We start from the raw sequence: 115343 nt of genomic DNA on the forward strand, positions 1-115343 counted from the left end.
GTGTCACTTTCGCTTTGGCAGCAGTGTCTTGCCCGATTGCAGGATGAGTTACCAGCCACAGAATTCAGTATGTGGATACGCCCGTTGCAGGCGGAACTGAGCGATAACACGCTGGCTTTGTATGCGCCAAACCGTTTTGTGCTCGATTGGGTAAGAGATAAGTACCTCAACAATATCAATGGATTACTCAACACATTCTGCGGCGCGGATGCCCCACAACTGCGTTTTGAAGTGGGAACAAAGCCCGTTACGCAAACGCTAAAAACGCCTGTGCATAACGTTGTCGCGCCTGCGCAGACAACGACGGCGCAGCCGCAGCGCGTAGCGCCTGCGGCCCGTTCGGGCTGGGATAACGTACCAGCGCCGGCGGAGCCGACCTACCGCTCCAACGTCAATGTTAAACATACATTTGATAACTTCGTCGAAGGTAAATCCAACCAACTGGCGCGCGCGGCGGCACGTCAGGTGGCGGATAATCCTGGCGGCGCTTATAACCCGTTATTCCTCTATGGCGGCACCGGTCTGGGTAAAACTCACCTGCTGCACGCGGTGGGTAACGGCATTATGGCGCGCAAACCCAACGCGAAAGTCGTGTATATGCACTCCGAGCGCTTTGTGCAGGACATGGTAAAAGCCCTGCAAAATAACGCCATCGAAGAGTTTAAACGCTACTACCGCTCCGTTGACGCATTGCTGATCGACGATATTCAATTCTTCGCCAATAAAGAACGATCCCAGGAAGAGTTTTTCCATACCTTTAACGCTCTGCTGGAAGGCAATCAGCAGATCATTTTGACGTCGGATCGCTATCCGAAAGAGATCAACGGCGTTGAGGATCGTCTCAAGTCCCGCTTTGGTTGGGGGCTGACAGTGGCGATCGAACCGCCAGAGCTGGAAACCCGCGTGGCGATCCTGATGAAAAAAGCGGACGAAAATGATATTCGTCTGCCAGGCGAAGTAGCGTTCTTTATCGCCAAGCGTCTACGCTCTAACGTACGTGAACTGGAAGGCGCGCTGAACCGGGTGATCGCCAATGCCAACTTTACCGGCCGGGCGATTACTATCGACTTTGTGCGCGAAGCGCTGCGCGATTTACTGGCGTTGCAGGAAAAACTGGTCACCATCGACAATATTCAGAAGACGGTGGCCGAGTATTACAAAATCAAAATTGCGGATCTGCTTTCTAAGCGTCGATCTCGCTCGGTAGCACGTCCGCGCCAGATGGCTATGGCGCTGGCAAAAGAGCTCACCAACCACAGTCTGCCGGAAATCGGCGATGCGTTTGGCGGGCGCGACCACACTACCGTACTTCATGCCTGTCGTAAAATTGAGCAACTGCGTGAAGAAAGCCACGATATCAAAGAAGATTTTTCGAATTTAATCAGAACATTGTCGTCGTGATCCTATGAAATTTACCGTTGAACGTGAACATTTATTAAAACCGCTTCAGCAGGTCAGCGGCCCGCTGGGCGGTCGTCCTACGCTGCCGATTCTCGGTAACCTGCTCCTCCAGGTAGCGGACGGTACGCTTTCTCTGACCGGCACCGATCTTGAAATGGAGATGGTCGCGCGCGTTACGCTTTCTCAGCCGCATGAGCCGGGCGCCACTACCGTGCCGGCGCGGAAATTCTTTGATATCTGCCGCGGCCTGCCGGAGGGCGCGGAGATTGCCGTTCAGTTGGAAGGCGATCGGATGCTGGTGCGTTCTGGCCGTAGCCGCTTCTCGCTGTCTACGCTGCCTGCCGCCGATTTCCCGAATCTTGACGACTGGCAAAGCGAAGTTGAATTTACGCTGCCGCAGGCCACGATGAAGCGCCTGATTGAAGCGACCCAGTTTTCGATGGCTCATCAGGATGTGCGCTACTACTTAAACGGTATGCTGTTTGAAACGGAAGGTAGCGAACTGCGCACTGTCGCGACCGACGGCCACCGCCTGGCGGTGTGCTCAATGCCGCTGGAAGCGTCTTTACCCAGCCACTCGGTGATTGTGCCGCGTAAAGGCGTGATTGAACTGATGCGTATGCTCGACGGCGGCGAAAACCCGCTGCGCGTGCAGATCGGCAGTAATAATATCCGCGCGCACGTCGGCGACTTTATCTTTACCTCGAAGCTGGTGGATGGTCGCTTCCCGGATTACCGTCGCGTTCTGCCGAAGAATCCGGATAAACATCTGGAAGCGGGCTGCGATATCCTCAAGCAGGCGTTTGCCCGCGCGGCAATCCTCTCGAATGAGAAATTCCGCGGCGTGCGTCTGTACGTCAGTGAGAATCAGCTCAAAATCACCGCCAATAACCCGGAGCAGGAAGAAGCGGAAGAGATTCTGGACGTGAGCTACGGCGGGACGGAGATGGAAATCGGCTTTAACGTCAGTTACGTGCTGGACGTGCTCAATGCGCTGAAGTGCGAAACCGTGCGCATTATGCTGACGGATTCCGTATCCAGCGTACAGATTGAGGATGCGGCGTCACAGAGTGCTGCCTACGTTGTTATGCCAATGAGGCTGTAGAATCTGAAAAGGGGCTGGTTTACTTGCCATTTCGCCTCCCGGCAGTGCTCGAAATGCTCACGTACTTCGTGTACGCTCCGCTTTCTGCGCGCTGGCGGTAGACGAACTGGCTGCGACACACACGCCCCTGGACGAATGTACTAATATATGTCACTGACGCGCCTTTTAATCAAAGACTTCCGCAACATAGAAAATGCGGATCTCGCTTTATCCCCCGGCTTTAATTTCCTGGTTGGCGCCAACGGTAGCGGCAAAACCAGCGTGCTGGAAGCTATTTATACGCTTGGCCACGGTCGGGCGTTTCGCAGTTTGCAGCCTGGCCGCGTGATTCGTCATGAGCAGGAAGCGTTTGTTCTTCACGGGCGCCTGCAGGGCGAAGAGCGTGAGACGTCGATTGGCTTAACCAAAGATAAGCAGGGCGACAGCAAAGTCCGTATCGACGGTACCGACGGTCACAAGATCGCGGAGCTGGCGCATTTAATGCCGATGCAGTTGATTACGCCGGAGGGGTTTACTTTACTCAACGGCGGCCCCAAATACAGAAGAGCGTTCCTTGACTGGGGATGCTTTCACAACGAAGCCGGATTCTTCACCGCCTGGAGCAACCTGAAACGATTGCTGAAACAGCGTAATGCCGCGCTGCGCCAGGTGAGTCGTTATGAGCAATTGCGCCCGTGGGATAAAGAGCTGATTCCGCTGGCGGAACAAATTAGTACCTGGCGGGCGGAGTACAGTAGCGCTATCGCACAGGACATGGCGGATACCTGTCAGCAGTTTTTACCTGAATTTTCCCTGACGTTCTCTTTCCAGCGCGGCTGGGAGAAAGAGACAGACTATGCGGACGTGCTGGAGCGAAGCTTTGAGCGTGACCGTATGTTGACCTACACCGCGCACGGGCCGCATAAAGCGGACTTTCGCATTCGCGCCGACGGCGCGCCGGTGGAAGATACCCTGTCGCGCGGGCAGCTAAAGTTATTGATGTGCGCCTTACGTCTGGCGCAGGGCGAGTTCCTCACCCGCGAAAGCGGGCGGCGCTGCCTGTACCTGATAGATGATTTTGCCTCTGAACTTGACGATGCGCGTCGCGGACTGCTGGCCAGCCGCTTAAAAGCCACGCAATCGCAGGTCTTTGTCAGCGCAATTAGCGCTGAACACGTTATAGACATGTCGGATGAAAATTCGAAGATGTTTACCGTGGAAAAGGGTAAAATAACGGATTAACCCAAGATTAAATGAGCGAGAAACGTTGATGTCGAATTCTTATGACTCCTCCAGTATCAAAGTCCTGAAAGGGCTGGATGCGGTGCGTAAGCGCCCGGGTATGTATATCGGCGACACGGATGACGGCACCGGTCTGCACCACATGGTATTCGAGGTGGTAGATAACGCTATCGACGAAGCGCTCGCAGGTCACTGTAAAGATATCGTCGTGACTATTCACGCCGATAACTCCGTGTCCGTAACGGATGATGGCCGTGGCATTCCTACCGGGATTCACCCGGAAGAAGGCGTCTCGGCGGCGGAAGTGATCATGACCGTTCTGCACGCGGGCGGTAAATTTGACGATAACTCCTATAAAGTCTCCGGCGGTCTGCACGGCGTGGGCGTCTCGGTAGTCAACGCTCTGTCGCAAAAACTGGAACTGGTTATCCAGCGAGATGGCAAAATTCACCGTCAGATCTACGAGCACGGCGTGCCGCAGGCACCCCTGGCCGTCACTGGCGATACCGATAAAACCGGCACGATGGTACGTTTCTGGCCGAGCCACGAAACCTTCACCAACGTCACTGAATTTGAATATGAGATCCTGGCGAAACGCCTGCGTGAACTGTCATTCCTGAACTCAGGCGTCTCCATCCGCCTGCGCGACAAGCGCGATGGCAAAGAAGATCATTTCCACTACGAAGGCGGCATCAAGGCGTTTGTTGAATATCTGAACAAGAATAAAACGCCGATCCACCCGAATATCTTCTACTTCTCCACCGAAAAAGACGGTATCGGCGTGGAAGTAGCGCTGCAGTGGAACGACGGTTTCCAGGAAAACATCTACTGCTTTACCAACAACATTCCGCAGCGCGACGGCGGTACCCACCTGGCAGGCTTCCGTGCGGCGATGACCCGTACGCTGAACGCCTATATGGACAAAGAAGGTTACAGCAAAAAAGCTAAAGTCAGCGCTACCGGCGATGATGCCCGTGAAGGTCTGATTGCGGTGGTTTCCGTAAAAGTACCGGACCCGAAATTCTCCTCACAGACCAAAGATAAGCTGGTCTCTTCCGAGGTGAAATCGGCGGTAGAACAGCAGATGAACGAACTGCTGAGCGAATACCTGCTGGAAAACCCATCTGACGCGAAAATCGTCGTCGGCAAAATTATCGACGCCGCGCGTGCGCGTGAAGCGGCGCGTCGCGCCCGTGAAATGACCCGTCGTAAAGGCGCGCTCGATTTAGCCGGTCTGCCGGGCAAACTGGCGGATTGTCAGGAACGCGACCCGGCGCTGTCCGAACTGTACCTGGTGGAAGGGGACTCCGCGGGCGGCTCTGCGAAGCAGGGGCGTAACCGCAAGAACCAGGCGATTCTGCCGCTGAAGGGTAAAATCCTCAACGTCGAGAAAGCGCGCTTCGACAAGATGCTCTCCTCTCAGGAAGTGGCGACGCTGATTACCGCGCTGGGCTGCGGTATCGGTCGCGACGAGTACAACCCGGACAAGCTGCGCTATCACAGCATCATCATCATGACCGATGCGGACGTCGACGGCTCGCACATCCGTACGCTGCTGTTGACCTTCTTCTATCGTCAGATGCCGGAAATCGTTGAACGCGGCCACGTCTACATTGCCCAGCCGCCGCTGTACAAAGTCAAGAAAGGCAAGCAGGAACAGTACATTAAAGACGACGAAGCGATGGATCAGTACCAGATTTCCATCGCGCTTGATGGTGCGACTCTGCACGCGAACGCTCATGCGCCGGCGCTATCCGGCGAAGCGTTAGAAAAACTGGTCTCTGAATATAACGCCACGCAGAAAATGATTGGTCGTATGGAGCGTCGCTTCCCGAAAGCGCTGCTCAAAGAGCTGGTGTATCAGCCAACTCTGACCGAAGCCGATCTTTCTGATGAGCAGACTGTAACGCGCTGGGTGAATGCGCTGATTACCGAGCTGAACGAGAAAGAGCAGCACGGCAGTCAGTGGAAGTTCGATGTTCATACTAATACGGAACAGAATCTGTTCGAGCCGATCGTTCGCGTGCGTACGCATGGCGTGGATACCGATTATCCGTTGGATCACGAGTTTGTGACCGGCGCGGAATATCGTCGTATCTGCACGCTGGGCGAGAAGCTGCGCGGTCTGATTGAAGAGGACGCGTTTATCGAACGCGGCGAGCGTCGCCAGCCGGTAACCAGCTTCGAGCAGGCGCTGGAGTGGCTGGTGAAAGAATCACGTCGCGGTCTGGCTATCCAGCGTTATAAAGGTCTGGGTGAAATGAACCCGGATCAGCTGTGGGAAACCACCATGGACCCGGAAAGCCGCCGTATGCTGCGCGTGACCGTCAAAGATGCGATTGCTGCCGACCAGCTGTTCACTACGCTGATGGGTGATGCCGTTGAGCCGCGTCGTGCCTTTATCGAAGAGAACGCCCTGAAAGCGGCGAATATCGATATTTAATATTCCCGCGTAACCTCTCCCTTATATAAGGGGGAGGTTTAGTCTGTAGGTTAGGGGGAGCGAAACCCAACATTTAACAGCGCCTGGGAGGTTTGTCAGCAGTCTGAGGTTTAGTAACGCATCGGGGGTAGTGAGTGCAATATAATGACGTATCCAATACCAAGAATTATAGCCACTACAAGTATCGTTAAAATTAATATTTCTAATAATTTGTTCATAATATATCCTTGATGTATTTTCCATTGTTTAGCATTAAAGATACTTTGTTGGTTGGATAGAGTATTTACTCCGCCATCCGACAAGGTAAGGCTGACATAGAATGCCTGAATACATTCAGGCATTCTTTATTATTAGTAGCGCATCGCCGGTAAAGAATTCATGATAATAATATAGCCAATTGCCTGGAAGGGCGCAGTGACAACATCGCCAATAATAGAGAATGGCATTAATAAAACCTTAGCCGAGAAATGCTTCTTATCACGTGTGAAATTTATTTTATGGGAAGATTTTAGTAATATTTCATTTTCATTATCGGCATCTTTGGGTTGGATTTTTCCTGCTAACGTAAAATAAAAAGGACTGCCAGGATCGTTTTCATGTACATAAAATGCCTCTCTGACTTTTGATTTTTCTTCTTCCGTCAAAGACTTATAGCTGTAGCTGATATCTGAAGGGCGGACGCAATGAAACTCATTTTGTTTGTTCCCTTTTTTACTATCGGTAGAACAGTAAAGCTGTTTGGAAAATTCGATAATTCTTTTATCGATATGAGGATTATTCAGTAAAGTGACGAAATTTCTGGTTGTTGTGTTGATATTATCATCTTTTATATCAAGTTGATAATTATTGTCTTCACCAACAAATGTCCACGTTTCCTCTCCGTTTGTGGTCGTTGATGGTTTGATACTTTTTATTTCATCTGTTTTCCAGACTTCTGTCGTGGGTGCGCTTTCCGTTTTTATAGTATCGAGTAAAGATGACGTCATACAGCCGCTTAAAAAATAACTCATGGCAATGGCTGATATTATTTTAATTATTTTCATGAATGTATTCCTTACATGTCATATTCGTTATTATTACCACGCCGCTAATTTTATTGCTATTTTTTCTATCTGCGCTTTCTTACCGGTGTGCCGTTTAATCGAAAGCTGTGTTATTTTTATTTTTTTCAGAGAGTACTAACGGTAATTGTCATCAAATTATTCATTCCTCAAATGGTTTAACGGGACACTCAGTCTCTTTTTCTTCTATAGACGGTGAGTTTCCCAATAACCTCCTTTATTTTTCTGTATGTTATTGCCTGATAAATCGGTCAATGCACAATAGAAGCAACCATTGTAAAGACCGTTAAACTCTTCATCATGTCGGACAAAAGAGGAATCCTTTTTCCAGAGTTTATCCCCCTTTATCCCTGACTCTTTTGCTGTTTTTTGAGCGGAATCGCGTTAGCATGAGTCAGGACTCATTTAATGCGGGGATTTCATGGCTATTAAACTTATTGCTATCGACATGGATGGCACCCTTCTGCTGCCCGATCACACCATTTCTCCGGCGGTTAAAAACGCGATTGCCGCTGCGCGTGAAAAAGGGGTAAACGTGGTGCTGACCACAGGCCGTCCGTATGCGGGTGTGCACAGTTACCTGAAAGAACTTCACATGGAACAGCCCGGCGATTATTGCATCACCTATAACGGGGCGCTGGTGCAGAAAGCAGGGGACGGCAGTACGGTTGCGCAAACGGCGCTCAGCTATGATGACTACCGTTACCTGGAAAAACTGTCCCGTGAGGTGGGTTCTCACTTCCACGCATTAGACCGAAATACGCTTTATACCGCTAACCGCGATATCAGCTACTACACGGTGCATGAGTCGTATGTGGCGACCATTCCGCTGGTATTTTGTGAAGCGGAGAAGATGGACCCGAACACTCAGTTCCTGAAAGTTATGATGATCGATGAGCCTGCCGTTCTCGACCGGGCGATTGCGCGTATACCGGCAGAGGTGAAGGAAAAGTACACCGTGCTGAAAAGCGCGCCGTACTTCCTTGAAATCCTCGATAAACGGGTTAATAAAGGCACCGGCGTAAAATCACTGGCCGAGGCGCTGGGTATTAAGCCAGAGGAGGTGATGGCGATTGGCGATCAGGAAAACGACATTGCGATGATCGAATACGCCGGTATGGGCGTGGCAATGGACAACGCCATTCCGTCGGTCAAAGAGGTGGCTAACTTTGTGACTAAATCGAACCTTGAAGATGGTGTTGCCTGGGCGATTGAAAAATTTGTGCTGAACCCCGATCACTCATCCGGCCATTTCCCCGCCCGATAAGGCATAGTCGCCATCGGGCAAATACGCGCTTAACGACCCGCACTTGCTGCGGTTTTTTTATATCTTTCGTTTACGTCTTATAACGTCCCCATAACCAATTGTCGTTTTTGTGATCTAAATTGTAGTACAACATAATTGTGTTGTACTACATTGATGGCATGGTAACGACGGTTGATATCACGCTAGTACTACAAAATTGCGGCGTAATTCAGCTATCGCGGTAAAGTAAGAGAGTTCACATCGAGCACAAGGACTCTCTATGACTCTCAATAAAACCGATCGCATCGTTATCACGCTGGGCAAACAGATTGTCAGCGGTAAATACGTACCCGGTTCGGCGCTGCCAGCGGAAGCGGATCTGTGCGAGGAGTTTGAAACGTCTCGCAACATCATTCGCGAAGTGTTTCGTTCGCTTATGGCGAAGCGGCTAATTGAAATGAAGCGCTATCGCGGCGCGTTTATCGCACCGCGTAACCAGTGGAATTATCTCGATACCGACGTGCTGCAATGGGTGCTGGAAAACGACTACGACCCGAGGCTTATCAGCGCGATGAGCGAAATACGAAACCTGGTGGAGCCAGCAATAGCACGCTGGGCGGCGGAACGGGCAACATCAAGCGATCTGGCTGAAATTGAGTCGGCGCTAAACGACATGATTGCCAACAACCAGGACCGGGAAGCGTTTAACGAGGCGGATATTCGCTATCACGAAGCAGTGTTGCAGTCGGTGCATAACCCGGTACTGCAACAGTTAAATGTAGCGATCAGCTCGCTACAGCGAGCGGTATTTGAACGGACCTGGATGGGCGATGCGGCCAATATGCCGAAAACGCTCCAGGAACATAAGGCGCTATTCGATGCGATACGGCATCAGGATGGCGATGCGGCAGAGCAGGCGGCATTAACCATGATCGCCAGCTCGACACGAAGGTTAAAGGAAATCACATGACAGCTCGCTACATCGCAATTGACTGGGGATCGACCAATCTGCGCGCCTGGCTTTACCAGGGCGACAAATGCCTGGAGAGCAGGCAATCAGAAGCAGGCGTTACACGCCTGAACGGTAAATCTCCTGACGCGGTGTTAGCAGAAGTCACAACACACTGGCGCGACAGCGCCACCCCCGTGGTAATGGCGGGCATGATCGGCAGTAACGTAGGCTGGCAAAATGCGCCTTATCTGCCGGTTCCCGCCCTGTTCTCCGCTATTGGCGAACAGTTAACCGCCGTTGGCGACAACATCTGGATCATCCCCGGATTGTGTGTCTCACGCGAGGATAACCACAACGTGATGCGCGGCGAAGAGACGCAACTGCTTGGCGCCCGCGAACTTTCTCCTTCTTCTGTCTATGTCATGCCCGGCACGCATTGCAAATGGGTATAGACTGATACGCAACAAATTCATGATTTTCGTACTGTGATGACAGGCGAACTCCATCACTTGTTGCTGCGTCACTCGCTGGTCGGGGCTGGTTTGCCGGAACAGGAAGCTTCTGGCGACGCCTATGCCGCGGGGCTGGAGCGCGGTCTTAATTCTCCTGCCGTCCTGCCTTCTCTTTTTGAGGTTCGCGCCTCGCACGTGTTGGGGCATCTTGCGCGTGAGCAGGTCAGCGACTTCCTCTCCGGCCTGTTGATTGGCGCGGAAGTCGCCAGCATGAGCGAATCCTTCGCGGCGCAACAGGCTATCACTCTCGTCGCTGGACCCGCGCTGATCTCACGTTACCAACAGGCGTTTAGTGCTATTGGGCGTGATGTTTCAACCGTGGATGGCGATATGGCATTTCAGGCTGGAATAAGGAGCATCGCTCATGCAGTGGCAAACTAATCTCCCTCTCATCGCTATCTTACGCGGTATTACGCCCGATGATGCCCTGGCGCACGTTGGCGCGGTGGTGGATGCGGGATTTGACGCTATAGAAATTCCGCTTAACTCCCCACAGTGGGAAAAAAGCATTTCTTCCGTGGTGAAGGCGTATGGCGGCAGGGCGCTTATTGGCGCTGGTACCGTACTGAAACCGGAACAGGTAGACCAGCTTGCCGGGATGGGCTGCAAGCTGATCGTCACGCCGAATATCCAACCGGAGGTGATCCGCCGGGCGGTGAGCTATGGCATGACCGTGTGTCCGGGCTGCGCCACGGCAACGGAAGCCTTTTCTGCGCTGGATGCAGGCGCACAGGCGTTAAAAATTTTCCCGTCGTCGGCGTTTGGTCCGGGCTACATCAGCGCGCTGAAAGCGGTACTTCCGCCGGATGTTCCGCTATTTGCCGTCGGCGGCGTGACGCCGGAAAACCTGGCGCAATGGATTAAAGCAGGCTGTGTGGGCGCGGGACTGGGTAGCGATCTCTATCGCGCCGGGCAATCCGTTGAACGCACCGCGCAGCAGGCTGCGGCATTTGTTAATGCGTATCGAGAGGCAGTGAAATGAAAATAACTCACATCACCACGTACCGTTTACCTCCACGTTGGATGTTCCTGAAAATCGAAACGGATGAAGGCGTGGTTGGCTGGGGAGAGCCGGTCATTGAAGGTCGGGCACGTACTGTTGAGGCGGCAGTACATGAGTTTGCCGACTACCTGATAGGGAAAGATCCGGCGCGTATCAACGACCTGTGGCAGGTAATGTACCGGGCCGGTTTTTATCGCGGCGGCCCGATTATGATGAGCGCCATCGCCGGTATTGACCAGGCATTGTGGGATATCAAAGGCAAGGTGTTGAATGCGCCGGTCTGGCAGCTCATGGGCGGCCTGGTGCGCGACAAAATCAAGGCCTATAGCTGGGTGGGCGGCGATCGTCCGGCAGACGTCATTGACGGTATTGAAAAATTGCGCGGTATTGGTTTTGACACCTTCAAGCTGAACGGCTGTGAAGAGATGGGCGTGATTGATAACTCCCGTGCGGTGGATGCGGCGGTCAATACCGTGGCGCAAATCCGCGAAGCTTTCGGCAGTGAAATTGAGTTTGGGCTCGATTTCCACGGTCGCGTTAGCGCGCCGATGGCGAAGGTGCTGATTAAAGAACTGGAACCCTATCGTCCGCTGTTTATTGAAGAGCCGGTGCTGGCGGAACAGGCGGAATATTATCCGCGCCTGGCAGCGCAAACGCATATTCCGATTGCCGCAGGCGAACGTATGTTCTCGCGTTTTGAATTTAAACGCGTGCTGGACGCGGGCGGGTTGGCGATTCTACAGCCGGATTTATCCCACGCGGGCGGCATTACCGAATGCTATAAAATCGCCGGAATGGCGGAAGCATATGATGTGGCGCTGGCGCCGCATTGCCCGCTGGGTCCAATTGCCCTGGCTGCCTGCCTGCATATCGATTTTGTTTCGCGCAACGCGGTATTCCAGGAGCAGAGCATGGGCATTCACTATAACAAGGGCGCGGAGCTGCTCGACTTTGTGAAAAACAAAGAAGACTTCAGCATGGACGGCGGCTTCTTTAAACCCTTAACCAAACCGGGTCTTGGCGTAGACATTGACGAGGCCAGGGTGATTGAACTTAGCAAAAGCGCGCCGGATTGGCGTAATCCGTTGTGGCGGCACGCTGACGGATCGGTAGCCGAGTGGTGATCGCCACGCTGTAGGCTCAACAAACGTCGCCCTCCGGGCAACCCAATTTAAATATAAAAACACACCCTCTGTAATTTACAGGGCATGGTGAGCGGCCTCGCTATGCCCAGAATCTGGAGACAGATGACGATGGATATTTCAGTTACAGCAGCACAGCCGGGGCGTCGCCGCTATCTGACGCTGGTGATGATCTTTATTACCGTGGTGATTTGCTACGTCGATCGCGCCAACCTTGCCGTGGCTTCCATGCATATTCAAAAAGAATTCGGCATTACCAAAGCGGAAATGGGCTATGTCTTCTCCGCTTTTGCCTGGCTCTATACGTTATGCCAGATCCCTGGCGGCTGGTTTCTCGACCGTATTGGGTCCCGGCTGACCTATTTTATCGCTATCTTCGGCTGGTCAGTCGCGACGCTATTGCAGGGGTTTGCGACGGGACTATTGTCGCTTATCGGCCTGCGCGCTATTACCGGGATTTTCGAGGCACCAGCCTTTCCGGCAAATAACCGGATGGTCACTAGCTGGTTTCCGGAGCATGAGCGCGCATCCGCAGTCGGGTTCTACACCTCCGGACAGTTCGTCGGACTGGCATTCCTTACGCCGCTGCTGATCTGGATTCAGGAAATGCTGAGCTGGCACTGGGTCTTTATCGTCACCGGCGGTATCGGGATTATCTGGTCATTGGTCTGGTTTAAGGTTTATCAACCGCCGCGTTTGACGAAAAGCCTTAGCCAGGCGGAGCTGGAGTATATTCGCGATGGCGGCGGTCTGGTGGATGGCGATGCGCCAGCGAAAAAAGAGGCCCGCCAGCCGTTGACGAAAGCCGACTGGAAACTGGTGTTCCATCGTAAGCTGGTGGGCGTCTACCTCGGTCAGTTCGCCGTAAACTCTACGCTATGGTTCTTTCTGACCTGGTTCCCTAATTATCTGACCCAGGAAAAAGGCATTACCGCGCTAAAAGCGGGCTTTATGACGACCGTACCGTTCCTGGCTGCCTTTTTTGGCGTACTGCTCTCCGGCTGGCTGGCGGATAAACTGGTGAAAAAAGGCTTCTCGCTGGGCGTGGCGCGCAAAACGCCGATTATTTGCGGTTTGCTCATCTCCACATGCATTATGGGCGCTAACTACACTAACGATCCGTTGTGGATTATGGCATTGATGGCGATAGCTTTCTTCGGCAACGGATTTGCGTCCATTACCTGGTCGTTAATCTCTTCGCTTGCGCCGATGCGGTTGATTGGCCTTACCGGCGGTATGTTTAACTTTATCGGCGGGTTGGGCGGGATTAGCGTACCGTTAGTGATTGGTTATCTGGCGCAAAGCTACGGTTTTGCTCCGGCGCTGGTCTATATCTCCGTTGTGGCCCTGCTGGGCGCGCTGTCTTACATCCTGTTAGTGGGCGATGTGAAACGCGTCGGATAAGTTGGCCGTGGCGGGCCGGAAATCATCATGGCGAAGGATGATCGGCTATCCATGCGTCGAGCGCCGTCACTCCCTGCGTCACGATAGTTTTAATATCTATATCGCTAAGCGGTTGCAATTCCAGCTCCCGACAGGCTTCGGTTGCCTGCGTCATCCCCAGGCTGGCGCAGCCGCTTTTTAATTTATGCGCCAGCCGCTTAATGTTAACGTCGTCATTCATGGCGCGCGCCGCCTCGATCTCCTCGACTAAAGGCAGCGCGCTGTCTTTGAATAAGGCGACCCATTGCCGGAGTTTTTCCGGGCCGACAGACGCCATATCGCCGGCAAGCTGATGTTCATTCAACATCGCCCGCGCGTTGTGAGATTTGCCCTGTAAATAGTGCGCTATCATGCGGTAAAGCTCTTCGCGGGGAACGGGCTTTTGAATAATCCCGCAGAAAAGACCGGCGGTACGCTGACGAAGATTATCGTCTATCACATGTGCGCTAAAACCAATGCGTTTCATGGCGGGATACAGGCTCATCAACTGCTGCGCCAGGGTTAAGCCGTCATAATCCGGCAAATCAAAATCCACCAGCGCCACATCAAAGGACTCGCCTTCGGCTAAACAGCGTAGCGCGTCATTCGCGCTTTCAGCTACTGAGACCTTCACCCCTTTGCCCGTGAGCATTTCAGCGGTAATACGCTGCGTCAGCATATTATCTTCAATCAGCAACAGGCGTAATCCGTTAAGATTTATTGGTTTCCTGAACGCACTTTTGCTTGCGGGTTTGGGGTGGCGAACCGGCAGTTGTAAACGAAAACAACTGCCAACATGAAGCGTACTGGTGACGGTTAGCGTCCCGCCCATCGCCTCTGCCAGGCTGGCGCTGATAGCCAGCCCCAGGCCCGTCCCGCCCCGGCGTCCTGTCGCCTGCACAAACGGTTTGAAAATAGCCGTCAGCTTCGCTTCAGGGATACCGCATCCGGTATCTTCAACCTCAATAAACCAGCTCTGATCGTCGCAAAACGTGCGCAGCACTATGCTGCCGCGATCGGTAAATTTCGCCGCATTACTTAAAAGATTAATCACAATTTGACGTATCCGGCGCGGATCGCCTTGTAGCGTGGAGGGGAGTTGCTCGCTAAAGTCGGCGATGAGCGCCACCTGCACGCGGCTGTGCATTAAATGCAGCGCGCTATTCAACAATTGTCGCGGTTCAAACGGTTCCTCGCTAATGGAAACGTTGGTGCCGCCTACTTCAATCGCCGAGTAATCAAGAATATCGTTAAGAATCGCCAGTAGCGATTCGCCTGAATCATTAATGGCCTGTAAGTCGTCGCGGTAGTTTGCCATGAGCGGTTTATCGGCCAGCAATTGTACCGTACCGAGAATGCCGTAAAGCGGCGTGCGAATTTCATGGCTCATGGCGGCAAGGAACGTCGATTTCGCCTCGTTGGCCTTTTCCGCTTCGGCGCGCGCCTGCCGGTGTTCCAGCACCAGCGCATGAAGCTCCGCCGTTTGCGAACGCACCTGTTCCGCCAAATCCTCACGATGGCGGTTTAATTTGCGCACGTTGGCGCGAAACGCTTCCATCAGACGGCTGATGGTATCCAGTTCGCTGACGCCAGCCGCCTCCGGAAACGGTGAGTCAATATCGCCCTCCAGTAACCGCTGTAAGGCCTGCGTTTGTTGCGCCAGCGGGCGGGATACGGAACGGTAAACCACTCGCCAAAGAATAAAACTTAATGAGCACAGCGCCAGGATACCTAAGATCACTAACCCTATTTGCCCACGCTGACTGGCGTGTGTAAGACGCGCTAACCCAGCCTCGTTTCGTTTTTCGATGGCGTTCACCAACTGCGACACTTCCGTACTGAAGCGGGTAAACTGGAAGAGGTTATTGGCCATGAGCGTTTGAAGCTGGTCGCGGATGGCGTTTTCCTTACGAAACAGGGTAACCAGCGTGGTGTACTGGTTTATTTTCTCCAGCGCGTCGGCGATTTGGGCGCGAACGGTAGGATCTTCTATACGCTGCTGGCGGCGGGATAAAATTTTAACCAACTGATTAAGTTTTTCATCGGTTTCCTCGGCATCGCTCAGCCCTTGCGCGTCTTTTAAGGTCACAATGAGCTGCTTAAACCGTAGGGCATTGACCCGCAACTCATTCATCTGATTCACATACTCAAGGTCGATATCAATCAATCGGTCAAGCGCGCGTTCAGCCTGATCCCCTTTACCGCTTTCGATAAGATCGTAAATACCGGCCTGGGTGGCGCCCGCAGATGTCGCTGCATTATTGGCCTGACCGTGAGCCTGGGCGGCAATGCTTTCCGCCGCCTCCGCAATCTGGCGGCTTAACTGCTGTTGCTGTGCGCGCAGCGTGAGAATTTCACCGACCAGCGTTCCCTGTTGCCCAAGCGTTTGCGCAATCTCTTTTTCTTGCCGGGCGATGGCCGAGGTATTAAACCCCTGCTCGCTTAATGCCTGCAAAAGATGGTTAATTTTAAGGCTTTGCGCTTTCAGCATCTTCCCCTGCGCCAGCCAAACGCCCTCACTGTCGGCATTGGTCAGATTTTGCGCGGAGAAGAGCTCGTAAGCGCTGGCTTCGCTTAACTGCCTGGCCATATTCATCGTGGGGAGCAGCGCTTGCGTATTGGTTTGCTCCACCTGACTAATGACGCGCAGGCTTATCCAGCCGATCACGGTGCTGAGCAGGGTGAGTGCCGCCATCAGGGCGAAGGCCAGCCATAATCTGCGGGTCAGTGAAGGCGTTGACATTTATGCGCCGCGGGTGAAATGGGTTGAGTTGCCGCCGGAAAAACCATTAGGATAAAACCTTATTGCTGGTGGGGCTATCATGCGCGCGCTTATTTCGTTCTTTTTTTTGATAATCATCGTCTCGAATGTAGAAACGGCGTCAGCCGAAACCGGACTGCTACACTGGACGCGCGCCGATCGGGCGATTCCCTGGCGGCAAACGTCAGTCAATGCGAGTAAACCCTGGAAACTGTGCGCATTATACCCCAGCCTGAAAGATTCTTACTGGTTGTCCGTCAACTACGGGATGCAAAAAGCGGCCAAATTGTATGGCGTTGATTTAAAAGTGCTGGAAGCGAATGGCTATCGGCAACTGGCGACGCAACAACAGCAAATGACGCAGTGCCGGGAGTGGGGCGCCGACGCTATTCTGCTTGGCAGCAGTACCATTCGTTTCCCGGAACTGGAACGGTATGCCGGTAATGTGCCGGTTATTGAAGTGGCGAACGTGATACGCGACGCCAGCGTGGCAACTCACGTCGGTCTGCCGTGGTTTCAGATGGGTTATCTGCCGGGACGTTTCCTGGTGCAGTGGAGCAAAGGAAAAACGCTTAACGTTTTACTCTTCCCGGGGCCGGAGGAAGCTGGCGGCAGTCAGGAGATGGTGGCGGGTTTTCGTCAGGCAATTAAAGGCAGCGCCATCAACATTGTGGATATCGCCTGGGGCGATAACGACATTGAAGTGCAGCGAAACTTACTCCAGGAAATGCTGGAGCGTCATCCGGACGCCAATGTGGTCGCCGGGTCGGCGATAGCGGCGGAGGCGGCGATGGGCGAAGGGCGAAATTTGACGACTCCGCTCACGATCGTCTCATTTTATCTGACGCATCAGGTTTATCGCGGTTTAAAACGCGGCCATATCCTGATGGCGCTCAGCGATCAGATGGCCTGGCAGGGAGAATTAGCGATAACGCAGTCGATTAAGGTCTTACAGGGGCAACCGGTGCCTGAAAATATCAGCCCGCCGGTGCTTATTTTGACGCATAACAACGCCGACAGCGCGCGCGTTCGTCGTTCGCTATCGCCTCCGGGATTTCGGCCCGTCTATTTGTATCAATACACCTCCGAGGCTAAAAAGTAGCCTTCGCCATGCTGTGTGACCAGCAGCTCCGGCGTAATTTTATGGCGTAAGCGGCGAACCAGGACATCAATCGTGCGGAGATCCGGAGTCTCTACGCGGCGGGCGGAAAGCATTCGCAGCAGACGTTCGCGATGCAGCACTTTGCCTGGGTTGGTCACAAAGGCCAGCAGCAGCTCGTACTCCGCGCGCGTAAGCTTAATGGCTTCACCGTTGTGCTCCAGCGTGTGATTCATCACGTTCAGGCAGTAGCCGGAAAACATATAGCAGTTTTCACTGGCATTTTGCGGCGTGGGGCGGGCCAGATCGATACGCCACAAAAGATTTTTTACCCGCACTACCAGCTCGCGCAGTTCCAGCGGCTTGGTGACGTAGTCGTCCGCGCCCATCTCCAGCCCGACGATGCGGTCGATTTGGTCGCAACGCCCCGTCACCAGAATAATGCCCACCGTGGAACGTTCGCGTAGCGCCCTGGTCAGCATCAACCCGTTTTCATCGGGGAGGTTGATATCCAGCAGGATCAGCGAAACGTGCTCATGCTCCATGATGTCACGCAGGCCCGCGCCGCTGTCGGTCACCGAAACGCGATACCCCTCCTGCTCAAAATAGGCCTGTAATCTGGCCTGAGTAACAGGTTCATCCTCAACAATAACAATGTGATGTGACATCCTGCGCGCGGTCTCTTTCTGTTCATATCTGTTCATATATTGCCGTATCCCGTTCATCCTGACCAGTGACGCTGTTCATATTTGCGGAATAAGATCTGCGCATTAAACCATATAATTACAGGGGCTATTATGCGAAAACTCTGGAGAGCGCTACTCAGGCCAAGCGCCCGTTGGTCGATACTGGCGCTGGTCATTGTCGGGATTGTGATCGGCGTTGCGCTGATCGTGTTACCTCACGTCGGTATCAAACTGACCAGTACGACAGAGTTTTGCGTCAGCTGCCATAGTATGCAGCCGGTGTATCAGGAATATAAACAGTCCGTACATTTCCAGAACGCTTCCGGCGTACGCGCGGAATGCCACGATTGCCATATCCCCCCTGATATTCCAGGCATGGTGAAACGTAAGCTGGAAGCCAGCAACGATCTTTACCAGACATTTATCGCCCACTCGATTGATACCCCGGAAAAATTTGAAGCCAAACGCGCCGAGCTTGCCGAGCGTGAATGGGCGCGCATGAAAGAGAATAACTCCGCGACCTGTCGTTCCTGCCATAACTACGATGCGATGGATCACGCGAAACAGAACCCGGAAGCGGCGCGGCAAATGAAAATCGCCGCGAAAGAAAATCAGTCCTGCATCGACTGCCATAAAGGGATTGCCCACCAGCTACCGGATATGAGCAGCGGTTTCCGCAAACAGTTTGATGAACTGCGCGCTAGCGCCAGTACGCATAATGACGGCGATACGCTCTATTCGCTGGATATCAAGCCGATTTACGCCGCTAAAGGCGATAAAGAACCGGCAGGTTCGCTGTTACCTGCTTCTGAAGTGAAAGTCCTTAAACGGGACGGTGACTGGCTGCAAGTGCAAATCGAAGGCTGGACGGAGACGGACGGTCGCCAGCGCGTGCTGACGCAGCTGCCCGGTAAACGTATTTTTGTCGCCTCGATTCGCGGCGATGTGCAACAGCATGTGAAAACGCTGGAAGAGACCACTGTCGCGGCGACTAATACTCAGTGGAGCAAATTACAGGCAACCGCGTGGATGCAAAAAGGCGACATGGTAAATGACATTAAACCGATTTGGGCCTATGCCGACTCCCTCTATAACGGCACCTGTAATCAGTGTCACGGCGCGCCGGACAAAGCGCACTTTGACGCTAACGGCTGGATCGGCACGCTCAACGGCATGATCGGTTTCACCAGTCTGGATAAGCGTGAAGAACGTACCTTGTTGAAATATCTCCAGATGAATGCGTCTGATACCACCAACACGCCGCACAGCGATAAGGGAGAAAACAATGAAAAATAAGGACACGCTACACGTCTCTCGTCGACGTTTTCTGGCGCAGCTTGGCGGTTTGACGGTGGCAGGAATGCTGGGGCCGTCACTGCTGACGCCCCGTAGCGCCCGCGCAGCGGATGCCGTTGCGCCAGGCGCCGCGACGAAAGAGGGTATCCTTACCGGCTCTCACTGGGGGGCGATTCGCGCCACGGTGGTTGACGGTCGATTTGTGGCGGCAAAACCGTTTGAACAGGATAAATACCCGTCCAAAATGATCGCCGGCCTGCCCGATCACGTCCACAACGCGGCGCGTATTCGCTATCCGATGGTGCGCGTCGACTGGATGCGCAAAGGTCATCAAAGCGACACCTCGCAGCGCGGCGATAATCGTTTTGTGCGCGTCTCCTGGGATGAAGCGCTGGATCTGTTCTATCAGGAACTGGAGCGGGTGCAAAAAACCTACGGGCCGAGCGCGTTACTGACGGCGAGCGGCTGGCAATCTACCGGCATGTTCCATAACGCCTCCGGGATGCTGGCGCGCGCGATTGCGCTACATGGCAATAGCGTCAGCACGGGAGGGGACTATTCGACCGGCGCGGCGCAGGTGATTCTGCCTCGCGTGGTGGGTTCAATGGAAGTGTACGAGCAGCAAACGTCATGGCCTCTGGTTTTACAGAACAGTAAAACGATTGTGCTATGGGGTTCTGATATGGTGAAAAACCAGCAGGCAAACTGGTGGTGCCCGGATCACGATGTCTATCAGTACTATGAACAATTAAAAGAGAAGGTTGCCAGCGGCGCTATCTCGGTCATCAGCATCGACCCGGTCGTCACCTCCACGCACGATTATCTGGGGCGCGATAAGGTCAAACATATCGCCATTAACCCGCAGACGGATGTCCCGTTACAACTGGCGCTGGCGCATACCCTGTACAGCGAGAAACTGTACGATAAAAATTTCCTCGATAACTACTGCGTCGGTTTTGACCAGTTCCTCCCCTATTTGCTGGGCGAGAAAGATGGACAGCCCAAAGATGCCGCCTGGGCGGAAAAACTGTGCGGTATTGACGCCGACACCATCCGCGCGTTGGCGCGGCAGATGGCGGGCGACAGAACGCAAATCATCGCTGGCTGGTGCGTACAACGTATGCAGCATGGCGAACAGTGGTCATGGATGGTCGTCGTGCTGGCGGCAATGCTGGGACAGATTGGTTTACCGGGCGGCGGCTTTGGTTTTGGCTGGCACTATAACGGCGCCGGGACGCCTGGTCGTAAAGGGATCATTTTAAGCGGCTTTTCCGGTTCGACGACCGTTCCGCCAGTGCACGACAGCACGGATTACAAAGGCTACAGCAGCACCATTCCTATTGCGCGTTTTATGGATGCCATTCTTGAACCGGGCAAGATCATTAACTGGAACGGGAAATCGGTTAAATTACCGCCGCTGAAGATGTGCGTGTTCGCCGGGACCAACCCGTTCCACCGACACCAACAAATTAACCGCATAATTGAAGGCTGGCGCAAGCTGGAAACGGTCATCGCTATTGATAACCAGTGGACGTCGACCTGCCGCTTTGCGGATATCGTTTTGCCGGCTACCACCCAATTTGAGCGTAACGACCTCGATCAGTTCGGCAACCACTCTAACCGCGGCATTATCGCCATGAAACAGGTGGTGTCGCCGCAGTTTGAAGCGCGTAACGACTTTGATATTTTCCGCGATCTCTGCCGACGCTTTAACCGTGAAGCGGCATTCACGGAAGGTCTTGATGAAATGGGCTGGCTGAAACGCATCTGGCAGGAAGGGAGCCAGCAGGGAAAAGGTCGCGGTATCCACTTACCGACTTTCGAGGTGTTCTGGAATCAACAGGAGTACATCGAGTTTGATCATCCGCAGATGTTTGTGCGCCATCAGGCTTTCCGTGAAGATCCGGACCTGGAGCCGTTGGGCACGCCAAGCGGTTTGATCGAGATTTACTCCAAAACGATCGCCGACATGCAATACGACGATTGTCAGGGCCATCCCATGTGGTTCGAAAAAATCGAACGCTCGCATGGCGGGCCGGGATCGCAGCGCTGGCCGCTGCACTTACAGTCCGTCCACCCTGATTTCCGTCTGCATTCCCAACTGTGCGAGTCGGAAACGCTGCGTCAGCAATATGCCGTTGGCGGCAAGGAGCCGGTCTTTATTAACCCACAGGATGCCAGCGCGCGCGGGATCCGCAACGGTGACATCGTGCGGGTATTCAATGCACGCGGGCAGGTACTGGCGGGAGCGGTAGTTTCCGATCGCTATGCGCCGGGCGTGGCGCGAATTCATGAAGGCGCCTGGTACGATCCTGATAAAGGCGGCGATCTCAACGCGTTATGTAAGTACGGCAACCCTAACGTATTAACGCTGGATATCGGTACATCACAGCTCGCGCAGGCGACCAGCGCGCATACGACGCTGGTGGAAATTGAAAAATATACCGGCCCTATGGATAACGTCACGGCGTTTAACGGTCCGGTCGAGATGGTCGCGCAGTGTGAATATGTACCCGCATCGCAGGGGAATCCGCATGATTAAGCAGCCAGCGCTTGCTCAGGAACAGTACGCCTGCGTATATGCATGGCTGGCGTTACTCTTTTTCCGGGAAGTGGATGATGAAGGGTTAATACAATTACAGTCCGCGGAGATCGCGGACTGGCTGGCGCTGTTAAAGCGTCAGCCTGCGCTGGCGGCGTCGGTGGCGTTACTCGAACAAAAAATTGCCGCGCTTAGCCTGCGCCAGGATGCGCAGCTGGAGCTGGCCGCAGATTTTTGCGGATTGTTCCTGATGACGGATAAAAAATCGGCCTTGCCCTACGCCTCGCAATACCCACAGCAGGAACCCGGCATGATTAAACATTTATTGCTTGAAGCCGGGATGGAGGTCAACGACGATTTTAAAGAGCCGACCGACCACCTGGCGATTTATCTGGAATTACTCAGCCATTTACATTTTTCATTGGGTGAATCGTTCCAACAACGGAGAATGAATAAATTACGCCAGAAAACATTGTCGTCATTACTGGAATGGCTTCCGGAATTTACAAATAATTGCCTTAAGCATGATCCCTATGGTTTTTATGCTGCGTTAAGTCAATTATTGTTGGCTATCGTTCGTTTTGATGACGGAAAATAGGATTTATCCATTGTTGCGGCTGAATAAACCCTGTGACGGGCATCGCAAAATAAATCTTACGATAGTCGGGGGTTATCATATCTATAGGTTTAGCCAATTGTAATTATTGATACCAATCAATATCCATGATGGGTTTGTATTTAGTATTGACGGGCCTCATGAGTAAAAAAATAAAATTTAATTAATCATGCCGCAATACCCCATAAGGATAGTGATATGAAAAAAATTACCCTCTATGCGACAACGGTTATCACCGTTGGGCTGTTATGTTATTTAGGTTTGTCCGGGTATGTATGGTATTACGACAAACAGCGCAGTAAAAAAAGCGATGTGCAGGCCTCGGTTGTGGGTGAAAATAATAAAATACTGGGTTATTTCAGGGAGAAAGGATGTGATTATTGTCATACGCCTTCCGCTGAATTACCTTTTTATTCCTCTTTTCCGGTGGCAAAGCAGCTAATGGATTACGATATCCAGCTTGGCTACAAATCGTTTAACCTGGAGGCGGTACGGGCCGCCCTGATTGCGGATACGCCGGTGCCGCAAAGCGAACTGAATAAAATTGAATGGGTTATGCAACATCAGACTATGCCGCCAACCCGCTATGTCGCGCTGCACTGGGCGGGGGGCGTCAGCGATAAAGAGCGTACTGACATCCTGAACTGGATAGCCGATCAGCGTGAGCGCAACTATGCCAGCGCCGATACCGACCCGGCGCACCGGAATGAACCCGTTCAGCCTATTCCGCGCAATATTCCCGTCGATGCGAAAAAAGTCGACTTAGGTTTCCGTCTTTATCATGATGAACGTTTATCCGGCGATAGCACAATATCCTGTGCGCATTGTCACGCGTTAAATGCGGGCGGTGTCGATGGCAGAAAAACCTCAATTGGCGTTGGCGGTGCGGTAGGACCAATAAATGCGCCGACGGTATTCAACTCCGTATTTAATATCGAACAATTTTGGGATGGTCGTGCTGCAACCCTGCAGGAGCAAGCAGGCGGACCACCGTTAAATCCTATTGAAATGGCTTCTAAATCCTGGGATGAAATTATTAGCAAGCTTGATAAAGATCCTGTCCTGAAAAAAGATTTCCAGGCGGTTTATCCGCAAGGATTTACCGGGGAAAATATTACTGATGCGATCGCCGAATTCGAAAAAACGTTGATAACGCCGGATTCCGCCTTTGATAAATGGCTACGTGGAGATGAAAATGCGCTGACCGCGCAACAGAAACACGGTTATCAATTATTTAAAGAGAATAAATGTGCAACCTGTCACGGCGGTATCATTTTAGGCGGACGCTCTTTTGAACCATTGGGATTAAAGCGAGACTTTAATTTTGGCGAAATTACCGCAGCGGATATTGGTCGTATGAACGTCACCAAAGAGGTTCGCGATAAATTACGGCAAAAAGTCCCAGGCTTACGCAACGTCGCGTTAACAGCGCCTTATTTCCATCGGGGCGACGTACCGACGCTGGATGGCGCGGTAAAACTGATGCTGCGTTACCAGGTTGGCACCGATCTGCCGCAAAACGATATTGACGATATCGTCGCCTTCCTGGAAAGCCTGACCGGTGTTTATACGCCATATCAACCTGAATATGCGCAATGACAATGATGCTTGAAGCCAGAGATCTGTACTGCGAGCGGGACGAGAGGACGCTGTTTCGCGGGCTGTCGTTCACCGTGGAGGCCGGGGAGTGGGTGCAGGTCACCGGCGGCAACGGCGCCGGAAAAACCACCCTGCTGCGCCTGCTGACCGGGCTGGCGCGCCCGGACGGCGGGGAGGTGTACTGGCAGGGCGAGCCCCTGCGCCGCGTGCGCGACAGCTTCCATCGCAGCCTGCTGTGGATAGGGCACCAGCCGGGGATTAAATCCCGCCTGACGGCGCGGGAGAACCTGCACTTTTTCCACCCCGGCGACGGCGCGCGTCTCCCGGAGGCGCTGGCGCAGGCCGGGCTGGCGGGATTTGAGGACGTGCCGGTCGCCCGGCTCTCGGCCGGGCAGCAGCGCCGGGTGGCGCTGGCCCGCCTGTGGCTGACCCGCGCCGCGCTGTGGGTGCTCGACGAGCCGTTCACCGCCATTGACGTTAACGGCGTGGCGCGCCTCACCCGACGGATGGCGGCGCACACGGCGCAGGGCGGGATGGTCATTCTCACCACCCACCAGCCGCTGCCGGGGGCCGCGGACACCGTCCGCCGCCTGGTGCTGACCGGCGGGGAGGCCGGGCTGTGATGTGGCGTGTCTTCTGTCTCGAACTGCGCGTGGCGTTCCGCCACGGCGCGGACATCGCCGGCCCGCTGTGGTTCTTCCTGATGGTCATCACTCTGTTTCCGTTAAGCGTCGGGCCGCAGCCGCAGCTGCTGGCGCGTATCGCGCCGGGCATCATCCAGGTGGCGGCGCTGCTGGCCTCGCTGCTGGCGCTGGAGCGGCTGTTTCGCGACGACCTGCAGGACGGCAGCCTGGAGCAGCTGATGCTGCTGCCGGTGCCGCTGCCGGCGGTGGTGCTGGCGAAGGTGCTGGCCCACTGGGCGGTGACCGGCCTGCCGCTGATGATGCTCTCCCCGCTGGTGGCGCTGCTGCTGGGGATGGACGTGTACGGCTGGAAAATCATGGCGCTGACGCTGCTGCTCGGCACGCCGGCGCTGGGGTTTCTCGCCGCGCCGGGCGTCGCGCTGACGGCCGGCCTGCGGCGCGGCGGCGTCCTGCTGGGCATTCTGGTGCTGCCGCTGAGTGTCCCGGTGCTGATTTTCGCCGCCGCGGCGATGGATGCGGCATCGATGCATTTACCCGTTGACGGCTATCTGGCGGTGCTGGGGGCGCTGCTGGCGGGCAGCGCGACGTTAAGCCCGTTCGCCACCGCGGCGGCGCTGCGCATCAGTACGCAGTAGCGCCCCGGCACGACGGACATTTTACTGGTTTCAGGAGGTCAGGTGACGACTATGTGGAAAACCCTTCATCAGCTGGCGGCGCCGCCCCGGCTGTATCAGATTTGCGGCAGGCTCGTGCCGTGGCTGGCGGCGGCCGGCATCATCGCGCTGGCCACCGGCTGGGTCCGGGGCTTTGGTTTCGCCCCGGCGGACTACCAGCAGGGGGAGAGCTACCGCATTATGTACCTGCATGTCCCGGCGGCCATCTGGTCGATGGGTATCTATGCGGCGATGGCGGTGGCGGCGTTCACCGGGCTGGTCTGGCAGATGAAAATGGCCAGCCTTGCCGTCGCGGCGATGGCGCCGGTGGGGGCGGTGTACACCTTCATCGCGCTGGTCACCGGCGCGGCGTGGGGCAAACCGATGTGGGGCACCTGGTGGGTGTGGGACGCGCGCCTGACCTCGGAGCTGGTGCTGCTGTTTCTCTACGCCGGGGTCATCGCCCTGTGGCACGCCTTTGACGACCGTAAAATGGCCGGGCGCGCGGCGGGCATTCTGGTGCTGGTCGGCGTGGTGAACCTGCCGGTTATCCACTATTCCGTCGAGTGGTGGAACACCCTGCACCAGGGCTCGACGCGGATGCAGCAGAGTATCGACCCGGCGATGCGCTCGCCGCTGCGCTGGGCCATCGCCGGCTTCCTGCTGCTCTTTATGACGCTTTCGCTGATGCGGATGCGCAACCTGATTTTACTGATGGAAAAACGCCGCCCGTGGGTGAGCGAACTGATACTGAAAAGGGGGCACCGGTGAGTCCGGCATTTTCATCGTGGAGCGATTTTTTCGCCATGGGCGGGTACGCCTTTTTTGTCTGGCTGGCGGTGGCGATGACCGTGGCGCCGCTGGCGCTGCTGGCGCTGCACACGGTGCTGCAGCGCCGGGCCATTCTGCGCGGCGTGGCGCAGCAGCGGGCGCGCGAGGCGCGGATGCGTGCCGCACAGGCGCAACAGGAGGCCGCGTGAACCTGCGACGTAAAAACCGGCTATGGGTGGTCTGCGCGGTGCTGGCGGGCCTGGCGCTGACCACCGCCCTGGTCCTGTACGCGCTGCGCGCGAATATCGACCTGTTCTATACCCCCGGCGAAATCCTCTACGGCAAGCGCGAGACGCAGCAGCTGCCGGCGGCGGGCCAGCGTTTGCGCGTCGGCGGGATGGTGATGCCCGGCAGCGTCAGGCGCGACCCGGACTCGCTGAAGGTGAACTTCAGCCTCTACGACGCCGAGGGGGCGGTGACGGTGAGCTATGAGGGGATACTGCCGGACCTGTTCCGCGAGGGGCAGGGGGTGGTGGTGCAGGGCATCCTGGAGAAGGGCAACCACGTCCTGGCGCACGAGGTGCTGGCCAAGCATGACGAGAACTACACCCCGCCGGAAGTGGAAAAGGCGATGCAGGAAAACCACCGCCGCCCGCAACGCGCTGATAAGGACACCTCATCATGATGCCTGAATACGGCCACGCGCTGCTGTGCCTGGCGCTCGGCGTGGCGCTGCTGCTGTCCGTTTACCCGCTGTGGGGCGTGGCGCGCGGCGACGCGCGGATGATGGCGTCGGCCGGGGTGTTCGCCTGGCTGCTGTTTATCTGCGTGGCGGGCGCGTTTTTCGTGCTGGTACACGCCTTTGTGGTTAACGACTTCACCGTGGCCTATGTCGCCGGCAACTCGAACACGCAGCTGCCGGTGTGGTACCGGGTGGCCGCCACCTGGGGGGCGCACGAGGGCTCGCTGCTGCTGTGGGTGCTGCTGATGAGCGGCTGGACCCTGGCGGTGGCGGTGTTCAGCCGGCAGGTGCCGGCGGATATCGTCGCCCGGGTGCTGGCGGTGATGGGGATGGTCTGCGCCGGTTTTCTGGCGTTCATCCTGTTCACTTCCGGCCCGTTCGCCCGCACGCTGCCGGCCTTTCCGGTGGAGGGGCGTGACCTGAACCCGCTGCTGCAGGACCCGGGGCTGATTTTCCACCCGCCGCTGCTGTACATGGGCTATGTCGGCTTCTCGGTGGCCTTCGCCTTCGCCATCGCCGCGCTGCTGAGCGGGCGTCTGGACAGCGCGTTCACCCGTTTTGCCCGCCCGTGGACGCTGGCGGCGTGGGTGTTCCTGACGCTGGGCATCGTGCTCGGCTCGGCGTGGGCCTACTACGAGCTGGGCTGGGGCGGCTGGTGGTTCTGGGACCCGGTGGAGAACGCCTCCTTTATGCCGTGGCTGGCGGGCACCGCCCTGCTGCACTCGCTGGCGGTCACCGAACAGCGCGCCGGCTTCAAGGCGTGGACGCTGCTGCTGTCCATCTGCGCCTTCTCGCTGTGCCTGCTGGGCACCTTCCTGGTGCGCTCCGGGGTGCTGGTGTCGGTGCACGCCTTCGCCTCCGACCCGGCGCGCGGGATGTTTATCCTCGCCTTTATGGTGCTGGTCACCGGCGGCTCGCTGCTGCTGTTCGCCGTGCGCGGGCACAGGGTGCGTTCGCGGGTGAACAACGCGCTGTGGTCGCGCGAGTCGTTGCTGCTCGGCAACAACGTCCTGCTGATGGCCGCCATGCTGGTGGTGCTGCTGGGCACCCTGCTGCCGCTGGTGCACAAACAGCTGGGGCTGGGCAGCATTTCGGTGGGGGAGCCGTTCTTTAACACCATGTTCACCTGGCTGATGGTCCCCTTTGCCCTGCTGCTGGGGGTGGGGCCGCTGGTGCGCTGGGGTCGGGACCGGCCGCGTAACATCAGGAAACTGCTGTGGGCTGCCGTTGTCACCACCCTGGTGCTGTCGGTACTTTTGCCATGGCTGCTGGAAGATAAAATCATCGCCATGACGGCGGTGGGGATGGCGATGGCCTGCTGGATTGCGGTGCTGGCGGTGGCCGAAGCCGTACAGCGCGTGTCCCGCGGCACGAAAACCTCTCTCAGCTACTGGGGAATGGTGGCGGCGCACCTCGGGCTGGCGGTGACGATTACCGGCATCGCCTTCAGCCAGAATTACAGCGTGGAGCGTGACGTGCGGATGCGGGCGGGCGACAGCGTGACCATTCACGACTACCGCTTCACCTTCCGGGAGGTGCGGGACATCACCGGCCCCAACTACCGCGGCGGGGTGGCCCTCATCGGGGTGACGCGCCACGGCGAGCCGGAGGCGGTGCTGCACGCGGAGAAACGGCTCTACAACACCAGCCGGATGGTGATGACCGAGGCGGCGATTGACGGCGGGCTGACCCGCGACCTGTACGCCGCGCTCGGGGAGGAGCTGGACAACGGCGCGTGGGCCGTGCGCCTGTACTACAAACCGTTTGTCCGCTGGATATGGGCCGGGGGGCTGCTGATGGCGCTGGGCGGACTGCTGTGCCTGGCGGACCCGCGCTACCGCCGCCGTAAACCATTGCCGGAGGCCGGATGAAACGCAACGTACTGTTATTACCGTTACTGATTTTTCTGCTGATTGCCGCGGCGCTGCTGTGGCAGCTGACGCGCAACGCGCAGGGGGATGACCCGACGAATCTCGAATCGGCGCTGACCGGGAAGCCGGTGCCGGCGTTCCGCCTGGAATCGCTGGAGACACCGGGTCAGTACTATGAGGCGGAGGTGCTGACGCAGGGGAAACCGGTGCTGCTTAACGTCTGGGCCACCTGGTGCCCGACCTGCCGCGCCGAGCATCAGTACCTGAACCGGCTGGCCGCGCAGGGTATCCGGGTGGTGGGGCTGAACTATAAGGACGACCGGGCGAAGGCGGTGGCCTGGTTAAAGGAACTGGGCAACCCGTATGCGCTGAGTTTATCGGACAGCGACGGGATGCTGGGGCTGGACCTGGGCGTGTACGGCGCGCCGGAAACCTTCCTCATCGACGGCAGGGGGATTATCCGCTACCGCCATGCGGGCGATTTGAATGCCCGGGTATGGGAAAGTGAACTGAAACCGCTGTGGGACAGATACAGCCGGGAGGCGGCGCAATGAGACTGTTACCGGGCATGGTGATGCTGATGCTGGCGCTGGTTATCGCCGGGTCAGCGCGGGCAACCACCGACGTGATGCCGTTTAAAGATGAAGCGCAGGAGCAGCAGTTCCGCCAGCTCACGGAGCAGCTGCGCTGCCCGAAATGCCAGAACAACAGCATTGCGGACTCGAACGCGATGATAGCCACCGACATGCGTCGCAGGGTGTATGACCTGATGCAGGAGGGGAAGAGCCGCCAGGAAATCATCGATTATATGGTGGCGCGCTACGGCAACTTTGTCACCTACGACCCGCCGCTGACCCCGCTGACGGTGCTGCTGTGGGTGCTGCCGCTGGCCGCCATCGTGGCGGGCGGGTGGATAATCGTCGCCCGGACGCGCCGGCGGGTGCGCCTGCGCCGGGAGCCGCTGCCGGCGGACACCCCGGTTTGCGGCGCGCGCGCCGGGTGGGGCGTTTACGTGCCGGGGGCCGTCATTGCGCTGGCGGTCGGCGCCGGCAGCTACGCCCTGACCGGCAGCTATCCGCAGGTGAGGGCCTGGCAGCAGGCAACGGCGCAGACGCCGGGACTGCTGGCGCGGGCGCTGGACCCGCAGGCGCAGCCGCTGAATGAGGAGGAGATGGCGCGGCTGGCGCTGGGGCTGCGCACCCGCCTGCAGAATGATGCCGGCAATGTTGAGGGCTGGCTCATGCTGGGGCGCACCGGTATGGTACTGGGTAATGCCGGTACCGCCACCGGGGCCTATGCGAACGCTTACCGTCTGGACCCGAAAAACAGCGATGCGGCGCTGGGCTACGCGGAGGCGCTGACGCGCTCGTCCGACCCGGAGGATAACCGCCGCGGCGGGGAGCTGCTGCGCCGGCTGGTGAGCCGCGACCACACGGATATCCGGGTGTTAAGCCTGTATGCGTTCAGCGCCTTTGAGCAGCAGCGCTTTGGCGAGGCGGTGGCGGCCTGGGAGATGATGCTGAAGCTGCTGCCGGCGGGTGACGCCCGGCGGGCGGTGATAGAGCGCAGTATCCGGCTGGCGCAGGAGAAATAATGCCCTGACGGCCCGGTGGCGTGGCGCCATCGGGCCTGGCTATCCCAACGATACGCTAAAGCCTGAAAGTGAAGCCCGTGTGAAGTATGATGACGAGCATCGTCTCTTATCAGGACATCCTATGAAACAAATCACCTTTACGCCGCGCCATCACCAGCTTACCAACACCAATACCTGGACACCTGACAGCCAGTGGCTGGTCTTTGATGTACGGCCTTCAGGCGCGTCATTTACGGGCAAGACCATTGAGCGTGTCAATGTGCATACCGGCGACGTGGAGGTGATTTATCGCGCCGTGCAGGGCGCGCATGTCGGCGTGGTGACGGTGCATCCTGCCGACAATCACTATGTGTTTATTCATGGCCCTGAAAACCCTGATGAGACGTGGCATTACGATTTTCACCACCGCCGGGGCGTTATTGCAACGCCGGGGGGTGTGACTAACCTCGATGCGATGGATATTACTGCGCCGTATACTCCCGGCGCGCTGCGCGGCGGCAGTCACGTCCATGTGTTTAGCCCGAACGGCGAGCTGGTGAGTTTTACCTATAATGACCACGTTCTGCATGAGCGCGATCCGGCGCTGGATCTGCGTAATGTCGGCGTGGCCGCGCCGTATGGGCCGGTAACGGTGCCGGTTCAGCATCCGCGCGAATACAGCGGTAGCCACTGGTGCGTACTGGTTAGCCGCACGACGCCGGCGCCGAGACCTGGCAGCGATGACATTAACCGCGCCTATGAAGAGGGCTGGGTGGGCAACCGCCAGATCGCCTTTATTGGCGATACGCTGTCGCTGACGGGCAAAAAAGTCCCGGAGCTGTTTATTGTCGATTTACCGTGTCATGAAAACGGCTGGAAACAAGCAGGCGACACGCCGCTGACGGGAACCGAATCAACGATGCCATCGCCGCCGTTGGGCGTAGTTCAGCGGCGTCTTACCTTTACTCACCAGCGTGTTTACCCTGGGCTCACTAACGAACCACGCCACTGGGTCCGCAGTAATCCGCAGGCGACGGCGATCGCCTTTTTGATGCGGGACGATAACGGCGTAGCGCAACTGTGGCTGATATCGCCGCAGGGAGGCGAGCCCCGGCAGTTAACGCATCATGCGACCGGCGTACAGTCAGCGTTTAACTGGCATCCGTCGGGTAAATGGCTGGGACTGGTGCTGGAAAATCGGATTGCCTGCTGTGACGCACAAAGTGGGAGGATCGACTTCTTAACCGCCAGGCACGACAACCCGCCGTCTGCGGATGCCGTCGTTTTTTCACCGGATGGGCGACACGTCGCATGGATGGAAGAGGTGAAAGGGTTCCGTCAGCTATGGGTGACGGAAACCGGGCGATAAATCAGGGAGGAGGCATCTTCGCCGGGGGGATGACGGCATTGGTCATTTTCGTCTCCTCCTCGCTTTTCTCTACGCGCGATCTTACCGAACTGTCTTTGCGGAAGATGTCCCACGGCAGAAGGATCGTATCCATCACGGCGGTAAATGGCATATCCAGGATGGCCAACGATTTGGTGCCCCAGTTTGTCTCATCGTTACCGATCATCGTAGCGCTGGCGCGCGTGCCAGGATAAGTGCCTTCTTTACCGCCGGTGTGCGACATGACGCTTGAACAACCGCTTAATAAAAGCATCCCATTCCATATTATCAGCGTTAACCACACGTTTTTTATCATCACTCATTCATCTGTTGGTTGTCGTTATTTGCATGATGAGTTATAGCGATCCGTTGCTAAAAATAACATCACCAGTACGTGGCACTGTGGCGGTAATCGCACTTTAACAATCAGTGCTGTCCCAACCAGTCTATGCAATAGCCAATAAACTGCAAAAAAAAGTCGGATTAAAATACTTGAAAAGTACGTATTCAGACCCATTTATAAGACGTAGTGAATAGAAGGGCACGCCTGATGGGTGTTCTGGCAATCCTGGCCTGTCCATGATGGAAGGTCTGACATTCTCGCTGATTTCAGGAGTTTATGATTATGCGTAACTTTGATTTATCCCCGCTGTACCGTTCTGCCATTGGTTTTGATCGTCTGTTTAACCTGCTTGAAAATAACCAAAGCCAAAGTAATGGCGGCTACCCTCCGTACAACGTTGAGCTGGTAGACGAAAACCACTACCGCATCGCCATTGCCGTTGCCGGTTTCGCGGAAAGCGAACTGGAGATTACTGCCCAGGATAATTTACTGGTGGTAAAAGGCGCTCATGCGGACGAGCAGAAAGAACGTACTTACCTGTATCAGGGCATTGCCGAGCGTAACTTTGAACGTAAGTTCCAGTTAGCGGAGAACATTCACGTTCGCGGCGCAAACCTGGTCAACGGGCTGCTGTATATCGAACTGGAGCGCGTGATTCCGGAAGCGAACAAACCGCGCCGTATCGAAATTAACTGATTCCGTCGGGTCGCGTTGCGCGGCCTGTCATCCCATGCTCGCCGTCAGGGAGCATATTCGCACGTAAAGTGTGAAGGTAAAAACTCGCTTCTTAGAAGGAGAAATGATTATGCGTAACTACGATTTATCCCCACTGCTGCGTCAATGGATCGGTTTTGACAAGCTGGCCAATGCGCTGCAAAACAGCGGCGAAAGCCAGAGCTTCCCGCCCTATAACATCGAAAAAAGCGACGATAACCATTATCGCATCACCTTAGCGTTAGCCGGTTTCCGTCAGGAAGATCTGGATATTCAACTGGAAGGCACGCGCCTGACAGTGAAAGGCACGCCGGAACAGCCGGAAAACGAGCCCAAATGGTTACATCAGGGCCTGGTCATGCAGCCTTTTAGCCTGAGCTTTACGCTGGCTGAAAATATGGAAGTTTCCGGCGCGACGTTTACCAACGGCCTGCTGCATATTGATTTAACCCGCAACGAGCCGGAAACCATTGCGCCGCAGCGTATCGCCATTAACGAACGCTCCACATTAAATAGCTAATAAGCTCCTTGCCTTGCCCCGCCAGAGATGGCGGGGCTTTTTTGTGCCACGAAAAAGGGTAAGACGTTGCCGAAGTCAGGACGTCTGGGCGGTGTTGTAACATGAGAATGTGCGCCATGCTGTATATATGCCTTAACGGTTCAGTCATAATCCCTATAAATTGAAATGTTACTCACAGGGAAGAGAAGATGAGATGAGTGATATCGCATTGACGGTCAGCGTTCTGGCGTTGGTGGCGGTTGTCGGTTTATGGATCGGCAACATTAAAGTGCGCGGTGTCGGCTTTGGTATTGGCGGTGTGTTGTTCGGCGGTATTATCGTCGGCCACTTCGTCGATCAGGCTGGGGTGACGCTGAGCGGCGATATGCTGCACTTTATCCAGGAGTTCGGCCTGATCCTTTTTGTTTATACCATCGGCATACAGGTGGGGCCGGGGTTTTTCGCCTCGCTGCGCGTCTCCGGGCTACGTCTGAATCTATTTGCCATTCTGATTGTGATTATGGGCGGGTTGGTCACCGCGATTCTGCATAAAATTTTCGCTATTCCGCTGCCGGTGGTACTGGGGATTTTCTCCGGCGCAGTCACCAATACGCCTGCGTTAGGGGCGGGTCAGCAAATCCTGCGCGATCTGGGAACGCCAGTGGATCTGGTAGATCAGATGGGGATGAGCTATGCGATGGCGTATCCGTTTGGCATCTGCGGTATTTTGCTCACCATGTGGCTGATGCGGCTGATTTTTCGCGTTAACGTCGAGGCGGAGGCGCAGAAGCACGAATCCTCTCTCGCTAACGGTCATTCATTAATTCAGACAATGAATATCCGTGTCGAGAATCCGAACCTCAATAATATGGCTATTCAGGATGTGCCGATCCTGAACAGCGATAAAATCATTTGCTCACGCCTGAAACGTGACGACACGCTGATGGTGCCGTCGCCGGGGACGATTATCCAGGCAGGCGACCTGCTGCACCTCGTCGGCCAATCTACCGACCTGCATAACGCGCAACTGGTGATCGGCAAGGAAGTGGACACCTCGTTGTCGACGCGCGGCACGGATTTACGCGTCGAGCGTGTGGTCGTCACCAACGAAAAAGTGCTCGGCAAACGTATCCGCGATTTGCACTTTAAAGAGCGTTATGACGTGGTTATCTCCCGTCTTAACCGCGCGGGCGTTGAGCTGGTCGCCAGCAGCGACGCCAGCCTGCAGTTTGGCGACATTCTCAATCTGGTGGGGCGTCCTGCCTCGATTGATGCGGTAGCCAATGTGGTCGGCAACGCGCAGCAAAAACTCCAGCAGGTGCAGATGCTGCCGGTGTTTATCGGCATCGGATTAGGGGTTCTGCTTGGGTCAATCCCGTTGTTTGTGCCGGGATTCCCGGTCGCTTTAAAACTGGGGCTGGCCGGCGGGCCGCTGATCATGGCGCTAATTTTGGGGCGTATCGGCAGCATCGGTAAGCTGTACTGGTTTATGCCGCCGAGCGCCAACCTCGCGCTGCGTGAATTAGGCATCGTTTTGTTTCTGGAGGTCGTTGGGCTGAAATCCGGCGGCGATTTTGTCGATACGCTGACGCAGGGCGAAGGATTAAGCTGGATTGGCTACGGTATTTTCATCACCGCAATTCCGTTGATTACCGTCGGTCTGCTGGCGCGGATTTTTGCCAAAATGAACTATCTGACGCTGTGCGGGATGCTGGCCGGTTCGATGACCGATCCGCCAGCGCTGGCATTTGCCAACAATCTTCATGCCACCAGCGGCGCGGCGGCGCTCTCTTACGCGACCGTCTATCCGTTAGTGATGTTCCTGCGTATTATCACGCCACAACTGCTGGCGGTGATTTTTTGGGGAATGGGTTAGCGCCTGATGGCGCGTTGCTTATCCGGCCTACGCACTGTGTTAAATCCAGGCTGGATAATGCGCGCCGCACCGGCCACACTTCTGCTCTTCTTCTTATCTCTTTCCTCAATGAACGCGCTAATCAGCGTAATGGCAACGAGCATAATTCCATTTTATTTCAGTTGGTTATCAATCTTCTTCGCTTTTTTTTCGTCGCGACGGGTGGTTTTTCAGCTTTTAATTCGGCAATAATGCCTTTCCTGGCGGTGGCGTTGAAAAAGGTCGCAACTGAAATGAAAAATAGCGGCAATGAGCGTGGTTGCGCCAAAACGCATCACCAGTGAACTACAGTTATTTTGCAATAAGATTCCCTTGCTGCGGGATAATGTGAAGCATATCAGCAACAACGTGAGTGGTATTCTGAAAACGAACGGGAATACATAAGAACGTAAAAGGAGTCGTCATGAAGATTTCCCGCCTCGGAGAAGCGCCGGATTATCGCTTCTCACTGGCAAATGAGCGCACCTTTCTGGCGTGGATTCGCACCTCGCTGGGATTTCTGGCGGCAGGCGTCGGTCTTGATCAGCTCGCCCCGGATTTTGCCACGCCGGTGATCCGTGAACTGCTGGCGCTACTGTTGTGTCTGTTTGCGGGCGGCTTGGCGATTTATGGCTATCTACGCTGGTTACGTAATGAAAAAGCGATGCGTCTGAAAGAGGATTTGCCCTATACCCACAGCCTGTTGATCATCAGCGTTATTTTGATGATTGTCGCGGTGATTGTAATGGGGCTGGTACTGTATGCCGGATAGTCGTAAAGCCCGTCGGCAGAACGATCCGGGACTGCAACCGGAGCGTACGTCGCTGGCCTGGTTTCGCACGCTGCTGGGATACGGGGCGTTAATGGCGTTAGCCGTCAGGCACCACTGGCATCAGGCGGGGTTCTTGTTCTGGGTGTCGATCAGCGTTCTGGCGATAGTGGCGGTGATTCTTTGGCGTTATACCCTGAGTCGTAATTTGATGGATGTCGCGCATAGCGATTTTTCCGAAACTCATGTCGTGCGTGACAAATTTTTGATCTCCCTCGCGGTGTTGTCGCTCGCAATCCTGTTTGCTGTTACCCATATTCGCCAACTTATTGCATTTATCGGGAATTTTATATGACAGGACGTCAGGACATTGTCGTGAGTGATGACCAGATTCAGGTCGTCGTAAATCGCCAGAATAGCCAGCGCCCTCAGCAACTGTACCGTAACTTACAACGGCTCGGCATTCGCAATGTCCATTTTATCCCATTGTTGGAACATGACCGGAACGGAATGTTGACCGAGGATTCATTGTGTTCAGCAGACTGGGGGCGGTTTTTAAATAGCGTATTTGATATTTGGGTACGTGAAGATATTCAGCGTATCTCGGTCCGCCTTTTTGATGAGACGCTACAGCAGTGGTGCGGCGGCAGGAATGGTGCTAAAACGCCGGACAAGGCGCCGCTAAGCGCTGAATGTCAGAAGTGTTCTTTATTACGATTTTGCGGCGGCGGATGCCCTGAGCATCGGGATAGCCAGGGGAAAAATCAGCTTTGCGAGGGCTACCAGACCTTTTTTAACTACTCCTCGCCGCATATGCGGGTGATGCGGGATTTACTGAAACAGCATCGCTCGCCGGAGGAGTTGATGGCGATGCTGCGTTAACGTCACAGGCCTGATAAGCGTAGCGCCATCAGGCGATGGCGTGCCGGATGGCGCAGCCGTCTTTCCGGCACTGAGCGAGTATTAGCGTCCTTTCGCCAGGTATTGTTCCATTTCATCCTCCGGCACCATGCCGCCCCCGGTTGCCCATACCAGATGCGTCGCGTTGCCGAGCTGCGTCTGACTGAATCCATGCCTTTGCTGATACGCGACGGAGGCGCAAATGCGCTGTGGCCCGGCCATCCCCGCCAGAGCTGATGGCTCCAGTCGAATTCCTTCCTCCTGCGCCAGCCAGCCCAGCATGTCATACATTGTTTGATCGTCTAAGGTATAGAGGCCGTCAAGCAGACGCTCCATTGCCCGACCAACAAAGCCCGAAGCGCGACCTACCGCCAGGCCGTCAGCCGCCGTCAGGTTATCAATACCGATATCTTGTACTGAGATGGCATCGTGCAGACCGGTATAAACGCCGAGTAACATGCAGGGTGAATGGGTCGGTTCGGCAAAGAAACAGTGGACGTTGTCGCCAAACGCCAGTTTCAGGCCAAAGGCGACGCCGCCAGGGCCGCCGCCAACGCCGCACGGTAGATAAACAAACAGTGGGTGACTGGCGTCAACGACGCGTCCCTGCTGCGCGAATTGCGCTTTCAAACGCTGACCCGCTACCGCATAGCCCAGAAATAGCGTGCGGGAGTTTTCATCATCGATAAAGAAACAGTTTGGATCGGATTGCGCTGCTTTACGGCCCTGCTCAACCGCCACGCCGTAATCATCTTCGTATTCTACGACCGTCACGCCGTGGCTACGCAGCTTCGCTTTTTTCCAGGCGCGGGCGTCGGCAGACATATGTACCGTCACTTTAAAACCGATGCAGGCGCTCATGATACCGATCGATAGCCCCAGATTGCCGGTTGAACCGACGGCGATACTGTACTGGCTGAAGAATTGTTTAAATTCCGGCGAAAGCAACACGCTATAGTCATCGTCGGTGGTTAACAGACCCGCCTCCAGCGCCAGTTTTTCCGCGTGCGTTAGCACCTCGTAGATGCCGCCGCGCGCTTTAATGGAACCAGAGATTGCCAGGTGACTGTCTTTTTTTAACAGCATTTCACCGTCGATCGTTTGCCCATACTCTTTTTCCAGCCGCTTTTGCATGGCCGGAATAGCGACCACGTCAGATTCGATCATGCCGCCAGCGGCGGCGGTTTGCGGAAACGCTTTCGCCAGATACGGCGCAAAGCGCGCCAGACGGTCATGGGCGGCGTTTACGTCCTGCTCCGTCAGGCCGACATACGGTAGACCTTGTGCAAGAGAGGTGGCGCCCGGGTTAAACCAGGTGGTTTCTTTGAGGGCGACCAGATCCTCGACCAAAGGATACCGGGCGATGAGCTTTTGTATGTTTTCCATAGTACGTCTCTTTACGATCAGATGATAAAGGAAAGCAGGAATGTGCCAGCCAGTGCAACGACAGATGCGATAAACGTGGCCGTCGTATAGTATTTAAACGTTTCATTCAGCGTAGCGCCGCAATACTGCTTGACCAGCCAGAACAGGGAATCGGTCACGATCGTGCAGCCAATGGCGCCGGAACCGATGGCAATAGCGATGATCTCCGGGCTGACGTCAGGATAGAGCGGCAGCATGGGCGCAACAATCGCCGTGGCGCCCATCATCGCCACCGTCGCAGAGCCGACCGCCGCGTGCAGAATCAGCGCTACCAGCCACGCCAGCAGAATCGGGTGCATATGCATATTTGAGAGGATCACCGCCAGCGTGTCCGCCAGCCCGCTACTTTTGAGAATGGCGTTGAACGCGCCGCCCGCGCCGATAATCAGCAGGATGTTCGCAATGGCGCCAAAGCCGTTTTCGGTGTGGGTAAGTAGCGCGCTCATACCCATATGCTGGCGCAGACCGAGTATGTAATACGCCACAAAGACAGCGATAAACATCGCGGTGATCGGATTACCGATAAACTCCAGCAGCGTATACAACGTGCCGTCTTTCGCCATATTCAGTTCAGCGACGGTTTTCACCAGCATCAGGCCAATCGGCAGCAGAACGGTAAACAGCGTTGCGCCCAGCGACGGCAGGGTGTTTTCGGCGCGCACTTCAAGATCCGCAAACTCTGTCGGTACGGGCTTGAACGGCAGACGATTACCCAGAAACTTTAAGAACAGCGGGCCGCCGACCAATGAGGCCATCAGTCCGACCAGCAGACCGTAGACAATCACCGAGCCGATATCCGCCCCCAGTTTATTTGCGACAAACAGCGCAGCCGGATGCGGCGGTACCACGCAATGGACGGCCATCAGCGCGGTACACAGCGGAATGGCCAACTTCAGCAGCGAGGTATGGGTCTTTTTAGCGATAGAAAACGCCAGTGGGATGAGCAACACGACGCCCACTTCCACGAACAACGTGATACCGCAAATCAGCCCCACCAGTACCATGATCACGTCAGCAGAGAGCCAGCGGCAGCGCTGGAGCGTAAGCCCGATGCGTTCCGCCGCGCCGGAAACCTCCATCATTTTGCCGAGGATGGTGCCAAGACCGATAACGGCGGCCAGAAAACCGAGCGTACCGCCTATTCCGTTTTCTATCGCCGTGACCATCTCCAGCGGCCCCATGCCCATCATCGCGCCGACAAAGAAACTGGCGAGCAGTAACGCCAGGAAGGGGTGGAATTTAAACTTCACGATGGTCAATACGATTAACACGATGCTGATCAGCAGCGTGCTCACTACCCAGATTTGAGCGTGCATATCTCACCTACCCTGTGATTAATCTGTTCTTATTGGACAGAAAAACAGCACCCCCTGACAAACGATATAATTTGCCATTCACATGATGTAAATTGAATCAATTATGTGATTTTCATCTAATATTGCCTTTATTTTGCGATATGGTTCATTTTGCTTCATCTATGTGCGGATTTTTTCAGCGCGTTTTTTTACACTTCGGGAAATTAAAAGATGACTGAGGTTGCCATGGAACCCCTTCGCGATACCCGAAACCGCTTACTCAACGGCTGGCAGTTATCCAAACTCTATACTTTTGAAGTCGCGGCCAGACACCAGTCCTTTGCTCTGGCGGCAGATGAGCTGTCGTTAAGCCCCAGTGCGGTAAGCCATCGTATCAATCAACTGGAAGCCGAGTTGGGAATCCAGCTATTTGTCCGCTCTCACCGTAAAGTGGAGCTTACCCATGAAGGCAAACGGGTATTCTGGGCGCTGAAATCGTCGCTGGATACGTTGAATCAGGAAATCCTCGATATCAAAAATCAGGAACTGTCCGGCACGTTGACCGTGTATTCACGCCCCTCTATCGCCCAGTGCTGGCTGGTGCCCGCGCTGGGGGACTTTACCCGTCGCTATCCGTCAATTTCTCTCACTATGCTGACCGGCAACGATAACGTTAACCTACAGCGTGCCGGCATTGACCTGGCTATCTATTTTGACGATGCGCCGTCGGCGCAGCTCACGCACCATTTTTTAATGGATGAGGCGATTTTGCCCGTTTGCAGCCCGGATTACGCCCGTCGTTTCGCCTTGCAGGACAACCTGAATAACCTGCGGCACTGTACGCTCTTACACGACAGACAGGCGTGGAGTAACGATTCTGGCACCGATGAGTGGCACAGTTGGGCGCAGCATTTTGCGGTAAATTTGCCGGATTCATCCGGCATTGGCTTCGATCGTTCTGATTTAGCAGTGATTGCCGCGATGAACCACATTGGCGTGGCGATGGGACGTAAACGGCTGGTGCAAAAGCGTCTCGACAGCGGTGAACTGATTGCGCCTTTTGGTGACATGAGGCTGAAATGTCATCAGCATTATTATGTCACCACTCTGCCTGGCAGGCAGTGGCCGAAAATCGAGGCATTTATTCGCTGGTTGCAGGAACAGGTGTGAAGATTTATTACGCTTTGCCGCTACACCTGCCGGGAGAGAATATGCTAAATACGTGCTATCACCGTGGTAAAAATTTTAGGGGGCGTCGTGTTTAAACCGCTTATTGCCTCTCTCATGCTGACCAGCGCGGTCGTCTATGCGAAACCGATGCCTTTGACGGCGGCGCGCTATGCGCAGCAGCTTGGCGTTGGGATGGATGTTGACTGGGCGCGAACGGAACGGGGTATTCGTGAGTTTGATCCGTTGGTCGTGCGGGATTTTAAGGCAAAAGGGTTAACGCATGTCCGTATTCGTGTGGCAGGCGCGCCGACGGAAGCGCGCCTCATCCATTTGCGTAAGCTGGTAGAAGCCTGCGAATACTATGGCGTCATACCCATTATTGCCTATCAGGCGGATGCGTATAAAACCGATCCCAGCGCCAGCCATGAAAAGGAGCTGATTAACTGGTGGAGCGTGGTCGCGCGCTATTTTGGCCAGACATCCCCGCTTCTGGGGTTCGATCTCATTTATGAGCCTGCCGACAAACTTAATCATAATATGGCGTCGCTGAATCGCGTATATGACAAAACCATCCGCCTGATTCACGCCATTGATCCACAGCGTATGATTTTCGTTGCCCCCCGCATGCGCGCCGCGCCGGAGGATTTGTCGGCGCTTAAACTGCCGGCGCAAAGCCAGAACTATGTACTGGCGGAGTGGCACATCTTCCCGTGGGGCCCCCTGAAAAGCGGCGGTAAATATCCGTGGACATCAGGCACGGCGGCGGAAAAAGCGGCGATTCGGGCACGGATTAATGCCGCGGTTCGCTGGCAGCATAAGACCGGCCATGCAAGCTGGGTGGGCGGATGGGCGACGGGAGAGTCGATAAAAATGACGCCGGTCGCTTCACAGTTCGCGTTTGCCCGTTTTATGGCCTGCGAGCTGAAAAAAGCGCATATCCCGTATGCGATAAACGCGGATACTCAGTTTTATGACGGCGAAGAAGGAGCGTGGCGTCCGGCGCAGGAGCCCCTGCTCAATGCGATGATCGCGCCGGAATGTGAAACGCCCGGCAAAAAGCCGGGCGAGGGGAACGTTAAACCGTCTGTCCCTGATGCGATATCCGTGACGCCAGCGGCAGCCAGCACGCCAGGATCAGCAATCCCATAAGGGTCATCAACAGTCCCAGACTGCCCTGACCGTTTTGCGGCAACATTGCCGAAAGCCACGCCAGTACGCCGGAACCAATATTTTGCAGCCCGCCGACCAGCGCGCCAGCGGTGCCTGCGAGGAACGGAAACGGCTCCATCGCGCCGCTGGTGGCCAGTGGAAATAACATCCCGGCGCCGAAGAAAAACAGCGCAGCGGGGATGAGTAGCGTCCAGACGTTCATCACGCCAAACCAGCCGGGAATCCACATCATAAGGCCTGCCAGCAGACAGCAGATAACTGACTGCCACATCAGGGTTGAGAAGCGTTTATTCGGGCGTCCGGCAAACCAGGCGCCGAAGAACGCCGCCGGAATCGGCAGAATAAACAGAATGCTTACCACCATACTGCTGAGACCTAATACTGCCCCCATCAGCACGCCGGAACAGGCTTCAAAGACCGCAATGCCAGCCAGCCCGCCGATTAGCATCAGCAGGTAACAGTTAAATGCGCCGTTGCCAAACAGCGTTTTATAGCTGGCGATCAGCCGTGTGCGCGGCGCGCCGGCGGGGCGGGTTTCCGGCATCCAGCGCGCCATGCTGAAGGTGACGCCAGCGCAAAGCACCAGCAGGAAAGCGTAACACGCGCGCCAGTTCCACAGGGTGTCCAGCAGACCGCCAATCAGCGGCGCTAACAGCGGGCTAACCAGAATCCCCATATTTAACAGGCTATTGGCGTGACGAAGTTGCGTTCCTTCATACAGATCGCGCGGGAGCGTTCTCGCCATTACTCCACCAACGCCGGTTCCCATCCCTTGCATGGCGCTGGCGGCAATCAACACCGTCAAACTATGCGTGGTCATGGCGAACAGGGTCGCTACCATAAAAATAGACATGCCGACGAGGATTACGGGGCGGCGCCCAACCCGGTCGGAAAGCGGGCCGTAAAACAGTTGCGAGACGCCGTAGGTCAGGAGGTAAGCAGCCATTACGCTCTGGACGGCGCCTTCCCGGACGTTTAGCGCTTGTGCCATATCGGCGATGGCGGGAATATAAATGGTTTGCGCCATCTGCCCTACGGCCACCAGTAACACCAACATCAACAACAAATTGACGTTTCTCTGCCTTTTCATTTCGCTGATTACTTTTCAAAAAAAGAAAAAATAAGAATAACTTGCTGCGCATTCCCATAAATGCGAGAGGAATCTATCACACCAGAAAAAGAAGGCCAGACAGCAACCAGCAATGGCAGACGAAGGAACGGCAGGATATGTAAACAAAAGCGGCAACAAATGTTGCCGAGAATGTGTTACGTCTGCGGCTGTCATTGGGCAATCATGACAGACGGAGTAAAATCGCCCCGAGGGCAATCCCGCCTGCCGCCACCAGACGTAGCCCGGCCACTTTCTCTTTAAGCAACAGCCAGGCTATCAGCGCGCCGAATAAAATCGACGTCTCACGCAGCGCGGCGACCACCGCCAGCGGCGCCTGGGTCATAGCCCATAGCGCCAGCCCATAAGATCCCATAGTGCCAATCCCGCCAAAAATGCCTTTTTTCCACTGTTGCGCCAGATAACGCGACGCTTCCCGCCGCCGCGCAATCATCGCCCAGGTTAACAGGCAGGCGCCGTTGAGAAAAAATGACCATAGCGTATAGCCCAGCGCCGTTTCGGAGAGTCTTACGCCGGTCCCGTCCACCAGCGTATATCCGGCAATAAAACAGGCGTTAGTTAATGCCAGCACGACACCACGTTGAGAACTGGCGCGGCCATTACAGGCCATCCCAAGTATCGCCATGCAGATCACTGCGATGCCGACCCAGGCCATCGACGACAGGCTGTCGCCAAGAAACAGAACGCTAATGAGCGCCACCAGCAGCGGCGCGGTGCCGCGCATAAGAGGATAGGTCTGGCTCATGTCCGAGACCTGATAGGTTTTCGCCACCAGGACGGTATACACCACCTGGAGCGCGGTAGAGGCCGCTAAAAAAGGGATACTGGCGTGAGCTGGCTGCGGCGAGAAGGGCAAAAGGATCAATGCCATGACCGCCGCGGAACCGCTGACGCCGATCGCGGCGTAGAGCTTATCGTTTCCCGCTTTGACAATGGCGTTCCAGCTGGCATGTAGCAGCGCGGCGAACAGCAAAATGCAGAAAACGGAAAGGGTCATAGCGTCAGGCGTCGTTGAGGGTGTCATAAAAACGTAACATACCCGGGAAGCGAAAGACCAGCGGATAAGGTGAAAGGGGAGCGGTTGCCCGCTCCCCTTCGGTGCGGCTTGAATCTGAATTACTTAAGGTATTTCAGAACAGCATCAAGCAGTTGCAGTGCTGCAACAATGAGTTTCAGGATAAGAATGGTGATATCCACTACGCTCATACGCGTCTCCTGTGGTTAAGGAGCACTGCCAGCCGACGTACCTTTCCGCTGCCTGTTGCCAGCTGTTGCGCACGCGATCCCTTTTGCGAGGAATAGTGTGCGTGTTGACATAACACAGTGTGCTCACGAGGGGGTTAAGGCGCTGACGGCACCACCCGTTTCAGCCAGGACTTCGTTGCGCCGGTTTACGATGCGGCCCCCGCATAACACATTGTGTCAAAGACATTATAGTTAAGTACTGTGTAAATGAACAGTAATTTATAGACAGAACGGAGCTTCTGATCCATACTCAAATTCATCAAAATTCGCGCCGAAATTGCGCGTTCTGCACAGAACGCGTATACTTCTGCTGTTGACATAACACAGTGTGCTTCGCGGCTACCACCCGCATTACGCTGTAAGAACCTCGCTTCGGCGAGGTTTTTTGTTTTCCGGCATTGTGAAACGCGTAATCATCAATCCCGGCGATTACCGGAGGGCGCTACGCTTATTACGCCTATACTCAAAGCGTGTAAATTCGTAGAAAAATGTGATCGCTGACGCATTTTTGTGCAGATGAAAATTTTTCCGTTGTCATGCTGAAAGCGCTGTGCTTGTATAAAACGTGTTAATAACAAACAGACAAGGCCCCTAATGAACCCTTCCATGCTGAACGCGACCCTACTAACAACTGCGCCATCTCGCGCAGTGGTCGTCGTGCGTGTGGTGGTGGTCGTCGGCAATGCGCCGTAGGGTCCGGAACACACACGATTCCAAAACCCCGCCGGCGCAAACCGGGCGGGGTTTTTTGTTTAAGACACCTTCCCGGAACGTCGGCTCAGAATAAAAGGAATGGAGCATGGCAAGTTCGGGCACAACATCTACACCTCAGCGCTTTACGGGCGCGGAATTTATTGTTCATTTTCTGGAGCGCCAGGGGATTCGTATCGTCACCGGCATTCCCGGCGGTTCGATCCTCCCCGTTTACGACGCGTTAAGCCAAAGCACGCAAATCCGTCATATTCTGGCGCGCCATGAACAAGGCGCGGGGTTTATTGCGCAGGGGATGGCGCGGACGGAGGGTAAACCTGCTGTTTGTATGGCCTGTAGCGGGCCGGGCGCGACCAATCTGGTCACGGCCATTGCCGATGCGCGCTTGGATTCCATTCCGTTAATCTGCATTACCGGGCAAGTTCCGGCGTCCATGATCGGTACTGACGCGTTTCAGGAAGTGGATACCTACGGTATCTCTATCCCCATCACCAAGCACAACTATCTGGTCAGAAATATCAATGAGCTGCCTCAGGTGATGAGCGATGCTTTTCGTCTGGCGCAGTCGGGGCGTCCTGGCCCGGTGTGGATAGACGTTCCTAAAGATGTGCAGACGGCGACCATTGAGCTGGATGCGTTGCCGTCGCCGGCGGAAAAATCACCCCCGCCGGAGTTTAGCGCGGAGAGTATCCGCGAGGCCGCCGCAATGATTAACGCGGCGAAGCGTCCGGTGCTGTATCTGGGCGGCGGCGTGATCAATGCGCCGACACGCGTGCGCGAACTGGCGGAAAAAGCGCAACTGCCGACGACAATGACCTTAATGGCGCTGGGAATGCTGCCTAAGGCGCATCCGCTGTCGTTAGGAATGCTGGGAATGCACGGCGCGCGCAGTACCAATTTTATTCTGCAAGAGGCCGATTTACTGATTGTTCTGGGCGCGCGTTTTGATGACCGGGCGATTGGCAAAACGGAGCAGTTTTGTCCGAACGCCAAAATCATCCATGTGGATATCGATCGCGCCGAGTTAGGCAAAATTAAGCAGCCGCATGTGGCTATTCAGGCGGATGTCGATGATGTACTGGCACAGTTAATTCCCCATATCGAGGCACAGCCGCGGGAAGCATGGCATCAGTTGGTGGCGGACTTGCAGCAAGAATTCCCTTGCAGTATTCCCCAGGAAAATAACCCGCTTAGTCACTATGGGCTGATTAATGCGGTCGCCGCCTGTGTGGACGACAACGCGATTATTACCACTGACGTAGGTCAGCATCAGATGTGGACCGCGCAGGCTTATCCGCTCAACCGTCCGCGTCAGTGGCTGACTTCCGGCGGGCTGGGTACCATGGGGTTTGGTCTGCCCGCGGCGATTGGCGCGGCGCTGGCGAATCCGGGCAACAAGGTGCTGTGTTTTTCCGGCGACGGTAGTTTGATGATGAATATTCAGGAGATGGCTACCGCCAGTGAAAACCAGTTGGATGTGAAAATTATCCTGATGAATAACGACGCGCTGGGACTGGTACATCAGCAACAGAGTCTGTTCTATAAACAGGGCGTTTTTGCGGCGACCTATCCGGGGAGCATCAACTTTATGCAGATTGCCGCCGGGTTTGGTCTGGATACCTGTGATTTGAATAACGAAGCCGATCCGCAGGCGGCGTTGCAGGCTATCATTCGTCGTCCTGGACCGGCGTTGATCCATGTGCGCATTGATGCAGAAGAAAAAGTGTATCCGATGGTGCCGCCGGGCGCGGCAAATACAGAGATGGTGGGGGAATAAGCCATGCAGAAACAATCACATGATAACGTTATTCTGGAGCTGACCGTTCGCAACCACCCTGGCGTGATGACCCACGTCTGCGGGCTGTTCGCCCGACGCGCTTTCAACGTTGAGGGTATTCTCTGTTTACCGATTCAGGGTAGCGATCAGAGCCGCATCTGGCTTCTGGTCAATGACGATCAGCGGCTTGAACAGATGATCAGTCAGATCGATAAACTGGAAGACGTGGCGAAGGTGGTACGAAACCAGTCCGATCCCACCATGTTCAATAAAATTGCCGTCTTTTTTGAGTAAGTTATTCACTTTCCGAATCAGGCGTGATGACTTTGACGGAACCATTCCGACAGTGAACGGCATAATCTGTCGGTAATGGGCGATCGCTAATCAGGACATCAAAGGCAGAAAGCGGACCAATGCTGGCAGGCGCGACCTCATCAAACAGGGCGTGACGCGCCAGCAAAATTTTGCGCAGACCGCGCTCCATCGCTTTACGTTTGGCGGCAAGATCATCCGGGTTAAACCAGCTCACGCCAAAATGTTCATGTACGCCGCTGGCGGAAATAAACACTTTGCGCGGATTGAGCGAATCCAGCGCCGAAGGATTATTGGCATCATAAAAGGCATCGCTCTTGGCCCGATAGGTGCCGCCGCACAGAATCGCCGTGGCATTAGGCTTTTCATTCAGCGCGATAAATACCCGATGCGAGTAGCAAATCCCGGTAAAGGTAATATCATCCGGTATCATGCTGATAACTAATGGCATTTCCGGACCGTTATCAAAAAAAACCAGATCGTTTTCACGCACCAGGCCGGCGGCCAGGATCGCAACGGGAAGGTCGTCCCGATGATGCGTCTTTTTCGCCGGCAGCGGCATATTGGTTGAAGACGTAGGCTTATTTACCATGACGATATAGCCGCCGAGCAGCGTCAGCGGTAAAGGGTCATCATCCTGGCTGAGATCGCGGCGAATGGTCATCACCGAAACTTCCAGTATCCGCGCGGCGTCTTTCAGATGGATTCGATCGGTCTTTTTCAGTAGCTCCATCAAGCGTCGGATACGTTCTTTTTGCTTGGTCTCCATTCACCCTCTCCACAAATCATGTTGTTATGTTCCATCAGTAACATTTATGTGTTTCTGAGAACATTACAGTGTGGCACTACTATACGTCCGGCCGTCAGGAAATAAAAGTGGGTTTATTCGCGTTTTATAACAATAAATAGTTAATTTTCAGTAAATTGTAACCCTAAAAATGATTTAATGCGCGTATGTTCCGCCAGGGATTGTTCACGAAGTAAATGGCAAAATGATCCTCTAATCGCGATCATAGTCACAAATGATACGGAAGTAACATGATAATGTTATTTTAATATCATTGTCGTGTGACGATTTCTGAGAGGGAGTAAAATGGATATCGCGGTTATTGGCTCTAACATGGTGGACCTTATCACCTACACCAACCAGATGCCCAAAGAAGGGGAAACTCTGGAAGCGCCGGCGTTTAAAATCGGCTGCGGCGGAAAAGGGGCGAACCAGGCCGTGGCGGCCGCTAAGCTCAATTCAAAAGTATTGATGTTGACCAAAGTGGGCGATGATATTTTTGCCGACAACACCATTCGTAATCTCGAATCCTGGGGGATCAATACGACGTATGTAGAAAAAGTACCGTGTACCAGCAGTGGCGTAGCGCCGATTTTCGTCAACGCCAACTCCAGCAACAGCATTCTGATCATCAAAGGCGCTAACAAGTTTCTCTCGCCGGAAGATATCGATCGCGCGGCGGAAGATTTAAAAAAATGCCAGCTTATTATTCTGCAACTGGAAGTTCAGCTTGAAACGGTTTATCACGCAATAGAATTTGGCAAGAAACACGGGATTGAAGTGTTATTAAACCCTGCGCCAGCATTACGGGAATTAGATATGTCTTATGCCTGTAAATGCGATTTCTTTGTACCCAATGAAACCGAGCTGGAAATATTAACCGGTATGCCAGTGGATACCTATGACCATATTCGCGCAGCGGCACGTTCGCTGGTAGATAAAGGGCTGAACAATATTATTGTCACCATGGGCGAGAAAGGCGCGCTGTGGATGACGCGTGACCAGGAAGTCCATGTTCCGGCGTTTAGAGTGAACGCTGTTGATACCAGCGGCGCGGGCGATGCCTTTATCGGCTGTTTCGCGCATTACTACGTCCAGAGCGGGGATGTGGAAGCCGCCATGAAAAAAGCCGTTCTCTTTGCCGCTTTCAGCGTCACCGGGAAAGGCACCCAATCCTCTTATCCAAGTATTGAGCAATTTAATGAGTATCTTTCGTTGAACGAATAACAATCACCCTGCACTGTTAAAGGTAGCACTATGAACGATAAAAACATCGTTCAGATGCCCGACGGGTATCTGAATAAGACACCTCTGTTCCAGTTTATTTTGTTATCCTGTTTATTCCCATTATGGGGATGCGCAGCCGCGTTAAATGATATTCTGATTACGCAATTTAAAAGTGTATTTTCGCTGAGCAACTTTGCTTCGGCATTAGTACAAAGCGCCTTTTATGGCGGTTATTTTTTAATTGCTATTCCGGCCTCGCTGGTCATTAAAAAAACCAGTTATAAAGTGGCGATACTTATCGGCCTGACGCTATACATTGTCGGCTGTACGCTCTTTTTCCCGGCGTCGCACATGGCGACCTACACCATGTTCCTCGCGGCGATTTTCGCCATTGCGATTGGCCTGAGTTTCCTGGAAACGGCGGCGAACACCTACAGTTCGATGATCGGGCCGAAAGCCTACGCCACGCTGCGGCTGAATATCAGCCAGACCTTTTATCCGATCGGCGCGGCGGCAGGCATTTTATTGGGTAAGTATCTGGTCTTTTCCGAAGGGGAAAGCCTAGAAAAACAGATGGCGGGCATGAATGCCGAGCAAGTCCACAACTTCAAGGTGCTGATGCTGGAAAACACTCTGGAACCCTATAAGTACATGATTATGGTTCTGGTAGTGGTGATGGTACTGTTCCTGCTGACGCGTTTCCCGACCTGTAAAGTCGCGCAAACCGCGAGTCATAAACGCCCCTCGGCGCTGGATACGCTACGCTATCTCGCCAGCAACGCCCGTTTCCGTCGCGGTATTGTGGCGCAGTTCCTGTATGTGGGAATGCAGGTGGCGGTCTGGTCGTTCACTATCCGTCTGGCGCTGGAGTTAGGCGATATCAATGAGCGCGATGCCTCAACCTTTATGGTCTACAGCTTCGCCTGCTTTTTTCTCGGCAAGTTTATCGCCAACATTCTGATGACACGCTTTAACCCGGAAAAAGTCCTGATCCTTTACTCTGTGATCGGCGCGCTGTTCCTGGCCTATGTAGCGCTGGCGCCCAGCTTTAGCGCGGTATACGTGGCGGTGCTGGTCAGTGTTCTGTTTGGCCCCTGCTGGGCGACCATTTATGCCGGAACGCTCGATACCGTCGATAACGAACATACCGAAATGGCGGGGGCGGTCATCGTGATGGCGATTGTCGGCGCGGCGGTGGTTCCTGCGATTCAAGGTTATGTGGCGGACATGTTCCACTCGCTACAGCTCTCATTCCTGGTTTCCATGCTGTGCTTTGTTTACGTTGGCGTTTACTTCTGGCGCGAAAGCAAAGTGCGCGGCAACCTGGCTGAAGTCGCCGCGTCCTGAGGAGATCAACCATGACAACACGTATTACATTATGGCGGGAGCTTTTTAACGAGCAGCCGCGTATCTTGCTGGAAAATGATGATTTTACGGTTACGGCGTTTCGTTACGCCAGCGGCGTGGAAGGACTGAAAATACAAAACAGCCGCGGTCATCTGGTGATTCTGCCCTGGATGGGGCAGATGATTTGGGACGCGCAGTTTGACGGTCATGATCTGACTATGCGCAACATGTTCCGCCAGCCGAAGCCGGCTGCGGAAGTGGTGGCAACGTATGGTTGCTTTGCTTTCCATTCCGGACTATTGGCGAATGGCTGCCCGTCGCCGGAAGATACACATCCGCTGCACGGCGAGATGCCCTGCGCTGCCATGGACGACGCCTGGCTGGAGTTAGAGGGCGACAGTCTGCGCGTGACCGGGCGCTACGAGTATGTGATGGGGTTCGGTCATCATTATCAGGCGCAACCTGCGGTGGTAATGCGTAAAGCAAGCGCGCTGTTTGATATTCAGATGACCGTGACTAACCTGGCTTCAGTCGCCATGCCGCTACAGTACATGTGCCACATGAACTATGCCTATGTGCCGAACGCCACGTTCCGCCAGAATATCCCGGATACCGCGCTGAAGTTACGCGAGTCGGTGCCGGCGCATGTCAAACCCACGGCGCAGTGGCTGGCGTTTAATCAACGGCTTTTGCAGGGTGAAGCCTCGCTGGCAACGCTCAACGCGCCTGGCTTTTACGACCCGGAAATCGTGTTCTTCGCCGATGAACTGGACAAGTACACGGATACCCCGGAATTCAGTATGATCGCCCCGGATGGCACCACGTTCGTGACACGTTTCGCCAGCGCGGAGCTGAATTACGTGACCCGCTGGATTCTTTATAACGGCGATCAGCAGGTAGCCGCCTTTGCCCTGCCCGCGACCTGTCGGCCTGAAGGTTTTCTCGCGGCGCAGCGAAATGGAACCTTGCTTCAACTGGAACCGCAGCAAACCCGGACGTTCACCGTCACGACAGGCATTGTCTGACCGCTCAAGGCTTGAACAGCCGCGCGCTTATCGTTAAGGTAAGTGCTTTTGCCGGATGGCGGCATTAATGCCTTATCCGGCCTACAACGGCACCTGCCCGTAGGCCTGATAAGCGCAGCGCCATCAGGCATGCCTTAGCGCCAGGATGAACCCATGATTACCGTTGCCCTTATCGACGACCACCTTATCGTCCGCTCCGGCTTTGCACAGCTACTGGGGCTGGAACCCGATTTGCAGGTGGTCGCTGAGTTTGGTTCCGGGCGCGAAGCGTTGGCAGGCTTACCGGGGCGCGGCGTACAGGTGTGTATCTGCGATATCTCGATGCCGGATATTTCCGGACTGGAGCTGCTAAGCCAACTGCCAAAAGGGATGGCGACGATCATGCTCTCGGTTCACGATAGCCCGGCGCTGGTGGAACAGGCGTTGAACGCCGGCGCGCGCGGTTTTCTCTCTAAACGCTGTAGTCCGGATGAACTGATCGCCGCGGTGCATACGGTGGCGACGGGCGGCTGCTATTTGACCCCCGATATTGCCGTGAAACTGGCGGCGGGTCGGCAAGATCCGCTGACCAAACGCGAGCGTCAGGTGGCGGAAAAACTCGCCCAGGGTATGGCGGTAAAAGAGATTGCCGCCGAGCTGGGGCTGTCGCCAAAAACGGTGCATGTCCATCGCGCGAATCTGCTGGAAAAATTAGGCGTCAGCAATGACGTTGAACTGGCGCATCGCATGTTTGACGGTTGGTAATGAACACCTTTTTTTCCCGTTTAATCACCGTTGCTGCCTGCTTTTTTATTTTCTCCGCCGCGTGGTTCTGCCTGTGGAGCATCAGCCTGCATCTGGTAGAGCGCCCGGAGCTGGCGGCGCTGCTCTTTCCCTTCGGCCTGCGCCTGGGACTTATGCTGCAATGCCCGCGCGGATACTGGCCAGTATTGCTGGGCGCGGAGTGGCTGCTGGTGTACTGGTTGGCGCAGGAAGTTGCGCTGGCCCATCTGCCGCTTTTGATGATCGGTGGTGTGTTGACGCTACTGCCCGTGGCGCTGACTTCGCGTTACCGCCATCAGCGCGACTGGCGCACGTTATTGCTTCAGGGCGCGGCCCTCACCGCCGCGGCGCTACTGCAATCTCTGCCCTGGCTGGGGCAGGGGGAAGCGGCATGGAACGCGCTACTGCTGACCCTCACGGGTGGTCTGACGCTGGCCCCCATCTGCCTGGTTTTCTGGCACTATCTCACCAGCACTACCTGGCTGCCGCTGGGACCATCGCTGGTATCGCAGCCGGTAAACTGGCGCGGGCGGCATCTGATCTGGTATCTGCTGCTGTTTATCGTCAGTCTGTGGCTGCAACTGGGGTTACCTGCTGAACTTTCGCGCTTTACGCCGTTCTGCCTGGCGTTGCCGATTATCGCGCTCGCCTGGCATTATGGCTGGCAGGGCGCGCTCATTGCCACACTGATGAACGCTATCGCGCTGATTGCCAGTCAGACCTGGCACGATCATCCCGTCGATTTATTACTTTCGCTGTTGGCGCAAAGCCTGACCGGGCTACTGCTTGGCGCGGGCATTCAGCGTCTGCGCGAGCTGAACCAGTCGTTGCAAAAGGAGCTGGCGCGCAACCATCGGCTGGCGGAGCGTCTTCTGGAGACTGAAGAGAGCGTGCGGCGCGATGTTGCGCGTGAGCTGCACGATGACATCGGACAGACCATCACCGCGATTCGAACCCAGGCGGGCATTGTGCAACGACTGGCGGCGGATAACGGCGGCGTGAAGCAGAGCGGGCAACTTATCGAGCAGCTTTCGCTGGGCGTGTATGACGCCGTGCGTCGCCTGCTGGGGCGCTTGCGCCCGCGCCAGCTAGACGACTTAACGCTGGCGCAGGCCATCCGTTCGCTGCTACGCGAAATGGAGCTGGAAAGCCGCGGTATTGTCAGTCACCTCGACTGGCGAATTGACGAAACGGCGCTGAGTGAAAGTCAGCGCGTGACGCTGTTTCGCGTCTGTCAGGAAGGGCTGAATAACATCGTAAAACATGCCAATGCCAGCGCGGTGACGCTCCAGGGCTGGCAGCAGGATGAGCGGCTGATGCTGGTGATTGAGGATGACGGCAGCGGCCTGCCGCCGGGCTCTCAGCAGCAGGGCTTCGGCCTGACCGGAATGCGCGAACGCGTGTCGGCGCTCGGCGGGACGCTAACCATCTCTTGTACCCACGGTACGCGGGTGAGCGTCTCGTTGCCCCAGCGTTACGTTTAAGGAAGGATAATGCTTTCGTTTTTAAAAGCCCCGGCCAACGCGCCGCTCATCACCGATAAGCACGAGGTTGACGTCCGCTATCGCTACTGGCGGCGGCACATCCTGATCACCATTTGGTTGGGTTACGCGCTGTTCTATTTCACCCGTAAAAGCTTTAACGCCGCCGCGCCGGAAATCCTTGCCAGCGGCATTCTGAGTCGCAGCGATATAGGCCTGCTGGCGACGCTGTTTTACATCACCTACGGGGTGTCGAAATTTGTCTCCGGCATCGTTAGCGATCGCTCTAACGCTCGCTATTTTATGGGCATCGGGCTGATTGCGACCGGCGTAGTGAATATTCTGTTCGGCTTCTCGACCTCGCTGTGGGCCTTTGCTCTGCTATGGGCGTTGAACGCCTTTTTCCAGGGGTTTGGATCGCCGGTTTGCGCCCGTTTGCTGACCGCCTGGTACTCGCGTACCGAGCGCGGCGGCTGGTGGGCGTTATGGAACACCGCGCATAATGTCGGCGGGGCGCTGATCCCTCTCGTTATGGCTGCTGTCGCCCTGCATTATGGCTGGCGCGTCGGGATGATGGTGGCCGGATTGCTTGCCATCGGGGTGGGCATGGTCCTCTGCTGGCGGCTGCGCGACCGTCCGCAGGCGATTGGTTTACCGCCGGTAGGCGACTGGCGGCACGATGCGCTGGAGGTCGCCCAACAGCAAGAGGGCGCGGGACTAAGCCGCAAAGAAATCCTCGCTAAATATGTGCTGTTGAATCCCTATATCTGGCTGCTTTCGTTGTGTTATGTCTTAGTGTACGTGGTGCGCGCGGCGATCAACGACTGGGGCAACCTGTATATGTCCGAGACGCTGGGCGTGGATTTGGTCACGGCCAACACGGCAGTATCGATGTTTGAGCTGGGGGGATTTATCGGCGCGCTGGTGGCGGGCTGGGGCTCGGACAAACTCTTCAACGGTAACCGCGGACCGATGAATTTAATCTTCGCTGCCGGGATTCTGCTCTCTGTGGGTTCGCTGTGGCTGATGCCATTCGCCAGCTACGTCATGCAGGCGGCCTGTTTCTTCACCACCGGTTTCTTTGTCTTCGGCCCGCAGATGCTCATTGGCATGGCGGCGGCGGAGTGCTCGCATAAAGAGGCGGCGGGCGCGGCCACCGGCTTTGTCGGCCTGTTCGCCTATCTCGGCACGTCGCTTTCCGGCTGGCCGTTAGCGAAAGTGCTGAAGATCTGGCACTGGACCGGTTTTTTTGCGGTCATCGCCATCGCGGCGGGGATCTCTGCGCTATTGCTGCTGCCATTTCTGAACGCTCAGGCCCCGCGCGAGACCAGCGAAGAGTGATGCACCTCACCTTTTTGCGCTGAATGGGGCAAAACTAAGAAATTTTCCCGGTTTTGCCTGGACGCTGTCGCAGGCCTCTTTTCCTGTGGATTTTTACAATGCCTGCCATTCGCAGGTATAAAAATTAGCTCAGGAGTAATCCATGCTGGCCTTCTTAAACCAGGTGCGCAAGCCGACCCTGGATCTGCCGCTCGATGTGCGGCGTAAAATGTGGTTCAAGCCGTTCATGCAGTCCTATCTGGTGGTTTTTATCGGCTACCTGACCATGTACCTGATCCGCAAAAACTTTAACATCGCGCAGAACGACATGATCTCTACCTACGGGTTGAGCATGACCGAGCTGGGGATGATTGGCCTGGGCTTCTCGATCACCTACGGCGTGGGGAAAACGCTGGTTTCCTACTACGCTGACGGTAAAAATACCAAGCAGTTTCTACCGTTTATGTTGATCCTTTCCGCTATCTGTATGCTCGGCTTCAGCGCCAGCATGGGCGCGGGGTCAACCAGTCTGTTTCTGATGATCGCTTTCTATGCCCTGAGCGGTTTCTTCCAGAGTACCGGCGGATCGTGCAGCTACTCGACCATCACCAAATGGACTCCGCGTCGTAAACGCGGCACCTTTCTCGGCTTCTGGAATATCTCCCACAACCTCGGCGGCGCGGGCGCGGCAGGCGTGGCGCTGTTCGGCGCTAACTACCTGTTCGACGGTCACGTCATCGGCATGTTTATCTTCCCGTCGATTATCGCGCTGATTGTTGGCTTTATCGGTCTGCGTTTTGGCAGCGACTCCCCGGAATCTTACGGTCTGGGTAAAGCTGAAGAACTGTTCGGCGAAGAGATCAGCGAAGAGGATAAAGAGACTGAAGAAAACGAAATGACCAAGTGGCAGATCTTTGTTGAATATGTGTTGAAAAACAAAGTGATCTGGCTGCTGTGCTTCTCCAATATCTTCCTGTATGTGGTACGTATTGGTATCGACCAGTGGTCAACCGTCTACGCCTTCCAGGAACTGAAACTTTCTAAAGAGGTGGCGATTCAGGGCTTTACCTTGTTTGAAGTGGGCGCGCTGGTCGGCACGTTGCTGTGGGGCTGGCTCTCTGACCTGGCGAACGGTCGTCGCGCGCTGGTAGCCTGTGTGGCGCTGGCGTTGATCATCGCCACCCTCGGCGTCTACCAGCACGCCAGCAACCAGTATGTCTATCTGGCCTCGCTGTTCGCGCTCGGTTTCCTGGTGTTTGGGCCGCAGCTATTAATTGGCGTGGCGGCAGTCGGTTTCGTACCGAAAAAAGCCATCGGCGCTGCGGACGGTATCAAGGGAACCTTCGCTTATCTTATCGGCGATAGCTTTGCCAAGCTGGGTCTGGGCATGATTGCCGACGGCACCCCCGTTTTTGGTCTGACCGGCTGGGCGGGCACCTTCGCCGCGCTGGACGCCGCCGCGATCGGCTGTATCTGCCTGATGGCGATGGTCGCCGTGATGGAAGAGCGCAAAATCCGCCGTGAGAAAAAAATTCAGCAAGTCAATATCGCTTAAATGTGTGCATTTGGTAACGTTTTGCCCGGCTTAACGCCGGGCTTTTTTATGCCTTGCGTTCGTCAGACAGGACATCCGGTGTCTGGCGTAAATGAAGACAGGCGTTAATAAATCACATCCTGACAGGCCAGAACGTCGACAGTTATAAATTTACCGTTATGATGGGCATCCTGTTTGGTGACGGATGTGCGCATGATTTGGTTGATTCTGGCCACGTTTGTGGTGGTGTTTATTGTGGGTTTTCGGGTGCTGACATCGGATACCCGCCGGGCGATTCGCCGCCTGAGCGAACGTCTGAATATTGATGTAGTACCGATAGAATCGATGATTGATCAGATGGGTAAAACGGCAGGCGGTGAATTTTTACAGTATCTGCATCGCCCTGATGAGTCGCATTTGCAAAATGCCGCTCAGGTGTTACTAATCTGGCAAATGGTGATTGTCGATGGCGGCGATCAGAATTTGCAGCGGTGGCATCGGTTGCTGCAAAAAGCGCGTTTAGCCGCGCCGATCACCGATACACAGGTACGGCTGGCGCTGGGCTTTTTGCGCGAAATGGAACCCGATATGCAGGAGATCAACGCGTTTCAACTGCGCTATAACGCCTTTTTTCAGCCGGAAGAGGGTGTCCACTGGCTGCATTGATACTCTTCACTATCTCGTTAACAAAAGACGAGATGAATGAGGCTGGCAAGGGCGGCGAGCCACGATTAACGGCCGGATGGCGCTGCGCTTATCCGGCCTGGAGACGCGATTCATCGTTAGCCAAATAAAGCGTAGCTGCCATCGTATTTGCTAAGGGTTAACCACAGAAGTAACGCACCGAATAACCGCTAACGACGCCAAAACGTCAGAGACTTATAGCTCATCATTTCCGTGACATATATCACGGAAATGTGATCTTGTTTTGAACACTAAAACTGTGACTCCTTGCCATACCTCCTGTCTCAAAATTTCTTATCATAAACTCGAAGTTGTACATGATTGTCTATAGACAACTCTAAATGTTTAGGCGCGCACCATGAAAACATTGAGTAAAAGTTCACACATCCCACTGTATCAACAGGTTGTGGAGTGGATAAGGGAAAGTATTTATAGCGGAGAATTAGTTGAGGATGACCGGATACCTTCAGAGTTTCAAATCATGGATATGCTGGAGGTGAGTCGCGGTACCGTTAAAAAAGCGGTTGACCAACTTGTCCGCGAAGGTGTTCTTGTGCAAGTGCAGGGTAAAGGAACTTTCGTAAAGAAGGAAAATGTTGCTTACCCACTGGGTGAAGGTTTGCTCTCCTTTGCTGAAGCCTTAGCCAGCCAGAAGATAAACTTCACAACCAGCGTCATAACCTCCCGACTGGAACCCGCTAACCGCTTTGTAGCAGAGAAACTGAGTATCAAACCGGGACAAGATGTTTTATTTCTTAAACGCCTTCGTTGTATTGGCGATGAAAAAGTCATGTTGATTGAAAATCGTATCAACATTGATCTCTGCCCCGGTATTATTGATGTAGATTTTACCAGGGAGAATTTATTTTCAGCAATAGAAAGATTATCTGATAAGAAAATAAGTTTTTCTGAAAGCCGTTACGCAGCCAAATTAATTGGTAATGAGCGAGGCCATTATCTTGATATTGGTGAAGACGCACCTGTTTTGCATTTGGAACAGTTGGTATTTTTCTCTAGAGGATTGGCCATTGATTTTGGTAACGTCTGGTTAAAAGGTAATAAATATTATCTTGGCACTATTTTACAGCGCCTGGATGCCTAACTAGCAAAGAGGAATCTATGCAGGATATTCATTTTCGCCGTCATTATGTTCGCCACCTCCCTAAAGAGGTGAGTCAGAATGACATAATCAAGGCTCTTGCCAGCCCGTTAATTAACGATGGTATGGTTGTATCTGATTTTGCCGATCACGTCATTATGCGAGAACAGAATTTTCCAACGGGTCTACCGGTTGAGCCTGTAGGCGTCGCTATTCCACATACTGATCACAAGTATGTTCGCCAAAACGCCATTAGCGTTGGAATACTGGCAGAACCCATCAATTTCGAAGATATGGGCGGGGAACCAGATCCCATACCTGTCAGGGTGGTTTTTATGCTTGCTTTAGGTGAAAGCAATAAGCAGCTCAACGTACTGGGTTGGATTATGGATGTGATCCAGGATGAGGATTTTATGCAGCAGTTACTGGTCATGAATGATGATGAAATTTATCAGTCAATTTACACACGCATATCTGAAAGAGGTGAAGTATGAGTAAAATGATACTATTTGTTTGCGCAACGGGTGTTGCTACTTCCACGGCTGTGGCAGAAAAAGTAATGGAATATTGTAAAGACAATGGGCTTGATGTTAATTATTCACAAACTAATGTAGCCTCATTGCCAAACAATACCGATGGTGCAGCTTTGGTTGTATCAACAACGAAAGTTCCTTATGAACTGGATATTCCGGTTGTTAGTGGTCTGCCAATCATTACCGGAGTAGGTGAAGATAAAGTTCTTGAAAAAATAGTTTCAATCCTTAAAGGCCAAGCCTGATTTCATAAATAAAAAACAGATAAATTACCCAGGCGCTAACGCGAGGTCTGGTCACATCTGAATAAGAGGTCGGATATGAATGATATAGCACATACTCTCTATACCGTTGTGCAATATGTCCTGGGATTTGGCCCAACGGTTTTATTGCCGCTGGTCCTTTTTTTCCTGGCATTGTTCTTCAAAGTAAAACCCGCTAAAGCACTTCGCTCATCGTTAATTGTCGGAATAGGGTTTGTCGGAATTTATGCCATCTTTGACATACTTACCAGCAACGTAGGCCCGGCTGCACAGGCAATGGTTGAGCGAACTGGTATTAGCCTTCCTGTTGTCGATTTAGGCTGGCCACCATTGGCCGCAATTACCTGGGGCTCGCCAATCGCACCTTTTGTCATCCCGCTGACGATGCTGATTAATGTCGCCATGCTGGCCCTGAATAAGACACGTACTGTTGATGTCGACATGTGGAACTACTGGCACTTTGCCCTGGCTGGAACGCTGGTTTACTACAGCACAGGGAGTTTTGTTTTGGGTCTGTCCGCAGCCGCTATTGCCGCGATCGTGGTTCTCAAACTGGCGGACTGGTCTGCGCCATTAGTGGCAAAGTACTTTGGTCTGGAAGGTATTTCACTTCCGACCCTGTCATCTGTTGTCTTCTTTCCGATTGGATTGCTGTTCGATAAAATTATCGACAAGATCCCGGGCGTTAACCGTATTCATATTGATCCGGAAAACGTTCAGAAAAAAATGGGAATCTTCGGCGAGCCTATGATGGTGGGTACTATTCTGGGGGTCTTGTTGGGCATCATTGCCGGGTATGACTTTAAACATATCCTGTTGCTGGGGATCAGCATTGGCGGTGTCATGTTCATTCTTCCGCGTATGGTACGAATTTTGATGGAAGGTTTATTACCTCTGTCTGAAGCCATTAAGAAATATTTGAATGCCAAATATCCTGGCCGTGATGATCTCTTTATCGGACTGGATATCGCGGTAGCAGTAGGTAACCCAGCCATTATATCTACAGCACTGATTCTGACACCCATCTCTGTCTTTATTGCATTCCTTCTTCCTGGCAATAAAGTCCTGCCACTGGGAGACCTTGCGAACCTGGCAGTCATGGCTTCCATGATTGTACTGGCATGTCGTGGCAATATTTTCCGGGCTGTGATAACCGCAATTCCTGTTATTGTCGCCGACTTGTGGATTGCGACCAAAATTGCGCCATTTATTACCGGTATGGCTAAGGATGTCAATTTCAAAATGGCTGAGGGGTCAAGTGGTCAGGTATCAAGCTTCCTTGATGGCGGTAATCCCTTCCGTTTCTGGCTGCTTGAAATATTCAACGGAAATATTATTGCTATCGGGCTGATTCCTGTGCTTGCGCTGATTATTTATGGTGTTTTTCGCCTGACAAAAGGAACGGTCTATGCCTGATTACCACGCAGCGCTTGTCATTGACATTGGCACAACTAACTGCAAAGTCAGCTGTTATTCCTGTCATGACGCGTCAGTTCTGGAGGTCCGCAAGTTTCCGACGCCAACAATATCGTCGGACAAAGGCGAGGTAGATTTCGATATCGAAGCGCTGTGGCAGGCACTGCGACTGGTAATGGCTGAACTGGTGGCTTCAGTACCGTTTCCGGTAAAAAATATCAGTATTGCGAGTTTCGGTGAGTCTGGCGTCTTTGTGGATAAGGAGGGCGTCATTCTTACCCCGATGCTGGCCTGGTATGATCGACGTGGTGAATCTTATCTCTTGTCATTAAGCAAGGCAGAGGCTGAAGAACTGTATTCTATAACGGGATTGCCACCTCACAGTAATTACTCAGCATTTAAAATGAGATGGTTGCTTGATAACTACTCCTTGCATGAAAGAAAAGATATCTGCTGGTTACATGCACCAGAAGTGTTGTTGTGGCGAATGACAGGTGCGAAAAAGACGGAAATATCCCTGGCCAGTAGAACGTTGTGTCTGGACATTGCTCGCCGTACCTGGTCTCGTAATGCTGCCGGGATTCTCGGCATACCGTTCGGTGTACTGGCTCCGTTGATAAAGCCGGGTGAAGTGGCTGGATGGGTGACGGCAACGCTCAGGCAGGAGTTGGGATTACCACATGAGGTAAAAGTTACCCTGGCCGGACACGATCATATGGTCGGTGCCCGCGCATTACAGATGCAACCGGGCGATGTGCTGAATTCTACCGGCACGACAGAGGGTATTTTACTGCTGAATACACAGCCAACGCTTGATGTGCAGGCTCGCAGGGATAAGCTGGCAAATGGTTGTTACTCCGATGGTGAATTTTTCACGCTTTTCGCTTCTCTGCCTGTCGGCGGTTATGCGCTTGAATGGGTGAAAAAAACCTTTCGTTTAACTGATAAGGAAATAAGCACAGGCCTGGAAAAAGCCATGGAGCAATACCTCAAACCTTCCTGGTCTGTCGAGCATGTGCCGGTATTTATTCCTCATTTGCGGGGCTCGGGTTCGCCAAATAAAAATCGGCACACTCGTGGCCTGCTTTTTGGTCTGACGGATTCACTTCCTCCGGAGTCTCTGCTTGAGAGTGTCTTTATTGGCCTGGCGATGGAGTTTGCACACTGTCACGGGTGCTTTAATATCCCGGCGGGCAGGACAGTAAAAGTCATTGGCCCTGCGGTGAAAAACCCATACTGGCTCCAGTTGAAGGCTGACATCCTCCAGTGTCCAATTGAGGCCATTGCTTTTGATGAAACCGTCTCCCTTGGAGCATTGTTGATAGCCTGTCCGAATGTTGTCCCCCCGACTGTTCCTGTGGCTGAGCGATATTTTCCTGACGCGGTTCGTTCTGCAAAGTTGAAAATATATCAGCAGCAATGGCTGTCATTTTACCAATTTAAACTGCGGCAAGAAGGGGCGCTTATTGGTGAATAACTGTGATAACTCATTAGTTCGATAATTTACTTACACTGCTCACATAAATATCTGGAGTTAATATGCCTTTAGTCAATGGTAGGATCCTGCTCAATTTTATTCAGGAAAAACATGTCCTTGCGGGTGCATTTAATACAACGAACCTGGAGACAACAATTTCCATTCTTAATGCAATAGAACGTTCCGGATTGCCCAATTTTGTTCAAATTGCTCCTACTAATGCACAGCTTTCAGGTTACGATTACATTTATGAAATAGTTAAGCGGCATGCCGACAAAATGGATATTCCTGTCAGCCTGCATCTGGATCATGGGAAAACTCTGGAAGATGTTAAGCAGGCTGTCCGGGCCGGATTTACCTCAGTAATGATTGATGGCGCGGCGCTACCGTTCGAAGAAAATATTGCATTTACCCGAGAAGCTGTCGATTTCTGTAAATCATTTGGTGTTCCCGTCGAAGCGGAATTAGGCGCTATTCTGGGTAAGGAAGATGATCATGTCAGCGAGGCTGACTGCAAAACTGAACCTGAGAAGGTTCAGCGCTTTGTTGAGGAGACAGGGTGCGACATGCTGGCAGTGTCAATTGGTAATGTACATGGTCTTGAAGATATCCCACGCATTGATATCCCGCTATTACAACGCATCGCGTCTGTCAGTCCGGTACCTTTGGTTATTCATGGAGGTTCTGGTATTGACGCGGATATTCTTCGCAGCTTTGTTAATTACAAAGTAGCCAAAGTGAATATTGCGAGTGATTTGCGCAAAGCCTTTATTACTACTGTCGGTAAGGCTTGGGTAAATAATAACAACGAGGCTAATCTGGCACGCGTCATGGCGAACGCAAAACAGGCAGTTGAGGATGATGTTTATTCTAAAATTAAGATGATGAATAAACATCACTCAGCATTCCGCAAAGTCTCTTAAGGAAAATATATGATTAGACAAACAGTACGCGTTATGAACAGTACGGGGCTTCATGCGCGGCCAGCCGCGACACTTGCGAAAATTGTCAAAAAATACCAGTCTTCATTAACGCTAGTTAATAATGACAAAGAAATTCCCATTAAAGGAATGATGAGTATTTTGGGGGCTGGCGTAAAGGGAAACACAATGATTGATTTAATTTGTGATGGACAGGATGAACTGGCTTTTATGGATGAATTAAAATCTGCATTTGCTGATGGCTTTGGTGAGTCAGTATAGTGCAATTCCCGTCAAACGGCGCAGGAAGTTGTAGAGGCTTCCTGCACTCATTATCGTATGAATAGCCTTAACAGACCATCGGTAAAACCCTCATACCAGCACCTTTAGCCCGTGTTTTTGGACAACATTAAGTAGTTTCAGTGACATCCCGCTGGGACGCTTGGCGCCGCTTTCCCACTTTTGAACCGTTGATACGCTGGTATTCAGGTACCGAGCGAAAACCGACTGGCTAACGTTGAGTTCTTCTCGTAACGCTTTTATTTCAAGTGGCTGCAGGTCTTTGATGCTGCTTAAGCAGGCCGTGTCAAAACTACGCATTGTCTCTTGGGGAATGGCTTCCACGCTAAATAATCCAGATGCCGCGCTATGAATCGCTTCAAAGGCAGGGCTTTTGAATTTAGTTTTTGCTGACATGGCGCACCTCTACCAGTTCTTTGTTATTAATGAGTGCCGTTATCTGATCTTCGGTCAGGCAAGCATAGTGTTTTGCTAACTCACGGAAACCCGCGAGTTCGCGATAGCTAATGTTGGCCATATCCTGTTTGGCATACAGGAAGGTGTAAAACCAATGTTCGCCTCCCTTTGCCAACACGATTGCGCGATCGCGGTTTTGATTGAGACGTTTTTTATAAACTCCGCCGCCGAGATTATCTGCTTTTCCTTGCAGTACGGCGTTGATGGCCTCGCTTAACTCGTCGTCTTTTATCGTGTGGGACTTCGCTTCTCTGTTAAACCACCTGGTTTTGAAGATTCGCATCAGGTTGACATCCTGTAATCTAAAGTATAGCACCAGGTGATACACTATGTCTTACCTTTTGGTTTTACACGCAGCGAGAGAAGATAATTCTCAACGCTCGACCAGCCTCGCAAAATGCAGCGCAACAATGTCAGTTGCTAAAACGTTAATCAGATCACATTTTGTAATGTTACACTGCGTGGATTTTCCGCACTAAAACGACGCAGGTGACCACAATGAATGAAAATATCGCAGAAAAATTCCGCGCTGATGGGGTTGCCAGGCCTAACTGGTCAGCCGTTTTTGCCGTGGCGTTTTGTGTCGCCTGCCTGATTACCGTTGAGTTTTTGCCCGTTAGTCTGTTGACGCCGATGGCGCAGGATCTGGGGATCTCCGAGGGCGTCGCCGGTCAGTCGGTCACCGTTACGGCGTTTGTCGCGATGTTTTCCAGCCTGTTCATTACCCAGATTATTCATGCGACCGACAGGCGTTATATCGTTATTCTGTTCGCCGTTTTGCTGACGGCTTCTTGTCTGATGGTCTCCTTTGCCAGCAGCTTTACGCTGCTGTTGCTGGGCCGCGCCTGTCTTGGGTTGGCGCTGGGCGGATTCTGGGCGATGTTGGCGTCGCTGACCATGCGACTGGTTCCCGCGCGTACCGTGCCGAAAGCGCTGTCGGTGATTTTTGGCGCGGTTTCCATCGCGTTAGTGATCGCCGCGCCGCTGGGCAGTTTTTTGGGCGGTATTATTGGCTGGCGTAATGTCTTTAACGCCGCTGCGGTGATGGGCGTACTGTGCGTCATCTGGGTGGTGAAATCACTGCCGTCGCTGCCGGGCGAACCTTCTCACCAGAAACAGAATATGTTTAGCCTGTTGCAACGCCCTGGCGTGATGGCCGGGATGATCGCCATCTTTATGTCTTTTGCCGGGCAGTTCGCTTTCTTTACCTATATTCGCCCGGTCTATATGAATCTGGCGGGCTTTGACGTTGATGGTCTGACGCTGGTGTTGCTCAGTTTTGGTATTGCCAGCTTCGTTGGCACTTCTTTCTCATCTTATGTCCTGAAACGTTCGGTAAAACTGGCGCTGGCCGGTGCGCCGCTGCTACTGGCGCTGAGCGCGCTGACGCTCATTGTGTGGGGAAGCGACAAAACCGTGGCGGCGGCAATAGCGATTATCTGGGGACTGGCGTTTGCGCTGGTGCCGGTGGGATGGTCAACGTGGATCACTCGTTCCCTTGCCGATCAGGCGGAAAAAGCCGGTTCCATCCAGGTCGCGGTGATTCAACTGGCAAATACCTGTGGCGCGGCAGTGGGCGGTTATGCGCTCGACAATTTCGGGCTGCTTTCGCCGCTGGCGCTTTCCGGCGGTCTGATGCTGTTGACGGCGTTAGTCGTGGCGGCGAAAGTCCGTATTACGCCAATGAGTTGATATTGCTGCCATTTGTAGGCCGGATACGACGTTAGTCGTTATCCGGCAATAATAAATGCTTAATCAAAACCGTTATGCTCTGCGGTGGCGGCAAACCATTCTCCGCTTTTTTTCACCGTGCGCGTTTGGGTGGCTAAATCCAGTTGTACAAAACCATAGCGATTTTTATAGCCGTTCAGCCATGACCAGTTATCGATAAAGGTCCACATGTGGTAGCCAAGACAGTGACAGCCCTCGCTAATGCCTTTATGCAGCCATTTAAGATGCTCAGAGATAAAGTCAATCCGGTAATCATCGTGAATTTGTCCCGCTTGCACAAAACGCTGCTCGTTCTCAACGCCCATCCCGTTTTCGGAGATAAAACAGCGCGGATTGCCGTAATTATCCCGCAGGTTGGTGATGATGTCGTAAATTCCTGGCGCGTAAATTTCCCAGCCGCGGTAAGGGTTCATCTTGCGCCCCGGCATGTCGTAATAGTCAAATAACCACTCCGGCATAAACGGCGCTTGCGGATTCACCGCCGTATCACGGCATTTCACGCGGCGCGGCTGATAATAGTTAATCCCCAGTAAATCGATTTTGCCGTCGGCAATAAGCTGACGGTCGCCTGGCTGACAGGCAGGCAACTGGTCATAGGTTTTCAGCAGCGCCACCAAGTCCGCCGGGTATTCTCCCTTTAATACCGGGTCAAGAAAACTGCGGTTGAATAACAGATCCGCATGATGCGCGGCTTGCACATCGGCGGGATGCTGCGAGCGTGGGTAGGACGGCGTCAGATTCAGCACTACGCCGATTTCACCGTCGTAGCGCCCGGCGCGCCAGGCGCGCACGGCGGTCGAGTGCGCCAGCACGGTATGGTACGCCACGGTGGCCGCACGTTTAAAATCCACCACATTGGGATAGTGGAAGTCGTACAAATAGCCGCCTTCCACCGGCACAATCGGCTCGTTAAAGGTAAACCAGTGCTTCACGCGGTCGCCAAACAAGGTAAAACACGTTTGCGCGTACCGACCAAACGCCTCTACGACGTCGCGATTTTCCCAGCCGCCTTTCTCCTGCATGACCATCGGCATATCAAAATGGAACAGCGTAATAAACGGCTTGATGCCCTGCGCCAGTAGCTCGTCGATGACGTGATTGTAGAAGCTCACCGCTTGTGGATTCACCTCGCCTACGCCGTCTGGAATGAGCCGCGCCCAGCTTAGTGAGGTGCGAAAACTGTTATGTTTTAACTGTTTCAGTAGCGCGATGTCTTGCTTCCAGTGGCGATAGAACGTTGAGGTTTCCGCTGGACCGATGCCCTGATGAAAACGACCCGGCTGGCGCTCGAACCACACATCCCACGTGGTCTGGCTTTTACCGCCATTCAGACTATCCCCTTCGGTTTGCAACGCTGAGCAGGCGCTGCCCCACCAGAAGTTATCGGGAAAACGGTATCGCATTGTCGTACTCCTTGATCGCGTAAATTCGCTCCAGAATACGCGGTTTTAGCGAATAGAAACCGGTTACAGTCCGCATTTTCGCGACCAAAAAACGGAAAAGGTGTGCTACATCTCCGGGCATTCCACCTTACCGAGAGCCTGCCAGTAGTTATGCTGATTGTTGCGCTCTATCGCGATCATCGCCTCCCGAATATGCTGCTGGTTCCCCTCGCTCGCCATGATTTTTTTCTCCCAGGCTTCATCGGTTAGCGCGCCTTTGGGCGTACACATTTTGCGCAAATCCTTTAAAATCGTGGTTTTTTCATGCGCCGACTGGAGTGAGCTAAACGGAGAGTCGGCATACGTGACGCCAGGTAGCACGACAAGCGCGGCAATAAGCAGAAGCGTTTTTCGTTTCATAAACGGTATCCTTATCGGTTTGCACTTTTTCAAGAGTAAGTGTAGACCGCGCGACGTTCACTCATCGGGGCGTGCTACCCGTTGGCGTTGAAGTCAGGCAAAAGTGGGAAGGCGGTTTCTCGCTGCGCCTTCACTTTCTTGCGTGGCAGAATAGTGTATGTTCTGACTACTCTTTTATTTCGTAAGCGGTAGTGTAATGAGACGTATTGAGATCGTACTGGGAGAGCTGGAACGGCTGACGCGCGGGCTATGTCTTGCCGATTTGGCGCAGGAGACGGCGTTTACGGCGGAGGCGATAGGTTTCAATCTTGGGCTGGCGCGTAACTCCGTCAGCAAAGATCTCAATCAGTTATGGAATGACGGCCTGGCAATCAAAAGCCGTGGCCGCCCGGTCTATTTTCTGCATCGCCAGGCGCTGGAAACGTTGCTGGGACGACAGCTGGAAGAGTCTGAACGCGAGGTGCGAACGGTGGCGGATGTGCTACCGCATGAAGAGCATTACGCGCCCGACGATCCGTTTACCAGCCTGATTGGTTACGATCGCAGCCTGCGCGATGCGGTAGAAAAAGGCCGTGCGGCAGTGCTCTATCCGCACGGTTTACACGTTCTGCTTACTGGGCCGTCCGGCGTCGGTAAAACCTTTTTTGCGGAACTGATGCACCGTTTCGCCTGTGAACAGGCGAGCGGCGCTATCCCGCCGCTGGTCTACTTTAACTGCGCGGAATACGCCCATAACCCGGAACTGCTCTCCTCGCATCTGTTTGGTCATCGGCAGGGGGCGTTTACCGGTGCGAATGAACATAAAACAGGCCTTGTGGAGCAGGCGGACGGTGGTTATCTGCTGCTGGACGAGGTGCACCGTCTGTCTTATGAAGGGCAGGAAAAGCTGTTCTCTATTCTGGATAAAGGCGAGTACCGTCCGCTCGGCGTGAGCAGCCAGCCGCGATCAATTTCGGTACGCCTGATTTGCGCCACTACCGAGCCGGTCGGGTCGGCGCTGTTACGTACTTTCCAGCGGCGTATTCAGGTATGCATTGATTTGCCGGGCATTCGCCAGCGCTCCGTTGAAGAACAGATCGAACTGATCGTGGGGTTCTTACAGCGGGAAAGCCGCAAAATAGAACGCACAGTCAGCATTGATAAACCGTTGTTGCTCTGGTTGCTGAATAAACCCCTGGAAGGCAATATCGGTCAGCTAAAAAGCGATATTCAGTTTCTTTGCGCTCAGGCGTGGGCATCGGGAATGACCGAGCATAACGACACGCTACAGCTGGATAAACGGCTGGCGGAGATGTCGGTTAACCCGACGCCGGAACAGCGTCTATTGGTGGATACTCTGTTTGACGGTAAAGCGCGGCTAAATATAGACGCGCGCACGCTGCCCGCATTGAAGACGTCGCTGGCGACCGGGGCGGAAATTGAAGAGAGCGACCTCTTTTACAGCTTCCTGACGCGCGAATATGTTAATTTGCGCAACAGTAACGTCCCCCCGGCGGAGACGCTGGCGATCCTGAAAAATAAACTCAGCTCGATTTTTGAATACGGTCTCTACAGCCGCGACAGCGTGGCGCATCCGCCGCGCTATGGCGACCAGATTGAAGAGCGCGTGACGCTGCTGATTGGCTGCGTAGAGCAGGTGTTGGGCTTTTCGCTGCCGGAAAATCTGGTTAACCCACTGCGTAAACACTTCCTGGCGCTGATAGGCTACGTGCAGCGCGGCCTGATCCCGCAGCTTTACTCTTCCAGTTTGATCCTGGATCGCTGCAAAGACGAATATGACAACGCCACGCTGCTGTGTCGGAAAATCAACGAACTGCTGCATATTCAGTGTCCGGCGACGGAAGTGGTCTGGCTATGCCTGTTCCTGAAAGAGTGCCGCCATTATCGTCAGCGCATCGATGCCAGCCCCGACTGCGGGGTCATTTTGATCGCCCACGGCGCGACCACCGCCACCAGTCAGGCGCAATATGTCAACCGCGTGCTGGAGCGCGAGTTGTTCAGCGCCATCGACATGCCGTTTGAACAGTCGGTGCATGACACGCTGGAAACGCTGACCCAAATGATTCAAACCCGCCAATATCGGCGGCTTATCCTGTTGGTGGACATCGGTTCATTGATCCATTTCGGCAGCACCATCAGTAAATTATTCCAGATAGATGTTTTGCTCATGCCGAACATCACGCTGACCAGTCTACTGGAAGTCGGGCTGGATTTAAGCTATGAAACCAGCGACTTACCACAGTTGACGGCGCTCCTGCAGAGTAAAAATATCCCCTGCCAGCTTTGTACGCCGCAGCAGGAGAACGGCGGCAAAGTGCTGGTCATCTCCTGTATTACTGGCATGGGAACGGCGGAAAAAATCAAAAAGGTGCTGGAGGAGAGCTTTGGCGAACTGATGTCGCAGGACACCAGGATGGTGATCCTTGATTATAACGAGGTACGAAGTCTGGAGCGCGTTCAGCAGGCATTGAATGCCAGCGAGCGGCTGGCGGGGATTGTCGGCACTTTCCAGCCGGGGCTGCCGGATATTCCGTTTATTTCGCTGGAAGAGCTTTTCTCCGAACAAGGGCCGGAACTGGTGTTGAGCCTGTTAACGCCCGATCTGTCCAATGCTGAACGCCGTCTGGAGATGGAGCGCAGCGCCATGCGCTTTATCAGCGCGCTAACGATGGAGAGTATCATCAACCATATTTCCGTGCTTAACCCGCAGCGTATTCTGAAAGAGATGGAGGGCGTTTTTAACCATCTGACGTCTTCGCTTTCCCTGAAACCAAGCCGCCAGGTGACACTGCGCTTCCTGATCCACTGCTGCTGTATGGTAGAGCGTATTGTGATTAACCGAAAACCGTTACAGATGGCGTTGGAAAGTCAGCCGAATCTGGACGCGCGTGCGTTTAGTGTCATCAAATCCGCTTTTCTGCCCATCGAAGACGCCTACGCCATCCGTTTATCGGATGCGGAATATTTTTATATCTACGAACTGCTCTATAGCTAATCCTTTTACTGGCGGGGCTTCGCGCCTCGCCAGACCTTTCTTCTTCCTCGTGTGACACAAATTCTGGCACAACCTTTGCTCTTCTGATGATGCGTTATGCCGGATAGCGGCGTAAACGCCTTATCCGGCCTACCGGGAGTGTCCTGTAGGCCCGGTAAGCGCAGTGCCACCGGGCAATATATGCCGGTGTTCTCATGTAATTGCGCCAGGAGGCCATTTTGACTACCACACAACCGTTGCCCCACATCCTGCTGCTGACGCATGGCGGCTGGGGACAACCGCTTTGCAACAGCCTGCGTATGGTCACGGGCGAAATTAAAGGCGTGACGGAAATCGCGTTAATGCCTGTCGATACGCTGGGCGAGTTTTATCAACGCGTCGAGGCTATGGTGAAAACGCTGCCGGAAGGCTCGCTGATCCTGACGGATTTTGTCGGCGGCACAACGTCCAACGTCGCGGCGCGGCTAAGCGCCGATTATCCGGTGGCGGTGATCGCCGGACTGAATGCGTCGCTACTGCTGGAGGCGCTGGACAGGCGCGAACAAGGGATGCTAACCGCCTGCGTGGACGAGTTAGTTGAGGCCGGGCGCAGTAGCTGCCTGGATGTGGTCGCCCATGTACGTCAGCTACAACAATCACTCTAAGGAAAACATCATGGCCAATATCGTTTTATGCCGCATCGACAGCCGTCTCATTCATGGGCAGGTTGTCACGAAGTGGGTCGGACAATCTCAGGCGAACCGGATAGCCGTTGTGAGTGATGAACTGGACGCCGATCCGTTTACGAAAAATATCTACCTGATGGCCGCGCCGCCAAATATCAAAGTGGATTGCTTCGGCAACCAGAGTTTTGCCGCCGCATGGAAAGAAAATCAGCTTGGCGACGGTAACGTGCTGGTGCTTTTTCCCTCACTGGCAGCGGTGCAGGACGCCATACAACTGGGCTTTGACGTTACCCGCATTCAGGTTGGCGGTCTCGGCGGCGGGCCAAACCGCAAGGCGGTTTTTCAGAATATTACGCTGGATGAAAAAGACGTCGGCATTCTTAACGACCTGAAAAACCGTGGCGTTCAGGTATTTTTCCAGACCATTCCGGAAGATAAGCCGCAGCCGCTCGACGATATCCTGAAAAAATTCTAACCCTTTAATAGACACAAAATCATTCTGGATGCATCAAGGCGGCAACTGAGTGAATCCCCTGGAGCTTACTAAAGTAAGTGACTGGGGTGAGCGAAGGCAGCCAACAAAGAGGCAGCCTGAAGGATGAAGTGTATAGGATAACACTATGGATACCTTACTCTTTGCAAGCCTGATGGGGTTGTATTACTGGTTTGCCCGTTTACGCCTCGGCTACACCTTCTCCGCGATGCTGTTACAACCGGTGGTGATCGCGGTATTTGTCGGGCTTTTGCTTGGCAATATGCAGACCGCGATGATCATCGGCGCAGGGATGCAGCTCGTTTATTTGGGCGTGACCTCAACGCCGGGCGGCAACGTGCCGTCGGACCCGGCGCTGGCGGCCTGTATCTCCATTCCTATCGCGGTGAAGGCCGGTATGGACCCAAACCTGGCGATCGCGCTGGCAATCCCGTTTGGCGTGATTGGCGTGTTTCTCGATCAGCTTAGGCGCACGCTGAACGCCGCCTGGGTGCATATGGCGGATAAACACGCGGAAACGGCAAACATGGCGGGCATCATGCGTTGCGCCTTTCTTTACCCGGCATTGCTGGGGCTGGTGCTGCGCTTCCCGGTGGTCTTTGCCGCTAACTACTTTGGCCAGGATGTGGTGGAAAGTTTCCTTAAACTGATGCCGCACTGGTTAACCCACTCCTTTGAAATCATGGGCGGCATTCTGCCGGCGCTGGGCTTTGCCATCACCATTATGGTGATCGGTAAAAAGAGCCTGTTGCCGTGGTTTATCGGCGGGTTCTTCGCGGTGTTGTACCTCAAGGTCGACATCATGGCGATGGCCATCTTCGGCACCTGTGTCGCCTTCCTGATTAAAGGCCTGGCGAAAAATGAAGGAGCAGCATGATGAGCAGTGACGTAATGCAACATGAACTGGTTGAGCGTGCGCGGGAAAGCGGGGCGCTGACCAAAGCAGATATCACCAAAGCCTGGTTTATCTACTGGCTGGGCGCCGAGGTTTCCAGCTCCTATGAGCGCTTACAAAGCCTGATTTTCTGCGCCTCGATGACGCCGATCATCAAAAAACTTTACCCACAAAAAGAGGAGCAGGTAGAAGCGCTAAAACGCCACCTTAACTTCTTTAACTCCGAGCAGACCTTCGGCGCGGTGATTCAGGGCATCTCTATTGCCATGGAAGAACAAAAAACGCGCGGCGAGCCGATTAACGACTCGTCTATCACCGGCATTAAAACTGGCCTGATGGGGCCGCTTGCCGGGATGGGCGACTCGATTATCTGGGCGGCGGTGATGCCGCTGTTGATAGCGATCTTTATTCCGTTCGCGGCAAATGGCAGCGCGATGGGTGGTATTATCCCGCTGATTCTCTACCCGGCGATCACCCTGGCGATCAGCTACGGTATGGTCCACAAGGGATATACGCTGGGGCGTGATTCGATTATCGGCCTGCTGCAAGGGGGGCGAATCAAAGAACTGATCTACGGGGCCAACGTGCTGGGTTTGATCATGATGGGCGCGCTTTCCGCCAGCTACGTCAAAATCACCACGCCGTTAAAAATTAGCGCCTTGAAAGGATCTGAAGTGGTGGTTCAGCAGATCCTCGACTCTATCGCGCCGGGCTTACTGCCACTGGCGGCGGTATTCGCCATCTACTTCTATCTGGTAAAAAAAGGGCCGCGCTACACCACCATTTTGCTGTCGATTGTCGCACTGAGCATAGTCTGTTCGTTGTTGGGAGTGCTGTAAATCATGACGCCGAATATCTATCAACAACTGGGGTTGAAAAAGGTCATTAACGCCTGCGGCAAAATGACCATTCTGGGCGTCTCAAGCGTCGCGCCGGAGGTCATGCAGGCCACCGCGCGCGCGGCTTCCGCTTTCGTCGAGATTGACGCGCTGGTAGAAAAAACCGGCGAACTGGTATCGCGCTATACGGGTGCTGAAGATAGCTATATCACCTCGTGCGCCTCGGCGGGTATTGCCATTGCCGTCGCTGCCGCTATCACCCACGGCGATCGGGCGCGCGTCGACCTGATGCCGGACAGTAGCGGTATGGCCAATGAGGTAGTGATGCTGCGCGGGCATAATGTGGACTACGGCGCGCCAGTCACCAGCGCCATTCGTCTTGGCGGCGGGCGCATAGTGGAAGTGGGGTCGAGCAATCTGGCGGCCCGCTGGCAACTGGAAAGCGCCATTAACGAAAAGACCGCCGCGCTACTCTATGTGAAATCACACCATTGCGTACAGAAAGGCATGTTGAGCATTGACGATTTTGTACAGGTGGCGCAGGCCAACCACCTGCCGTTGATTGTCGATGCCGCGGCGGAAGAGGATTTGCGCGGCTGGGTGGCGAGCGGCGCGGATATGGTTATCTATAGCGGCGCGAAAGCCTTTAATGCGCCAACCTCCGGCTTTATTACTGGCAAGAAAACGTGGATTGCCGCCTGCAAAGCGCAGCACCAGGGGATTGCCAGAGCAATGAAAATCGGCAAGGAAAACATGGTTGGGCTGGTGTATGCGCTGGAGAATTACCACCAGGGCCAGACGACCGTGACCACAGCACAGTTACAGCCGGTCGCGGAAGCGATTTCCGCCATCCATGGACTTTATGCCGATATCGAACAGGATGAGGCCGGGCGTGCAATCTGGCGTATTCGTGTGCGGGTGAACGCATCTGAATTGGGGCTGAACGCGCAGGACGTCGAAGCGCAGTTGCGCGGCGGCGAGATAGCGATTTACGCCCGCAAATATCAGCTTCATCAGGGGGTTTTTAGCCTCGATCCACGCACGGTAGCTGAAGGGGAAATGGCATTGATTGTGGCGCGACTCAGGGAGATTGCAGAACATGCAGCAGATTAATTTTTATCGTCAGCGGGTAGCGATTAACGTGCTGGCAAAGGATATCGCCAACGCGAAGGCTATCTATGAAGCCGCCGAAGGCCATGCGGTCATTGGCGTACTTTCCGCGCAGTTCGCTACGGTAGAAGAGGGCGTGCCGGAGGTGAAACGCTGGATGGCGGAGGTGCCGTCTATCTCAGTGGGTCTGGGCGCAGGCGACCCGGCGCAGTACTACAAAGCGGCGATGATTGCCGCCCATACTCACCCGGCCCATGTCAACCAGACCTTTACCGGCAGCGGCTTCGCGGCGGGCGCGCTGGCGGCGACGGGCGGCGAGCAAACGCATATCAACGCCCTGGTCAGCCCGACGGGAACGCCTGGCGAGGTGGTGATTTCTACCGGCGTCAGCAGCAGCCAGGGAACGCCAGCCCGCGTTTCCTGTGAAGCGGCGGTACGCATGATGCAGGATATGGGCGCACATGCGGCGAAGTTTTTCCCGATGGGCGGCGAAAAGTCGTTACCGGAACTCTATGCGCTGGCGACAACCGCCGGCCGCCACGGCATGACGCTTATCGAGCCGACCGGCGGTATCTCACTGGATAATTTCGGTATTATCCTGCAAACCTGCCTGGAAGCAGGCGTGCCGCGCGTCATGCCGCATGTTTACAGCTCGATTATCGATCCGCAAACCGGCAATACGCGCCCCGAAGACGTCATTCGGTTGATGGAGATAGTCAAAGCGCTGGTGTGAGATTTATCGCCGAAGAGCGCTACGTTTACCTGGCCTACAGATGACGTGTATTTGTAGGCCCGGTTAGCGTTACGCTATCGGGCGATAATGCGTAGCAGGCTGGGCAAAAATGTACGTATTGCAGCCGTCAGTGATTCCCTTTCGAGCCTCCTCGCAGGGTTAAATTTTCCTGAATGCTGTCTGTATTTTTGGCGAGTACAGTGGCGTCATCTTATTCCTCAGGTGACGGATCGCCATGAAAAAAAGCCCCACGTCCACGCCTTATGATGCGGTATTCAAAACGTTTTTACGCCATCCGGATACCGCGCGGGATTTTCTCAATATTCATCTTCCCCATTCGCTAAGAATACGTTGCGATCTGACGACGTTGAAACTGGCGCCGGACAGTTTTATCGAGAAAAATTTACGCGCGTTTTATTCCGATGTCCTTTGGTCGCTAAAAACGTGTGAAGGCGACGGTTATATCTATGTCGTTATAGAGCATCAGAGTACGCCGGACGCGCATATGGCGTTCCGGTTAATGCGTTACGCGACTGCCGCGATGCAGCGCCATCTGGATGCTGGTCATAAAACGTTACCGCTGGTGATTCCCATGCTGTTTTACCATGGCGCGAAAAGCCCGTATCCCTTTTCGCTGTGCTGGCTGGATGAGTTTGACGATCCTGCGCTGGCGCGTCAGCTTTATGCGACGGCATTTCCACTGGTAGACATTACGGTGGTGCCGGATAACGAGATTATGCAGCATCGACGTATCGCGATGCTGGAACTGGTACAAAAGCATATACGTCAACGCGACCTGATGGGATTGGTCGAGCGCTTAGCGGTACTTCTGATTACGGGAAACGCTAATGACAGTCAGCTAAAAGCGCTGTTTAATTATTTGCTAATACAGCATGGCAGCACGCCTCGTTTTGGCAAGTTTATCCGCGAGGTGGCGCGTCGTGTTCCCCAACACAAGGAGAGATTAATGACGATCGTAGACAGAATACGTGAATCGGGGCGCAGAAAAGGTAAGCGTGAAGGCGTGCAACAAGGCATACAGCAAGGTATACATCAAGGTAAGCAGGAGGAAGCCTTGCGTATTGCGCATACGATGCTGGAACAGGGGATCGAGCGAGAGATGGTGCTGATGATTACCGGGCTTTCTGACGAAGAGATTAAGGCAAAGCGCCATTAAACTTTTCCCTCTTCCGCCCGGTCATCGTGATTATCAACGGCGTTAAGCGGCCCGCGCGCGTCGACGGGAATCGAGGGAGATCAGAATCACTGACGAGAGAATGAGCAGCGTGCCCAGCCAGTCCGGCAAGGTAAAACTAATCCCCAACAGCAGTAGCGACAGCAGGGCGCTGCTTAACGGTTCCGCGCAGCTTAAAATGCTGGCTTTGGGGCCACCAATCAGTTGCGCGCCTTTCAAATACAGGCTGAACGTCAGCGATGTACCGATCACCACCAGGTAGAAAAAGGCCAGAATCAGGCTGCCGCTCACCGCAAAGTGCGTTCCTTCTTTAGCGTAGAAGGGCAGCAGAATAAGGCCGCCAAAGGACATACTCCAGCCGACCACTGGCAGCGTGCCGTATTGGGCGATTAGCCTGGAAGGCCAGGTCGTATAAAAGGCGGCGGCAAATGCGGAGGCGATACCCCAGAACAGCGCGGCTGAAGAGATCGACAGCGATGTTGGATTACCGTGAGTCACCAGTAAAAAGGTGCCGATAAGCGATGTAAGAATGGCGGTTAAGACCAGAATGCCTGGTCGTGTTCTTCGCGCTAATGCAAACCACGCTACAATAATGGTCGGCGATAAAAATTGCAGCACTGTCGCGGTGGCGGCATTGGATTTTTCAATCGTGAGCAGGAAGGTTAGCTGAACGGTGAGCGCGCCCACCACGGAGAAAATCAGCAGACTCAGTGCATCTTTGAGGTTTTTAAGAATCGAAAATATCTTATCGCCGTGCATAAAGGAGAAGGTCACCAGTATCAGCCCGGCGAATAACAAACGTATCATCGTCAGGAACTGTGACGACATACGGCTTTGCTCCATGATGTACTGCGCGCAAACGCCTGAACTCCCCCACAATACGGCGGCAATCAGGACGTTTAGCATCCCTTTTCTGGTGGAACCCATTTTTTCCTCGTCATGTTGTTTTATTTTTTTACGTGCAGGCATCATAACAGAGCTATCGTCGGTATTAAGCAGGAATTTATTGTTTAATGATTTCAGACGAGCTTGTTATCGACATAATATTGTCATTTTTTTGTCATAAGAAAAAATATCAAACAAACTTAAACAGAACGTCACTAAAGCCGCCTTTGCACTTTACGGAACATATTGGCTGACTATAATAAGCGCAAATTCATGCAGGAGTAATATGTTGGACAGTCACTTTTACGTAAATCATCTGGCAAGTTAACGCACGCTATTCCTGCGCTGCTTGCCGAACCGGTGGGCAGCAATCTCCCCTTGTGACGATTGTCATCCCAATAATGTTACAACACGCGCATTGTCGCGAGGTAATCGTCATGTTCATGTTTAAACACGCTTTATTTCCTCCGCCGTTAACACGACGCTAATTGCCTCAGGGCAGAAATTTGTCGTGTGCTAAATATAGCACGTACTTATTCTTCCAGAAAAAATGGAGGAACGTATGTTAATGTTTCCTTATATTTTGAATTTACTGGCCGCTATGCTGTTGGGCGCGCTGATTGGCGCGGAAAGACAATGGCGTCAACGTATGGCGGGATTACGCACTAATGCGCTGGTGGCGACAGGCGCCGCCGTTTTTATTCTGAGCTCCATGACGACATCGCCAGACAGCCCCGGGCGAATTGCGGCGCAGATTGTCTCTGGGATTGGCTTTCTGGGGGCGGGCGTCATCATGCGCGAAGGGATGAATGTGCGCGGGCTGAACACTGCGGCAACGCTATGGTGTTCGGCGGGCATCGGCGTGTTATGCGGCTTAGGGCAGTTCAAAAATGCGCTGGCGGCGACGATCATTATTCTTTGCGCCAATATTTTACTGCGTGAAGCGGCGCAGCGTATAAATCAACTCCCGGTATCCGCCGAGGGAGAAAAACGTTATATCCTGAAAGTAACCTGTAATAAAGAAGATGAAAGCGAGGTTCGTCAGTGGTTACTGAATATCGTAAAAGAGGCCGCGATCTGTTTACAAGGGTTAGGTTCGGTCCCCGCTCAGGAACAGGGCTATAAAGAAATTCGTGCCGAGCTCGTGGGTCATGCTGATTATCGTAAAACGCGAGAACTGATTATATCCAGAATAGGTGATAACGATAATATCACCGCAATTCACTGGAGCATTGATAGTCAATAATAGTTTTTTATTCAATTGCAACATTACGCCAGGCGTATAAGGAGGGAATGATGGATATTCCCGAGTCGATAAAATAAAACCCACTCAAAATAGTGAGTAAGCAATAACCTTTTTTATGCATAGATAATTCTCCCGGGGCATTCACCTTGAAATCGTGAGTTTGCTATTCCCCGGGCGTGATATGCAGGAAACACTACACCTTAATTTTGGGGATTCATCATGACTGACATGAACATTGAAAACCGGAAACTCAATCGCCCGGCGTCAGAAAATGATAAGCAGCATAAAAAAGTATTTCCGATCGAAGCGGAAGCTTTTCATAGCCCGGAGGAGACACTGGCGCGGCTGAACAGCCATCGTCAGGGCCTCACGATAGAAGAGGCCAGCAAACGGTTGAAAGTGTATGGGCGCAATGAAGTGGCGCATGAGCAAGTTCCTCCGGCGCTGATTCAGCTTCTGCAGGCATTCAATAACCCGTTTATTTACGTTCTGATGGCATTGGCAGGGGTTAGTTTCATCACGGATTACTGGCTCCCGTTACGCCGTGGCGAAGAGACCGATCTCACTGGCGTGCTGATTATTCTGACGATGGTCAGTTTGAGCGGGTTATTGCGTTTCTGGCAGGAGTTTCGCACTAACAGAGCAGCACAGGCGCTGAAAAAGATGGTTCGCACCACCGCCACGGTGTTGCGTCGTGGGCCGGGCAATATAGGCGCGGTGCAGGAAGAGATTCCCATTGAAGAACTGGTGCCGGGCGATGTGGTTTTTCTGGCCGCAGGCGATCTGGTGCCCGCCGACGTTCGACTGCTGGCGTCGCGCGATCTCTTTATCAGTCAGTCAATTCTTAGTGGTGAATCATTACCCGTAGAAAAATACGATGTTATGGCTGATGTGGCAGGTAAAGACAGCGAGCAATTGCCTGATAAAGATAAAAGCCTGCTAGATTTGGGCAATATCTGTCTGATGGGAACCAATGTAACCAGCGGCAGAGCGCAAGCGGTCGTGGTTGCGACGGGAAGCCGTACCTGGTTCGGCTCGCTGGCGAAATCCATTGTGGGTACGCGTACCCAGACGGCTTTCGATCGCGGAGTCAACAGCGTGAGCTGGCTGTTGATACGCTTTATGCTGATCATGGTGCCGGTTGTCCTGCTGATCAATGGTTTCAGTAAGGGAGACTGGGTAGAGGCTTCGCTGTTCGCGCTGGCGGTTGCGGTGGGGTTGACGCCGGAAATGTTGCCCATGATTGTCAGTTCCAACCTGGCAAAAGGCGCGATTGCGATGTCGCGGCGCAAAGTGATCGTCAAGCGCCTGAACGCTATTCAAAACTTCGGCGCGATGGATGTGCTGTGTACAGATAAAACCGGCACCTTAACCCAGGACAATATTTTTCTGGAGCATCATCTGGATGTGAGCGGTGTAAAAAGCAGCCGGGTATTGATGCTGGCCTGGCTGAATAGTAGCAGCCAGAGCGGCGCACGGAATGTGATGGATCGCGCCATACTGCGTTTTGGCGAGGGCCGCATCGCACCATCGACAAAAGCACGCTTCATTAAACGCGATGAACTGCCATTCGACTTTGTACGTCGCCGGGTATCGGTCCTGGTGGAGGATACGCAGCATGGAGACAGATGCCTGATCTGTAAAGGCGCCGTTGAAGAGATGATGATGGTAGCCACCCATCTTCGCGAAGGCGATCGTGTAGTGGCGCTGACGGAAACACGCCGCGAGCTGCTGCTGGCGAAAACCGAAGATTACAATGCGCAGGGATTCCGTGTATTGCTGATAGCGACACGTAAGCTGGATGGTTCCGGGAACAATCCGACATTAAGTGTGGAGGATGAGACCGAACTTACCATCGAAGGGATGCTCACTTTTCTCGATCCGCCGAAAGAAAGCGCCGGAAAAGCTATTGCCGCGTTGCGGGATAACGGCGTGGCGGTCAAAGTCCTCACCGGCGATAATCCGGTTGTGACGGCGCGTATCTGTCTGGAAGTGGGTATTGATACGCACGATATCCTGACCGGAACCCAGGTTGAGGCGATGTCAGATGCCGAACTGGCGCCTGAGGTGGAGAAACGCGCAGTATTCGCCCGGCTGACGCCGTTACAAAAAACGCGTATTTTGCAAGCGCTACAGAAAAATGGTCATACCGTTGGTTTTCTTGGAGATGGGATCAACGACGCGCCCGCGCTTCGTGATGCGGATGTGGGGATTTCCGTCGATAGCGCCGCCGATATTGCTAAAGAGTCATCAGATATTATTCTGCTGGAAAAAGATCTCATGGTGCTTGAGGAAGGCGTTATCAAAGGGCGGGAAACCTTTGGCAATATCATTAAATACCTGAATATGACCGCCAGCTCTAATTTCGGCAATGTTTTTTCGGTACTGGTAGCCAGCGCGTTTATTCCGTTTCTGCCGATGCTGGCGATTCATCTGTTGATCCAGAATTTGATGTACGATATTTCGCAGTTGTCGTTGCCGTGGGACAAAATGGATAAAGAGTTCCTGCGTAAGCCGCGGAAATGGGACGCGAAAAATATTGGCCGTTTTATGCTATGGATTGGCCCAACGTCTTCTATTTTCGATATCACAACCTTTGCGTTGATGTGGTACGTCTTTGCAGCTAATAACGTAGAGGCGCAGGCGCTCTTTCAGTCCGGCTGGTTTATTGAGGGTCTGCTCTCGCAGACACTGGTCGTGCATATGCTAAGGACGCAGAAAATACCGTTTATCCAAAGTCGGGCGACGTTGCCGGTATTATTGACGACCGGCTTGATTATGGCGATAGGCATTTATATTCCATTCTCACCTCTGGGCGCGATGGTTGGACTGGAGCCGCTGCCACTGAGCTACTTCCCATGGTTGGTGGCGACATTATTGAGCTACTGTCTGGTGGCGCAAGGCATGAAGCGCTTTTATATCAAACGCTTTGGCCAGTGGTTTTAATGATGTTTGAGGATCGCCCAGATGAATCGCTCACCCGATAAAATCATCGCGCTGATATTTTTACTGATTAGCCTGTTGGTGTTGTGTTTAGCCCTCTGGCAAATCGTTTTCTAACGAGGTGACGCCATGCAAAAAAGAGGGTTGGACAAAATTTTTTATCAGGTTGTCCTGATAGCAATCATCCTGATTTTACTGACTATCTGGATACGATAAGCTGCTGTTGGCGAGCCCCGCTTAAAATAAGAATCGATGTAGTTGTTCTTTTTATGGCGGGGCGCTATTTTCATGGTATCCCACATCAGAAGGGCAATATCATGAACAATCGTCGTGGTTTAACCGCCGTCCTGGCGACGTTGATTACGTTTTCCCTGAGCGCTACGCCTGTGCTGGCGAATCCGGGAAATGGCAATGGCGGCGGACATAGTAATAACGCGGCTAATCAGGGTAATAACGGTAACGGGCATAAAGGAAATGCCGGGCAAAGAACGGAACACCGTAAAAATGGCGGTAAACCGGATCACGTCGAGTCGGACATTAGCTACTCTGTCGCCAGGCAACTGGCAGTAAATTTAGGGCTGACGGGTTATCAGTCTTTACCACCGGGGATTGCGAAAAATCTGGCGAGAGGAAAACCGCTGCCGCCGGGAATCGCTAAAAAAACGGTGCCGGCGTCTATGCTGGGACAATTACCTTATTATCCGGGCTATGAGTGGAAAATCGTTGGGGATAATCTGGTGCTGATCGCGCTCAGTACCGCGGTGGTCACGGCGATTATTAATGGCGTATTTGATTAAGAGCCTATCCCACCAGGCGTTATTGGCGCAGCCAGTTTGGACACGGACAGCGCGCAAAAACCGGAGCGTACACGTAGTACGTGAGGTTTGACTCGCTACGCTCGCCCTTCGGGCCGCCGCAAGCGGCGTTCAAAACGCTAACGCGTTTTGGCGAGCACTGCCCAGGTCCAAAATGGCAAGTAAAATAGCCCCATTAAATGGGGCTATTTAGCCTCTTCAGGGCGTTATTTATGCGCGTTGAGAATCCAGCAGTTCATTATTTTTTACTACTTCCTGCGCTTTGGTATAACTTTCAATCAGTAGCTGATAAGCCGGGAATATTTTGGTATATACATCCGCCCATTCTGCGGCATCTTCCCGATTCCAGGTACGTTGCAGCTCAGAGGCTACCGCCGCGGTATCCATTGGTACTACGCCCGCCTGCACCACGCGGGCCATCGTAATTTCCTGCGCCATTTTACTGTACGTACCGGAGGCATCAATTACCGCAAATACCTTGTACCCTTCCGCGACGGCGCTGATGGCTGGAAAAGCCATGCAGACACTGGTAATAGTACCGGCGATGATCAGCGTTTTACGGCCTGTCGCTTTTACCGCTTGTACAAAATCGGCATTATCCCAGGCATTAATTTCCCCTTTACGCGCGACATATTGCGCGTGGGGTGCATTCGCATGGATTTCCGGAATCAGCGGACCATTTGGTCCCTGTGGTACGGATGCGGTAGTAATGACCGGCATATTGCATAAGGTAGCGATCTTAGCCAGCGCCGCGGCGCGCGCGCGTAATTCCGGCATCGGCATGTCGCCGACGGTCTGAAACAGGCCACTTTGGTGGTCAATCAGCAGCATTACTGCGTCGTTAGCATCAATGGCAGGGCGTTGACCGTTAAAATTCGCGGGTGTAGACATAATTCATTCCTTGTTGTTGCCTTTCACTGATAATCACTATCAGTGTTAAAGTCATTAATCGCCGGGGCGATTTCCGTTTTTAAGCTGATGACAGTAATCTGTTGCCGATCCTGGATTACCTTATTGAGTTCTTTCTGAAGAAATATTCATCGGCATCACCTTCAGTCGATTTACTTTCACGCAAATCTGTTATCACAACAATATTCATATTATGAATAAATGTTTCTATTTTACATGGCAGAGAGGATTATTTATTGAAAAAACAGACTATATCCCTACAAATTGTTTCTGATAGATAGTTTTAAACTTATTTAGTATAAGTTTGAAATAATTCAATTAAGAGTTAACTCATTTATATTTAAATAATATAAAGCACAGCTTAAATATTAAGTGGGAAGCGTGCTGCTATTAAGTATGGCTACTGTAACTCTTAATAAATTGGAAACTATCCCTACATAACGAATGCGCTTTTTTGGATATTACAAGCCATTATAGAGAACACGTTCAATAAAACCCTGTCCTTCATATGATATAGATTGTCAGGATATATTTTCTCATGATTTATCTATGAGATATTAAAGCGTAGCGGCACAGTAAATTTGGCCACTTGATTAAAGGTGATATTCTCACCTCAATACAAAACAGGAGACTTAACGAACAAGAAAACCAAACGTACTTTCACCCCTGAGTCTGCTATAATGAGAAAAGCGGTGTCTACGCTTACCTGTTAATGTCTTATGCCTCTCGCTCTTCTATATGATCGGTATGTGCAAGGGACAATCCATGTCCTGCTGCGCAGCCACAGCATCAGACTATACTCAGTGGTGTCTATTAACCCTCTCCAACTACGTTATGTTTTGGCATGGTAACAATGCGATGTTATGGATAATTAACGATAATATTGAATTTAATCCAGAAATGAATCGCCTGGCGTCATTATCGAGGCCAGATCTCAACATTATTCTGACAACGCCCGCCAGCCGCTGCTTGCGCCTTCTGCTGGAAAACGCCCCCTCCGTCGTCTCACAACAAACATTCTTTCAAAAAGTGTGGGAAGAAGACGGCATGGTGGTGTCGGCAAATACGCTTTATCAGAATATCTCCATTATTCGCCGCGGATTACGTACCGTTGGCGAAAATGAAGATACGCTGATAATCACGGTTCCGCGTAGAGGCTTTCAGATTGAGCCTGGTGTGAGCCTCATGACCATCCGCAAAGACTTCGCTCAGGCAATAGAAAAAAAGGGTGAGACGCCGCCGCGTATGTCAGGGCGTTGGTTTAAACATTATGTACCTGTACTTTGGATGACCGGGACATTTGCTGTTGGTATTTTGCTTGGCACTATAAGCTGGCAAACCGTTCCCGATAAGGATTTTTACGATCGCTACACGCTGGTTGAAACAACTCAGGGCTGTCATTTTTTCTCGCGGAATGAAGATATCGAAAGCGGTAGCCGCTTTGCAGGCTATAAGTCAATGATTCTAAAAACCGGTATGGATTGTCAGAAATACCCATGGGTCTATTTCCCTTCCAGCAGTCGCACCCCAGCGGTTACGGCATTGATTTGTCAGCAACCTTATAAAACGCGCGGTGATACAGGCTGCGTGACGCTTTTTTTCCGCGGGGTGACACATGGGTAAAAAGGCACTGATGTTAGCCTGCCTGACGCTACTGTTTCTGGGAGTAGGGCTTGGGCATCTTGTTCATTTGTATACGGAAAAGAACCGGGATCCAGAGAAATGTACGGCGCCTGTGATTGTGTTTTATAACAACACTCAGGCTAACCTGACGCTGGATTTTATGTATTCGCTGAAAAAACGTACTGGGGTGGTTTCCATCAGCGGAACGTATTACGTCGATAATAAAATGAGCGGCGTGATCCGCCGTGATGTTTCCTATGTATGGAGTGAAAATAAAGACAGCACCCATTTTATATCGACGGATATCAACAAAGTCACGCGTGACGAAACACTGTCCGATGCGGTTATCGAGACGGTTTTACCCGATTTTTATGTCTATCCAGGGAAAAGTATCAGTTACACCATCCTGACTCAGGGCCATCGTGGCTTTATGTTCACCATCGGGAAACGCCCGATATTTTTCTGTACACATTAAGCTGTTTTGGGAGCCGTTCATGGAACGTATCAGCCAAATGAAAGCGCTTCCGGGTAAAAGCCGCTGAAGATCAGCGGCTCTGTTGTTACCTGAATCAAAAACTGTATTTAACCCCCAGTAGGCCTTGGGTATTACTATAGCCCTGGTCACCTACCTGTTGCGCCACGTTACCCCATACGTTCAGGCGCGGGGTAATTTGTCCTTCAATACCCACTTTCAGTTCACCAATATTTTTTGTACCACGCATATCGCTGCTGACATCGTCCATCTTCACGTTGGCAGGCTGCGTATTATGGATCCAGTTAGCCTCCACGAACGGCTGGAACTCTCGAGATTTATCGTTATCAATAGCGTTGTGGCCGTTAATATAGGCTTTTACGCCCATGCGGGTTAGCAGATTACCGGCGGTATCATCCTTGACGAGGGTACCATTGGCTTCGCGATTGTCGTCAGCCTGCACGCCCATCCATACCACCTGCGCTTTGGGCTGCAACCAGTAGCTTTGATGCGCGCTTTCACCTAACCTGAAGCTGTAACCGGCTTCAACCGAGGCGGTAATTCCTTTGGATTTATATTTCTCAGCGGCCTGATCCTGACCCATCACCTTGTTATCAAACCAGTTGTACAGCATCCAGGTATCCACATAAGCCCCAGACCGATCGATATTGTTAGCATACCAGGTGCCGTAAAGGCCGACGCTGTAACCGGTGACTTGACCACGGGAATGATAGTCACTCACGGACGACAGCGTGCGGTTCTGGCTGTTGGCATAACCTGCTATTGCACCAATATGCCAACGGTCAAGACCGTCAGTGCTCCACTGTGCCAGATCGCCTCCCAGTTGTAACACATAGCTGTTGATGCGGGTTTTTAGCTGCCCGCTGCCATCGTTGAAGCGAGTATGGGCGCCGACGTTACGCATCCACAGGCTGGTGACCTTCTTCTCACCCGTCAGCATGTCGGTGTACTGGGTTTCACCCAGACGGTCATGGAGACGCGTCATGAACAGCGTATTTGCCGCATAGTTGTTGGCAAGATAGCTGCCCACTTCCGGACGGAACTGATGTTCTGTTATCGGCGGTGTGTCAGATTGCCCTATGTCAGGAATTGTCGGATCAGGGATGACCGGGTCTACTGGCTCAGGGTCTACTGGATCAGGGTCCACCGGATCGGGAATCACAGGGTCAGGGATAACCGGGTCTACTGGATCAGGGTCCACCGGATCGGGAACGACAGGGTCAGGGATAACAGGGTCTACTGGATCAGGAATAATCGGTTCGTCCGGCTCAATGTAGCTGGTCAGATACCAGTTTTTACCTTTCTGCACCACGTTGTAGTCATAGGCTCCGGCAACAATACGGCTTGCTTTTTCGAAAGTACCGTTGGAATTGCCAGCAACGTTAACAATTTCAATACCTTCAATGGTTTGCGCCCCGGCTCCTCCAATGTTATTTACTGCAACAAATGTGTTGCCTGAAGTATTGCCGAGAACCTGCAGCCTGTCCGTTTCGGAATCATCATCGTTGAGCACAGTATTAAAGACCAGCTTACCGCCGTTGCCTACATAATCTTCATTGATGGTGAGCGTTTGCCATGGTTCGCCATCTTCATGGCTGAAGTTAATGGTTGCGCCACTATTCAGCGTCAGGTCAGTGAGCGTTGAGCTGCTGGTCATATTCCAGGTCGCATCGCTCATTTGTACAGAGATAACGCCTGTGCCCGCCGTAGCGCTGGTGATGTACGACGCCCCGTCCCATCGCGAGTTGTCCGTCATATTGAGCTTAATTGTACTGTTCTGCTGCGGTAGCGTACCGCTGGCAGCGGTGGCGCCAGCAGCACGAATATCACCGTCGATGACGAAACGACCTCCTGAAGAACCGTCAACAATGCCGCCAGTCTCCGTGCTGATGGCGTAACTTTCGCTACTGTTATCGCCCGCCATAGTAATAGCCGCACCGCCTGCCAGATTAATGGCGCCTCGGGAGAGGGCGTATAAACCGGCAGGAGCTTTACTATAGGATGCAGCCTTACTGGCGCTGTTAACGCTAATAGTGGCATTCTCTCCCAAATTAACGGTAGCGTTAGTTGCATATACCGCGTGTGCGCTGGCACCGTTCACCGTAATAGTAGCGTTGTTGCCAAGCTCGGTTCTGGAGGAGGATGCTGCGTAAATCCCCGTTGAGGATGCGCCGGAGGTTTCGATGGTTGCATCGTCACCCAGACGAATCAACGAACCGCTTTGTCCGGTACGCAGCCCCTCCGAACTGTCGCCGGTAGTAACAATATGTGCACGATTGCCGACGACAATCGTATTTTTGGCACGTGACGCATCCCGCATGGCGTTAGCTGTAATGCCACGTCCCTGGCTACCGGTCGTTTTGATATACAGATCGTCGCCGACGTAAATATTGGCCGATCCGGTCCAACCCTGGCCCAGTGAGTTATATCCGGCGTTAATACCGTCACCATCCTGACCATCCACGTAGATGTTGGTACGGTCACCGGTAATAATAAATACCGGGTTATCCGGAGTATTTGCGCCGTGAGTACGGATGCCATCGACGTCTCTACCATTATTCGCGGCATTCGCCGACTGCGTCCGAATGGTCAGGTCGTTGCCAAAAATCACGCCCGGACTTCCCGTCCCGCTGTTCTGAATAACCGTGACAGTGTGTTCAAACGCCTCCGCGCCCGGCCCATTAAGCGTGAGGCCATTGCCATAAACCGGGATGGTGCCGGTGTTCCACTGATAAACGTAGTTGGGCATAGTACCGACTTTGGTGAAACCGGTACTGGCCTGAGCGGGAATAATAGCCTGTAATTTCGGCGGCAACTGGCTGACCAGCCCACTGGATGGCAGACTATCAACGTCAACCCAGGCCGCCTGGGAGGGAAATACCATAGAGGCTAACGCTGCTGATACCGCTATGGCGATGAATGAGTAATTTTGGGGAGTTGGCATTCTGCCTCCTGCATTATGGCGTAAAGCGTCTTCCACATCGCAATAATATGGAAATAATAAAAATGGAAACGGATCTATAAAATATTTGATATTATTTTCTGAATGCTATGCCCTAGCTTATTTTCAAGCCGCAGCTTATGCACATAAAGTTTCTTAATATCAATATTGTCAATATTTACAATCTGCTGAATACTTATTCCTGATACAAAGCGCTTCAGTAATATAAATTCCGTATAGTTAAGCGTTCGTCCACGTTTACTGTTGGCAAGCCGACCGGTAAACAAGCGGTGCATCTTTTGCTGTTGCACAATATCATCGTCATCGGAATAAATAATTCCTTGTATTTTATTGCTTTTCAAAATCCAGTAATTGGCCAGCGGAGTTAAACTTCTGTCAGAAATCAGGACAATATGCATTCCACTGTCTGCCAGACCGTCAGCCCATTGCAGATCGGTAAATCGTCGAAGATTCGGGAAAGAAAAATCAACAAAGATAAAACCGCTGGATAAATGGTTGTGTCTATCAAGCAATAACTTTTCAATAAACCCTTTTTTCAGGAAAGCATTACCATCTGGCCAGATGGAAAATGCCGCATTATGACAGTATTGCACCCGTACTGCGCTGTCAGGAAATAATTGACAGGATAAATCGCAACTAATGCAATGGACAATTTGTGAAGGCTTTCTCATCATCCTGAACGACTCCTGTCGATGTTTCTATTAATATTTCATTGGTAAATAAATGTGTCAATCCAGATAATATAAAGTACTACGACTGTCAAAAGTCGCGAAATATTGTCAGTGTCATAAACTCCTGGAAAGCACTAAAATACAGCTTTAAAAAACCATGACAGATCCGACAGTCGTAATACATCATTTCGTATTTGTATTTCACGCATTGAGATTTTTATACAGTATCTCCAGTATCATAAAAAATCTTAAAACAGCACTATTTGCTAAATCATGAGAGTGATAAATAACGGTTCTCAATACCATCTGTCTGCTGCCTTTGTCACTATCGGGGTGATGTGATGAAATATAAAAGTAATTCCTGTAAACCTGTAATGAATTCTTATTATTAAAAGCTAATTTAAGATTTTTTCTTTTATTGCATTGTTATTCAATGACTTAATGGTGATATTTGTGCTCTCATCAACTTCTTATATACAAATTTAAGACTATTTTATAGAGACGCATGTAAACTTTAAGAGGGTGTAATGCTAATGCCATGAGAAAATTTTGTAACTTAACGCCGGGAGTCATACCTTGCCAATAAGTTGATCTGACTTAATTCTGATCGTGACAGTCTGAGCAACCGACAGACTTATTGGTCGAAACAACTTCAGCTTCTGGCTTCTCTTTTCAATCGCTCATCTGATGAAAACTCTTTCCCGGAGCACATTAGTGAGAAACAGGATGTGGTGAAACCCAATGTCCATAGATATAGTCAGTCACTTCACAAATATCCGCCTCAGGGCAGATATCTTTAACCATTCATCCGGCTTCGGCCAACTTAATTACGGCGATGTTCTGATGCTCAGTGAGACGGGATTTACACATAGAGATTCCTTCGTTAGCAGATCGATGACGTGATCTCTAAATGTGAATAGCACGATTATGTGGGATACGTACAAAAAATTAAATGAATCGCCACAGGTTTAACAGACACCGCAGAGTCATTTAAGATAGCTTAAAGAGAGGAGCCCATGAGCGGTAAACGTTATCCCGAAGAGTTTATAATTAAAGCGGTAAAACAGGTTATTGAGCGCGGCCATTCTGTCTCCAGCGTCGCAACACGTCTTGATATTACTACCCACAGTCTTTACGCCTGGATAAAACCGCCATATTCACGACGGTATCATGCAATCACAGGAGTCTAATTTGATATCTTGGTCTGTTGAATTTATTGATTTTTATCTTGTTGGATTTTTACTGGTGCCCACTATTGTGCCCCCAAATGATTTTGCTTGTGGGGTTCGGGGCATTCTGAGCTACTTTTTAGGTTCTGTTTTCCATTGTAGCAAACCGGCGATATCCTTCTCACCTTCGGCTTCTTTTAAGCGCCGTTGTTGTTCAGCAAACTGACTATATTCCGCCTGCGCTTTTTCATCGGCCATTTTCTTAGTGACTTTACCTGCGCCTTGTAAAACCTCACGGTCGTTAAATTGCAGGAACTGATCCAGCTTATCCTGCCAGTCGCGTAAAAAGATCTGCTGACGACGACGGGCCTGATCCTCGGCAAAATCCAGCCACATGTTAACTACGCGGTTAAGCTCGCTGACTTCATCCTGAGTGAGATAATTTTTTGCCACCGTCACGTCACCCTTACGTACCTCTTCACCTTTATAGCTGGTCAGCCCCATATGCGGCTGGCTGGCGTCAGCACGCTGATGAATGAGTTCAGCAGCGGTATGTCCGGTACAGGCAAAATGCAACTTGTTCTGGATGGTTTGAAAAAATTGCGTGGTTTCTTTGAGCGATGGTTGATAGTCGGCGGCTAACGCAAAGATCTCTCGTACCCGCAAATAAACCCGACGTTCGCTGGCGCGAATATCGCGGATACGCTCCAGCATCTCATCAAAATAGTCGGGTACAGCCGATGAACCCACGGGCGGATTTTTCAGGCGCTCATCGTCCATCACAAAACCTTTGATCAGGTATTTCTGGAGCGTCTGGGTTGCCCACTGGCGGAACTGTGTGCCGCGCGGGGAACGAACGCGGTAGCCGACAGCAAGGATGACAGGCAGGCTGTAGTGAAGCCTGTTGCGGCTTACCTGACGGCTACCTTCCTGTTGAACTTGTAAGTAAGACTTACAGGTTGCGTTTTGCTCAAGTTCGCCTTCTTCATAGATCGCTTTAATGTGCTGTGTAACTGCCTGGGGAGTGATCTGATAAAGGTTGGCGATGGTTGCCTGAGGGAGCCATAGCGTCTCTTGCTCAAAGCGGCACTCCACACGAACTTCACCGTCATCGCTGGCAAACATAACAAATTCGCCTGCCGGGGATTGGGTTAAGTATTTGTCTGCCATGCCGCCTCCGCTTATATCTGACTCGCAATGCCGTAATCTGCCTAGTATGCCAGAAATTCCTGGTGAAGCTTATTACGCAGATAGCGTTTATTTTGCGGGCAGCGCCCCCGGATAATGCTTCGCCACGATATCATTCATCTTCTCCACCAGATCCAGACGCTTAAACGTGATATGTCCGCTGCCCTTCTGAAAGTAGCGGATGGTGAACATATCGTCTTCAAAGACCTGCTCACGCGGATTATCGCGCACGAAGTCCATAAACCGGATAGAGACATCATGCCGGTTGTCAGGAATGGTTTTACTATCCAGCAGGTAGAGCATTCGTTCCAGATCGGCGAGCTGGTCGCGTCGCCAGCCCCAGTTCAGGCTGTAGCCCCATCGGTCATGCTTCACCAGATTGTTGACGATAATCTTCTTGCCGAAATAACAAGGATTATTGGTTTTGTACTCTTGGCTTAACCCCTTAAATACATTGATAATCCCACGTTCGAAAACATCCTGTTCCTTAACCGGAGGTTGGGGATCGACGCCCATCACGCTGTGCAGTACATCATTACTTGGCTCGCCGTAGGTCGCCCCGGTGGTATTGACGCCAGACCATTACCTTTCTCGTCCTGTTCAAGTAGGCGAACAGACTCACGTTTTACCGTGCTGATAACCTGCGGGCTATGGGTAGTGACAATAAACTGGATTAGTGGAAATGCGCTGCGCAAAGACTGGATAATTTGCTGCTGCCAGGCTGGGTGCAGGAACATATCGACTTCATCGATCAGCACAATCCCCTGTGTTTTTAAGGCGGCTTCATCGCGTAAATGGGGGTTGAGTTTGACACAGCGAAACGCGATATCCGCTACCATCGCAACCGCATTACGCAGGCCGCCGCTGAGCTGGGATAAGGGAATCTTACCGTGCTGTGGATGGTTCATCACCAATTGCTGGTTATGGCTGGAGCTGTATTCCAGATCGTGCCAGCCAGTCACTTCCTGCGTCAGACAGTTAATGGCTTGCTGGATGGCTTGAATAGCTTCTTTCATCCGCTGAACACGAACACCTTCTTTTAACTTTGCTGAAGGTGATTCAAGTTGTGTGATTTGATGTTCACGGTAGCTAAGCCATAACCAGCTATACCATTGTTCAAATTGCTTATAGTTTGATGTGGCCGAGAGGCAATCGTCATAACCAGACAAACGTGAAAAGGCGCTGTTATCCAGACGCTGTTCAGTAGGCTGTGCCTCATAACGTTCCTGATACCACAAGCGAGCAGTCCTCAGATAAAGCATTAGGAGAAGTTCAACCTGCAGCAAATTATGCTCTTCACGCACCAGCGTCTGAAGTTGTTCACCCCAACGGGTAAGCTGCGCCGCCGTCTTATCTTCATGCGGCGGCTGTTCTCCTCGCTTGTCGAGCATCCAGGTTGCCGTCTTTCCGCTTTCCCATTCTCCGGTAGCTGTAATCATGACCGGAGATGACATTTCCATGTTCAGCGCTTCAGGGCGGAAAACCAGACGTACATCTTCTGTACGGATCACCAGCGATTTATCTTTTACATAGAGGCCGGCAAGCCACGAATAAAGGGGAACAGCGCCAGGCGTACCGCATCCAGTACTGTCGTCTTGCCCGCGCCGTTTGGTGCAACCAGAATCGTAATGTGTTCATCAAAAGTAATATCGAGCTGCCTGAAACAACGAAAGTGAAGCAGTGAAAGTTTGTCGATTCTCATTACACCAGCCTCACCTGTTTTTATGTTTTAGTATAATAACATCTCTTGCCTGCAATCTTGCCCGCTTTAAGCGGGTAAAGGTTACGCCTTTTATCACGTTTTAACTATTTATCCTGTTGATTAACATGGTTTTTATAAGGAATTAATAAAATCCTTTCCTGTCGTGTCCGTAGAATATCGACAGCCTGGAGACAAGGTGACTGTTGCTGGTAACCATATTCTTTGCGATCGATACCAACTCGTTCATGTTTTTTCTTCAGAAAGTTACGGCATCGACAAACGTAGCGCCTGCGTTGATAAACGTAAGGCTATAGTGCCTTCAAGTAGATGAGTAAGCTGCGACGTTACTGCTCGTATGAACACCATCCACCCTTATGATGTGAGCCTGTACCCCCATGTGGATGTTGACCCTTTGGGCAGGCAAGCGCACTGGATGATGCCGTGACGGTAATAAAAGCGATAATCATCGCTGTAAATAATCTCTTCATATATAACTCACATTAATAAATTAGAACATATTACTACCTACTACAGAATACGCATACTTGATACGGATTTAGAGGATAATATAACGCGTACTTTAGTTTAAATTCTATCCTCCATGTGGCATAGGTTATCAGGATAGGTTTTCGTTATGAATTTTATCCGGGATATTGAAGCAACATATTGGGGGGGATATGAGTTATAAATATGTTGGTAAGCATGGCTGTGATGTTGCATTGCGGATGGGCTATAAAGAATGCCCCGATGAAAATGCTTATGGTGATGCCTATTATATTAAAGATGGGTTAAAATGGATATTTAATATAACAGGCTTAAAAAAACGGCTTGGCGTATACAGCGACGACGATCTCCGTAAACAGAACTATGATGTAGATACCTATTATCGAGTTGAAAACCAACAGGAAGAAAGTGCAGATGATGAAATGCAATCGCTATATCATAATTTAGCGGTAGACGAAGGAGAACCCGTGTATCTGGAGGGAGGCATGTATCTTTATCCAGATGGCTCTATACGTTGATCTCATAATTTTAGCCTGGTAAGCGTTACCTCTTTTGAGAAAGGATGAGCCTGTAAGTATGACCCACAAGTTCGTTTGGTGATTAGTTAAGTCCCGCCCGCGTTAGTTCTGGCGTACTTTTATCCCTTCTTTGCGGACGATATCCCACAATAAATGGACGTTTGGTTTTAGCAATCGGTAAATGGTGATTAATAAAATAATATTCCACTTTCTCTCTCCACCTTTCCTTTCGTATTATATGCAAGAACTGGTCTTAATAATAAGCAAATACTTTGTCCCGAAATAGAGGACGAATGGTGGGCATGAGAGAAGGATTTTGGCGGAAGATCACAGGAGTCGAACCTGCCCGGGACCGCTGGCGGCCCCAACTGGATTTGAAGTCCAGCCGCCTCACCGGAGACGACGATCTTCCGCGCCTCGATTGCTACATGGAGGCGCGCGCATTATAGCTACTTCCTGGCGTTTCCACATCCCCTCCCGTGCTTTTTTAACTTCCCTTTCCTTCTGCCATGATCGGTTTCATATAAACCCCCATAAAATCCATTAGTTACATTTCATCACACTTTTTGACGCTACCCTGATCACAGAAAACAAGAATCGTAATTTGATAACCAAATAACGGAATATTCACGCTCGCAGGGAAGGTTTACAAAAACTGTAACCGGTATCAGTGAGCGTTAAGGATGCGTAATGAAAAGTGAAATTCTCTCCGTTAAGGAGAAGATTGGCTATGGTATGGGCGATGCCGCCAGCCACATCATCTTTGATAACGTCATGTTATATATGATGTTCTTCTATACCGATATTTTCGGCATTCCCGCTGGTTTTGTTGGCACCATGTTTTTACTGGCGCGTGCGCTTGATGCCATCTCCGACCCTTGTATGGGCCTGCTGGCCGACCGCACCCGCTCTCGCTGGGGCAAATTCCGACCCTGGGTGCTGTTTGGCGCGTTGCCGTTTGGTATCGCTTGTGTGCTGGCTTATAGCACGCCGGATCTCAGTCTGAACGGCAAAATGATTTATGCCGCCATCACCTACACGTTGCTCACCCTTCTGTACACTGTGGTCAACATCCCTTACTGCGCGTTGGGGGGTGTAATAACCAATGACCCAACGCAGCGCCCTGCAATCCTGGCGCTTTGTGCTGGCAACGGCGGGCGGAATGCTCTCTACCGTACTGATGATGCCTCTGGTGAAACTGATTGGCGGCGAGAATAAGGCGCTGGGCTTCCAGGGGGGTATCGCGGCGCTCTCGGTGGTGGCGTTCCTGATGCTGGCGTTCTGTTTCTTTACCACCAAAGAGCGCGTTGAAGCGCCTGCCACCCATACCTCCATGCGTGAAGACCTGCGTGATATCTGGCACAACGACCAGTGGCGCATAGTCGGCCTGCTCACCATCCTGAATATTCTGGCGGTATGCGTGCGCGGCGGGGCGATGATGTATTACGTCACCTGGATATTGGGCAAACCGGGCGTGTTTGTCGCCTTCCTCACCACCTATTGAGTCGGCAACCTGATTGGCTCGGCGCTGGCAAAACCATTGACCGACTGGAAATGCAAAGTGAGCGTTTTCTGGTGGACCAACGCCTTACTCGCAGTAATCAGCGTGGCGATGTTCTTCGTACCGATGCACGCCACGATCGCTATGTTCGTCTTTATCTTTGTGATTGGCGTATTGCACCAGTTAGTCACGCCTATCCAGTGGGTGATGATGTCTGACACCGTCGACTATGGCGAATGGTGTAACGGCAAACGCCTGACGGGGATCAGTTTTGCCGGCACGTTGTTCGTGCTGAAACTGGGTCTTGCCCTCGGCGGGGCGCTGATTGGCTGGATGCTGGCAGGCGGCGGTTACGACGCGGCGGCGAAAACGCAAAACAGCGCCACGATCAGCACCATCATCGCTCTGTTCACTATCGTCCCGGCCATCTGTTATCTGCTGAGCGCCGCGATCGCTAAACGCTACTACACCCTGAAAAGCCCGTTCCTGAAAACCATTCTGGAACAACTGGCGCAGGGCGCACACCGCAACGAACAAGAATTTACCCATAAAGAATTGCAAAACTAAAGGAACAGACTATGAAAATTAGCGACGGAAACTGGCTGATCCAGCCTGGCCTTAATTTGATTCACCCGGTTCAGGTGTTCGACGTTGAACAGCACGGGAATGAGATGGTGGTCTATGCCGCGCCGCGCGATGTCCGCGAACGAACCTGGCAACTGGATACCCCGTTGTTTACCCTGCGCTTTTTCTCGCCGCAGGAAGGAGTGATAGGTGTACGGATGGAACACTTCCAGGGCGCTTTGGATAACGGCCCACATTATCCGCTCAATGTCTTGCAAGATATCAACGTAGAGATGCAGAACAACGCTGAATTTGCCGAACTCAAGAGCGGCAGCCTGAGCGTGCGCGTCACCAAAGGCGAGATCTGGTCTCTGGATTTTCTGCGCAACGGTGTACGTATCACCGGTAGTCAGTTGAAAAATAACGGCTATGTGCAGGACACCAATAGCGGGCGCAACTACATGTTCGAGCGTCTGGATCTCGGCGTGGGCGAAACCGTCTACGGGCTGGGCGAGCGCTTTACCGCGCTGGTGCGTAACGGTCAGACGGTGGAGACCTGGAACCGCGACGGCGGCACCAGTACCGAACAGTCTTACAAGAACATCCCGTTCTATATCACCAACCGTGGCTACGGTGTGCTGGTAAACCATCCGCAGTGCGTGGCGTTTGAAATTGGCTCCGAGAAAGTCTCCAAAGTTCAGTTCAGCGTCGAGAGCGAGTATCTGGAATACTTCGTCATCGACGGCCCGACCCCGAAAGACGTGCTGAACCGCTATACCCAATTTACGGGTCGTCCGGCGCTGCCGCCCGCCTGGTCGTTTGGCCTGTGGCTGACCACCTCATTCACCACCAACTACGACGAAGCGACCGTTAACAGTTTTATCGACGGTATGGCCGAGCGCAATCTGCCGCTGCACGTCTTCCACTTCGACTGTTTCTGGATGAAAGCTTTTCAGTGGTGCGATTTTGAATGGGACCCGGTGACTTTCCCCGATCCGAAAGGGATGATTCGCCGCCTGAAAGCGAAAGGGCTGAAAGTCTGCGTGTGGATTAACCCCTACATCGGCCAGAAATCCCCGGTCTTCCAGGAGCTGAAAGAGAAAGGATATTTGCTAAAACGCCCGGACGGCTCCTTGTGGCAGTGGGATAAATGGCAGCCGGGACTGGCGATTTACGACTTCACCAACCCGCAAGCCTGCGAATGGTATGCCGACAAGCTGAAGGGCCTGGTGGAGATGGGAGTGGACTGCTTCAAAACTGACTTCGGCGAACGCATTCCAACGGATGTGCAGTGGTTTGATGGTTCAGATCCACAGAAAATGCACAACCATTATGCCTACATCTACAACGAACTGGTGTGGAACGTGCTGAAAGAGACCGTCGGCGTTGAAGAGGCGGTGCTGTTCGCCCGTTCCGCCTCGGTGGGCGCGCAACAGTTCCCGGTGCACTGGGGCGGCGACTGCTACGCCAACTACGAATCGATGGCGGAAAGCCTGCGCGGCGGGCTGTCCATCGGCCTGTCAGGGTTTGGTTTCTGGAGCCATGATATTGGCGGATTCGAGAATACCGCGCCGGCGCATGTCTACAAGCGTTGGTGCGCATTCGGCTTACTCTCCAGCCACAGCCGCCTGCACGGTAGCAAATCCTACCGGGTTCCGTGGGCCTATGACGACGAGTCCTGTGACGTGGTGCGCTTCTTCACCGAACAGAAGTGCCGGATGATGCCGTATCTGTATCGGGAAGCGGCGCGCGCCAACGAAGCCGGTACGCCCATGATGCGGGCGATGATGCTGGAGTTCCCGGACGATCCGGCGTGTGATTATCTTGATCGCCAGTACATGCTGGGAGATGCGGTCATGGTAGCGCCGGTATTTAGTGAAGCGGGCGACGTGGAGTTCTACCTGCCAGAAGGCCGCTGGACGCACCTGTGGCGCAACGATGAAGTGCAGGGCAGCCGCTGGCATAAACAGCAGCATGACTTCCTGAGCCTGCCAGTGTACGTGCGTGACAATACGCTACTGGCGCTGGGCAACAATAGCCAGAAGCCCGATTACGCCTGGCATGAGGGTACGGCCTTCCAGTTATTCCATCTGGATGACGGCTGCGAAGCGGTCTGCGAAGTCCCTGCTACGGATGGTTCGACAATCTTTACGCTGCAGGCGAAACGCACAGGCAATACCATTACGGTGAGCGGCGAAGGCGAGGCGCGCAACTGGACGCTGTGTCTGCGTAATATTACGCAGATTAGCGGTACCAAATGCGGTTCATATGCGGGAAGTGAACTGGGCGTAGTGGTCACCCCGCAGGGAAATGAAGTGGTAATTACGCTTTAAATCTGAATCGCCGGATGGCGCCGTGAGCTGCGCTTATCCGGCCTACAAATGAGCAAGAACCGTAAGCCCGGTAAGCGCCATCGCCACCGGGCAAGCCCTCAATTACAGCGCTGGCTCCGTTGACGTAACTTCCCCGCCGGACACCACGCCCGCTTGCATCGTCTGTGTTATCTGCTGCTTTTGTGCGTTGACCGCGTGTAATTGCCCGTTTACCGTCGGTTTCAACGGCGCATCGGCCTGAATATTGCCGCTGGCCGTGAGCTGAATATTGCCATCGCCAGCAATCGGTAATGCCGGCCAGCCCCACTGCTGTAGCACATCCATTGGTACGCCGCGTCCGTTCAGGCTGATTTGCGTCTGACGCTGCGGCAGTTGCGATACGCTGGCAGTGGCTTCCAGTATCCCTTTTCCAGTAAACGCGCTCAGATCGCTGATGTTGACCGTGCTGGCATTAGCCGTCAACGACAGCGACGGGCGGCGCACGTCCACACGGTTAAAGGTTGCCGCTGCGGCGTTGAGGGTCGCATTGCCGCTCCAGACGCCCCATTGATGATGTTGTACCAGCTCCAGGTTTGCGCCGTAGCCGTCCAGAGCGGTGATTTGCCACGGGAAGGCCGGGTCGATATCAATCACCAGATTGCGGCTGGCGCTGAATTTTTTCAGCGTCAGGCTGTTCAACCAGTCGGGCAGCGGCTTCATCCATAACTGCTTCCAGTTTTCCGGCAGCGTATACTCCAGCCCGGCGATAGCGGTATCGTCCAGAATAAGCGCTTTGCCTTCGCGTAACCAGGCGCCGGAAGTTCTGACCATACCGCCTTCCCAGCGGGTAGTGAACTGGCGTAGCGCAACGCCCTGTGGTGAAAATTCGGCGTTCAGGATTGGATCGAGCAAGTGCAGCGAGCCGTAAATAAACTCGCTGGCGTTCATCGATAATTTACCTTCCTGACTTTGCCAGTCTTCTTTGCGCAGAGTCAGATTGCGCAAACTCAGGTCAAGATCGGTGACAGCCCAGTCTGGTCCTTGCAGGCTGGAGTCCGTCACTTCAAGACGACCAATCTGCAAAGATGGAACCGTAGTAAGCGGCGCGAAAAACTCGCTCAGGGATTTATCGCTTTGTAACCGAATACCATTCAGCCGCAGATTTTCAACGACCCAACTACCATCAGCGTTACGTCGGGCGACGTCGGTTAACGCTCCGCGCGCCATATCGGCGCCGACGGTGTTTAACATCACCTGATTATGGTCGATACTGCCTTCAATAAGCACATTAGTGGCGGGAACGTCGTTTAACGTTAGCGAACCGGCGCTCAGTTGGATCTGGGCTTTATTGCCTAATACCCGACCGGCTTCGGGGCGCCAGGGCATAACGCCGCCGTTAACGCGCTGGGCGCTCAACCGCCATTCGCTGCCGGGACTATTGAGCGCCATATTGCGAAGTTGCAGGCGGTCGGCCTCAAACGGGAAAGGGGCGGTTTGCACTGAAATATTCAGCGTGCCGTCCTGTAACAGAATCGTGTCGACATGCAGCGGCGCGGTTAACTGGCGAATGCTCAGACCGATATCTACGGTTTTCGCGACCAGGGTTGCAGGCTGACCATCACGACCAAAGGTCACATTCTCCAGTAAAAGATGGGATGGGGCGGAAAAACGATGATCCATCACGTCGAATGTGAGGTGATAACCGCTGTTCTCTGATACCCAGTTGCTGACATGATCTGCGCCCCGGCGCGTTTGCAGCAGAAAATAAAAGCCGAAAATCACCACTAAACAGGCGATCAGCACGTAGAGAAGCAACCTCCCAATCAATTTCATGGTCTTCCATCCCGTGAAATGCACATAGGGGATTTATGCACGATTTGCGTGCAATCCTCAAGACAGGAATGGTGAAAGAGCGTTACAGCAGCGGCGAATCGTGTCGTCGCCGCAGGGTTTTTACGGTTTTTCCGGCGGGAGAATCAGGTTCAACACGATAGCCGTGATGCCGCCAGCGGCAATTCCGGATGAGAGCAGATTTTTCACCCATTCCGGCGCGAACTGCAGGATCTGCGGCTGTTGCGAAACGCCAAGACCCACGGCCAGCGACAGGGCGATAATCAGAATCGCGCGGCGGTTCAGCGGCTCACGCGAGACAATACGTACCCCGGAGGCGGCAATGGTGCCGAACATCACCAACGTGGCGCCGCCGAGCACCGGTTCCGGGATATGCTGCACAAAACCGCTTACCGCCGGGAACAGGCCGAGCACAATCAGCATCAGCGCGACGACAAATCCCACATAGCGACTGGCGACGCCGGTCAACTGAATTACGCCGTTGTTCTGACCGAAACAGGAATTCGGGAACGTATTAAATACCGCTGAAACAAATGAGTTCAGGCCGTTAGCCAGTACGCCGCCCTTTAGCCGTTTCATGTACAAGGGGCCGGATACCGGCTGCTCGGAGACATCAGAGGTAGCGGTGATGTCTCCGATAGTCTCCAGCGACGTAATCATAAAGACCAGCATCAACGGCAGTAACAGGTTCCAGTCAATGCCCAGACCATAATACAGCGGGGTCGGCACCATCAGGATGTCCTGTGAGACCGGCGCGTTATTCTCAGGCAACATGCCCATAAACCAGGCCAAAAGATAGCCAGCCGCCATGGCAATAACCAAAGAAGCCACGCGCAGGTAGGGATTACGCTGCCGATTCAGCAGGATAATAATGGCCAGGACGACGCCGGCCAGCAGCAGGTTTTTCGGTGCGCCAAAGGTGTTGTCGCTCATGGCGGCATAGCCGCCGCCGATGGAGGTTAGCCCCACCTGAATCAGCGACAGGCCAATAATCATCACCACGACGCCGGAGACTAACGGCGTGATAATCCGGCGCGCCAGATGTAGAATGCGAGAAAGCACCATCTCGGTGCAGCTTGCCAGCATCAGCGTGCCGAACAGCGCCGCCATCATCGTCGGGACGTCCGCGCCGCCGGTTTTCAGCGCGGTACCGCCCATAATCAGCGGGGCGACAAAGTTAAAACTGGTTCCCTGGATGGATAACAGCCCCGATCCTACCGGCCCCCACGCTTTGATTTGAATAATAGAGGCTACGCCGGAGGCGAACAGCGACATGCTGATAATGTGCTGCGTATCCTGCGCCGGTAAACCCAACGCCTGGCAGATTAACAGCGCTGGCGTGATTACCGCGACAAACATAGCCAGCAGATGCTGACAAGCGGCAAAAAGGGTTTGAGGGAGCGGCGGTCGATCTTCAAGACGGTAAATTAATTCGCTGTTTTGCGTCTGCGCAACCGGTTGCGCATCTGCCGGCTCGATGGCGTTAACGGACATCAGGGACATTCTCGTGGTGGAAAAGCGGTGATTTTATCTGACCAGATGGTAAAAGCAAACGATTGCGAGCGAATATTCTTAATATTTAAAAAAGATAAATGCACCTTTTTATATAACTTTTTGCCTTTTTCTGCTTAAAATCCATGCCGAAGACTCGCAAAGAGCTAAAAAACTGACTCAGGAAATGATTTGTGCGCACATGTCACAGCGCACTACAGGAGCTTTAAATGTTTGAACTCGATACCTTATCGACCCTTGTCGCCGCCACGCTGGTGCTGCTACTGGGTCGCAAGCTGGTCCAGTCTGTCTCCTTACTGAAGAAATATACGATTCCGGAGCCGGTGGCGGGGGGTTACTGGTCGCGGTTGCTCTGCTGGTACTGAAAAAAAGCGTCGGTTGGGAGGTCAACTTTGATATGACCCTGCGCGATCCGTTGATGCTGGCGTTTTTCGCGACGATCGGCCTTAACGCTAACCTTGCCAGCCTGCGCAAGGGGGGACGCGTTGTTGGCGTCTTCCTGGTCGTCGTGGTCGGATTACTGCTGATGCAGAATGCCATCGGTATCGGCATGGCGAGTCTGTTGGGGCTGGACCCGTTAATGGGGCTGATTGCCGGGTCAATTACGCTGTCCGGCGGACACGGTACCGGCGCGGCGTGGAGTAAACTGTTTGTCGAACGTTATGGTTTTGCCAGTGCCACCGAAGTTGCGATGGCATGTGCAACCTTTGGCTTGGTACTGGGCGGGTTGATTGGCGGCCCGGTAGCGCGTTATCTGGTGAAACACTCCACCACGCCGGATGGAATGCCTGACGATCAGGCCGTGCCGACGGCCTTTGAAAAGCCGGATGTGGGCCGAATGATCACCTCTCTGGTGCTAATCGAAACTATCGCCCTGATTGCTATCTGTCTGACCGTGGGCAAAATCGTAGCGCAGCTACTGGCGGGAACGGTGCTTGAACTGCCGGTCTTTGTTTGTGTGCTATTTGTTGGGGTGATCCTCAGCAATGGCCTGGCGCTGGTGGGTTTTTATCGCGTATTTGAGCGTGCTGTTTCGGTGCTGGGGAACGTGAGTTTGTCACTGTTCCTGGCAATGGCGCTGATGAGCCTGAAGCTGTGGGAACTGGCGTCGCTGGCGCTGCCGATGCTGGCGATTCTGGTGGTACAGACCATCTTCATGGCGCTGTACGCGATCTTCGTCACCTGGCGCATGATGGGGAAAAACTACGATGCGGCGGTGCTGGCGGCGGGTCACTGTGGTTTTGGCCTGGGCGCAACGCCGACCGCCATTGCTAATATGCAGGCGATTACCGACCGTTTTGGCCCCTCGCATATGGCGTTCCTGGTGGTGCCGATGGTCGGCGCGTTCTTTATCGATATCGTCAATGCGTTGGTGATCAAGCTGTACCTGATGCTGCCAATGTTTGCCGGATAAAGATGAAAAAACGTTGCCGTCAACCTGAAACCCTGCGTGAACGCTGTCGTCATATTTTTGGCGATGAGCCGCCGGTTCTTAACGTATGGGAAGCGGAGTTTGACTATGCCGATGCTGAGTTGCAGGCGCTGGCGGCGACGGACTGGCGGCAGATTACCGATTGGCATCTGAGCGTTTATTATGTGCTGAATCTGGTTTATCACGAGCCGATGCAGCCGGAATTGTTTCGTTATCTGTTTCCGCTGTGCCTTGCCTGTTGGCGCGAAACGCTGTTAACCCATGGCTATGGCGATCACTTCGAGGAGTCTTTCCTGCGTGCGTTACGGCGGCCTTATCTCTGGCGGGAAATGATGGATGCCGCTCAGCGTCAGCAGGTACGGCATTTTTTGCTGGAGACCATGCTGGCGCGAATCAATCACGAGCGCGGTTTCAACTCTCCGCTGACCTGGCTGGATACCTTCAATGTTCTCGGCGGCATTGCGCCGTTTATCCGTTCGATCTGGAATCAGTGGTGGTTACTGGATACGCCGGGTAAAGCGGTATGCGCGTTGCAGTACGCCGCGCATTTAATTTATCCGGTAGAGGTTAACCCGCTTTGGCTAGAAGGCTCGTGGCAGTGGCAACCGCCATTAGGTGCGACGGAAGAACCGTGGTTGGAAAATAATCTGGCGTTTTTAACCCGGCAGTTAACGCCGGAGATGATCCTCGACGGGGTGCAGAAGGCGGCGGAAATGCTGCGGGACGAGCCGGAGAGTGCGATGGCAACGCGCATCTCGCGCGATGCCCTGGCAGCCCAGGACGTTATCGCTATCCAGATTGAGGATCTTCTGTTGGCTCTGTCGCGCGGCGAATAGGATTAGGCGTTGGAATAACGTTCGGTTTCCGGCATCCAGCGCTCAATCAGCGCTTGTGCCTGCTGCGGATAACGTTCGTGAATATGACGGGCAATACGCTGAACTTCGGGGATCATGGCTTGATCGCGCAGCAAATCAGCTACTTTAAATTCGGCGTTACCCGTCTGGCGCGTGCCCAGTAATTCCCCCGGGCCGCGAATCTCTAAATCTTTTTGTGCAATCACAAAGCCGTCGTTGCTGTCGCGCAATACCTGTAAACGCTTCTGCGCCGTTTTCGACAACGGCGATTTATAGAGCAGCACGCAGTGCGACGCGACCGCGCCACGGCCAACGCGCCCTCTGAGCTGGTGTAATTGCGCCAGGCCCAGTCGCTCAGGGTTTTCAATAATCATCAGGCTGGCGTTAGGAACATCGACCCCCACCTCAATCACCGTAGTGGCGACCAGCAGATGCAGTTCACCCTGCTTAAAGGCCTGCATCACCGCCTGTTTTTCGGCGGGCTTCATGCGGCCGTGTACCAGGCCGATATTCAACTCCGGTAACGCCAGCTTGAGCTCCTCCCAGGTGGCTTCCGCCGCCTGCGCTTCCAGCAGGTCAGATTCTTCAATCAGCGTACAGACCCAGTAGGCCTGACGGCCTTCGGTTGTGCAGGCGTTGCGCACACGATCAATGATTTCATGGCGACGGGTATCCGGAATCGCAACGGTAGTGACAGGGGTACGGCCCGGCGGTAGCTCGTCAATCACCGAGGTATCGAGATCGGCGTAGGCAGTCATCGCCAGGGTGCGAGGAATGGGCGTTGCGGTCATAATCAACTGATGCGGATGAAAGCCCTGCTGCTGGCCTTTTTCCCACAATGCCAGCCGCTGGTGGACGCCAAAGCGGTGCTGCTCATCGATAATGACCAGCGCCAGCCCGTTAAACTGCACCTGTTCCTGAAAGATAGCGTGGGTGCCGACAATCATCTGCACCTGACCGCTGGCAATAGCCTCTTGCTGCGCCTGACGCGCTTTACCTTTTTGCTTACCGGCCAGCCAACCCACTTCAACGCCCAACGGTTCGAACCAGTTGCGGAAATTATTTGCGTGCTGTTCAGCCAGCAGTTCGGTCGGCGCCATCAACGCGACCTGCTTACCGTGGGCAATAGCGCGCAAGGCGGCAAGCGCCGCAACCAGCGTTTTCCCTGAACCGACGTCGCCCTGAACCAGACGCATCATCGGCACATCGAGCGCCATATCACGTTCGATCTCTGCCACCACCCGCGCCTGCGCGCTGGTGGGTTTAAATGGCAACGACGCCAGCAGCTTGTCTTTCAATATGTTGTTGGTACTTAGCGGCTGAGCGTGATAGCGCTGCGCGCCTGCGCGAAGCGCCAGCATACTGAGATTATGCGCCAGTAGCTCTTCAAGAATAAGCCGCCGCTGCGCCGGGTGTTTGCCGGTTTCTAAATCGGCGAGCTGGAGCGTCGGCGGCGGGTGATGCAAGGTACGTAGCGCCTCCGGCAGGCTCATCATACCCTGCGCCAGTTCCGGCGGCAGTAGTTCGGCAATGGCGCAGGTGTCGAGCAACTCCAGCGCCTGATCGGTAAGCTTGCGCAGTGTCGCTTGCTTCACGCCCTCGGTGGTCGGATAGACGGGGGTGAGCGTTTCCTGAAGTTCCGGCGTGCTGAGATCGCCCTGCAGGCGATATTCCGGATGGATCATCTCTGCGCCATACTTGCCGCGCTTCGCTTCCCCGTAGGCCAGCACACGTCGTCCCGTCGCCAGGCTGTTTTTCATCGCCGCGTTAAAATTGAAAAAGCGCATGGTAAGAATGCCGGAACCGTCGCTAATCTGGCAGGTCATCATCCGACGACCGCCGAAAGTGATATTGCAGTTCAGCACTTCACCTTCAACGGTGGCGTAGATGCCAGGCAGCAGTTCGCCAATAGGGTAGAGATGGGTACGGTCTTCGTAACGCAGAGGGAGGTGGAGCAGGAGGTCCTGCACGGTATGCAGGCCAATTTTCGCCAGTTTACTGCTTTGCGCTGCGCCGACGCCTGTCAGGGAATTGAGCGGAACAGCGTCTAACAAGCGGCCTGACATGGTGATTACCCTGCCGCCTGCATCGTCGCCCACCAGTCAGCATCGGCGTCGATTTCGCCCTGCTGATTGACGCGAGGATAAGGCAGACCTTTACGTTTAGCGACTTTCGCCAGCACCGGATAACCACCCTCAAACAGCAGGCGCTGCTGTTCATCTTCCGGCAACATGCTATTTTCACGCAGATACATGCCCGCGTTCTGTCGCTGGCGCTGGGCTTCATAAAGAATGAGCGCGGAGGCGACGGAAACATTCAGCGACTGTACCATGCCGATCATCGGAATGATGATATCCCGATCCGCCAGGTCTAATGCTTCCTGAGTAATACCGGTTTTCTCCTGACCCATCAGAATACAGGTCGGGCGCGTGTAATCAATCTCGCGAAAGTCTACGGCCTTATCAGAAAGATGGGTTGCCAGAATCTGCATTTCCCGTCCTTTCAAATGGGCTACCGCATCGCCAATGGTACGGTGAGTTTTCACCTGTACCCAACTGTTGCTGCCCGCCGCCGCGGAAGCCATGGTGCGCATCCGGCTACCAGGCCAGATGGCATGGACTTCATGGACACCAACGGCATCTGCGGTACGAATGATTGCAGAAACGTTATGAGGTTTGTGGACTTGCTCCATGCAGACCGTGAGATCAGGCTGACGCCTGGCGAGCATTTCGCATATACGCGCATAACGTTTTGGATTCATAGCGCTAGTTTCGGTTACGGGTGACTTTAATAACGTCTGGCATCACGCGGATTTTGCGCATGATATTCGCCAGATGTACGCGATCGCGTGCGGTAAGGCGAATAAAGGTACTATAGACGCGACCATCTTTCTCTTCAGTATTCAGGCTTTGAATATTGGAGGTGGTGGTATTAATCGCCGCCGTCAGGTTAGCCAGCGCGCCCTGATGGTTAAACATTTCCACCTTGATTTCGGTAATGAATTCCTGCTCCGTCTCTTTGTCCCATTCGACCGCCATAAATTTCTCTGGCTCTTTCTGGTATCCACGGATATTACGGCAGGATTCGTGGTGGATCACCAGTCCTTTACCTGGGCTTACGTGAGCGATGATCGGGTCGCCTGGGATCGGACGACAACACTTCGCAAAGGTGATAAGCACGCCATCCGCGCCTTTAATCGGCAGGTGGCCGTGATTCGATTGCGCAACGGTCGGCACCACGGCTTCGCCTTGCTGCAGATTTTTCGCGACCACTACGCTCATCGCGTTGCCGAGACCGATTTCCGCCAGCAGATCGTCAAGCGTTGCCAGCTTCATACGATCCAATTCGCGCTGAATATTTTCCTGCGGAATTTCCGCCAGCTTACGACTGCCGCCTAAAGCATGGTTAAGCAGACGACGGCCCAGGCTTACGGAGTCATCACGTTTGAGGTTTTTCAGCAACTGACGAATTTTAGCGCGCGCTTTAGAGCTGACGACAAAGTTCAGCCAGGCGGCGTTGGGACGCGCGCCCGGCGCGGTAATAATTTCGACGGTCTGACCGCTGCTAAGCGGCTGCGACAGCGGATAAGGCTGGCGGTCGACACGCGCGCCGACGCAGGCGTGGCCGATGTCGGTATGCACTGCATAGGCAAAATCCACCGGCGTAGCGCCAGCGGGCAGTTCGACAATGCGCCCTTCCGGGGTGAAAACGTAAATCTCATCCGGGAAGAGATCGGATTTTACGCTTTCGATAAATTCAAACGAACTACCGGCGCTCTGTTGTAGCTCCAGCAGGCTCTGCATCCAGCGCTGGGCGCGGATCTGCGCCGTGGTGCTGGTCTCACCGTGTTCTTTATACGCCCAGTGCGCCGCGACCCCCATTTCCGCCATCTGATCCATATCTTCGGTACGGATCTGGACTTCAACAGGAACGCCGTGCGGGCCGATCATCGAGGTGTGCAAAGACTGATAGCCGTTCGCTTTGGGAATGGCAATATAGTCTTTCACCCGTCCCGGACGCGGCTTATAGAGACTGTGCATCTGGCCGAGTACGCGATAGCAGGTATCGGAGTCATGAACGATGACGCGGAAAGCGTAAATGTCCATGATCGAGTGAAAACGCTGCTCTTTGAGCACCATTTTGCAGTAGATCGAGTAAAGATGTTTTTCGCGACCGCTAACGCGACACGGAATTCCCGCCTCTTGCAAACGTCCTTCGATTTCAGAGAGGATTTTTTGGATCATCTCTTTACGGTTGCCGCGCGCCGCTTTTACCACTTCTTTGATGACGCGGTAACGATTGGGATACAGCGCTTCAAAGCCCAGCTCTTCCAGCTCGGTTTTGATGTGATGAATACCTAAACGGTGCGCCAGAGGACTGTAGATTTCCAGCGTTTCACGGGCAATACGACGACGTTTATCCGGGCGTAACGAGCCCAGCGTGCGCATGTTATGGGTACGGTCAGCAAGCTTAATGAGGATGACGCGGATATCCTGCACCATCGCCATAATCATTTTGCGAAAGTTTTCGGCCTGCGCCTCTTTCTTATCGCGGAACTTGAGCTTATCAAGTTTCGACACCCCCTCTACCAGCTCGGCAACGCTTTTACCGAAAAGCTGTTCCATGTCCTGATAGGTGGCGGGGGTATCTTCAATCACGTCATGCAGCAGAGCGGCCATCAGCGTTTCGTAGTCGAGTTTCATCTCGGCCAGAATACAGGCCACCGCTACCGGGTGCGTGATATAGGGTTCACCGCTTGAACGTGTCTGGCCCTCGTGAGCGTCACGTGCAACGAGATACGCCTGCCGAAGACGCTTAATCTGGTCTTCCGGCAGGTAGGTTTGAATCAGTTGATTCAGGCTTTCAAACAGATACAAGGGCGACCCGCTTTGTGATTAACGACGACCTTCAGCAATAGCGGTAACGGCTTGTAATTCAGCGGCTTCCTGCTCTTGCTGTTCCTGGCGCTCGCGGACGTCGAGGATCTGGTTGTTAATCAGACCTTCTTCGATTTCGCGCAGCGCGATAACGGTAGTTTTATCGTTTTCTTCCGGTACCAGCGGATCCTTTCCGCCTACCTGCATCTGACGAGCGCGACGCGCGGCGACCAGTACCAGGTCAAAACGGTTACCAATTTTCTCTACAGCGTCCTGAACAGTTACGCGTGCCATACTTAAAATGCTCCACAGGTGAAGAAATGACTGGGCATGATACTGAAAGTGGGTTCAGTCTGCCAACAATTTGCTGATTAAAGCGTCATGACGCTGCTTTTGGCGGCTCATACGCAGACGTTCAGCGCGAATGATGGTTTTCAAGTCGCTTAACGCGGTATCAAAGTCGTCATTCACAATAAGATAATCATATTCGGCGTAATGGCTCATTTCTGCAACCGCTTGCGCCATTCGTTTGGCAATGACTTCTTCGCTATCTTGCCCGCGGCCGCGTAAACGGCGATCCAATTCGATCTTTGATGGCGGCAAAATAAAAATGCTGCGTGCTTGCGGCATCTTTTCGCGAATTTGCTGGGCGCCCTGCCAGTCGATATCCAGAAAAACATCAACGCCGGTTGCCAGCACTTGCTCAATGGTTTCGCGCGAAGTGCCGTAGTAATTGCCAAACACTTCCGCGTGCTCCAGAAACGCCTCCCTGCCAATCATGGTTTTAAACTCATCATGATTTACAAAGAAATAGTGCTCACCGTGCACTTCACCCGGACGCGGCGCGCGCGTGGTATGTGAAACGGAAACCTGAGTGTCATACAACGGTTGGGTTTTTAATAAAGCCTGAATCAGGCTGGATTTACCCGCGCCACTGGGGGCAGAAACAATATAAAGCGTACCTTGAGCCATGAGTATCTTACGTCTGTGATTATCGAAATAGAGCCTTGATACGGGCTTATTATACACATCGCCGTTATGCGACGTAGTCTTTGTCACACTTTTTGCGCCAGATTATTGCATTTTGCGTCCCTTTTTCCGCTTTTATCGCGTCGTTGCAGCAACCCACCAAAAAATCTGGAAAGCGGCTCGGATGATGCATTTTTACCTGTCGGTTTTTATTCACTAAAGCGCTATACCTGCCGGGCAATGTGCGCAGGAGGTCGTGATGAGATTATGGAAAAGTATGGCGTGGGGAATTTTATTGTGGCATTCGCAGAGTGGGGCGCTTTGCCCGGCCTAGCCGCCGGCAAGGGCCGCTGAAGAAATCGCCCGTTTACAGCAACAGCTCGCTGACTGGAATGACATCTACTGGAAACAAGGGGTTAGCGCGGTTGACGATAGTGTGTACGACCAACTCAGCGCAAGGCTGGTTCAGTGGCAACGCTGTGTTGGTCAGGATGTTTCATCTACTCCGGTTTCACCGCCGTTAAACGGTACAACAATGCACCCTGTTGCGCACACGGGCGTACGTAAACTCGCGGACCGACAGGCGGTAGAACAGTGGATGCGCGGGCGCAGCGAGCTTTGGGTACAACCAAAAGTGGATGGTGTAGCGGTAACGCTGGTTTATCAAAACGGTAAACTGACCAGGGCTATCAGCCGGGGTAACGGACTACAAGGCGAGGACTGGACGCCAAAAATTCGCCTGATCCCCTCTATACCGCAGACAACACAAGGCGCGCTTGCTAACGCGGTGTTGCAGGGCGAAATCTTTCTACAGCGCGAGGGACATATCCAGCAACGGATGGGCGGGATGAATGCGCGCTCGAAAGTCGCAGGAATGTTAATGCGCCAGGATAACGCCTCCGCGCTAAATTCGTTGGGTATTTTTATTTGGGCGTGGCCGGACGGTCCGGCAAATATGCCCGAAAGATTAAGCCAACTTGCTAAGGCTGGATTCAGTCTGACGAAGAAATATTCCCTGGTGGTAAAAGATGCCAGCGAGGTCGAGCGGGCGCGCCAGTCATGGCTGACGTCAGCGTTGCCCTTTGTGACGGATGGCGTAGTGATACGCATGGCTAAAGAACCCGCGTCACAATACTGGCGACCCGGGCAGGGCGACTGGCTGGCAGCATGGAAATATCCGCCAGTAGCGCAGGTCGCGCAAGTGAGCGCTATTCAGTTCTCGGTGGGGAAAAGCGGCAAAATTACCGTAGTAGCGTCGCTTGTCCCCGTTATATTGGATGATAAGCGGGTTCAGCGGGTCAATATCGGTTCTGTGAAACGTTGGGAAGCGTGGGATATCGCGCCGGGCGATCAGATCCTGGTGAGTCTGGCGGGGCAAGGCATTCCCCGGCTTGATGAGGTCGTCTGGCGGAGTCGTGAGCGGAGTAAGCCTGTACCGCCTGATAGCCATTTCAACTCGCTGACCTGCTTTTACGCGTCGGAAACGTGTCAGGAACAGTTTATCTCCAGGCTGGTATGGCTGGGGTCACGGTCGGCGTTGGGTCTGGACGGAATGGGCGAAGCCAGCTGGCGGGCCTTGCATCAGACGCATCGCTTTGAGCATATCTTCTCCTGGCTTGCCCTGACGTCAGCGCAAATAGCCAACACGCTAGGCTTTGCTAAAGGAAAAAGCGAGCAGATATGGCGGCAATTTAACCTGGCGCGCCGGCAGCCGTTTACCCGCTGGATCATGGCGATGGATATCCCCTTAACGCAGGCCGCATTACAGGCCAGCGGCGATCGCTCATGGGAGCAGTTATTAATGCGAACAGAGCAACACTGGCGGCAGTTGCCAGCGACGGGCGAGCGCCGTGCCGGGAGAGTTATCGACTGGCGGGATAATCCGCAGATCAAAACGCTGAGCAGATGGCTGGCTGCTCAGCATATTCCCGGATTTGGGTCTTAGTGCCCTTCATGGCGGTAATAAAATACCGGCAGGCCAAGTTTAAGACGTAGCGCTAATAACCTTGCTGTAAAGCCAAACAGTAGCGTAGAGATAACGACGACATCCGGATTCATGACGTAATGTTGCAGCGCAATATAGAGCACCGCCGAGGCGAACGAAATGCCGGCATATAGCTCTTTTTGAAACACCAGTGGAATGCGTTTGCAGAACATATCGCGGAGCACGCCGCCAAAGACGCCGGTAGTGACGGCGGCTACCACGGCGATAATTGGCCCTTCGCCCATATCAAGGGCTATCTGAGCGCCAATAATAGAGAAAACCACCAACCCCAGCGCGTCAAGTACCAGGAAAAGCTTGCGTAAATAGGGCATGACGGGGGCAACAATGGTGGTCAATACAGCGGCAGTCGCCACAATAATGACATATTCGGGATGCTTCACCCAACCCAGCGGATAGTGACCGAGCAGAATGTCGCGAACCGAGCCTCCACCAATGGCGGTGGCGGTAGCAATAATAATTACGCCGAATGTATCCATGCGACGACGACCCGCAGCGAGTGCGCCCGTCATGGCCTCGGCAGTGATGCCAATTAAATAAAGAACGTGCAACAGCATGATTTCCCCCTAATTTACTGGGGGCGAAGATTAACGATTTGTGCGCTGTATCACGATTGAGATTTTCTAAGGCATTACACGATTAATAAATTTTAGTAATGATTTTAAATTTATGATTAATAATTATTTATTATAAATATCAATAAATTGAACATAATTTTTGTGGTTTATTGTATGCGAGGTTTTTCTGTTTTGACTTAGATAATTTAAAAGAACGGCGCCCTGGACGCGCCGCCGGTGAATCATTTCATTATGGCTGCTGTGCGGTAAGTTGTGTGATGAAGCGCTGGCGCGAGCGTTCCACATACTGTTGCAAGCCATTGGAATCAAAGAAAGCCTGTGTATCGCCGTTGCGAAGTTGCTGTCGTTTCTCCAGTAGCCCGAAGCGGTCACCTTTGTTGGCAATAAAGATATCAACATGCTGGGCGGCCAGTGTCTTAAAGCTGCTCTGAATATCAGTAACCAGGTCAGGGTAATTTTTGTTGTTAATCAGCAGATAGTCAGGTGTGGCGAGACTATCTGCGTAAATTAGCGTCTTGCCGTTGCGGAGCGTTACGCGCCAGGAGGTTGAGCCGGGTAGATGTCCAGGCGTGAATAGCGCTGTCACGGTTATCCCTCCGAGGCTGATGCTTTCCTGGTTGTGGATAATTTTATCGGTGATGACGGGCGGAAAGGGGAGCGCATCGCCAAGCGCAAAATCCTGTCGTCCACCCCTCGCCATCTGATCGGCGTTGGGTTGGCTGGCGACCAATTGTGCGCCGCTCCACGCTTTCAAACGTGCCATGCCCCCCGCTTGATCCAGCCGCGCATGGCTATTCAACAGATAGCGCACGTCTGTGAGGCGGAATCCTGCCGCTTCAATATTCGCTTTAATTTGCGGTGCGCTTTCATCCAACCCCGCATCAATAAGAATATGCCCTGCCGGAGTGGTCAGCAGAATAGAAGAGAGATTTTCCGTGCCGACATACCACACGCCTTCTGTGATTTGAAACGGCTTTATAGGCTTAGCCCACGCTTTAAACAGTGATAACGGAGGCGCGGGTGATAACGGTTGTGAAGGATCTAATGCCGCCATGGCAGGAAGTGCTGATGTTGAAAATATACATACAAAGAATAATGCATAGCGATTCATAATGTTCTCCTGATTGAAGCGCCCGCAGTATACCTGGCAGTAATTTAGCCAGGTTCAATAAGAGAGACGTTTAATGAACTTGCTGCAAATGGATATGAACCTGTTAAAAGTACTGTATGTGCTGCTGGAGACGAGCTCTACGGGGAAAACGGCGCAAAAGCTGGCTTTGTCGCCTTCTGCGGTAAGTCATGCGCTAATGAGATTGCGCGATGCGCTAAACGATCCGTTGTTTCGACGGGAAGGGAACCGCCAGATTGCTACTCCTTATGCGCAGGCGCTGCGTGACAAATTGGCGCCTGTGTTTGTTTCGCTTAATGAGGAGCTATTTGGCGATAAAGAGAACGGCTCCCGTTGTTTTCGGGTGGTACTTCCTCCCGCATTGAACGCGCTGCTTACGCCCGTTCTCGCAGAGAAAGGTCATCTTCATCAGGCGGTGATCGAGTGCCTTCCTTTTGCCCGCCGACCCTGGCGTGATGAACTGTTGGATAGCTCGGTTGATTTGGTGCTGGCAATTGGCGACCATCAAAAGCAGGTCAGCGCTCTGCATTACGAGCGGGTGGGGACGACGCGTTTGATCGCGGTTTATGGCGCGCCATTGCGTTCACGTCTGGAGAATGCCGCAGCGTTGAATTTTGCTGATCTGCAGCATTATCAACACATTTACTGTTTGCCGTGGACAAAAGAGAACAACGAACTGGACAGGCAGCAGGCTCGTGCCGGGTTTGAACGTCCGCTGGCGTTTGTTTGTCATGATTACAGTCAACTTGCGCCTGCTGTCCAGTCGGCGCCGCTAATGGCGATTGTACCGCGCCCCTGGTATGAAAATTTATCCGATAAGCGCGGTCTTTTTGTCCTGCCGCTTACCGGGGAGCAGGCGGAAGGCGCTATTTTTATGCAGTATCGGGCTTCGACGGTAGAGTGGAAGCGGCGCCTTATCGACGCTATTCGCCGGAAATTAAAAACGTACTACCGATAAACGCGAGAGCCCGCATAAGGCGGGCTCTGTGACATATTGAGCGCCAGAATTATTCAATATTCTGGATCTGCTCGCGCATTTGCTCGATCAACACTTTTAATTCAATAGCGGAGTTAGTTACATCAGCGTTGATGGATTTGGAGGCCAGGGTGTTCGACTCACGGTTAAATTCTTGCATCATGAAGTCCAGACGGCGACCTACCGCCTCTTTTTTCTTCAGAATGTTGTAAGTCTCTTTGACGTGCGCTTCCAGACGATCCAGCTCTTCCGCCACATCAATGCGTTGCGCCATCATCACCAGCTCTTGCTCCAGACGGTTGTTTTCCAACTGAACCTGAGCATCTTCCAGCTTCGCGACCAGGCGTTCACGCTGCCATTGCAGGATTTCCGGCATATGCGCGCGGACTTTCGCTACTTCGGCGCTGACGCCTTCCAGACGTTGTTCAATCAGCGCTTTCAGCGCCTGGCCTTCCGTTTCGCGCGCGACGATAAAGTCATCCAAGGTACCGTCCAGCGCGGCTAAAATTTCTGCGGCAATCGCGTCCAGATCCTGCTCTTGCGCCGCCATGACACCTGGCCAGCGCAAAATATCAACTGGATTGATTTCCCCTTCGTCGCTCTGCATTTTGACCCAGTTTGCGGCGCTAACTAATTGTTTCGCGAGCTTTTCATTCAGAATAAGCTCGCCTTGCGCGCTGGCATCGGGTTCAAAACGCAGCATACATTCGACTTTGCCGCGCGTCAGGCGTGTACGAATGCGTTCGCGCACGACGGGTTCAAGACTACGGAACTGTTCCGGCAGACGAAAGTAAGTTTCCAGATAACGCTGGTTTACCGAGCGCATTTCCCAGGTCGCGCTACCCCATTCACCCTTGATTTCACGCCGGGCGTAGGCGGTCATACTGCGGATCATAGATGTTCCCGTTTTTAAAGGAGAGATGAGGGGATTATAGCTATCCAGGCCTTGTCAGGATAGGAATAACCAT

The 115343-nt window shown here is 53.3% G+C and carries 100 protein-coding genes, 1 tRNA gene, 9 pseudogenes and 1 other annotated feature; of the genes and pseudogenes, 75 read left to right on the forward strand and 35 right to left on the reverse strand.

Annotated features, from left to right (window positions below; genetic code table 11):
* The 4 genes from dnaA (at window position 1) to gyrB (ending at window position 6170) form a co-directional block, all read left to right on the forward strand.
* Window positions 1-1401 (forward strand): chromosomal replication initiator protein DnaA, encoded by a 1401-nt coding sequence (gene dnaA / locus ACFK9X_RS00005; protein ID WP_000059093.1) that lies wholly within the window; start codon window positions 1-3, stop codon window positions 1399-1401.
* A gap of 4 nt (window positions 1402-1405) precedes the next feature.
* On the forward strand, window positions 1406-2506 hold the full coding sequence (dnaN, locus tag ACFK9X_RS00010) for a DNA polymerase III subunit beta (RefSeq protein ID WP_000673474.1): 1101 nt from the start codon (window positions 1406-1408) through the stop codon (window positions 2504-2506).
* A gap of 147 nt (window positions 2507-2653) precedes the next feature.
* Complete coding sequence (recF, locus tag ACFK9X_RS00015; protein WP_000060081.1) at window positions 2654-3727, forward strand: DNA replication/repair protein RecF; 1074 nt, start codon at window positions 2654-2656, stop codon at window positions 3725-3727.
* Between the two features lie 28 nt (window positions 3728-3755).
* On the forward strand, window positions 3756-6170 hold the full coding sequence (gene gyrB / locus ACFK9X_RS00020; protein ID WP_000072047.1) for a DNA topoisomerase (ATP-hydrolyzing) subunit B: 2415 nt from the start codon (window positions 3756-3758) through the stop codon (window positions 6168-6170).
* Between the two features lie 350 nt (window positions 6171-6520).
* Here the strand turns inward: gyrB and ACFK9X_RS00025 are convergent, their stop codons facing one another.
* Window positions 6521-7213: a hypothetical protein gene (locus ACFK9X_RS00025; protein WP_080194663.1), complete on the reverse strand. Its 693-nt coding sequence runs from the start codon at window positions 7211-7213 to the stop codon at window positions 6521-6523.
* Window positions 7214-7652: 439 nt separating this feature from the next.
* Here ACFK9X_RS00025 and yidA point away from each other — a divergent pair, with 439 nt between their 5' ends.
* From yidA to ACFK9X_RS00055, 6 genes and pseudogenes are all read left to right on the forward strand, one after another.
* On the forward strand, window positions 7653-8498 hold the full coding sequence (gene yidA / locus ACFK9X_RS00030) for a sugar-phosphatase (protein ID WP_000985570.1): 846 nt from the start codon (window positions 7653-7655) through the stop codon (window positions 8496-8498).
* Between the two features lie 259 nt (window positions 8499-8757).
* The gene (gene dgoR / locus ACFK9X_RS00035; RefSeq protein ID WP_000174317.1) at window positions 8758-9447 is read left to right on the forward strand and encodes a D-galactonate utilization transcriptional regulator DgoR; all 690 of its coding nucleotides are present in this window, start codon (window positions 8758-8760) and stop codon (window positions 9445-9447) included.
* Window positions 9444-10322 (forward strand): annotated as a pseudogene (locus ACFK9X_RS00040) (2-dehydro-3-deoxygalactonokinase). The gene dgoR and the pseudogene ACFK9X_RS00040 overlap by 4 nt, the downstream one beginning before the upstream one ends.
* Window positions 10306-10923, forward strand: a complete 618-nt coding sequence (locus ACFK9X_RS00045) for a 2-dehydro-3-deoxy-6-phosphogalactonate aldolase (RefSeq protein ID WP_001198742.1) — start codon at window positions 10306-10308, stop codon at window positions 10921-10923. The pseudogene ACFK9X_RS00040 and the gene ACFK9X_RS00045 overlap by 17 nt, the downstream one beginning before the upstream one ends.
* Entirely contained in the window at window positions 10920-12068 is a 1149-nt protein-coding gene (gene dgoD / locus ACFK9X_RS00050) for a galactonate dehydratase (RefSeq protein ID WP_000704735.1), read from the forward strand. Before ACFK9X_RS00045 ends, dgoD begins: the two co-directional genes overlap by 4 nt.
* Before the next feature lie 84 nt (window positions 12069-12152).
* Window positions 12153-13490: an MFS transporter gene (locus ACFK9X_RS00055; RefSeq protein WP_000253524.1), complete on the forward strand. Its 1338-nt coding sequence runs from the start codon at window positions 12153-12155 to the stop codon at window positions 13488-13490.
* 25 nt (window positions 13491-13515) lie between these two features.
* On the opposite strand, the gene torS is transcribed toward ACFK9X_RS00055, so the two are convergent.
* Window positions 13516-16251 carry a TMAO reductase system sensor histidine kinase/response regulator TorS gene (torS, locus tag ACFK9X_RS00060; RefSeq protein WP_151115164.1) on the reverse strand — a complete coding sequence of 912 codons (2736 nt, stop codon included), beginning with the start codon at window positions 16249-16251 and terminating at the stop codon, window positions 13516-13518.
* 79 nt (window positions 16252-16330) lie between these two features.
* Between torS and torT the strand changes: the two genes are divergently transcribed.
* The gene (gene torT, locus ACFK9X_RS00065; RefSeq protein WP_001202049.1) at window positions 16331-17371 is read left to right on the forward strand and encodes a TMAO reductase system periplasmic protein TorT; all 1041 of its coding nucleotides are present in this window, start codon (window positions 16331-16333) and stop codon (window positions 17369-17371) included.
* Here the strand turns inward: torT and torR are convergent.
* Window positions 17344-18036: a two-component system response regulator TorR gene (gene torR / locus ACFK9X_RS00070; RefSeq protein WP_001562512.1), complete on the reverse strand. Its 693-nt coding sequence runs from the start codon at window positions 18034-18036 to the stop codon at window positions 17344-17346. The genes torT and torR overlap by 28 nt on opposite strands.
* 129 nt (window positions 18037-18165) lie before the next feature.
* On the opposite strand from torR, the gene torC reads away from it, so the two are divergent.
* The 13 genes from torC (at window position 18166) to ACFK9X_RS00135 (ending at window position 31730) form a co-directional block, all read left to right on the forward strand.
* Window positions 18166-19350 (forward strand): pentaheme c-type cytochrome TorC, encoded by a 1185-nt coding sequence (gene torC / locus ACFK9X_RS00075; protein ID WP_001230255.1) that lies wholly within the window; start codon window positions 18166-18168, stop codon window positions 19348-19350.
* Window positions 19340-21892 (forward strand): trimethylamine-N-oxide reductase TorA, encoded by a 2553-nt coding sequence (gene torA / locus ACFK9X_RS00080; protein ID WP_023209025.1) that lies wholly within the window; start codon window positions 19340-19342, stop codon window positions 21890-21892. The genes torC and torA overlap by 11 nt, the downstream gene beginning before the upstream one ends.
* Window positions 21885-22490, forward strand: a complete 606-nt coding sequence (gene torD / locus ACFK9X_RS00085; RefSeq protein WP_038806778.1) for a molecular chaperone TorD — start codon at window positions 21885-21887, stop codon at window positions 22488-22490. The genes torA and torD overlap by 8 nt, the downstream gene beginning before the upstream one ends.
* Before the next feature lie 216 nt (window positions 22491-22706).
* Entirely contained in the window at window positions 22707-24107 is a 1401-nt protein-coding gene (locus ACFK9X_RS00090; protein ID WP_000724476.1) for a cytochrome-c peroxidase, read from the forward strand.
* Between the two features lie 5 nt (window positions 24108-24112).
* Window positions 24113-24730 (forward strand): cytochrome c biogenesis heme-transporting ATPase CcmA, encoded by a 618-nt coding sequence (gene ccmA, locus ACFK9X_RS00095; protein ID WP_080077949.1) that lies wholly within the window; start codon window positions 24113-24115, stop codon window positions 24728-24730.
* Window positions 24727-25386 carry a heme exporter protein CcmB gene (ccmB, locus tag ACFK9X_RS00100; protein WP_061378614.1) on the forward strand — a complete coding sequence of 220 codons (660 nt, stop codon included), beginning with the start codon at window positions 24727-24729 and terminating at the stop codon, window positions 25384-25386. Before ccmA ends, ccmB begins: the two co-directional genes overlap by 4 nt.
* Window positions 25387-25437: 51 nt before the next feature.
* Window positions 25438-26175, forward strand: coding sequence for a heme ABC transporter permease (locus ACFK9X_RS00105; RefSeq protein ID WP_000266003.1), 738 nt, complete (start codon window positions 25438-25440; stop codon window positions 26173-26175).
* Window positions 26172-26384: a heme exporter protein CcmD gene (gene ccmD / locus ACFK9X_RS00110; protein WP_000074110.1), complete on the forward strand. Its 213-nt coding sequence runs from the start codon at window positions 26172-26174 to the stop codon at window positions 26382-26384. The genes ACFK9X_RS00105 and ccmD overlap by 4 nt, the downstream gene beginning before the upstream one ends.
* Window positions 26381-26860, forward strand: coding sequence for a cytochrome c maturation protein CcmE (ccmE, locus tag ACFK9X_RS00115; RefSeq protein WP_151115165.1), 480 nt, complete (start codon window positions 26381-26383; stop codon window positions 26858-26860). The genes ccmD and ccmE overlap by 4 nt, the downstream gene beginning before the upstream one ends.
* Window positions 26857-28788 (forward strand): heme lyase CcmF/NrfE family subunit, encoded by a 1932-nt coding sequence (locus ACFK9X_RS00120; RefSeq protein ID WP_053445614.1) that lies wholly within the window; start codon window positions 26857-26859, stop codon window positions 28786-28788. Before ccmE ends, ACFK9X_RS00120 begins: the two co-directional genes overlap by 4 nt.
* On the forward strand, window positions 28785-29342 hold the full coding sequence (gene dsbE / locus ACFK9X_RS00125; protein ID WP_114063919.1) for a thiol:disulfide interchange protein DsbE: 558 nt from the start codon (window positions 28785-28787) through the stop codon (window positions 29340-29342). The genes ACFK9X_RS00120 and dsbE overlap by 4 nt, the downstream gene beginning before the upstream one ends.
* Window positions 29339-30382 carry a cytochrome c-type biogenesis protein CcmH gene (locus ACFK9X_RS00130; protein WP_053521161.1) on the forward strand — a complete coding sequence of 348 codons (1044 nt, stop codon included), beginning with the start codon at window positions 29339-29341 and terminating at the stop codon, window positions 30380-30382. The genes dsbE and ACFK9X_RS00130 overlap by 4 nt, the downstream gene beginning before the upstream one ends.
* A 121-nt stretch (window positions 30383-30503) precedes the next feature.
* Entirely contained in the window at window positions 30504-31730 is a 1227-nt protein-coding gene (locus tag ACFK9X_RS00135) for a DUF3748 domain-containing protein (RefSeq protein WP_001749295.1), read from the forward strand.
* Window position 31731: 1 nt separating this feature from the next.
* Here ACFK9X_RS00135 and ACFK9X_RS00140 read toward each other — a convergent pair whose 3' ends face one another.
* Entirely contained in the window at window positions 31732-32064 is a 333-nt protein-coding gene (locus ACFK9X_RS00140) for a YceK/YidQ family lipoprotein (protein ID WP_001581211.1), read from the reverse strand.
* Window positions 32065-32306: 242 nt separating this feature from the next.
* Window positions 32307-32380, forward strand: a sequence feature (ROSE (Repression Of Heat Shock gene Expression) occurs in the 5'-region of heat shock genes and acts as an RNA thermometer to modulate expression.).
* On the opposite strand from ACFK9X_RS00140, the gene ibpA reads away from it, so the two are divergent.
* The 7 genes from ibpA to ACFK9X_RS00175 all read left to right on the forward strand — a co-directional run bounded on the left by ibpA (window position 32374) and on the right by ACFK9X_RS00175 (window position 36849).
* Window positions 32374-32787, forward strand: a complete 414-nt coding sequence (gene ibpA, locus ACFK9X_RS00145; RefSeq protein WP_001532742.1) for a small heat shock chaperone IbpA — start codon at window positions 32374-32376, stop codon at window positions 32785-32787. It overlaps the preceding feature by 7 nt.
* A 109-nt stretch (window positions 32788-32896) precedes the next feature.
* Window positions 32897-33325 carry a small heat shock chaperone IbpB gene (gene ibpB, locus ACFK9X_RS00150; RefSeq protein WP_001521963.1) on the forward strand — a complete coding sequence of 143 codons (429 nt, stop codon included), beginning with the start codon at window positions 32897-32899 and terminating at the stop codon, window positions 33323-33325.
* Between the two features lie 193 nt (window positions 33326-33518).
* Window positions 33519-35180: a putative transporter gene (locus ACFK9X_RS00155; RefSeq protein ID WP_151115167.1), complete on the forward strand. Its 1662-nt coding sequence runs from the start codon at window positions 33519-33521 to the stop codon at window positions 35178-35180.
* Window positions 35165-35503, forward strand: coding sequence for a hypothetical protein (locus ACFK9X_RS00160; RefSeq protein ID WP_161126846.1), 339 nt, complete (start codon window positions 35165-35167; stop codon window positions 35501-35503). The genes ACFK9X_RS00155 and ACFK9X_RS00160 overlap by 16 nt, the downstream gene beginning before the upstream one ends.
* A 119-nt stretch (window positions 35504-35622) precedes the next feature.
* A complete protein-coding gene (locus tag ACFK9X_RS00165) occupies window positions 35623-35970 on the forward strand; it encodes a YidH family protein (RefSeq protein ID WP_000703964.1) in 348 nt (115 codons plus the stop codon).
* Window positions 35960-36322, forward strand: coding sequence for a DUF202 domain-containing protein (locus ACFK9X_RS00170; protein WP_001113454.1), 363 nt, complete (start codon window positions 35960-35962; stop codon window positions 36320-36322). Before ACFK9X_RS00165 ends, ACFK9X_RS00170 begins: the two co-directional genes overlap by 11 nt.
* Complete coding sequence (locus ACFK9X_RS00175) at window positions 36319-36849, forward strand: radical SAM protein (RefSeq protein WP_000147833.1); 531 nt, start codon at window positions 36319-36321, stop codon at window positions 36847-36849. The genes ACFK9X_RS00170 and ACFK9X_RS00175 overlap by 4 nt, the downstream gene beginning before the upstream one ends.
* Window positions 36850-36930: 81 nt before the next feature.
* Here the strand turns inward: ACFK9X_RS00175 and dsdA are convergent, their stop codons facing one another.
* Window positions 36931-38253: a D-serine ammonia-lyase gene (dsdA, locus tag ACFK9X_RS00180; RefSeq protein WP_000427991.1), complete on the reverse strand. Its 1323-nt coding sequence runs from the start codon at window positions 38251-38253 to the stop codon at window positions 36931-36933.
* 17 nt (window positions 38254-38270) lie between these two features.
* A complete protein-coding gene (gene dsdX / locus ACFK9X_RS00185; RefSeq protein WP_000543317.1) occupies window positions 38271-39608 on the reverse strand; it encodes a D-serine transporter DsdX in 1338 nt (445 codons plus the stop codon).
* Window positions 39609-39833: 225 nt separating this feature from the next.
* Here dsdX and dsdC point away from each other — a divergent pair, with 225 nt between their 5' ends.
* Both dsdC and ACFK9X_RS00195 read left to right on the forward strand, forming a co-directional pair.
* Window positions 39834-40757, forward strand: coding sequence for a DNA-binding transcriptional regulator DsdC (gene dsdC, locus ACFK9X_RS00190; protein WP_001541637.1), 924 nt, complete (start codon window positions 39834-39836; stop codon window positions 40755-40757).
* Between the two features lie 63 nt (window positions 40758-40820).
* Window positions 40821-41906: a cellulase family glycosylhydrolase gene (locus ACFK9X_RS00195; RefSeq protein ID WP_151115170.1), complete on the forward strand. Its 1086-nt coding sequence runs from the start codon at window positions 40821-40823 to the stop codon at window positions 41904-41906.
* Here ACFK9X_RS00195 and emrD read toward each other — a convergent pair.
* From emrD to ACFK9X_RS00215, 4 genes and pseudogenes are all read right to left on the reverse strand, one after another.
* On the reverse strand, window positions 41833-43017 hold the full coding sequence (emrD, locus tag ACFK9X_RS00200) for a multidrug efflux MFS transporter EmrD (protein WP_023233626.1): 1185 nt from the start codon (window positions 43015-43017) through the stop codon (window positions 41833-41835). The genes ACFK9X_RS00195 and emrD overlap by 74 nt on opposite strands.
* 202 nt (window positions 43018-43219) lie before the next feature.
* Window positions 43220-44080: a DMT family transporter gene (locus tag ACFK9X_RS00205; RefSeq protein ID WP_001531658.1), complete on the reverse strand. Its 861-nt coding sequence runs from the start codon at window positions 44078-44080 to the stop codon at window positions 43220-43222.
* 92 nt (window positions 44081-44172) lie between these two features.
* Entirely contained in the window at window positions 44173-44262 is a 90-nt protein-coding gene (tisB, locus tag ACFK9X_RS00210; RefSeq protein ID WP_000117642.1) for a type I toxin-antitoxin system toxin TisB, read from the reverse strand.
* Window positions 44259-44373 (reverse strand): annotated as a pseudogene (locus ACFK9X_RS00215) (hypothetical protein). Before ACFK9X_RS00215 ends, tisB begins: the two are co-directional and overlap by 4 nt.
* 522 nt (window positions 44374-44895) lie before the next feature.
* Between ACFK9X_RS00215 and ivbL the strand changes: the two are divergent.
* The 3 genes from ivbL (at window position 44896) to ilvN (ending at window position 47083) form a co-directional block, all read left to right on the forward strand.
* Entirely contained in the window at window positions 44896-44994 is a 99-nt protein-coding gene (ivbL, locus tag ACFK9X_RS00220) for an ilvB operon leader peptide IvbL (RefSeq protein WP_001541152.1), read from the forward strand.
* A 106-nt stretch (window positions 44995-45100) separates the two neighbouring features.
* Entirely contained in the window at window positions 45101-46789 is a 1689-nt protein-coding gene (ilvB, locus tag ACFK9X_RS00225; protein WP_000168439.1) for an acetolactate synthase large subunit, read from the forward strand.
* Between the two features lie 3 nt (window positions 46790-46792).
* Window positions 46793-47083 carry an acetolactate synthase small subunit gene (gene ilvN / locus ACFK9X_RS00230; RefSeq protein WP_001171826.1) on the forward strand — a complete coding sequence of 97 codons (291 nt, stop codon included), beginning with the start codon at window positions 46793-46795 and terminating at the stop codon, window positions 47081-47083.
* 1 nt (window position 47084) lies between these two features.
* Here ilvN and ACFK9X_RS00235 read toward each other — a convergent pair whose 3' ends face one another.
* Window positions 47085-47870, reverse strand: a complete 786-nt coding sequence (locus ACFK9X_RS00235) for a DeoR family transcriptional regulator (protein WP_151115172.1) — start codon at window positions 47868-47870, stop codon at window positions 47085-47087.
* A 324-nt stretch (window positions 47871-48194) separates the two neighbouring features.
* On the opposite strand from ACFK9X_RS00235, the gene rbsK reads away from it, so the two are divergent.
* From rbsK to ACFK9X_RS00250, 3 genes are read left to right on the forward strand one after another with little or no spacing between them, the layout of a single operon-like run.
* Window positions 48195-49115, forward strand: coding sequence for a ribokinase (rbsK, locus tag ACFK9X_RS00240; RefSeq protein ID WP_079903622.1), 921 nt, complete (start codon window positions 48195-48197; stop codon window positions 49113-49115).
* A 30-nt stretch (window positions 49116-49145) separates the two neighbouring features.
* A complete protein-coding gene (gene fucP, locus ACFK9X_RS00245) occupies window positions 49146-50462 on the forward strand; it encodes an L-fucose:H+ symporter permease (protein ID WP_000998361.1) in 1317 nt (438 codons plus the stop codon).
* 11 nt (window positions 50463-50473) lie between these two features.
* Window positions 50474-51487, forward strand: coding sequence for an aldose 1-epimerase family protein (locus ACFK9X_RS00250; protein WP_151115173.1), 1014 nt, complete (start codon window positions 50474-50476; stop codon window positions 51485-51487).
* Here ACFK9X_RS00250 and ACFK9X_RS00255 read toward each other — a convergent pair.
* Window positions 51433-51618: pseudogene (locus ACFK9X_RS00255) on the reverse strand (hypothetical protein); the annotation flags it as partial. The gene ACFK9X_RS00250 and the pseudogene ACFK9X_RS00255 sit on opposite strands and share 55 nt — an antisense overlap.
* 22 nt (window positions 51619-51640) lie before the next feature.
* Here ACFK9X_RS00255 and uhpA point away from each other — a divergent pair.
* The 12 genes from uhpA (at window position 51641) to ACFK9X_RS00315 (ending at window position 63258) form a co-directional block, all read left to right on the forward strand.
* On the forward strand, window positions 51641-52231 hold the full coding sequence (gene uhpA / locus ACFK9X_RS00260; RefSeq protein WP_000633672.1) for a transcriptional regulator UhpA: 591 nt from the start codon (window positions 51641-51643) through the stop codon (window positions 52229-52231).
* Complete coding sequence (gene uhpB, locus ACFK9X_RS00265; protein ID WP_001091247.1) at window positions 52231-53733, forward strand: signal transduction histidine-protein kinase/phosphatase UhpB; 1503 nt, start codon at window positions 52231-52233, stop codon at window positions 53731-53733. Before uhpA ends, uhpB begins: the two co-directional genes overlap by 1 nt.
* Before the next feature lie 9 nt (window positions 53734-53742).
* The gene (locus ACFK9X_RS00270) at window positions 53743-55071 is read left to right on the forward strand and encodes an MFS transporter (RefSeq protein WP_151115175.1); all 1329 of its coding nucleotides are present in this window, start codon (window positions 53743-53745) and stop codon (window positions 55069-55071) included.
* A gap of 142 nt (window positions 55072-55213) precedes the next feature.
* Window positions 55214-56605 (forward strand): hexose-6-phosphate:phosphate antiporter, encoded by a 1392-nt coding sequence (uhpT, locus tag ACFK9X_RS00275; RefSeq protein ID WP_000879181.1) that lies wholly within the window; start codon window positions 55214-55216, stop codon window positions 56603-56605.
* Window positions 56606-56797: 192 nt separating this feature from the next.
* Window positions 56798-57250, forward strand: a complete 453-nt coding sequence (locus ACFK9X_RS00280) for a DUF1198 domain-containing protein (protein WP_001519640.1) — start codon at window positions 56798-56800, stop codon at window positions 57248-57250.
* A 376-nt stretch (window positions 57251-57626) separates the two neighbouring features.
* Window positions 57627-58370 (forward strand): GntR family transcriptional regulator, encoded by a 744-nt coding sequence (locus ACFK9X_RS00285; protein ID WP_000854956.1) that lies wholly within the window; start codon window positions 57627-57629, stop codon window positions 58368-58370.
* A gap of 17 nt (window positions 58371-58387) precedes the next feature.
* Complete coding sequence (locus tag ACFK9X_RS00290; RefSeq protein ID WP_151115177.1) at window positions 58388-58861, forward strand: PTS sugar transporter subunit IIA; 474 nt, start codon at window positions 58388-58390, stop codon at window positions 58859-58861.
* Complete coding sequence (locus ACFK9X_RS00295; protein WP_000041396.1) at window positions 58858-59145, forward strand: PTS sugar transporter subunit IIB; 288 nt, start codon at window positions 58858-58860, stop codon at window positions 59143-59145. Before ACFK9X_RS00290 ends, ACFK9X_RS00295 begins: the two co-directional genes overlap by 4 nt.
* Before the next feature lie 75 nt (window positions 59146-59220).
* Window positions 59221-60579, forward strand: coding sequence for a PTS galactitol transporter subunit IIC (locus tag ACFK9X_RS00300; protein ID WP_000997824.1), 1359 nt, complete (start codon window positions 59221-59223; stop codon window positions 60577-60579).
* On the forward strand, window positions 60572-62056 hold the full coding sequence (locus tag ACFK9X_RS00305) for an L-fuculokinase (RefSeq protein WP_151115179.1): 1485 nt from the start codon (window positions 60572-60574) through the stop codon (window positions 62054-62056). Before ACFK9X_RS00300 ends, ACFK9X_RS00305 begins: the two co-directional genes overlap by 8 nt.
* A gap of 62 nt (window positions 62057-62118) precedes the next feature.
* Entirely contained in the window at window positions 62119-62979 is an 861-nt protein-coding gene (locus ACFK9X_RS00310; RefSeq protein ID WP_151115181.1) for a class II aldolase, read from the forward strand.
* Between the two features lie 9 nt (window positions 62980-62988).
* Window positions 62989-63258, forward strand: a complete 270-nt coding sequence (locus ACFK9X_RS00315) for an HPr family phosphocarrier protein (protein WP_000621109.1) — start codon at window positions 62989-62991, stop codon at window positions 63256-63258.
* A 90-nt stretch (window positions 63259-63348) separates the two neighbouring features.
* On the opposite strand, the gene ACFK9X_RS00320 is transcribed toward ACFK9X_RS00315, so the two are convergent.
* Entirely contained in the window at window positions 63349-63672 is a 324-nt protein-coding gene (locus ACFK9X_RS00320) for a DNA-binding transcriptional regulator (RefSeq protein WP_023234027.1), read from the reverse strand.
* Window positions 63656-64015: a type II toxin-antitoxin system RelE/ParE family toxin gene (locus ACFK9X_RS00325; RefSeq protein ID WP_001217953.1), complete on the reverse strand. Its 360-nt coding sequence runs from the start codon at window positions 64013-64015 to the stop codon at window positions 63656-63658. Before ACFK9X_RS00325 ends, ACFK9X_RS00320 begins: the two co-directional genes overlap by 17 nt.
* 215 nt (window positions 64016-64230) lie before the next feature.
* On the opposite strand from ACFK9X_RS00325, the gene nepI reads away from it, so the two are divergent.
* Window positions 64231-65424 (forward strand): purine ribonucleoside efflux pump NepI, encoded by a 1194-nt coding sequence (nepI, locus tag ACFK9X_RS00330; protein ID WP_151115183.1) that lies wholly within the window; start codon window positions 64231-64233, stop codon window positions 65422-65424.
* A gap of 59 nt (window positions 65425-65483) precedes the next feature.
* Here nepI and ACFK9X_RS00335 read toward each other — a convergent pair whose 3' ends face one another.
* Window positions 65484-66866, reverse strand: coding sequence for a glycoside hydrolase family 1 protein (locus tag ACFK9X_RS00335; RefSeq protein WP_151115185.1), 1383 nt, complete (start codon window positions 66864-66866; stop codon window positions 65484-65486).
* Window positions 66867-66971: 105 nt separating this feature from the next.
* Window positions 66972-67265, reverse strand: coding sequence for a YicS family protein (locus ACFK9X_RS00340; RefSeq protein ID WP_151115187.1), 294 nt, complete (start codon window positions 67263-67265; stop codon window positions 66972-66974).
* 196 nt (window positions 67266-67461) lie between these two features.
* Between ACFK9X_RS00340 and dagR the strand changes: the two genes are divergently transcribed.
* The 8 genes from dagR to ACFK9X_RS00380 all read left to right on the forward strand — a co-directional run bounded on the left by dagR (window position 67462) and on the right by ACFK9X_RS00380 (window position 76172).
* Window positions 67462-70260, forward strand: a complete 2799-nt coding sequence (gene dagR, locus ACFK9X_RS00345; RefSeq protein ID WP_079820759.1) for a transcriptional regulator DagR — start codon at window positions 67462-67464, stop codon at window positions 70258-70260.
* Between the two features lie 218 nt (window positions 70261-70478).
* Window positions 70479-70904, forward strand: coding sequence for a PTS sugar transporter subunit IIA (locus tag ACFK9X_RS00350; RefSeq protein ID WP_000214103.1), 426 nt, complete (start codon window positions 70479-70481; stop codon window positions 70902-70904).
* Between the two features lie 10 nt (window positions 70905-70914).
* On the forward strand, window positions 70915-71400 hold the full coding sequence (locus tag ACFK9X_RS00355) for a PTS system mannose/fructose/N-acetylgalactosamine-transporter subunit IIB (protein WP_151115189.1): 486 nt from the start codon (window positions 70915-70917) through the stop codon (window positions 71398-71400).
* 145 nt (window positions 71401-71545) lie between these two features.
* A complete protein-coding gene (locus tag ACFK9X_RS00360; protein ID WP_000380259.1) occupies window positions 71546-72295 on the forward strand; it encodes a PTS sugar transporter subunit IIC in 750 nt (249 codons plus the stop codon).
* Window positions 72292-73152 carry a PTS system mannose/fructose/sorbose family transporter subunit IID gene (locus tag ACFK9X_RS00365; protein WP_001526325.1) on the forward strand — a complete coding sequence of 287 codons (861 nt, stop codon included), beginning with the start codon at window positions 72292-72294 and terminating at the stop codon, window positions 73150-73152. Before ACFK9X_RS00360 ends, ACFK9X_RS00365 begins: the two co-directional genes overlap by 4 nt.
* Window positions 73153-73155: 3 nt before the next feature.
* Window positions 73156-74265: a D-glucosaminate-6-phosphate ammonia lyase gene (gene dgaE / locus ACFK9X_RS00370; protein ID WP_151115191.1), complete on the forward strand. Its 1110-nt coding sequence runs from the start codon at window positions 73156-73158 to the stop codon at window positions 74263-74265.
* Complete coding sequence (locus tag ACFK9X_RS00375) at window positions 74252-74995, forward strand: 2-dehydro-3-deoxy-phosphogluconate aldolase (RefSeq protein ID WP_151115194.1); 744 nt, start codon at window positions 74252-74254, stop codon at window positions 74993-74995. The genes dgaE and ACFK9X_RS00375 overlap by 14 nt, the downstream gene beginning before the upstream one ends.
* A 235-nt stretch (window positions 74996-75230) precedes the next feature.
* Window positions 75231-76172 carry an Rpn family recombination-promoting nuclease/putative transposase gene (locus tag ACFK9X_RS00380; protein ID WP_151115196.1) on the forward strand — a complete coding sequence of 314 codons (942 nt, stop codon included), beginning with the start codon at window positions 75231-75233 and terminating at the stop codon, window positions 76170-76172.
* A 42-nt stretch (window positions 76173-76214) separates the two neighbouring features.
* On the opposite strand, the gene ACFK9X_RS00385 is transcribed toward ACFK9X_RS00380, so the two are convergent.
* Window positions 76215-77117 (reverse strand): EamA family transporter, encoded by a 903-nt coding sequence (locus ACFK9X_RS00385; protein WP_151115198.1) that lies wholly within the window; start codon window positions 77115-77117, stop codon window positions 76215-76217.
* Window positions 77118-77625: 508 nt separating this feature from the next.
* Between ACFK9X_RS00385 and ACFK9X_RS00390 the strand changes: the two genes are divergently transcribed.
* The 5 genes from ACFK9X_RS00390 (at window position 77626) to cigR (ending at window position 82061) form a co-directional block, all read left to right on the forward strand.
* A complete protein-coding gene (locus ACFK9X_RS00390) occupies window positions 77626-78321 on the forward strand; it encodes an MgtC family protein (RefSeq protein ID WP_000392700.1) in 696 nt (231 codons plus the stop codon).
* 219 nt (window positions 78322-78540) lie between these two features.
* The gene (gene mgtA / locus ACFK9X_RS00395) at window positions 78541-81267 is read left to right on the forward strand and encodes a magnesium-translocating P-type ATPase (RefSeq protein WP_151115200.1); all 2727 of its coding nucleotides are present in this window, start codon (window positions 78541-78543) and stop codon (window positions 81265-81267) included.
* 21 nt (window positions 81268-81288) lie between these two features.
* Window positions 81289-81381 (forward strand): protein MgtR, encoded by a 93-nt coding sequence (gene mgtR / locus ACFK9X_RS00400; RefSeq protein ID WP_001082117.1) that lies wholly within the window; start codon window positions 81289-81291, stop codon window positions 81379-81381.
* Between the two features lie 12 nt (window positions 81382-81393).
* Window positions 81394-81480, forward strand: a complete 87-nt coding sequence (mgtU, locus tag ACFK9X_RS00405; RefSeq protein ID WP_252515021.1) for a magnesium transporter protection protein MgtU — start codon at window positions 81394-81396, stop codon at window positions 81478-81480.
* 101 nt (window positions 81481-81581) lie between these two features.
* Window positions 81582-82061 carry an anti-virulence regulatory inner membrane protein CigR gene (gene cigR, locus ACFK9X_RS00410; RefSeq protein WP_151115202.1) on the forward strand — a complete coding sequence of 160 codons (480 nt, stop codon included), beginning with the start codon at window positions 81582-81584 and terminating at the stop codon, window positions 82059-82061.
* Between the two features lie 228 nt (window positions 82062-82289).
* On the opposite strand, the gene ACFK9X_RS00415 is transcribed toward cigR, so the two are convergent.
* On the reverse strand, window positions 82290-82970 hold the full coding sequence (locus ACFK9X_RS00415) for an isochorismatase family protein (RefSeq protein ID WP_000106461.1): 681 nt from the start codon (window positions 82968-82970) through the stop codon (window positions 82290-82292).
* Window positions 82971-83753: 783 nt separating this feature from the next.
* Here ACFK9X_RS00415 and ACFK9X_RS00420 point away from each other — a divergent pair.
* Window positions 83754-84611 carry a transcriptional regulator gene (locus ACFK9X_RS00420; RefSeq protein ID WP_151115204.1) on the forward strand — a complete coding sequence of 286 codons (858 nt, stop codon included), beginning with the start codon at window positions 83754-83756 and terminating at the stop codon, window positions 84609-84611.
* Between the two features lie 10 nt (window positions 84612-84621).
* Window positions 84622-85086 carry a hypothetical protein gene (locus ACFK9X_RS00425; protein ID WP_023213975.1) on the forward strand — a complete coding sequence of 155 codons (465 nt, stop codon included), beginning with the start codon at window positions 84622-84624 and terminating at the stop codon, window positions 85084-85086.
* A gap of 94 nt (window positions 85087-85180) precedes the next feature.
* On the opposite strand, the gene misL is transcribed toward ACFK9X_RS00425, so the two are convergent.
* On the reverse strand, window positions 85181-88048 hold the full coding sequence (misL, locus tag ACFK9X_RS00430; protein WP_151115206.1) for an intestinal colonization autotransporter adhesin MisL: 2868 nt from the start codon (window positions 88046-88048) through the stop codon (window positions 85181-85183).
* A gap of 74 nt (window positions 88049-88122) precedes the next feature.
* The gene (locus ACFK9X_RS00435) at window positions 88123-88740 is read right to left on the reverse strand and encodes a helix-turn-helix transcriptional regulator (RefSeq protein WP_151115208.1); all 618 of its coding nucleotides are present in this window, start codon (window positions 88738-88740) and stop codon (window positions 88123-88125) included.
* A gap of 1013 nt (window positions 88741-89753) precedes the next feature.
* Between ACFK9X_RS00435 and ACFK9X_RS00440 the strand changes: the two are divergent.
* A pseudogene (locus ACFK9X_RS00440) lies at window positions 89754-89885 on the forward strand (transposase); the annotation flags it as partial.
* Between the two features lie 153 nt (window positions 89886-90038).
* Here the strand turns inward: ACFK9X_RS00440 and ACFK9X_RS00445 are convergent.
* The 4 genes and pseudogenes from ACFK9X_RS00445 to ACFK9X_RS00460 form a co-directional block, all read right to left on the reverse strand.
* The gene (locus tag ACFK9X_RS00445) at window positions 90039-91076 is read right to left on the reverse strand and encodes a virulence RhuM family protein (protein ID WP_000774140.1); all 1038 of its coding nucleotides are present in this window, start codon (window positions 91074-91076) and stop codon (window positions 90039-90041) included.
* Window positions 91077-91163: 87 nt separating this feature from the next.
* A pseudogene (locus ACFK9X_RS00450) lies at window positions 91164-91580 on the reverse strand (DUF4942 domain-containing protein); the annotation flags it as partial.
* Window positions 91581-91609: 29 nt separating this feature from the next.
* Window positions 91610-92796 (reverse strand): annotated as a pseudogene (locus ACFK9X_RS00455) (AAA family ATPase).
* A 104-nt stretch (window positions 92797-92900) separates the two neighbouring features.
* The gene (locus ACFK9X_RS00460; protein ID WP_202441401.1) at window positions 92901-93056 is read right to left on the reverse strand and encodes a TA system toxin CbtA family protein; all 156 of its coding nucleotides are present in this window, start codon (window positions 93054-93056) and stop codon (window positions 92901-92903) included.
* Between the two features lie 417 nt (window positions 93057-93473).
* On the opposite strand from ACFK9X_RS00460, the gene ACFK9X_RS00465 reads away from it, so the two are divergent.
* The gene (locus ACFK9X_RS00465) at window positions 93474-93818 is read left to right on the forward strand and encodes a hypothetical protein (protein ID WP_000120777.1); all 345 of its coding nucleotides are present in this window, start codon (window positions 93474-93476) and stop codon (window positions 93816-93818) included.
* A 317-nt stretch (window positions 93819-94135) separates the two neighbouring features.
* On the opposite strand, the gene ACFK9X_RS00470 is transcribed toward ACFK9X_RS00465, so the two are convergent.
* A tRNA-Sec gene (locus ACFK9X_RS00470) sits at window positions 94136-94230 on the reverse strand.
* Between the two features lie 278 nt (window positions 94231-94508).
* On the opposite strand from ACFK9X_RS00470, the pseudogene ACFK9X_RS00475 reads away from it, so the two are divergent.
* Together ACFK9X_RS00475 and yicI are read left to right on the forward strand one after the other, a co-directional pair.
* Window positions 94509-95886: pseudogene (locus ACFK9X_RS00475) on the forward strand (glycoside-pentoside-hexuronide family transporter).
* 11 nt (window positions 95887-95897) lie between these two features.
* Window positions 95898-98216, forward strand: coding sequence for an alpha-xylosidase (gene yicI / locus ACFK9X_RS00480; RefSeq protein WP_151115210.1), 2319 nt, complete (start codon window positions 95898-95900; stop codon window positions 98214-98216).
* A gap of 102 nt (window positions 98217-98318) precedes the next feature.
* On the opposite strand, the gene ACFK9X_RS00485 is transcribed toward yicI, so the two are convergent.
* Together ACFK9X_RS00485 and xanP are read right to left on the reverse strand one after the other, a co-directional pair.
* On the reverse strand, window positions 98319-100028 hold the full coding sequence (locus ACFK9X_RS00485) for an AsmA family protein (protein ID WP_151115212.1): 1710 nt from the start codon (window positions 100026-100028) through the stop codon (window positions 98319-98321).
* Between the two features lie 120 nt (window positions 100029-100148).
* On the reverse strand, window positions 100149-101540 hold the full coding sequence (xanP, locus tag ACFK9X_RS00490) for a xanthine/proton symporter XanP (RefSeq protein ID WP_000115428.1): 1392 nt from the start codon (window positions 101538-101540) through the stop codon (window positions 100149-100151).
* Window positions 101541-101767: 227 nt separating this feature from the next.
* Here xanP and gltS point away from each other — a divergent pair.
* Window positions 101768-102972, forward strand: a pseudogene (gltS, locus tag ACFK9X_RS00495) (sodium/glutamate symporter).
* Window positions 102973-102974: 2 nt separating this feature from the next.
* Window positions 102975-103826 (forward strand): hypothetical protein, encoded by an 852-nt coding sequence (locus tag ACFK9X_RS00500; RefSeq protein WP_151115214.1) that lies wholly within the window; start codon window positions 102975-102977, stop codon window positions 103824-103826.
* Window positions 103827-103828: 2 nt separating this feature from the next.
* Here ACFK9X_RS00500 and recG read toward each other — a convergent pair whose 3' ends face one another.
* Genes recG through gmk form a run of 5 tightly spaced genes read right to left on the reverse strand, consistent with a single transcriptional unit; the run spans window position 103829 to window position 109693 of the window.
* Window positions 103829-105910: an ATP-dependent DNA helicase RecG gene (recG, locus tag ACFK9X_RS00505; protein WP_151115216.1), complete on the reverse strand. Its 2082-nt coding sequence runs from the start codon at window positions 105908-105910 to the stop codon at window positions 103829-103831.
* Window positions 105911-105915: 5 nt separating this feature from the next.
* Window positions 105916-106605 carry a tRNA (guanosine(18)-2'-O)-methyltransferase TrmH gene (trmH, locus tag ACFK9X_RS00510; protein ID WP_001068432.1) on the reverse strand — a complete coding sequence of 230 codons (690 nt, stop codon included), beginning with the start codon at window positions 106603-106605 and terminating at the stop codon, window positions 105916-105918.
* A 4-nt stretch (window positions 106606-106609) separates the two neighbouring features.
* The gene (spoT, locus tag ACFK9X_RS00515; protein WP_000280481.1) at window positions 106610-108721 is read right to left on the reverse strand and encodes a bifunctional GTP diphosphokinase/guanosine-3',5'-bis pyrophosphate 3'-pyrophosphohydrolase; all 2112 of its coding nucleotides are present in this window, start codon (window positions 108719-108721) and stop codon (window positions 106610-106612) included.
* A gap of 18 nt (window positions 108722-108739) precedes the next feature.
* A complete protein-coding gene (gene rpoZ, locus ACFK9X_RS00520) occupies window positions 108740-109015 on the reverse strand; it encodes a DNA-directed RNA polymerase subunit omega (RefSeq protein WP_000135058.1) in 276 nt (91 codons plus the stop codon).
* A 54-nt stretch (window positions 109016-109069) separates the two neighbouring features.
* A complete protein-coding gene (gene gmk / locus ACFK9X_RS00525) occupies window positions 109070-109693 on the reverse strand; it encodes a guanylate kinase (RefSeq protein WP_000046966.1) in 624 nt (207 codons plus the stop codon).
* Window positions 109694-109949: 256 nt separating this feature from the next.
* Between gmk and ligB the strand changes: the two are divergent.
* A pseudogene (gene ligB / locus ACFK9X_RS00530) lies at window positions 109950-111635 on the forward strand (NAD-dependent DNA ligase LigB).
* Here the strand turns inward: ligB and ACFK9X_RS00535 are convergent.
* Window positions 111632-112249 carry a trimeric intracellular cation channel family protein gene (locus ACFK9X_RS00535; protein ID WP_000924334.1) on the reverse strand — a complete coding sequence of 206 codons (618 nt, stop codon included), beginning with the start codon at window positions 112247-112249 and terminating at the stop codon, window positions 111632-111634. The pseudogene ligB and the gene ACFK9X_RS00535 overlap by 4 nt on opposite strands.
* 250 nt (window positions 112250-112499) lie before the next feature.
* A complete protein-coding gene (locus ACFK9X_RS00540; RefSeq protein ID WP_001082960.1) occupies window positions 112500-113381 on the reverse strand; it encodes an HARLDQ motif MBL-fold protein in 882 nt (293 codons plus the stop codon).
* Between the two features lie 73 nt (window positions 113382-113454).
* On the opposite strand from ACFK9X_RS00540, the gene ACFK9X_RS00545 reads away from it, so the two are divergent.
* Window positions 113455-114357 carry a LysR family transcriptional regulator gene (locus ACFK9X_RS00545; RefSeq protein WP_001050862.1) on the forward strand — a complete coding sequence of 301 codons (903 nt, stop codon included), beginning with the start codon at window positions 113455-113457 and terminating at the stop codon, window positions 114355-114357.
* Between the two features lie 49 nt (window positions 114358-114406).
* On the opposite strand, the gene ACFK9X_RS00550 is transcribed toward ACFK9X_RS00545, so the two are convergent.
* Complete coding sequence (locus ACFK9X_RS00550; RefSeq protein ID WP_000621352.1) at window positions 114407-115270, reverse strand: YicC/YloC family endoribonuclease; 864 nt, start codon at window positions 115268-115270, stop codon at window positions 114407-114409.
* Between the last annotated feature and the right edge of the window lie 73 nt (window positions 115271-115343).

The organism is Salmonella sp. WC3, from assembly GCF_042932255.1.
Taxonomy (GTDB): domain Bacteria; phylum Pseudomonadota; class Gammaproteobacteria; order Enterobacterales; family Enterobacteriaceae; genus Salmonella; species Salmonella enterica.

Excerpts from the sequence above, each read along its gene's own strand:
- ACFK9X_RS00235 (WP_151115172.1), bottom strand. The coding sequence starts at position 47,870 with ATGGAGACCAAGCAAAAAGAACGTATCCGACGCTTGATGGAGCTACTG.
- uhpA (WP_000633672.1), top strand. The coding sequence starts at position 51,641 with ATGATTACCGTTGCCCTTATCGACGACCACCTTATCGTCCGCTCCGGC.
- ACFK9X_RS00285 (WP_000854956.1), top strand. The coding sequence starts at position 57,627 with ATGAAAACATTGAGTAAAAGTTCACACATCCCACTGTATCAACAGGTT.
- ACFK9X_RS00445 (WP_000774140.1), bottom strand. The coding sequence starts at position 91,076 with ATGGCAGACAAATACTTAACCCAATCCCCGGCAGGCGAATTTGTTATG.
- ilvB (WP_000168439.1), top strand. The coding sequence starts at position 45,101 with ATGGCAAGTTCGGGCACAACATCTACACCTCAGCGCTTTACGGGCGCG.
- ACFK9X_RS00425 (WP_023213975.1), top strand. The coding sequence starts at position 84,622 with ATGTTAGCCTGCCTGACGCTACTGTTTCTGGGAGTAGGGCTTGGGCAT.
- cigR (WP_151115202.1), top strand. The coding sequence starts at position 81,582 with ATGAACAATCGTCGTGGTTTAACCGCCGTCCTGGCGACGTTGATTACG.
- ACFK9X_RS00310 (WP_151115181.1), top strand. The coding sequence starts at position 62,119 with ATGCCTTTAGTCAATGGTAGGATCCTGCTCAATTTTATTCAGGAAAAA.
- ACFK9X_RS00140 (WP_001581211.1), bottom strand. The coding sequence starts at position 32,064 with ATGATAAAAAACGTGTGGTTAACGCTGATAATATGGAATGGGATGCTT.
- ACFK9X_RS00155 (WP_151115167.1), top strand. The coding sequence starts at position 33,519 with ATGAGTGATATCGCATTGACGGTCAGCGTTCTGGCGTTGGTGGCGGTT.
- recG (WP_151115216.1), bottom strand. The coding sequence starts at position 105,910 with ATGTCAGGCCGCTTGTTAGACGCTGTTCCGCTCAATTCCCTGACAGGC.
- ACFK9X_RS00175 (WP_000147833.1), top strand. The coding sequence starts at position 36,319 with ATGACAGGACGTCAGGACATTGTCGTGAGTGATGACCAGATTCAGGTC.
- emrD (WP_023233626.1), bottom strand. The coding sequence starts at position 43,017 with ATGAAAAGGCAGAGAAACGTCAATTTGTTGTTGATGTTGGTGTTACTG.
- dgoR (WP_000174317.1), top strand. The coding sequence starts at position 8,758 with ATGACTCTCAATAAAACCGATCGCATCGTTATCACGCTGGGCAAACAG.
- dgoD (WP_000704735.1), top strand. The coding sequence starts at position 10,920 with ATGAAAATAACTCACATCACCACGTACCGTTTACCTCCACGTTGGATG.
- ACFK9X_RS00550 (WP_000621352.1), bottom strand. The coding sequence starts at position 115,270 with ATGATCCGCAGTATGACCGCCTACGCCCGGCGTGAAATCAAGGGTGAA.
- rpoZ (WP_000135058.1), bottom strand. The coding sequence starts at position 109,015 with ATGGCACGCGTAACTGTTCAGGACGCTGTAGAGAAAATTGGTAACCGT.
- misL (WP_151115206.1), bottom strand. The coding sequence starts at position 88,048 with ATGCCAACTCCCCAAAATTACTCATTCATCGCCATAGCGGTATCAGCA.
- ACFK9X_RS00250 (WP_151115173.1), top strand. The coding sequence starts at position 50,474 with ATGACAACACGTATTACATTATGGCGGGAGCTTTTTAACGAGCAGCCG.
- ibpA (WP_001532742.1), top strand. The coding sequence starts at position 32,374 with ATGCGTAACTTTGATTTATCCCCGCTGTACCGTTCTGCCATTGGTTTT.
- ACFK9X_RS00435 (WP_151115208.1), bottom strand. The coding sequence starts at position 88,740 with ATGATGAGAAAGCCTTCACAAATTGTCCATTGCATTAGTTGCGATTTA.
- trmH (WP_001068432.1), bottom strand. The coding sequence starts at position 106,605 with ATGAATCCAAAACGTTATGCGCGTATATGCGAAATGCTCGCCAGGCGT.
- uhpB (WP_001091247.1), top strand. The coding sequence starts at position 52,231 with ATGAACACCTTTTTTTCCCGTTTAATCACCGTTGCTGCCTGCTTTTTT.
- ACFK9X_RS00385 (WP_151115198.1), bottom strand. The coding sequence starts at position 77,117 with ATGGGTTCCACCAGAAAAGGGATGCTAAACGTCCTGATTGCCGCCGTA.
- ACFK9X_RS00540 (WP_001082960.1), bottom strand. The coding sequence starts at position 113,381 with ATGAATCGCTATGCATTATTCTTTGTATGTATATTTTCAACATCAGCA.
- mgtR (WP_001082117.1), top strand. The coding sequence starts at position 81,289 with ATGAATCGCTCACCCGATAAAATCATCGCGCTGATATTTTTACTGATT.
- ACFK9X_RS00300 (WP_000997824.1), top strand. The coding sequence starts at position 59,221 with ATGAATGATATAGCACATACTCTCTATACCGTTGTGCAATATGTCCTG.
- ACFK9X_RS00120 (WP_053445614.1), top strand. The coding sequence starts at position 26,857 with ATGATGCCTGAATACGGCCACGCGCTGCTGTGCCTGGCGCTCGGCGTG.
- ilvN (WP_001171826.1), top strand. The coding sequence starts at position 46,793 with ATGCAGAAACAATCACATGATAACGTTATTCTGGAGCTGACCGTTCGC.
- ACFK9X_RS00130 (WP_053521161.1), top strand. The coding sequence starts at position 29,339 with ATGAGACTGTTACCGGGCATGGTGATGCTGATGCTGGCGCTGGTTATC.
- dsdX (WP_000543317.1), bottom strand. The coding sequence starts at position 39,608 with ATGCACGCTCAAATCTGGGTAGTGAGCACGCTGCTGATCAGCATCGTG.
- fucP (WP_000998361.1), top strand. The coding sequence starts at position 49,146 with ATGAACGATAAAAACATCGTTCAGATGCCCGACGGGTATCTGAATAAG.
- ACFK9X_RS00325 (WP_001217953.1), bottom strand. The coding sequence starts at position 64,015 with ATGCGAATCTTCAAAACCAGGTGGTTTAACAGAGAAGCGAAGTCCCAC.
- ACFK9X_RS00305 (WP_151115179.1), top strand. The coding sequence starts at position 60,572 with ATGCCTGATTACCACGCAGCGCTTGTCATTGACATTGGCACAACTAAC.
- ACFK9X_RS00205 (WP_001531658.1), bottom strand. The coding sequence starts at position 44,080 with ATGACACCCTCAACGACGCCTGACGCTATGACCCTTTCCGTTTTCTGC.
- ACFK9X_RS00045 (WP_001198742.1), top strand. The coding sequence starts at position 10,306 with ATGCAGTGGCAAACTAATCTCCCTCTCATCGCTATCTTACGCGGTATT.
- dagR (WP_079820759.1), top strand. The coding sequence starts at position 67,462 with ATGAGACGTATTGAGATCGTACTGGGAGAGCTGGAACGGCTGACGCGC.
- mgtA (WP_151115200.1), top strand. The coding sequence starts at position 78,541 with ATGACTGACATGAACATTGAAAACCGGAAACTCAATCGCCCGGCGTCA.
- torD (WP_038806778.1), top strand. The coding sequence starts at position 21,885 with ATGATTAAGCAGCCAGCGCTTGCTCAGGAACAGTACGCCTGCGTATAT.
- ccmA (WP_080077949.1), top strand. The coding sequence starts at position 24,113 with ATGCTTGAAGCCAGAGATCTGTACTGCGAGCGGGACGAGAGGACGCTG.
- ACFK9X_RS00415 (WP_000106461.1), bottom strand. The coding sequence starts at position 82,970 with ATGTCTACACCCGCGAATTTTAACGGTCAACGCCCTGCCATTGATGCT.
- ibpB (WP_001521963.1), top strand. The coding sequence starts at position 32,897 with ATGCGTAACTACGATTTATCCCCACTGCTGCGTCAATGGATCGGTTTT.
- ACFK9X_RS00055 (WP_000253524.1), top strand. The coding sequence starts at position 12,153 with ATGGTGAGCGGCCTCGCTATGCCCAGAATCTGGAGACAGATGACGATG.
- dgaE (WP_151115191.1), top strand. The coding sequence starts at position 73,156 with ATGACGCCGAATATCTATCAACAACTGGGGTTGAAAAAGGTCATTAAC.
- tisB (WP_000117642.1), bottom strand. The coding sequence starts at position 44,262 with ATGAGCGTAGTGGATATCACCATTCTTATCCTGAAACTCATTGTTGCA.
- yicI (WP_151115210.1), top strand. The coding sequence starts at position 95,898 with ATGAAAATTAGCGACGGAAACTGGCTGATCCAGCCTGGCCTTAATTTG.
- xanP (WP_000115428.1), bottom strand. The coding sequence starts at position 101,540 with ATGTCCGTTAACGCCATCGAGCCGGCAGATGCGCAACCGGTTGCGCAG.
- ACFK9X_RS00380 (WP_151115196.1), top strand. The coding sequence starts at position 75,231 with ATGAAAAAAAGCCCCACGTCCACGCCTTATGATGCGGTATTCAAAACG.
- dnaN (WP_000673474.1), top strand. The coding sequence starts at position 1,406 with ATGAAATTTACCGTTGAACGTGAACATTTATTAAAACCGCTTCAGCAG.
- gmk (WP_000046966.1), bottom strand. The coding sequence starts at position 109,693 with ATGGCTCAAGGTACGCTTTATATTGTTTCTGCCCCCAGTGGCGCGGGT.
- rbsK (WP_079903622.1), top strand. The coding sequence starts at position 48,195 with ATGGATATCGCGGTTATTGGCTCTAACATGGTGGACCTTATCACCTAC.
- ACFK9X_RS00465 (WP_000120777.1), top strand. The coding sequence starts at position 93,474 with ATGAGTTATAAATATGTTGGTAAGCATGGCTGTGATGTTGCATTGCGG.
- ACFK9X_RS00170 (WP_001113454.1), top strand. The coding sequence starts at position 35,960 with ATGCCGGATAGTCGTAAAGCCCGTCGGCAGAACGATCCGGGACTGCAA.
- torT (WP_001202049.1), top strand. The coding sequence starts at position 16,331 with ATGCGCGCGCTTATTTCGTTCTTTTTTTTGATAATCATCGTCTCGAAT.
- ACFK9X_RS00295 (WP_000041396.1), top strand. The coding sequence starts at position 58,858 with ATGAGTAAAATGATACTATTTGTTTGCGCAACGGGTGTTGCTACTTCC.
- ACFK9X_RS00500 (WP_151115214.1), top strand. The coding sequence starts at position 102,975 with ATGAAAAAACGTTGCCGTCAACCTGAAACCCTGCGTGAACGCTGTCGT.
- ACFK9X_RS00365 (WP_001526325.1), top strand. The coding sequence starts at position 72,292 with ATGATGAGCAGTGACGTAATGCAACATGAACTGGTTGAGCGTGCGCGG.
- dsdA (WP_000427991.1), bottom strand. The coding sequence starts at position 38,253 with ATGGAAAACATACAAAAGCTCATCGCCCGGTATCCTTTGGTCGAGGAT.
- ACFK9X_RS00535 (WP_000924334.1), bottom strand. The coding sequence starts at position 112,249 with ATGCTGTTGCACGTTCTTTATTTAATTGGCATCACTGCCGAGGCCATG.
- ACFK9X_RS00340 (WP_151115187.1), bottom strand. The coding sequence starts at position 67,265 with ATGAAACGAAAAACGCTTCTGCTTATTGCCGCGCTTGTCGTGCTACCT.
- ACFK9X_RS00390 (WP_000392700.1), top strand. The coding sequence starts at position 77,626 with ATGGAGGAACGTATGTTAATGTTTCCTTATATTTTGAATTTACTGGCC.
- ivbL (WP_001541152.1), top strand. The coding sequence starts at position 44,896 with ATGAACCCTTCCATGCTGAACGCGACCCTACTAACAACTGCGCCATCT.
- nepI (WP_151115183.1), top strand. The coding sequence starts at position 64,231 with ATGAATGAAAATATCGCAGAAAAATTCCGCGCTGATGGGGTTGCCAGG.
- ACFK9X_RS00105 (WP_000266003.1), top strand. The coding sequence starts at position 25,438 with ATGTGGAAAACCCTTCATCAGCTGGCGGCGCCGCCCCGGCTGTATCAG.
- ACFK9X_RS00420 (WP_151115204.1), top strand. The coding sequence starts at position 83,754 with ATGTCCTGCTGCGCAGCCACAGCATCAGACTATACTCAGTGGTGTCTA.
- ACFK9X_RS00320 (WP_023234027.1), bottom strand. The coding sequence starts at position 63,672 with ATGTCAGCAAAAACTAAATTCAAAAGCCCTGCCTTTGAAGCGATTCAT.
- mgtU (WP_252515021.1), top strand. The coding sequence starts at position 81,394 with ATGCAAAAAAGAGGGTTGGACAAAATTTTTTATCAGGTTGTCCTGATA.
- ACFK9X_RS00360 (WP_000380259.1), top strand. The coding sequence starts at position 71,546 with ATGGATACCTTACTCTTTGCAAGCCTGATGGGGTTGTATTACTGGTTT.
- ACFK9X_RS00375 (WP_151115194.1), top strand. The coding sequence starts at position 74,252 with ATGCAGCAGATTAATTTTTATCGTCAGCGGGTAGCGATTAACGTGCTG.
- dsbE (WP_114063919.1), top strand. The coding sequence starts at position 28,785 with ATGAAACGCAACGTACTGTTATTACCGTTACTGATTTTTCTGCTGATT.
- ACFK9X_RS00355 (WP_151115189.1), top strand. The coding sequence starts at position 70,915 with ATGGCCAATATCGTTTTATGCCGCATCGACAGCCGTCTCATTCATGGG.
- yidA (WP_000985570.1), top strand. The coding sequence starts at position 7,653 with ATGGCTATTAAACTTATTGCTATCGACATGGATGGCACCCTTCTGCTG.
- uhpT (WP_000879181.1), top strand. The coding sequence starts at position 55,214 with ATGCTGGCCTTCTTAAACCAGGTGCGCAAGCCGACCCTGGATCTGCCG.
- torA (WP_023209025.1), top strand. The coding sequence starts at position 19,340 with ATGAAAAATAAGGACACGCTACACGTCTCTCGTCGACGTTTTCTGGCG.
- gyrB (WP_000072047.1), top strand. The coding sequence starts at position 3,756 with ATGTCGAATTCTTATGACTCCTCCAGTATCAAAGTCCTGAAAGGGCTG.
- ACFK9X_RS00025 (WP_080194663.1), bottom strand. The coding sequence starts at position 7,213 with ATGAAAATAATTAAAATAATATCAGCCATTGCCATGAGTTATTTTTTA.
- ACFK9X_RS00485 (WP_151115212.1), bottom strand. The coding sequence starts at position 100,028 with ATGAAATTGATTGGGAGGTTGCTTCTCTACGTGCTGATCGCCTGTTTA.
- ACFK9X_RS00270 (WP_151115175.1), top strand. The coding sequence starts at position 53,743 with ATGCTTTCGTTTTTAAAAGCCCCGGCCAACGCGCCGCTCATCACCGAT.
- ACFK9X_RS00335 (WP_151115185.1), bottom strand. The coding sequence starts at position 66,866 with ATGCGATACCGTTTTCCCGATAACTTCTGGTGGGGCAGCGCCTGCTCA.
- recF (WP_000060081.1), top strand. The coding sequence starts at position 2,654 with ATGTCACTGACGCGCCTTTTAATCAAAGACTTCCGCAACATAGAAAAT.
- torR (WP_001562512.1), bottom strand. The coding sequence starts at position 18,036 with ATGTCACATCACATTGTTATTGTTGAGGATGAACCTGTTACTCAGGCC.
- ACFK9X_RS00090 (WP_000724476.1), top strand. The coding sequence starts at position 22,707 with ATGAAAAAAATTACCCTCTATGCGACAACGGTTATCACCGTTGGGCTG.
- ACFK9X_RS00280 (WP_001519640.1), top strand. The coding sequence starts at position 56,798 with ATGATTTGGTTGATTCTGGCCACGTTTGTGGTGGTGTTTATTGTGGGT.
- torS (WP_151115164.1), bottom strand. The coding sequence starts at position 16,251 with ATGTCAACGCCTTCACTGACCCGCAGATTATGGCTGGCCTTCGCCCTG.
- ACFK9X_RS00290 (WP_151115177.1), top strand. The coding sequence starts at position 58,388 with ATGCAGGATATTCATTTTCGCCGTCATTATGTTCGCCACCTCCCTAAA.
- ACFK9X_RS00135 (WP_001749295.1), top strand. The coding sequence starts at position 30,504 with ATGAAACAAATCACCTTTACGCCGCGCCATCACCAGCTTACCAACACC.
- ACFK9X_RS00165 (WP_000703964.1), top strand. The coding sequence starts at position 35,623 with ATGAAGATTTCCCGCCTCGGAGAAGCGCCGGATTATCGCTTCTCACTG.
- ACFK9X_RS00545 (WP_001050862.1), top strand. The coding sequence starts at position 113,455 with ATGAACTTGCTGCAAATGGATATGAACCTGTTAAAAGTACTGTATGTG.
- torC (WP_001230255.1), top strand. The coding sequence starts at position 18,166 with ATGCGAAAACTCTGGAGAGCGCTACTCAGGCCAAGCGCCCGTTGGTCG.
- dsdC (WP_001541637.1), top strand. The coding sequence starts at position 39,834 with ATGGAACCCCTTCGCGATACCCGAAACCGCTTACTCAACGGCTGGCAG.
- ACFK9X_RS00315 (WP_000621109.1), top strand. The coding sequence starts at position 62,989 with ATGATTAGACAAACAGTACGCGTTATGAACAGTACGGGGCTTCATGCG.